Source organism: Streptomyces sp. NPDC048514 (genome assembly GCF_043199955.1).
GTDB lineage: Bacteria > Actinomycetota > Actinomycetes > Streptomycetales > Streptomycetaceae > Streptomyces.
In genome coordinates this window covers 568,185-681,534 of record NZ_JBICWT010000001.1, presented here as the reverse complement: position 1 = coordinate 681,534, position 113,350 = coordinate 568,185, and the positions used below count along the sequence as shown (strand labels likewise).

Genomic DNA, 113,350 nt, shown 5'->3' with positions numbered 1-113,350 from the left:
CGGCCTCGGGGCCGCGGTGTACGGAGCCTCGGAGGGGCTGCGGACCGTTCTGGTGGAGCGGTCGGCGACCGGCGGGCAGGCCGGGCAGAGTTCACGGATCGAGAACTACCTCGGCTTCCCCGACGGTGTCTCGGGCGCCCAGCTCACCGACCGGGCACGGCGGCAGGCCGCCAGGTTCGGCGCCGAGATCCTCACCGCGCGCCACGTCACGGGCCTGGAGGCCAACGGCGCCGCCCGCGTCGTACGGTTCGCGGACGGCTCGGCCATCGCCGCGCACAGCGTGATCCTCGCGACCGGTGTGCAGTACCGGCAGCTGGACGCCGACGGCTGCACCGACCTCACCGGCTGCGGGGTGTTCTACGGTTCGGCGCTGACGGAGGCGAGCGCCTGCCAGGATCAGGACATCTACATCGTCGGCGGCGCCAACTCGGCCGGCCAGGCGGCGATGTACCTGGCGCGCGGCGCGAAGTCGGTGACGCTGCTGGTGCGCGGCCCGGACCTGTCGGCCTCCATGTCCTACTACCTGATCCAGCAGATCAACGACGCGCCGAACATCTCGGTGCGCCCCCACACGGTCGTCGACGCGGCCCACGGCTCCGACCACCTGGAACAGCTGACGCTCCGGCACACGGTGTCCGGGGAGAGCGAACAGGTCGACGCCCAGTGGCTGTTCGTGTTCATCGGCGCCGCTCCGCTCACCGACTGGCTGGGCGACACGGTGCTGCGCGACGGGCGCGGGTTCATCCTGGCCGGACCCGACCTGACCGCCGACGGGCGGCCACCGGCCGGCTGGGAGCTGGACCGGCCGCCGTACCACCTGGAGACCAGCGTTCCCGGGGTGTTCGTGGCGGGCGACGCGCGTGCCGAGTCCGCCAAGCGCGTGGCGTCCGCCGTAGGAGAGGGAGCCATGGCCGTGATGCTCGTCCACCGGTATCTGGAGCAGTCATGAGCGGGCGGCTCATGCCGTGCAGCCCGCGGGAGGTCAGCTCGCTGTTCCTCTTCGAGAAGCTCGGCCCCGAGCAGTTGGGGCGGCTGTGCAGCGAGGGCAGGGTGGAGCTGTTCCAGCCCGGTCCGGTGTACACCGAGGGGGACCCCGCCACCTGCTTCTTCGTGATGATCGAGGGCACGGTCGTCCTCTCCCGCCGGGTCGGCGGTGACGACGTGGAGGTCACCCGGACCTCGCAGCGCGGCGTGTACGCGGGCTCGATGCAGGCGTATCTGGGCGACCGGGTGCGGCAGACCTACACCAACTCGATGCGGGTCACCGAGCCGACGCGCTTCTTCGTGCTCCCCGCCGACGTCTTCGCGGGCGTCATGCGCGAGTGGTTCCCGATGGCCGTGCACCTGCTGGAGGGCCTGTTCTTCGGATCGAAGAGCACGCAGGCCGCGGTGGGGCAGCGGGAGAGGCTGCTGGCCCTCGGCTCGCTGTCGGCCGGCCTCACCCACGAACTGAACAACCCGGCGGCAGCGGCGGTCCGGGCCACCGCCACCCTGCGCGAGCGGATCGCGAAGATGCGGCGCAAGCTCCGCGTGATCGCCGAAGGGCCGTTCTCCCGCGAGGCGCTGGCCGGCCTGATCGAGATCCAGGAGCGCACGGCCGAGCGGGTCGCCAAGGCTCCCGCGCTCAGCCCGCTGGAGGCGTCCGACCGGGAGGACCTGCTCACCGACTGGCTGGAGGAGCACGGCATCGACCAGGCCTGGCAGGTGTCCCCCACCTTCGTGCAGGCCGGACTCGACGTCGACTGGCTGGAGCAGGTCGCCGCCGCCGTGGACGAGGAGATCCTGCCCAACGCGATCGGCTGGCTCAACTACACGGTCGAGACCGAGCTGTTGATGAACGAGATCGACGACTCCACCACCCGCATCTCGCATCTCGTCGACGCGGCCAAACAGTACTCGCAGCTGGACCGGGCGCCGTACCGGGAGGCGGACGTGCACGAACTCCTCGACAGCACCCTGCTGATGCTGTCCGGCAAGCGGGGGCCCGGCATCAGGCTCGTCAAGGAGTACGACCGCACGATCCCGCGGGTGCCCGCCTATCCGGCGGAGCTGAACCAGGTGTGGACCAACCTGATCGACAACGCGGTGTCCGCCATCAACAGCGCGGGAGGCCAGGGCACCCTGACCGTGCGCACCGCGCTCGACCACGAGCGGGTGCTGGTGGAGTTCCGGGACACCGGCCCGGGTGTCCCGCCGGAGATCAGGAGCCGGATCTTCGACCCGTTCTTCACCACCAAGCCGGTGGGCGAGGGCACCGGTCTCGGCCTCGACATCTCCTGGCGCATCGTCGTCAACAAACACCACGGCACTCTGCGGGTCGAGTCGGTGCCCGGCGACACCCGCTTCCAGGTGCTGCTCCCCCTGACCGCCGACACACCGGCGGAGGAAGCGGAGGAATCCGTATGAGCACCGTCGACGGAATCGACCCGAACGTCCCGCCGAGCGGCACCGGCTGTGTGGAGTGCGAGGAGGCGGGCGGCTGGTGGTTCCATCTGCGCCGCTGCGCGCAGTGCGGGCACATCGGCTGTTGCGACGACTCCCCGGCCAAGCACGCCACCGCCCACTACCGGGCGACCGGACATCCGGTCATCCGGAGCTTCGAGCCGGGCGAGGCCTGGTTCTGGAACTACGCCACCGACGAGTTGGCCGACTCCGGTCCCGGCCTCGCCCCGCCGGACTCCCATCCGGCGGAGCAGCCGACACCGGGACCGGCGGGCCGGGTACCGGCGAACTGGGCGCAGACGCTGCGCTGAGCGCGGAGACCGGGCGACGGGCAGCGGGCGACGGGCAGCGGGCAGCGGGCAGCGGGCGACGACACCGGATCCCGGACAGCGGTCACCGGCTACCGGGCCCCGGCGACCCGGGTACGCCGTCGGCGTACCGCTGGTCAAGGTCCGTTGTCGGCGGCGCGTGCCAGGATGGGGGCGTGTCGCAGAACGCCTTCACCACACCGCCGCTGATCGGCCGGGACGAGGAGCTGTCCCGGCTGACGGGTCTGCTGGAGCGTGCCCGCGGCGGGGAGCCGCGGGCGGCGCTGATCGCCGGGGACGCGGGTGTCGGCAAGACACGGCTGCTGGACGAGGTCGTGGGGCGCGCGGCGCGGGCGGGGGCGACCGTGGTCGTCGGGCACTGTGTGGACCTGGGCGATGTGGGGCTGCCGTATCTGCCGTTCACCGAGATCCTCGGCGCACTCGCCGGCGAGGAGCGCTTCGGGGCGGTGCTGGGCACGCATCCCGCGGTGGACCGGCTGCTCGGCGCGGGGACGGACACGGCACGGGACCCCGACGGGCGGCTCCGGCTCTTCGAGGACCTCGCCGGGCTGCTGACCGACCTGGCCGCCGTGGCACCGCTCGTGCTCGTGCTGGAGGACCTGCACTGGGCCGACCAGTCCTCCCGGGACCTGCTGCGCTTCCTGCTCAGCCGGGGCGTCCTGCACCGGCCGGGCGGCGGAGCCCCGGACCGGCGGATCGCGCTCCTCGCCTCCTATCGCGCCGACGATCTGCACCGGCGCCATCCGCTGCGCCCGCTCCTCGCCGAACTGGTCCGGCTGCCCTCGGTGGAGCGCCTGGAACTGCGGCCGCTGCCCGATCCCGAGGTCGCGCGCCTGGTGCGGGCCCTCGGGGCGCGGGCGCTGCCCGAGTCGGTCGTGCACGGCATCGTGGCCCGCGCGGAGGGCAACGCGTTCTACGCGGAGGAGCTGCTCGCGGCGGCCGGCGCGGACGCCGGCGGGGTGCCCAGCGGACTCGCCGACCTGCTGCTCATCCGGGTCGAGCAGGTGTCGGAGACGGCCCAGCAGGTGCTGCGGACGGCCGCCGTCGCCGGACGCCGGGTGGAGCACGACCTGCTGTGCGAGGCGGCCGGGCTGCCCGAGGACGAACTGGAGCGGTCGCTGCGGGAGGCCGTCGAACGGCAGTTGCTCGTCTCCGGGGCCGGCGGCACCTACGCCTTCCGGCACGCGCTCCTGCGCGAGGCGGTCTACGCCGATCTGTTGCCCGGTGAGCGGTCCCGGCTGCACGGCACGTACGCCAGGCTGCTCACCGCCCGGGGCCGGGCCCCCGAGACCGCCGCCGAGCGCGCGCACCACCACCGCGAGAGCCACGACCTGCCCGAGTCGTTCGCCGCCTGTCTGGAGGCCGCCGACCACGCCCGGCGACTGGGTGCCCCGGCCGAGGAACTGCGGCACCTGGAGACCGCGCTGGACCTGTGGCCGTCGGTGCAGGCGGCCGGCCCGGCCGCCGCGGGGGGCGGCGGCCCGGACCGGGTGACCCTGATCCTGCGTGCCTCGGCGGCCGCCGCGCACGCCGGGGAGTTGCATCGCGCGGTCTCCCTGACCCGGATGGCACTCGCGGGCCTCGACCAGGACACCGACTCCGAGCTGGCCGCCCGGGTCCGCTACACGCTCGCCGGGAACCTGCTGATCGTGGACAGCCTCACGGCGGCGTACCGCTACAGCAGCGAGGCACTGGCGATGATCCCCGCCGAACCGCCGTCGCGTACGTGGGTGTGGGCGGCGGCCACGCATGTCGCGACGGCCCGTCAGGTCGGTGACCTGGAAGCCGCGTCGCGCACGGCCGAAGCGGCCCTGCGGGCGGCCGAGGAACTGGACATGCCCGCCGCCCAGGCCGATCTGCTGATCTCGCTCACCAACATCGAGGACGGCGGGCGCAGCACCCGGGAGGGCCGGGAGCGGCTGCGCCGGGCCGGGGAACTGGCCCGGCTGGCGGGGAACGGGCCCGTGGAGATGCGGGCACTGTTCAATCTGGCCGTCGGCGCCGTCGAGGCCGGCGACCTGGAGGAGTGCCCGGCCCTGCTGACCGACGCGCTCGGCCGGGCGCGCCGGGCCGGCCTGCTCTCCTCCGCGTATCCCCTGGAGATGCGCTATCTGCAACTGCTGGTGATGTACACGCTGGGCCGCTGGGACGAGTGCGCGCGCGGCGCGGCGGAGGCGGCGGCCGCGCTGCCGGCCGCGAGCGGCGGTTTCGCGACGAGCCCCGCCCTGTACGTGGCGCTGGCCCGCGGCGACGAGGGCGCCGAGGCACGGGCCCGCGCGCTGCTGACGGGCCCCTTCGACTGGATGGCCACGCTCGTCGCCGGGGTGGTCCTCACGGACGCCGCCGCGCGGCGGGGCGACCCGGAGGAGGCCGTCGAGCGGATGCGGGCGGCGCTCGCCGCGCTGGGGGCCGGCACGACCCGCCGGCCGGAGGTCGCGGTCCGGCTCGCCGCGCTGTGCCTGGGCGCCTGCGCCGACCGGGCCGCTGAGACGGGCCGCGGCGGCGGACCCGGCGGTCCTGACCCGGCCCGCTGGACGGAGACGGCGCGGGAGCTGGTGGAGCTGGCGCGCGACACGGCCGGACGGGACGGCGAGGGCCGGGCTCAGGGACCCGAGGGTCGGGCCTGGCTGGCCCGCGCGGAGGCGGAGTGGGCGACGGTCGTCTCCGGGCCGGACCCGGCGGCGTGGGAGAAGGCGGTCGACGCGTTCGGTTACGGCGACGTGTACGAGCAGGCGCGCTGCCGGCTGCGGTACGCGCGGGCGCTGCTGGCCGTGGGGTGCCGGGCGCAGGCGGACGAGCAGGCGCTGCTGGCCCGCGAGACGGCGGCCGGGCTGGGCGCGGTGCCGCTGCTGGAGCGGATCGACGCGCTGACCGGGCGCGAGCGTCCGGCGACCGCCGCGGCCGCGGACCGGGTGACGCCGCTGACCGCACGCGAGCGGGACGTGCTGCGGCTCCTCGCGCTGGGGCACAGCAACCGGAAGATCGGCGAGGACCTGTTCATCACCGGCAAGACGGCCAGCGTGCACGTGTCCAACATCCTCGCGAAGCTGGGCGCCGCGAGCCGTACGGAGGCGGTGGCGATCGCCTACCGCCGGGGTCTGCTGGCGCCGGAGCCGACCGGCTCGGGGTGACGCGGCCGGCGCGGCTTCAGCGGGTGCAGTCGAGGCTGCCCACGTCGACCGTGCCGGCCAGGGCCCGCATGCCCTTGTCCCCGGGGTGCAGATGGTCTCCGCGGTCGAAGAGCGGCGACATCCGCTCGTGGTCGTGGGGGTCGCGCAGCGTGTGGTCGAAGTCGGTGACGCCGTCGAAGTCCCCGCTGCCGCGCAGGAACCGGTTGACCTCCCGGCGTACGGCTTCGGCGGCGGGGTCCCATTCGTACCAGCCCTTGAAGGGGGCGACGGTGCCGACGACCAGGCACTTGCCGGCCGCGTGGGTGCGCCGCGCGATGTCCTGGTAGCCGGCGATCAGGTCGGCCGCCGTGACGCCGGTGTGCGCCTTGATGTCGTTCACGCCCTCGAAGAGGAGCACGGTGCGCACTCCGGGCTGACCGAGGACGTCCCGGTCCAGCCGGTGCAGGGCGCTCTGCCCGTCGCCGTCCGTGAGGAGCATGTTGCCCGAGATGCCCTCGTTGACCACGCCCTTGACCGGTGTGCCGGCGGTGCGGAGGCGCCGGGCGAGGTAGTCGGTCCAGCGGCGGTTCAGGTCGGTGCCGGACTGCCAGCCGTCGGTGATGGAGTCGCCGAGCGCCGCCACGGCGCCCGTGTCCCGGCGGGCCGGTCGCACGGCGACGGCGTCCAGGTACCACCAGGAGCCGGTGGTCCGCGTCCAGTCGGCGCCGCTCTCCCCGGCCGTGTGCTCGCCCCTGCCGATGTACGAGGTCTGCATGGCCGTCCGGTGGCCGGATGCCGGGCCGGCCGCGTCGGGGGTGCGCAGGCTGACGACGAGGTCGCTCCCGGCGGGCAGCCGGCCCGGCACCGGGTCGCTCCAGGTGACGGAACCCGCCGGAACGCTGACCGTGCGTGCCCCGCGGAAGGTCAGCCGCCGGTTGCTGCCGGGCCGCAGCGCCGCGCCGCGGTCCCGCAGGCCGGCGTAGACACCGGTCAGGGTGAGCGGCCGGTCGCCGAAGGCGTTGGTGAAGCGGAGCCGCACCCCGCTCCCGCCCACGCTGGTGCGGACGATGAGCCGGTAGCCCCGGCCGGGGGTGCCGTCGCTCATCCGGTCGGCGCCGGCCGCCCAGGTCAGGACGTCGGCCGTCCGGGCGGCCGGTCCGGTCGGGGTGCCGGCCGCGTGGGCGGGGCCGATCGGCCAGCAGACGGCCGTCAGCAGCGCTGCGGCGACGCGGCGACCGCGTCCGAACGGGCCGCTCACCGGGCGAGGTCCCGGATCGTGACGGACCCGCCGGTCCGCGTGCGGACCGTGCGGGACCTGTCTGCGTGTCCCACGGAGGCCATGCTCCCGCCGATGCCGCGGGTCCGCACCTCGTCCGGGCCCGGTCGTGCGGATGCCCCGCGCGAGGCGGGGCATCCGGTGGTGCCGGGGTGTGCCGGTGTCCGTCAGTGACGGGCGCGCGGCGTGTTGGCGGCGGTGACGTTGACCGCCGACCACGCCTTGTCGACCGTCTTGTACTCGGTGCTGTTCGCGCCGTACAGGTCCTTGGCCGCCTTCAGGGTCGCGGTGCGCGCCTGGTGGAAGTCGGTCGTGGAGACCATGTAGCGGGTGAGCGCACGGTAGAAGATGGCGGTGGCCTTGGTCCGGCCGATGCCCTTCACCGCGATGTTGTGGTAGGTCGGCGAGTTGTAGCTGACGCCGCCGATCTTCTTCTTGCCGCTGCCCTCGGCGAGGAGGTAGTAGGCGTGCGAGGAGACCCCGGATCCGGCGTGCACCTCGGTGAAGTACACCTCCGGCGACCAGTAGTCGATGGTGTGCTCGAGCTTGTCCAGCGACGGGTGGTCCAGGCGGCGCAGGAACTTCTGCGCGAGGCCCAGCTTCTCACCGACGAGGTAGTCCGCGGGGTCCTTCGCGTTCTTGGCGTAGAACTCGACGTTCGAGCCGAGGATGTCCGCGAGCGACTCGTTCAGCGAGCCGGGCTCGCCGTACTGGTTGCCCTGGGAGTCGACGATGGTCGGCTGCAGGTTCGCGGTCGCCTCCACCACGCCGTGGGTCAGCTCGTGACCGGTGACGTCGAGGACCACGAGCGGCTTCTTGAACATCTGGCCGTCGCCGTCGCCGTACAGCATGCAGTTGCAGGTCGGGTCCCAGAAGGCGTTGGCGACCTTCTTGCCCCAGTGCACCATCGCCTGCGCAGGCTTGCTGTTGCCCGCGATGCCCTTGCGCTTGAACGTGTTCTTGTAGAAGTCCAGCGTCTTGGTGATGCCGTACTGGGCGTCGGCGGCGGCGCTGACCCGGCTGGTGGTCTTGCCGTTGCCCCAGACGTCGGACGTGTTGGTGAACTTCGTACCGGCGCTGAACTTCTCCGTGTACGAGCCCTTGGCGTCCCGCGTCTCGGTGCCGTACCGGCTCGGGTCCTTGAGCTGGTAGTGGCCACGAGAGGTCTGGGTGGTGGTGAGGCCGACGTTGCCCACGAAGAGGGTCTTGCCGGTGCCCTTCGCGGACGCGGGGTAGTGCGCGGCGCCCGAGAGGCCCGAGCCGAGCAGTCCGGCGGCCGGGGCGGAGGAACCGATGCCGGTCGACGGGTCGATGGTCTCGCCGCGCTCGCGCAGGGTGTCGAGCAGCTTGGGCGACAGGAACTCGTCGCTGTCCGGGGTGTTGCTGCGCACCTTGCCGGTGACGGCGTCGACCACGACGGTGTGCGAGCCGGCCCGGCCGCGCACGGTCACCTGGTAGGCGAGGGCGGAGGCACCGCCGCGCGCGTCGACGACCAGCTGGGGGGCGCTCGCGTCGCCCTTGGCGACCTGGGCGGCCTTGGCGGCGGCCTGACGCGCGCTCAGCGCGGCGTGCGAGGTGGCCGGCGCGACGGCGTGGTCGGCCGCGCGGGTCACACCCGTGTAGGCGAGCTTGTGGTCGAGGTGGACGACGAGGTCGCCGCCGAGCACGGGGAGGCCGCCGTGCGTCCGGACGAAGCGGACGTGCCGGGCGCCTTCGGGGTCGATCAGGACGTCCTGGGGCTGCAGTTCGTCGCCCTTGGCGACGCCGGTCGCCGAGGCGTGCGCGAAGGCCGCGGTGCGCGCCGCCTCCACCACCGCCGTGGCGTTCGTGACGGCGGACGCGGCGGACCGCTCCGCACCCGTCGTGGAGGGACCCGCGAAGGCCGTGCCGGCCAGGCCCGTGGCAGCCGTCGTCACCGCGACGGCGACCGCCACGGAGCGTATGTGCGGTCTACGCAATCTGATCAGGGTTCCTTCGTTCGAAGGCAGCAGGGATCCCCAACCGCCTTGCTACGCAGCGCAGTTCAGCGCCACAGGGGCGGGTAGGGCCCCCGGGGTTCACCCTTACGGATCAGTCATGTCCGCGTAAAGATGGAATGATCCATTTCGCGAACTTCTATGGCAATCCTTTACGAATGGGCGCCACAGGGTGATCGCGAGTCGACCCACTGTGTGTCGGCTGTGGAGACGACGTCCTCGTCCCCTAGGTTCCAAGGCCGGAATGTGACCGCTGTCGCATCAGGACAGTACGGATGGGAGAGGGTGCCGGATGGTATCAGCCATGGTGGGCCGGACCGCGGTACTGGGAGCGGTCGCGCTGTCGCTCCTCACGGTCCCGGCGCGAGCCGCCGACGGGGGCCCGGACACCCGCGTGGCGCCGGCGCTCGCGGCCCCCGACACCGCGGGCGTGGCCACGGTGCTGCGCACGGCCGTGGACCGGGGGGCGCCGGGCGCGCTGGCCCGGATCGACAACCACGGCAGGACGTATCCGCTCACGCACGGCGTCGCCGACCGGGCCGGCCGGCGGCCCATCGCGACGGACGACCGGTTCCGCATCGGCAGTGTCACCAAGACCTTCTCGGCCGTCATCCTGCTGCAGCTCGCCGACGAGGGCCGGCTCTCGCTAGACGCTCCGGTCAACCGTTACCTGCCGGGGCTGCTGCCCGACGACCGGATCACGGTCCGCCATGTGCTGGGCCACCGCAGCGGTCTGTACGACTACACCGAGGACATGTTCGCCCACAGTGTCCCCGGCTTCGAGGCGGTGCGGGAGAAGGTCTTCACCTACCGGCAGCTGATCGCGCTCTCCTTGCGGAAGCCCCGCACCAACGCACCGGGCGCCGCCTACTCCTACTCCAACACCAACTTCGTCGTCGCCGGCCTGCTCATCGAGAAGCTCACGGGACAGCCCGTGCGCACCGCCTACGAGAACCGCATCTTCAAGCCACTCGACCTGCGCGACACGTTCTACGTCCACCCGGAGACGGCGATCCCGGGCCGGTACGCCCGCGGCTACCTCACTCCGGACACGGCGGGCGCCGAACTGGTCGACGCCACCGCCCAGACGGTCTCCTGGGCGCAGAGCGCGGGGGCCATCATCTCCAGCGCCAAGGACCTGAACACCTTCTACTCCGCGCTGCTCCGCGGGAAGCTGCTGTCCGCTGCGCGGCTCGCCGACATGGAGCGCTTCCAGCGGGTCGGCGACACGACCGCCTACGGACTCGGCCTGCGCCGCCGCGACCTGTCCTGCGGGATCTCGGTGTACGGCCACACCGGCGCGGTGCAGGGCTACTACACCTACGCCTTCGCGACGAAGGACGGCGGGCGCGCGCTCACCGCCGTGGTCAACACCTCCAACAACGGCAAGGTGCTCGACACGTTGGCGGGCGCCCTGGAGCCGGCCTTCTGCGGAAAGGCCGCCAAGGCGCCGCTCGACGGGGACCGCCCCGCACAGTGATCTTGGCGGAACGGCATCGTCCGGGACACCATGCCCGCATGAAGGGTGATCTGTTTTCCAGTCAGCATGTGGTGCAGCCGGCCGTGGAGCCGGGAATGTCCATCGAGAACGCCAAGTGCGTCAAATACGCGGTGAACGGCGAGATGTACGCCCGCCAGGGCGCGATGATCGCCTACCGCGGCGGCCTGAAGTTCGAGCGCAAGGGGCAGGGCGTCGGCGGCATGCTCAAGCGCGCCGTCACCGGTGAGGGGCTGCCTCTCATGACGGTGAGCGGGCAGGGCGAGGCCTGGTTCGCGCACGAGGCACAGAACTGTTTCATCGTCGAGGTCGAGCACGGTGACCAGTTCACCGTCAACGGCCGCAACGTGCTGTGTTTCGACGCCTCGCTGTCCTACGAGATCAAGACGGTGAAGGGCTCGGGCATCGCCGGTGGCGGCCTGTTCAACAGCGTCTTCAGCGGGCAGGGCCGGCTCGGTCTGGTCTGCGAGGGCAATCCGCTGGTGATCCCGGTCTCGGCGCAGTTCCCGGTGTACGTCGACACGGACGCGGTGGTCGGCTGGACCGCACATCTGCAGACCTCGCTGCACCGCTCGCAGTCCATCGGCTCGATGCTGCGCGGCGGTTCCGGTGAGGCCGTGCAGCTGATGCTCCAGGGCGAGGGCCATGTCGTGGTGCGGCCGAGCGAGCTGACACCGCAGAAGGCGCAGCAGCACTGAACCTTCACATGTGATCCCGTCCGCGCGGGCAACCCGCCCCGCCGGACCGGCGTCTTGATCGGCAACAGACCGAAGCCCCGGCCCTGAGGGCCGGGGCACATTTCCGAGACGCTATACACGGTATGTATACACTCCGTGTATAGAAGGGTACGCATGTACGGCAAGGCTTTCGCCCCTGAGTACCAGGGCTCCCTGACCACCCTGTCCGTGAACTCCTCACTGGTGGACGTGCTGGCCGAGGGCACCGAGCGGTTGCGTGAGGCCGAGCGGGCCGGACGGTCCGCCGAGGCTGCGCGCTGCGGGCTCGCCGTGGCCGAGGCCCAACGGCGGCTCGGCCGGATACGGGAAGCGGACCTGTCCTGGAAGGCGAGTTACCGCGCCGCCCGCACCGCCGGGGACACGGCCGCCATGGCCTGGGCCCTGTGGAGCGGCGGCACCCTGGCCCGGCAGCGCGGGGCGTTCCCCCTGGCCTGGCGGCTGCTGAAGCTCGCGGCCGAGCTGGGTGAACTGGGCGGGGACGTCGTGGTCCGCGGGTACTCGCTGGCCGGACTCGCGGAGACCGGCCGTATCCAGGGCGACTACGAGGCGGTCGGCCGGCTGCACGAGCAGTTGCTGGCCGAGGCCCGCAAGCGAGGAGAGGCCCGGCATACCGTGTGGGCCCTGGAAGGCATCGCGCAGATGCACCGCAACACCGGTGACTACGACCGGGCCTACGCCCTGTTCGAGGAGGCCGCGCAGATAGCGGGGCAGGCCGACGACCGGCGGGGACACGCGTGGGCGCTGCGCGGACTCGCCGACGTCCTCTCGGTGCGCGACGGTGACACCGGGCGGGCGCTGGAGCTGCTCTCCGAGGCGGAGGCCGGCTGCCGTGCCATGAACCTCTCCAGCGCGCTCGCCTACAACCACAAGATGCGCGGCAACGTCCTCTACCGGGCCGGGCGTCACGCCGAGGCCAGAGCCCTGTACGAGCTGGCGCTCGAGGAGTTCCGCGCGATGAGCGAGCCGCGAGGCGAGGCGCTGGCCCGGCTGGGTCTGGCCAAGTCGCTGGCCCACCTCGGCCGGGACCGTGCCGAGACGGCGGCGGAACTCGCCGAGCTGGCGGAGACGCTGGACCGCAGCGGCCTGAAGCACGCCCGGGAGATGGTGACCCGGGCCCAGATCGAGTTCGGCGCCGGCCCGGAGGCCGCACGGGAGGCGGGGGCCGTGGGGACGCGGGACACACGGATCGCGCGACACACGGAGACCGCCGGAGACGTGCACACGGGCCGGGACACGGAGGCCTCGCGACACCCGGAGGCCGGGCCGGACGTGCAGACCCCGCGGCACCCCGGGACCGGCCGGGACACGGAGGCCTCGCGGCACCCGGAGGCCGGGCGGGACGTGCAGACCCCGCGGCACCCCGGGACCGGCCGGGACACGGAGGCCTCGCGACACCCGGAGGCCGGGCGGGACGTGCAGGTCGTGCGGCATGCCGGGGGCGTACGGTGAGCGCGCTGCACACGGTGGTCCGGGCGCCGCTGAGCCCCGCCGAGAACCTCGCCCGCTGCCGGGAGCTGGTGCGGCCGGCGCTGACGGAGGCGGTCGGCCGGACGCACCCCTGGGTCGCCGAGATGGCCGGGTACTCCTTCGGCTGGTGCGAGGTCGGCGGGGCACCCGCCACGGCCCCGGGCGGCAAGGGTGTACGGCAGGCGCTGGCGGTGCTCGGCGCCGAGGCGGCCGGCGCGGACGCGACGGCCGGCATCCCGGCCGCGGTAGCGGTCGAACTGGTGCACGCCTTCTCGCTGCTGCACGACGACATCATGGACGGCGACGCCACCCGGCGGCAGCGCCCCGCCGTGTGGAAGGCGTACGGCACCGGCCCCGCCGTGCTCGCCGGTGACGCCCTGTTCGCGCTGGCGGTGGACAGCCTCGCGACCGCGCCGCGGGGGCCCGGCGCGGTACGGCTGCTCTCGGCCGCGCTCGCCGATCTGGTCCGCGGCCAGGCCGACGACCTGCTGTTCGCCGCCCGGCCGTGCACCGGGCCCGAGCGGGTGTCGCCGCGGGAGTACCGGCGGATGGCGGAGGGCAAGACCGGCGCACTGCTGGGCTGCGCAGCCGCGCTGGGTGCGGCGCTCGGTGGTGCGTCCGAAGCCACCGTCACCGCGCTAGACCGGGCGGGGCGCCGTCTCGGCGTGGCCTTCCAGCTCGTCGACGACGTGCTGGGAATGTGGGGCGACCCCGCCGTCACCGGCAAGCCCGTGGGCGGTGATCTCCGGGAGGGCAAGAAGACGTTCCCGGTGCTGGCCGCCCTCGACTCCCCGGCCCCGGCGGCCCGACGGCTCCACGCCCTGCTCGGCTCCCCGGGCCGGGCCACCGAAACCGCCGCCCCCCACTCGCCCGCACGGACCACGGAGTCGACCGTTTTCGGGTCGCCGGGGTGGGCCGCCGAAGTGGCCGCGCTGGTCGACGAGGCGGGTGGCCGTGCGGCGGCGGTAGGCGAGGCGCGGGCCCAGACGGCTGCCGCACGGGCGCTGCTCGCGGACGTCCCCCTGGCCGGCCGGGCCGGCGAGGAGCTGCACCTGCTCCTGGACCACCTGATGCACCGCGTGCTGTAGCCGTGCCCGCAGCCGTACTGCGATACGGCGTTGACCTCTGCCGTCCCAGCAGGTCAAGGTGCGTGGAGCGCGGTTCCCACCCCGCGCCGGAAGGGTGACGCACCTTGATCGGCATCTCGGACATCGAAGCCACCGCCCGGCTGATCGCCGGACACGTCGTACGGACACCGACCGTGCCGAGCCCCGGCCTGACCGCGCTGCTCGGCGCCCCCGTCACCGCCAAGCTCGAACTGCTCCAGCGCACCGGCTCGTTCAAGGCCCGCGGGGCCACGGCCAAGCTGCTGTCGCTGAGCGAGGAGGAGCGGGCGGCGGGTGTGGTCGCGGTCAGCGGCGGCAACCACGGCATCGCCCTCGCGGTGATGGCGACCGCCCTGGACGTGAAGGCGACCGTGGTCATGCCGCGGACCGCGCCCGCCCGTTCCATCGAGATCGCGGCGGAGGCGGGCGCCTCGGTGCGGCTGACCGACGGCATGGACAGCGCGTTCGCACTCGTCACGCGGCTGCGCGACGAGGGACTGACCCTGGTCCACCCCTTCGACGACCCGGTCGTGATCGCCGGGCAGGGCACGGTCGGGCTGGAACTGGCCGAGGACGCCGGTGAGCTGACGGACGTCGTCGTCAGCATCGGTGGCGGTGGGCTGATCGCCGGGGTCGCGGCGGCCCTGCGTGCCCGGCGTCCGGGGGTGCGGGTGTGGGGTGTGGAGACCGAGGGCGCCGAGTCCATGTCCGCTGCGCTGGCGGCGGGCGGTCCGGTACCGGTGCCGCTGTCGTCACTGGTCACCACGCTCAGCCCGCCCGCGGTGACCCGGCTGACGTACGACCATGTGTCCGCCCTCGTCGAGGAGGTCCTGGTGGTGACGGACCGGGACGCCGTGCGGGGCTGCCTGGAACTCGCCGACCACGCCAAGGTGTGGGCGGAGCCGGCCGCGGGCTGCCTGCTGCCCGCGGCCCGGCAGGTGATAGCGCGCGTCGGTGAAGGCGCCCGCATCGGGCTCGTGGTGTGCGGGGGCAACACGGCACCCGGCGAGCTCATCCGCTGGGCCGACGGTTTCTCGCTGCTCTGACCCGGCGGCACCAGCCCTTGTTTACCCTCGGTTACCCACAGGTCGAAGAGCCGCTGGGGGCGGCCATCCCAAACCCGGAGCACGAAGTGGACGATTGAATGGAAGGCGGAACCGGGACCTGGGTCGCGGATCCTTTGAACACATCCCCGCGCGCCCCGCGTACCTCTGGGAAACACCGACCGGGGGTTGCAGCGAGGTATGACGATGGGCATGGCGCACGTCTCCGCACACGCGTTGGTCGCCGGGCGGTACCGGCTCCTTGAGGTATTCAGCCGTGAGACGAACCGCCTGTGGTGGTACGCCGAGGACGTGCCGGTGGCGCGGCCCCGGCTGGTGGCGCAGTCGGCCCTTCCGGAGCCCTCCGCCGACGGCACCGACACCGCGAGCCGGATCACCGCGCGGATCGTCCGGACGTCCGAGAGCATGCGGCTGCTGTGCCCCGGACGGGTCGCCGCGGTCGTCGACGCCGTGGTGGAGGGCGGCGACCTGTGGACGGTCACCGAGTGGATCGACGGCTCGTGCCTGAGCGAACTCCTCGATCGTGAGGGCTCGTTCGACGCGGCCCGGGCCGCGCGGATCGGCCTGGACGTGCTCGAGGTGCTCGAGGCCGCGCACGACGAGGGCATCACCCATGGCGAACTGAGCCCCGCCCAGCTCTTCGTGCGGGAGGACGGCCCCGTCGTCGTCACCGGATTCGGGCTCGCCGGGTCGACCCGCGTCCCGCGGCTCACGGCGCCGTCGTACGCCTCGCCGGAGCAGGCCCGCGACGAGCACATCGGCCCGGGCACCGATCTGTGGGCACTGGGCGCACTGCTCTACACGATGGTCGAGGGCCGCCCGCCGTTCCGCGATCGCGGCCGGCCGGACGCCACCCTCAGGGCCGTGGACCGGCTGCCGCTGCGCACCCCGCTGCGGGCGGGCCCGCTGACCCGGATCGTGCTGGGGCTGCTGCGCAAGGACTCCGGCGAGCGGCTGACCCGGCCGGTGGCCCGCGAGGCACTGACCCGGGCGCTGGCCGAGGACTCCGACGCGGCCCGGGAGCCCGCCCCCGTCGTCCGGGGGCGCGGCGCGTACCGCGGCGTCCGGTTCCCCGCGCCCGGGCGGGGGCGGCGATCCCTGGTCGCGGGGACCTTGCTGGCCGCGGTCACCGTCACGGCCGCGGTCCTCGCCGCGACCCGCCAGCCGCCGGGCACGGACACGGCCGGCGCGCCGCCGGGCGTCACCGCCCCGGCCACCGGCACCGCCGGCACGGACACCGCGGGCCCGGCCCGCACCGCCTCCCCCACCCCGACCGCCTCGCCCTCGTCCTCGTCCTCGCCCTCGTCCGCCCCCACCCCCGCCCTGCCGGCCGGCTACCGGCGGCTGACGGCCCCGGAGGGCTTCTCGGTGGCGCTCCCCGCCGGCTGGAAGCGGCTGACCACCTCCCGCACGACCGGCCCGGCCTACCGCGTCACCTTCGGCACGAGCGGCGCCTCCCCCACCCTCGCCGTCACCTACAGCGAGCGCGTCGGCCAGGACCCGGTCGCCGTCTGGCGGGACGAGGTAGAGCCCGAGCTGCGCAAGCTGCCCGGCTACCGGCGCATCGGCGAGATCCGGGCCACCACCTACCAGGGCCACCGGGCCGCCGACCTCGAATGGCTGTCGGGGGCCGGGGACGCAAAGGTGCGCACCCTCGGGCGCGGATTCCTGCTGGGCGGCGGGCGCGGGTTCTCCCTGCGCTTCACCACCCCGGCCGCGGCCTGGAACTCCGCGGCCAACCGGCTGGCGCTGAAGACGTTCCTGCAGACCTTCCGGGAGCCGAAGCGATGAGCCTCGGACGGGGCCGTTTCCCTGCGGCCGACCCGGGGACTCGCTTCTTATGGTGCAAATCGGATACACGATGATGACCGAACAGGCCGGGCCCCGGGACCTGGTGGACCACGTGGTGCAGGCCGAGGAGGCCGGCTTCGACTTCTCGGTGATCTCGGACCACTACTTTCCGTGGCTGCGCGCCCAGGGGCACGCCCCGTACGCGTGGAGCGTGCTGGGCGCCGCCGCCCAGGCCACCTCGCGGATTCCGCTGATGACCTATGTGACGTGCCCGCTCCTGCGCTATCACCCGGCGGTGGTGGCGCAGAAGGCGGCCACCATGCAGCTGCTGTCGGAAGGCCGGTTCCGGCTCGGCCTCGGAGCCGGCGAGAGCCTGAACGAGCACGTCGTGGGCGGCGGCTGGCCGCCCGTGGACGTACGGCACGAGATGCTCGAAGAGGCGGTGCAGATCATCCGCGGGCTGTTCGAGGGCGGCCACGTCACCCACCACGGCCAGCACTACGACGTGGAGTCGGCGCGCCTGTGGGACCTGCCGGACGAGGCCCCGCCGATCGGCATCGCCGTCTCGGGCGAGCAGTCCTGCAAGCTCGCCGGTCATCTCGCCGACCTCGTCGTCGCCACCGAGCCCAAGGCGGGCCTGCTCGAGGCCTTCGACCGCCACGGCGGCACGGGTAAGCCGCGGGTCGGCCAGCTGCCGGTGTGCTACGACCCCGACCGGGACACCGCGATCAAGCGCGCCCACTCCCAGTTCCGCTGGTTCGGGCTCGGCTGGAAGGTGAACGCCGAACTGCCGCACCCGGACTCCTTCGAGGCCGCGACGCAGTTCGTGACCGAGGACGACGTCGCCGCCTCCATCCCCTGCGGGGACGATCCGGACGCCTTCGTGGAGGCGGTGCGGCCCTATGCCGAGGCCGGGTTCGGGGAGGTCGCGCTCGTGCAGATCGGCGGCGAGACACAGCCGGAGTACCTGGACTGGTCGGCGAAGACCCTGCTGCCCGCGCTGCGGGAGGCGTTCGGCTGACGGCCCCTCCCCTCCCGGGGGACCGCCCTCCGGACCCCGCGAGACGTGTCGTCCGGACCTCGGGAGACGCGCCGTCCGGACCTCGGGAGACGCGCCGTCCGGACCCCGCGAGACGTGCCGTCCGGACCTCGGGAGACGCACCGTCCGGGCCACGGTGGCGGCAGGGGCGCCGGAGCGTGCCTGCCGCCGCGTCGCGGGGAGCCCACGCGAATCATTCGCTCGGATGAGCATTGCGGGCAGGACGGGGGTACTAGAGGGCTCTACGCCGACTGCTCCCGGAGGCCCTCGCGTGAACTCGTTCGTGCACAAGACGCTGGTGGTAGAGCTTCGCGCGGGAAGCACCGAACGGTGTCCCGTGCTCGCCCATCTCAGCTACGACGCCGCGGACCCGTTCGCCGTCACCGCCGTCTTCGGCCACGACGGCCATGTGCTGGCCCGCTGGCGGCTGGACCGGCAGATGCTCTCCGACGGCCTGACCAGGCCGGTCGGCGTCGGCGACGTCCGGGTGCGGCCGACCGGCACCGGGATGCTGCACGAACTGCGCCTGGAGTTCTTCGGCGAGCACCGGTCCGACGGCAGCCGGCATCACGCGGTGGTGTTCGCCTGGGCGCCCGCGGTCGCGGCGTTCCTCCGGGACACCTATCAGGTCATCGCACCGGGACGGGAGAGCGTCCCGGTCGACGAGTTCCTCGCGGAAATCCTCTCCGGCGCTGAGTAGCCGTACTCATGCAAGCCCGCCCGGCCCGGCGCCACGATGAGGCTCCCACGACGCCCCGAGGCAAGGAGCCCCGCCGTGACCGCAGTGCACTCCGCCCCGCATGCCGCGACTCGCCGCGTGCCGCCCGCCGTGTTCGCCGGGGTCGTCGCCCTCGGACTCACGCTGTCCGCCTGGGGCGCCCGGGACCGCACGACCTGGTTCCTGGAGACGTGCTGGGTGCTGGCGGGCCTGCCCCTGGTGGTGCTGCTGTGGCGGCGCTTCCCGCTGACGGGCCTGCTGTGCGGGCTGCTGGCCGTGCACGCGCTGGTCCTGGCGGTGGGCGGCCACTACACCTACGCGCAGGTCCCGGCGGGCGACTGGGTGCGGGACGCCTTCGGCCTCGACCGCAATCCCTACGACCGCTTCGGGCACCTCGTGCAGGGCTTCGTGCCGGCCGTCCTGGTCCGCGAACTGCTCAGCCGTACCTCGCCGTTGCGCGGCAGCCGCTGGCTGGCGCCGCTCACCGTCTGCGCCTGTCTGGCCTTCAGCGCCTGCTTCGAGCTGCTGGAGTGGCTGGCGGCCGAGATCGGCGGGCACGGCGCGGACGCGTTCCTCGCCACTCAGGGCGATGTGTGGGACACCCAGTGGGACATGTTCTGCGCCCTGATCGGGGCCGTACTCTCCGTGCTGCTGCTCGGCCGGGTCCACGACGGCAGCTACGGGCGCTGGAGGGCAACACCCCGGCCCGTGACGGCCGGTGACGTCATCCGGCCGAGTCGTCCGACCGGGCCGAGTGCCTGCGGCGGGCCCACAGGGGCAGGCCGTACCAGCAGAAGAGGTACCAGGCGACGACGCCGGCCACCAGGTAGGGCACATAGCCGTCGTGCGTGGCCACCCGGAGGATCAGCAGCAGGGCGGACGTCATCGTGACGAGCAGCAGGACCAGTCCGACGAACGTCAGCCGCGACGCCAGCTTGACCGCCTGCGGCTTGACCCGGCGGCCGGCGACCAGCCGGTGCAGGGACACGGGACCGATCAGGGCGCCGGTGGCGCAGGCGCCGAGGACGACGGTCACGATGTAGATGACCTGGTCGACGGTGGCGAGCTGGGCGTACTTGGGCTGGAAGACCACCGTCAGCAGGAAGCCGAACAGGATCTGCACGCCCGTCTGGGCGACGCGGACCTCCTGGATGAGTTCACCCCACATCCGGTCGGCCCGCTCATCCTCGGTCTCGTTGCGCCCTCTGTACCGGCCTTCCTCCGTCATGCGGTTGCGTGTAACCGTCACGTCGTCCGTTCAAACGGCGCGCGTCCGTGCGGCGCCTACCAGCGGTGCTCGACGTGGGCCTTGATCCGGCGGTCGTACAGTTCCCGGATCGCGGCGGAGGTCTCCGCCGGCAGCGGGGGCAGCTTGCCCGCGGCCGCGTTCGCGCGTGCCTGCCGCGTGTTGCGTGCGCCGGGGATCACCGTGGTCACCCCGTCCTGCTCGATGATCCAGCGCAGCGCCAGCTGGGCCGCTGTGCAGTCGTCGGGAGCGAGTGCGGCGAACTCGGCGGCCGCCTCGACACCGGTCTCGTAGTCGACGCCGGAGAAGGTCTCGCCCTGGTCGAAGGCCTCACCGTGCCGGTTGAAGGTCCGGTGGTCGTCCGCCGCGAACACCGTGTCCCGGTCGTATTTCCCGGACAGCAGGCCGGAGGCGAGCGGCACCCGCGCGATGATGCCGACTCCGGCCTCGCGGGCGGCGGGCAGCACCTCGCGCAGGGGCTTCATCCGGAACGGGTTGAGGATGATCTGGACGCTCGCCACGTTCGGCCGGGCGATCGCGGTCAGCGCCTGCGCACAGGTCTCCACGCTCACCCCGTACGCCGCGACGCGCTCCTCCTCCACGAGGGTGTCCAGGGCGTCGAACACCTCGTCCGAGGAGTACACGGGGGTGGGCGGGCAGTGCAGCTGCACGAGGTCGACGCGGTCGACGCCGAGGTTGCGGCGCGAGCGGTCGTTCCAGGCGCGGAAGTTGTCCAGGACGTAGTTCTCCGGGAGCTGCTCGACCCGGCGGCCCATCTTGGTGGCCACCAGCACATGCAGGTCGGGCCGGCCGCGCAGGAGCGCGGCGATGGTCTCCTCGCTGCGCCCGTCGCCGTACACGTCGGCGGTGTCGAAGAAGGTGACACCCGATTCGGCGGCCGCCTCCAGGACGGAGAGGGCCTCCTTGTCGTCGACCTCGCCCCAGTCGGCGCCCAGCTGCCAGGTGCCGAGGCCGACCACCGACGCCCACTGGCCCGATCTGCCCATCACGCGTTCGTCCATGGCGGTCAGTGTGTCATTCGGCGCGCGTTCCGCGGAGCGGACCGCTCCGGTGCGCGACCGATGCTTTTCCACCCCCCCCTGGAGCGGTTCCTTATGGGCACCTACGGCTGCGGGTGCGGCCTGGCCCGTGTGGAGGTGGTCCAAGGGCTGGGCGTGCACGGAGGACGCGGCCTGGAGCGATCCGGAGGTGCTGCCGGCCGCCGTGCCCGGCTCGTTCGAGGCGGGCGTGTGGGAGGAGGCCGTGGCGACCCTGAACCGGCTGGACCCGCACCGGGTGTCCACGAACGGCTTCCTCGACCGCCTCCCGAGCGGGCCGGACCCGGCCACCGGCGGGTGACTCAGCCGACGGGCGTCAACTGCGCCTGCACGAGGGGCCCGTAGCGGTCGGCGATGACGTCGATGTCCGTCTCCCGCAGGTGCGGGCCACGCGCGATGCCGTACATGACGCCGAGACCGACGAGGGCGGCGACGGCGAGTTCGGCGCGCAGTCCCGCGTCGGGGCCGGTCAGCCGGTCGGCGAGCCGTTCGGTCACCTGGGCGCGGAAGTTGGCGCGCAGGATGTCGCCGTGGTCGCCGTGCAGCGGCGCGAAGGCGATGCGCAGCAGCGGATCGGCGCCCTGCCCGCGCTGGCTGGACAGGACGTAGCGGACCATGTGCCGGCCGAGTGCGGCCGGCGGGGCGTCCAGCAGGGCGTCCGCGTCCGTGTCGAAGGACATCACACGGGCGAACAGGGCGTCCTTGCTGCCGAAGTACTTGAGGACCAACGGCGGGCTGACGCCGGCCCGTTCGGCGACCGCCTTGAGGGTGATGTCGGCGTGTGCGTGCCGGGCCAGGAGGTGGCGGGCCGCCTTGAGGATGACGGCCTTGGTGGCCTCGGCGTCACGGCGTGCGGGGGCGTGCGCCGCGGAGACGGGCGGCGTGGGGGTGGGCGGCGGAGAGGCGAGGGGCGCGGGGGTGGCCGCTCCGGACGCCGGCGGCGCGGGGGTGGCCGCTCCGGACGCCGGCGGCGCGGGGGTGGCCGCGGATCGAGGGGTGCGGGGTGCGGTGCTCACGTTGCTCAGGCCCCCTCCATGGCCTCGTCGCGGGCGCCCCGGCCGGCGCCCCGGGCGCGCCGGGTGCCGCCGGAGGGGGCGTCGCCGGGGATGGACAGCGCCGCCGCACAGGCCGCGAGCGCGACGGCCCCCGCCATCGCGAAGGCGAGCAGATAACCGTGCAGGGTGGGTATGGGAACCCCGGCCACGGGGCTGCTGTGGTGGACCAGGACGACGGCCACGGCAGCGCTGGAGACGGCCTGGCCGATGGTGCGCATGAGGACGTTGACGCCGTTGGCGGAGGCGGTCTGCCCGGCCGGGACGGCGCGCAGGATCAGCGTCGGCAGCGCCGAGTAGGCGAGGGTGGTGCCGGTGGCGACGACGGTGGCGCCCAGGATGATCATCCACAGGTCGCGGCTGTCGGCGATGCGCAGGGCGTAGCCGCAGGCGATGACGGCGGCGCCGACGGCGAGGGTGATCCGCGGCCCGCGGGCGGCGGAGATACGGGCCGACAGCGGGGAGAACAGCAGCATGGTGACGCCGCCGGGCAGCAGGCACATTCCGGTGGCGACGATGGACAGGCCGAGTCCGTAGCCGGTGGCCTCGGGGGCCTGCACCAGCTGGGCGGTGACCAGGGTGTTGGCGTAGAAGGCGAACCCGGTGAGCAGGGCGGCCACGTGGGACAGCCCGACCCGCGGCCGGGTGACCAGGCGCAGGTCGACGAGCGGCCGTTCGACGCGCAGCTGCTGCCACCACCACAGGGCGAGGACCACCGCGGCCGCGGCGAACAGCCCGAGGACCCGCCCGCTGCCCCAGCCCCAGGTACCGCCCTGGGAGACGCCCAGCAGCAGGCAGACGAGTCCGGCGGCCAGGCCCAGCGCGCCGAGGACGTCGAAGCGGCCGGGCTCCCGCACCGGGGACTCCTTGACGGCCCACCAGGTGGCCGTCACACCGAGCGCGCCCAGGGCACCGGTCAGCCAGAACATGGTGTGCCAGTCGGCGTACTGCACGACCAGTGCGGCGAGGGGCAGGCCGAGGGCGGCCCCGATGCCGACGGTGGAACTCATCAGCGCCACGGCCGATCCCCGGCGTTCCGGGGGGAGTTCGTCGCGCAGGATGCTGATGGACAGCGGGACGACGGAGGCGGCGGCGCCCTGCAGCGCACGGGCGGCGATGAGCACGCGGATGTCGGAGGACAGGGCGCACATCACCGACCCGAGGGTCATGAGGGCGAGCGACGCCGTGAGGACCCGGCGTTTGCCGTACATGTCGCCGGCCCGGCCGAGCACGGGGGTGAGGACGGCGCCGGAGAGCAGGGTCGCGGTGACCATCCACGAGACGGTTGCGGCGGAGGCGCCGGTGAGCCGGGGCAGGTCCGGCAGGAGCGGGACGACCACGGTCTGCATGACCGCCATGAGGATGCCGCCCGACGCCAGCACCGGGATGGTGAGCCGGTCCCGCAGCGGAGGCGTGGGGGCCGGGGTGCCGGGCGGCCGGGGTATCGGGCTTGCGGGGTCCATCGGCGCTCCTGCGGACGGCGCGGCTGCGAGGTGAATAGGAATTCACCCTATCGGGTGAATGGTCATTCACCAACGCGTCCGCATCCGGCGCCCGGCCGCGCCGGGTCGGGCGAGCAGGTCAGTCCCGGCGGGCGGCCGACCGGGCGTGCAGGGCCCGGGCCGCCCGCGGCCCGAGCCAGCGCTTGAGCCTGCGCAGCACCTCCAGCTGCCCGGCCGCCTTGTCGAGGCCGTAGTACAGCTGCGGCGGGACGTACGGCAGCAGCGGCGAGTGGCGCTGGCCGAGCAGCGCGAACATCCGGTGCGGGGGGAGGTGGATGTAGCGGGGCAGGTTCTCGTACCACCGGGCGCTGTAGCGGGCGGCGCTCTGCACGGACAGCAGCTCGGCCTGGCGCCGGCGCTGGTAGGCGGCGAGGGCGTCGGCCGTGCCGCCGGGGTGCTCGCGCAGGGTGCCGGCGAGGCACATGGCGTCCTCCAGGGCGAGGGTGGTGCCGGCGCCGATGGAGTAGTGGGTGGTGTGGGCCGCGTCGCCGAGCAGGACCAGGTTGCCGTGGTGCCAGGCGCGGTTGGTGAGAGTGCGGAAGTTCAGCCAGCCGGCCGCGCCGCGGGCGATGAGGGGGTGGCCGTCGAGGATGCCGGCGAAGAGCTTCTCCAGCAGGGCGAGCCCCTCGCCCTCGTCCGCCCGGTCCAGCCCGAGGCCGGTGAAGGTCTCCGGGGAGCACTCGACGACGCACGTGCTGTGTCCGTCGCCGTACCCGTAGCCGTAGGCCCAGATCCAGCCGTGCCCGGTCTCGGTGAAGGCGAAGGTGAAGGCGTCGAAGACCTTGGTCGTGCCGAGCCAGACGTAGCGGTTGCGGCCGGTGGTGATCCGGGTGCCGAACCGCTCGTCGTACCGGCCGCGCAGGGTGCTGTGCACGCCGTCGGCCGCGACGACGAGGTCCGCGCCGGCCGGCGGTTCGGTGATCTCGCTCTCGTACTCCAGGCGGACGCCGAGATCGCCGGCGCGGTCGGCGAGCAGGCCGAGCAGCCGGTGGCGTCCGATACCGAAGCCCTCGTCACTGTGCCGGCGGGTCGCCAGGTCGCCGACGTGCGCGACACCCTCGCTCCAGCACACCGAGTGCTCCTCGATCGCCCGGGCCGACTCGGGGTCGTGCTGCTGGAGCCTGTCGAGGAGGCCGCGCCAGTACGTCACGCCCCAGCCGTAGGTCGATCCCCGCGGGTTGCGTTCGTGGACGGTGATGTCGTGGGAGGGGTCCTGCCGCTTCAGCAGGATGGCGAGATACAGGCCCGCGGGCCCTCCACCGACACAGACGACCTTCACCGCACACGCCCCTACAGTCACCCGAAGTGATCGTTCGACCTCGCAGGGTAGCAGGGTGCGGGACCGCCCGATCGCGCCAGTTTGCCGTGGTGAGCCGCGCCACTCGGACGGGTGGGTCAGGAGAAAGATCACCGGAAACGGGGGCGGTACGGCAAGGAATTGCCCCTTCCGGGTCGGACCGGCCCGACGCCGCAACAAGATCATCTTGATTCAACACTGTATGACATGTGGTTAATTGTCCGGATCACGGCCAACCGGTTCGAAGGAATTTCCCGCGTTCCCGGACCCCCGGATAGGCATGCGTCGTCACCACCGGAACACCCTCCAGGAGGACCCGCATGCCCGACATCACCCGGCGCCGCGCACTCACCGCGGCGGCCGCGCTCGCCGCGACGGCCTCGGCCGCCGCCGTCGCCGCCCCGCACGCCCTGGCCGCCGCCGGCACCTCGGCCGGCGGCACCTCGGCCGCCGGCCACGACCACACGGCGATGCCGGAGACCTTCGACTTCGACGAGGTCTACAAGGGCCGTCGAATACAGGGCCGCCCGTCGGCCGGAGGCGGTCACCACCACGAACACGGCGGCGGATACGCGGTGTTCGTGGACGGGGTGCAGCTGCACGTGATGCAGAACGCCGACGGCAGCTGGATCAGCGTCGTCAGCCACTACGACCCGGTGCCCACCCCGCGCGCCGCCGCCCGCGCCGCGGTGAACGAGCTGCAGGGCGCGCCGCTGCTGCCGTTCCCCGCCAACTGACCGCCCCCGCAAGGACTACGGAGCACCGCGCACCATGACCGTTCGCAAGAACCAGGCCGCCCTGACCACCGGCGAGAAGAAGAAGTTCACGGACGCCGTGATCGAGCTGAAGCGCAGCGGACGCTACGACGAATTCGTCCGCACGCACAACGAGTTCATCATGGCGGACACCGACAACGGTGAGCGGACCGGGCACCGCTCACCGTCCTTCTTGCCCTGGCACCGCAGATTCCTGCTCGACTTCGAGGAGGCGCTGCAGTCGGTGGACTCCTCGGTTGCCCTGCCGTACTGGGACTGGAGCACCGACCGCACGGTCCGCGCCTCGCTGTGGGGGCCGGACTTCCTGGGCGGCACCGGGCGCAGTTCGGACGGCCGGGTGATGGACGGCCCGTTCGCCGCGTCCACCGGGAACTGGCCGATCAACGTGCGGGTGGACGGCCGTACGTTCCTGCGCCGCTCGCTCGGTACGGGCGTGCGTGAGCTGCCGACGCGGGCGGAGGTGGAGTCGGTGCTGTCGATGGCCACGTACGACATGGCGCCGTACAACAGCGCCTCGGACGGCTTCCGCAACCACCTGGAGGGCTGGCGCGGGGTCAATCTGCACAACCGGGTCCACGTGTGGGTCGGCGGGCAGATGGGCACGGGCGTCTCTCCCAACGACCCGGTGTTCTGGCTGCACCACGCCTACGTCGACAAGCTGTGGGCCGAGTGGCAGCGCCGGCACCCGGGCGCCGGGTACGTGCCCACGGGCGGCACCCCGGACGTCGTCGACCTGAACGACACGATGAAGCCGTGGAACGACGTGCGTCCGGCGCAGATGCTGGACCACACGAAGCACTACACGTTCGACGTCTGATCAGGCCTCGGCGGTACGGCACTCCGGGTGGCCCCAGCCCTGCGCGTTCTTGGCGATGGACTCGCCGGCCGCGTAGGAGCGGCCGCACGGGCAGCGGCCGGGGAACTTGGCCTTGAGGGTGCGCGAGGACGCCCCGCCGCCGGTGCGGCGGGGCGCCTTCTTGCGCGGTGCCCCGGACGCCTTGGGGGTGTCGGGCGACGGCGGCGGCTCGGCGGATCCGAGGGCGCTGCCGGCCGCCTCCTGGACGGTGGCCGCCTGGCTGGCGGCACGGTCGGCGAAGTCGTTCAGCGGGTCGCCGTCGACCTGGTGGGCCGGTACGTAGCGGAACTCGACGGAACGGCCGTCGAGGAGTCCGTCGATGCGGACCACCAGGTCCTGATTGGCGACCGGCTTACCGGCGGCCGTCTTCCAGCCGTTGCGCTTCCAGCCGGGCAGCCAGGTGGTGACGGCCTTCATGGCGTACTGGGAGTCCATCCGGATCTCCAGCGGCACGTCGGGCTCGACGGCCGCCAGCAGCCGCTCCAGGGCGGTCAGTTCGGCGACGTTGTTGGTGGCCCGGCCGAGCGGGCCCGACTCCCAGCGGCCCGGGGTCCGCTCGTCGCCCTCGCAGACCACCCATGCCCATCCGGCCGGTCCGGGGTTACCCTTCGAAGCCCCGTCGCACGCGGCCACCACACGTTCACGCATACGCTCGATCATGCCATGACCGCGCCCGGCGGCGGTCCGGGCCCGGTCAGACGTCCCTGACCTGGGGCATCTCCCCCTCGGTCGCCGTGATGTCGATCACCGAGAAGTTCGCGCCCTGCGGGTCGCTGAGTGCCGCGAACCGGCCGAAGGGGCTGCTCATCGGACCGAAGCGGAGGATGCCGCCGAGCTTGACGGCCCGGGCGACGGCCTCGTCGCAGTCGTCCACCGTGAAGTAGACGTTGACGTAGGAGGGCACCTCGGGCGGGAAGTCCTCCGTCATCCGCATCCGGCCGAGGACCGTGTCCTCGCCGATGTCGAACATGCGGAAGTCCACGGCGTGGTCCTCGATCTCCTTCATCCGGTAGGGGAAGACGGCGGAGAGGAAGGCGTCGGTCTGCTCGGGCTCGCGGGTGAAGACCTCCGCCCAGCAGTAGGCCCCCGGCGTCGCCGTCGCCTCGAAGCCCTCGTGGGTGCCGGCCTGCCACACCCCGAAGACCGCTCCGCTGGGCTCACGGGCCAGGCACATGGTGCCGAAGTCTCCGACCTGCATCGGCTCCATCAGCACCTCGCCGCCGTTCTCCCGGATCCGCGCCGCGGCGGCGGCCGCGTCCGGCGAGGCGAGGTACAGGCACCACTGCGACTGCCCCTCCTGGCCGGGCATCGGCGGCACGACGGCGGCCACCGCCTTGCCGTCCACGTAGGCCTGCGTGTAGTTGCCGTACTCCGACGAGGAGTCGCCGAAGGTCCAGCCGAGGACGTCGCCGTAGAAGCGCTTCGCTCCCTCGACGTCGCTGAACATCGCATCGGCCCAACAGGGCGTTCCTTCGGGTTGCACAGCCATGGTCCGGGCCCTCTCGATCAGCTGGTCTGTCCCGGTACATCACGCTAGCCACCCAGCGGTGGGCCCGCGCGCCGAAGCGGTCCGGAGCCAAACCCGGGGCCGGCCAGGGCACGGGGGCGAGCGACCGGCGCGCGATCACCCCAAACGCCACAGAACGCTCTCGACTGCATGTTTACACCACTTGGTGATCAGAACCGCCCCTTTCACGCGGTACCCACACATCACGCCTCCTGTTTGGCTGGTGCGCGCACCGCACCACCGACCGATCCGCACCGCCCCTGTCCGCTTCTTCGCAGGAGGGAACGTGTCCACTCCGGACATCGCCACCGGCCCCGCAGTCGACGAACCCGACCCCGTGCATCCGGCCGACGGGCAGCTCACCAGCCTGAGCACCCGGGCGGCCCGCCAGCTCACCACCACCACCAAGTCCGAACCCCAGATGCAGGCCATCACCTCGCGATGGCTGCTGAAAACACTGCCGTGGGTCGGCGTCAAGGGCGGCGCCTACCGCGTCAACCGCCGCCTCCAGCTGCGCACCGGCCGCGGGCGGGTGCACTTCGAGCAGAACGGCGCCGACGACATCCGGGTCATCCCCGAGACGCTGACCGAGCTGCCGATCCTGCGCGGCTATCCCGACACCGACGTGCTGCGGGAGATCGCGAGCCGTTTCCGGCCCCGGGAGGTGAGCGCCGGCCAGGTGCTGTTCGAGGCGGGCCAGCCGGTCACCGAGGCCTATCTCGTCGTCCACGGCCGGTTCACCCGCTACACCGCGGGCAAGTACGGCGAGGAGGAGATCATCGGCGTCGTCACCGACGGCGACCAGATGGGGGACGAGGCGGTCGGCCAGTCCGATCCGCTCTGGCTGACCTCGGTACGGGCCGAGACCGCCGGTGTGGTGCTGGCGCTGCCCTGGACCGCGGTGCAGGAGATCACCGGGCGGGCGCCGTCCCTCACCACCCACCTCGAGGCCTACGTCGAGCGGCACCGCAGGCCGATGAACCGCAAGGGCGAGGCGGAGGTCCCCGTCCAGGCCGGCCATGTGGGCGAACCGGAGCTGCAGGGCGGGTTCGTCGACTACGACCTCTCCCCGCGCGAGTACGAACTGTCCCTGACCCAGACCGTGCTGCGGGTGCACACCAGGATCGCCGACCTCTACAACGACCCGATGGACCAGACCGCCCAGCAACTCCGGCTCACCGTGGAGGAGGTCCGCGAGCGCCAGGAGTGGGAGCTGGTCAACAACCGCGAGTTCGGGCTGCTGCACAACGTCGACCACGGCCAGCGGATCAGTTCCTTCACGGGACCGCCGACCCCGGACGACATGGACGAGCTGCTGGCGATGCGGCGCAAGACCAAGGTGTTCCTCGCCCATCCGAAGGCGATCTCGGCCTTCTTCCGGCAGTGCAACAAGCGGGGCCTGGTACCGGGCACCGCGAGTGTCGACGGACACGAGGTGCCCGCCTGGCGGGGGGTGCCGATCCTCCCGTGCGGCAAGATCCCGATCACCGGCCACCACACCAGCAGCATCATCGCGCTGCGCACCGGTGAGGCCGACCAGGGCGTCGTCGGCCTCTACCAGACGGGCATCCCGGAGGAGTACCAGCCGGGCCTGAACGTCCGCTTCATGGGCATCGACGGCGCCGCGATCGTCAACTACCTCGTCACGGCCTACTACTCACTGGCCATCCTCGTCCCCGACGCGGCGGGGATCCTCGAGGACGTCCAGGTCGGCCGGACGGCCGAGTGACGGCCCGGAGCACGACATGAGCGCATCGAACACTTCCTACACACTGCCCGGACCGCCGGACATCGCCCGCAGCCTGCGCCGGGAGCGGCGCACCGGGGTGATCCCCGGCCTGCACCACCAGCCGGCCGCTCCCGCCGATCCCGGGAAGGCGGCCGAGATCGACCGCCGGCTGGAGACCTGGGCCCGCGGCCTCGACCTGTTCCCGCAGGCCTGGACGGGCGACTTCTCCGGTTTCCAGTTCGGCCGGGCCGTCGTGCTGCAGCATCCCGGCGCCCTCGACCTGGAAAGGCTGACGGTCGCCGGCCAGCTGCTGCTCGCCGAGAACGTCGTCGACTCCTGCTACTGCGAGGAGGACGAGGGCCGGGGCGGAGCGCGCCGCGGCCTCGGCGGCCGGCTGATCATGGCCCAGTCGGCGATCGACCCGTACCACGGCATCCCGGAGCTGGAGGAGGAGTGGCGTGCCGGCATGCGGGCCGACGGTCCGTTGCGCTCGTACCACTTCGCCCTCGCCGACTACGCCGGCTTCGCCACCCCCAGCCAGACCGACCGGTTCGTGCACGACATCGCCCGGCTCCACCTGGGCTACCTGGCGGAGGCCGCCTGGGCCGAGACCCGGTACGTGCCGCGGGTCTGGGAGTACCTGGTGATGCGGCAGTTCAACAACTTCCGCCCCTGTCTGTCGATCGTCGACGCCGTGGACGGCTACGAACTGCCCGAGCCGGTCTACGCCCGTCCCGAGATCCAGCGGATCACCGCCCTGGCCTGCAACGCGACCACCATCGTCAACGACCTCTACTCCTTCACCAAGGAGCTGGCGAGCGACCCGGACCACCTGAACCTGCCACAGGTCGTCGCCGCCGCCGAACGGTGCGGGCTGAAGGCCGCCTATCTGAAGTCCGTCGAGATCCACAACCGGATCATGGAGGCCTTCGAGGAGCAGTCGGCCCTGCTGTCCGCCACCTCGCCGCTCGTCGAGCGCTATGCCCCGGGCATAGCGCTCGTCGAGCGCTATGCCCGGGGGCTCGCCGCCTGGGTGTCCGGCAACCACGAGTGGCACGCCACCAACACCCACCGCTACCACCTGCCCGACTACTGGTGAGAAGCCGAGTGTCAGTGAAACGCCGTCAGCACCACGAGGAGCCACCTTTGACCAGCGCCCCCGTCGCCCCGTCCTTGACCGCGTCGGTACCGGCCCAGTCGACGTACCAGAGCCGCATCGCGGACTACTGGAACGCCGAGGAGAACCCGGTCAACCTCGAACTCGGAAAGATCGACGACCTGTACCACCACCACTACGGCATCGGCGCGGCGGACGTGTCGGTGCTCGACGAGCCCGACCCCCGAGTGCGCCGGGAGCGGATCACCACCGAACTGCACCGGCTGGAGCACGCCCAGGCCGAACTGCTCGCCGCCCGGCTCGGCCCGCTCTCCCCCGACGACCGCGTCTTCGACGCCGGCTGCGGCCGCGGCGGCGGCAGCGTCGTGGCGCACCTTCACTACGGCTGCCACGCCGACGGCGTCACCCTCTCCGCGAAGCAGGCCGAGTTCGCCAACGGGCAGGCCCGCAGCCGGGGCATCGACGACAAGGTGCGCTACCACCACCGCAACATGCTCGGCACCGGGTTCACCACGGGCGCGTACGCGGCGTCGTGGAACAACGAGTCCACCATGTACGTCGAACTGGACCTGCTGTTCGCCGAGCACGCCCGGCTGCTGCGTCGCGGCGGGCGGTACGTGGTGATCACCGGCTGCTACAACGACACCTACGGGCAGGCCTCCCGCGAGGTGTCGCTGATCAACGCCCACTACATCTGCGACATCCATCCGCGCTCGGAGTACTTCCGGGCGATGGCCCGCAACCGGCTGGTCCCGGTGCACGTCGAGGATCTGACGCAGTCCACCATCCCGTACTGGGAGCTGCGCAAGGAGGCGGACCACCTGGTCACGGGTATCGAGGACACCTTCCTGTCCGCATACCGCAACGGCAGCTTCCAGTACCTGCTGATCGTGGCCGACCGGGTCTGAACGAGGCGAAACCGCCTCGACAATCGGGCGTCGAGGGGCTGGGATGGGCGGCGATGAGTGACATCGACAGCCGAGGTCCGCGGAAGATGCACGCGGACGAACCCGACCTCGACGCCGCACTGGTCCGCCGCCTGGTCGCCCGCCGCTTCCCGCGGTGGGCCGGCCTGCCGGTACGGCGCCTCGCGTCCTCCGGAACCGAGAACGCCATGTTCCGTCTGGGCACCGACCTCGTGGTCCGGCTCCCCCGGCGCGCCGCCGCCGTCCCGGACGTACGGCGCGAGCAGCGGTGGCTGTCCCGGCTCGGGCCGCTGCTGCCGGTGGCGGTGCCCGAGCCGCTGGGGGTGGGCGAACCGGACGAGGGCTTTCCGTGGCCCTGGTCCGTCTACCGCTGGCTGGACGGCCGCAATCCGGTGGCGGGGGCCGTCGAGGACCCTCGGTCGCTCGCCGGGGAGCTGGGGGCCTTCGTGCGCGCGTTGCGCCGGATCCCGCCGCGGGACGGGCCGGCCGGCTACCGGGGCGGCCCGCTGCGGGACCGCGGCGAACCCACCCGCGCGGCCGTCGCCGAGCTGGGCGCGCGGGTCGACACGGAGGCGGTCACCGCCCTGTGGCGCGAGGCGCTGCGCGCCCCGGAGCACACGGGAGAGCCGGTGTGGGCCCACGGGGACCTGACCCCCGGGAACGTGCTGGTCCACGGCGGCCGGCTGAGTGCCGTGATCGACTTCGGAACCGCCGGGGTCGGTGATCCCGCCGTCGACCTCGTCGTGGCCTGGAACCTGCTGCCGTCGAGCGCCCGGGACGTCTTCCGCGAGGCCGTCGGCGCCGACGACGCGGAGTGGGCGCGGGGGCGGGGCTGGGCCCTGTCGATCGCGCTGGTCGCCCTCCCGTACTACTGGGACACCAACCCGGCGCTGGCGGACAACTCCCGGCACGTGATCGCCGAGATCCTCGCCGAGGCGCGCTGACGCCCGCGCCGCCCGAGTCACCCGCCCGCGTACGCCTTCTCCAGCGTGGCGATGTCGAGCTTGCCCATGCCCATCATGGCGCTCATGGCGCGGCCGGCCTTCTCCGGGTCGGGGTCGGCGGCCATGGTGGCCATGCAGTCGGGCACGACCTGCCAGGAGACGCCGTACCTGTCCTTGAGCCAGCCGCAGGGGCCGGGCTCGCCGCCGTCCTCGGTGAGCCTCGTCCAGTAGTGGTCGATCTCGTCCTGGTTCCGGCAGGTGATCTGGAAGGAGATCGCCTCGTTGAACCTGAACTGCGGACCACCGTTGAGCGCGACGAACCGGTGGCCGTTGGCCGTGAACTCGACGGTCAGGACGCCGCCGGCGGGACCGGGGGCGCCCTCCGGGTAGTGGGCGACCCTGTCGAGGCCGGAGTTCTTGAAGATCGACACGTAGTACCGCGCGGCCTCCTCGGCCTGGCCGTCGAACCAGAGACATGTGGTGAATCCGTCGGTGGTCATGAGCACCTCCGTGCATGCGATGCGGTCATCTGTATCGACCGGTGCACCGCGCCGAACTCATCGGCCGGGGCGGTGAATAATCCGGAGGGGTGAGCCGGGGGCCCGCATAGCATCCAGATCATGACCATTAGGCCCGACGAGAGCGTCCAGCCCTTCTCCCTGTCCGTCCCTCAGAGCGACCTCGACGACCTGCACGACCGCCTCGACCGCACCCGGTGGCCCGCCGAACTGCCCGGCGCGGGCTGGGAGTACGGGGTCCCGGCCGGCTACCTGCGCGAGCTGGTCCGGTACTGGCGGCACACCTACGACTGGCGCGCCGCCGAGGCGGAGCTGAACCGGTGGCCACAGTTCACCACCGTCATCGACGGGGCCAGCGTCCACTTCGCCCATGTGCGCTCGGCGGAGCCGGACGCCACCCCGCTGGTGCTGACCCACGGCTGGCCGGGCTCGATCGTGGAGTTCCTGGACGTGGTCGGCCCGCTCACCGACCCGGTGGCGCACGGCGGGGACGCGGCGGACGCCTTCCACGTCGTCGTGCCGAGCATCCCGGGCTTCGGGCTGTCCGGGCCCACCGGCGAGGCGGGCTGGGAGGCCGGCCGGGTCGCCGACGCCTGGGCGGAGCTGATGCGGCGGCTCGGCTACGAGCGGTTCGGGGTGCAGGGCGGCGACTGGGGCGCGGCCATCTCGCGGGAGCTGGGCCGCGCCCACCCGGACCGGGTGATCGGTGTCCACCTCAACCTGCTGCCCGGCGCCCAGGCGACCGGCGAGCCGACCGAGGAGGAACTGGCCGGGCTCGCCCCCGGGGAGCGGGAGCGCACGCTGCGGTCCTGGCGCGGCTGGGCGGACTGGTCGCGCGAGGGCACCGGGTACGCGGTGCTGCAGTCCACCCGGCCGCACACCCTCGCCTACGCCCTGACGGACTCCCCCGTCGGTCAGCTCGCCTGGATCGTGGAGAAGTTCCGGGAGTGGACGGATTCGCGGGAGCTTCCGGAGGAGGCGGTCGACCGGGACCGGCTGCTGACCAACGTGATGCTGTACTGGCTGACCGGCACGGCCGGTTCCTCCGGCCGTATCTACTATGAGCGGGCGCACGCCACCGGCCGGGCGGCCCGTCCGGCCGAACCGTCGGCGGCGCCGACCGCGCTCGCCCTGTTCCCGGCCGAACCGCAGGTCGCGCTTCGGCACAAGGCCGAGCGGACCGAGAATCTCGTGCGCTGGACGGAGTTCGACCGGGGCGGGCACTTCGCGGCCATGGAGGAACCGGATCTGCTGATCGGTGACGTCCGGGCGTTCTTCCGGCAGCTCCGGGAGAAGTGACCGGGCGGCCGGGCCGGCTGGCCGGCCGGTCAGCAGGGCAGGCGACCGGCCGGTCAGCAGGGCAGGCGACCAGGTCAGGCGGCCAGGCAGAGACCGTCGTAGGGGCGGCTCGGGACCGTGGACGGCCGCTGGTGCCGCGTCGTGCGGGCGGCCAGCTCGCCGTGCGCCAGCGACAGCAGGTCGCCGAGCCCCAGGCCGAGCGCCTGGGCGGCGGCCGCGAGGACTTCCGAGGAGGCCTCCTTGCGGCCGCGCTCGATCTCGGACAGATAGGGCAGCGAGATCCGGGCCGCGTCGGCCACGTCCTTGATCGTGCGCTGCTGTGCCCGGCGCTCGCGGCGCAGCACCTCGCCGACCAGATCCCGCCACAGAGGTTCCTTGCGCTCGGCCGGGCCGTCCGGGCGGTGGGGCGCCGGCCGCAGGGGGATCACTCGGGCTTCTGTGCTCACCTGTTCGCTCACCCCCGTCAGCCTAGGAGGCGCCCGGCGTGGGGCAAGGGCCGGGCGTTGCGCCGTGAGGGAACACGGCGCGACGCCGCGCGGAGCGCCCCGGCGCCGCGTCACCGGGGGTGGCGGTTTCGTGTCGATACGGAAAGAGAAATGCATGCGGCGCGTCACCGGGGGTATGCGCCGGGTGAAAGGTTGCGCAGACATGCATGAAGCCCTCGGTCCTGGGTACCCGGCGGGCACGGTCGCCGCCCGGGCGCCGGACACCCCGGCCACCGAGGCCGACGTCGAACCATGACTTTCGTGGGAGAGGTAATGGAAACCGCCGGTATCCGGTCGGAAGCAGAGGTCGCCGTGAGGACCGAGCAGGACGGGATGGGCGAGGAGCTGCTGCCCGGCATCGCGGACCCGGCGTCCGTGGCTCCGCGCGACGCACGTGCGCTGTCCCGGCAGTTCTTCCGCCGGCTCGCCGAGCTGGAAGAGGGCACGCACGCGTACCAGTACGCGCGCAACACCCTCATCGAGATGAACATGTCGCTGGTGCGGTTCGCGGCCGGCCGGTTCCGGGGCCGCGGCGACGACATGGAGGACATCGTCCAGACCGGCATGATCGGCCTGATCAAGGCCATCGATCGGTTCGAGCTGTCGCGCGAGGTCGAGTTCACCTCCTTCGCGCTGCCGTACATCGTCGGCGAGATCAAGCGGTTCTTCCGGGACACCACCTGGGCGGTGCACGTGCCGCGCCGGCTCCAGGAACTGCGGGTGGAACTGGCCAAGGCACGCGAGGAGCTGTCCAGCCGGCTGGACCGTGACCCCACGGTGGCCGAGCTGGCCACGCTCATGAACATCTCCGCGGGCGAGGTGGTCGAGGCCCAGCTGGCGTCCAACGGCTACAACTCGTCCTCCCTGGACGCCGCCCTCACCGGCGACGGCCCCGAGAACGGCGAGGCCGTGCTCGCCGACTTCATCGGTGTGGAGGAGGAGGGGCTGCAGCTCGTCGAGGACTTCCACGCACTCGCCCCCTTGCTGGCGGAGCTGACCGACCGCGACCGGGAGATCATCTACCTGCGGTTCGTCGAGGAGGCCACCCAGGCGGAGATCGGGGAACGGCTCGGCTGCTCCCAGATGCACGTCTCACGGCTGATCAAGCGGATCATCGCGCGGCTTCGCCAGGGCATGCTCGGCGAACTCGGCTGCGCCTGAGAGTTGCTGGCCGGAGGCGGGGGCGGCCGGCGGAGGTGCGGAGGCCGGGCGCCGGGCCGGGAGCGGTGGAGGCGGGGCGCCTGACCGAAAAGACCCGCCCGGCCCGTTCTCCGCGCGCGACTTCGGACTCTCTCCGCATCCCCGGTCGGCCCGCGCGCACGGCCGGGGTCAGCGCTTCAGCTCGAAGCGGGCGCGCACGCGTTTGCCGACGGGCACGCGCTCGACGGCGACCTCGGAGGCCAGGGCGTGCACGATCTCCAGACCGTGCCGTCCCACGCGTTGCGGGTCCTTGGGGTAGCGGCGGGGCAGAGCCGGGCTGCTGTCGTACACGGACACGGTGACGGCGCTGTCCGTGCCCTCCAGTTCCAGGATGTACGGGCCCGTACTGTGCTGGTCCGCGTTGGTCACCAGTTCGCTCACCATCAGCAGCAGCTCACCGTCGGCGCGGCTGTCGGCGGTGGCGCACCACTCGGTCCTGAGTTGCTCGAGGAACTGGGCCGCGAAGGTGCGCGCCTCCGCGATGCATCCGGGTTCTCCGGTGTAGTGCGCGGCGCGCCGCAGGGGCTCCACGGGTACGTCGAAACCAGTCGGTATCACTACCCCGCCCAGGTGTTCGGTCATGCTGTCTCTCTCGGAAAGCCCGGTCCGGCCAGTTGCTGTTGCACCAGTCCTCGTACCCCGAGGCGGGCCCGGCAGTCCACCGGATGTGTTCGCCATGCGCGCACAGTGGCGATTGTCACTCTCGGGGCCCGGGAGGTGGGTGCGCGCGCACGCGTCCGGCGAGCCTGGCGCGTGTGCGCTCACCGGCCGGCGAACCGGGTGTCCTGCGCGTGCCCGCTCACACGGCCGGCGAGCCGGGAGCCGGGGACTGCGGCAGCGTGGCGGTGCCCACCGACCTCCCGCTGGTCCAGGAGGTGACCACGCCGGACGAGGACTGCGGCAGGGAGTTCGCCGTGGACGGCGCCGAGGCGGTGCGCTGCCCGGCCGACGGCGGCCCCGACGACGGCCCCGGCTTCGACTCGGGCGGCTTCGACTCGGGCTTCGACTCGGGTGGCTTCGACTCGGGCTTGAACTCGGGCGGCTTCGACTCGGGTGGCTTCGACTCGGGCTTGGACTCGGGCGGCTTCGACTCGGGTGGCTTCGACTCGGGCTTCGACTCGGGCTTCGACTCCGGGGACTTCGACTCGGGTGAGGTGGACTCCGGGGACTTCGACTCCGGAGACTTCGACCCCGGCGACGTGGACTCGGGGGATTTGGCTCCGGGGGAACTGGACCCGGGCGACTTCGACTCCGACGAGGAGGACGGCGCGGAGGACTCGGGCTGCGACGACGAGGACGAGGACGGACTCGACTTGCCCGGGGTAGGCGCCGGCCGGGTCCAGGGGTGTTCGACCGCCGGCGGCTTCGTGGGCTGGTCCCGGCGGGCGGCGTGGTCGCCGCGGTGCCGGTGGATCCAGTCGTCGTGGTGGGTGTCGTAGAGGACGAAGGCGCTGACCGGTTTCGGCGCGGGCGCCACCACGACCACGTTCGAGGGCCGGTACGACGACCAGCGTTCGCCCGTCACCTTGGGCGCGGTCCGCTGCGCCACCGGCGGGGTCAGCGGGTTGCCGCAGGCACAGCGCACCCGGGGCACGCCTCGGCCGTCGACGAGGACCGCGGTGCCCGCCTGGAGGACGGACTGGTATGTGGTGGCGGCGCCGTCACGGAAGCCGTGGCTGGTGACGCGGGTGTCGACGCGCAGCTGGACCGGGGTGAGCGAGCGCAGGTACGCGGGCACCTGGGACGGCTGGACGCCGGCCACGGAGGCGAAGGAGCGGTTCCTGGCCTGATCGTCCTGCAGATACTTGATCTGCTTCTCCACGTCGCAGGCGGCGACGTGCTGCGTGCCGCTGTACAGGCCGGGCGCCGCGCCGTCCACCGCGCGGACCTCGCCCGCCGCCCCGGTAGCCGGGACGTCGGGGGCGGAGGGCTCAGGCGCCGCGGAACTCTGCCGCGCGGTCGACCCCGTGAACGGGTCCCGTCCCGTGCTGTTGGCGGACTGCAGGAAGACCTCGCCGCCCTTGCCGGAGGAGCCGCCGCCCGGGCGGGTGTAGACCACCGCCAGGACCACGGCCAGGATGACGACGCCGGTGGCGGCGACCACGCGCGGCACGGACCTCCACCACGGTCCGCGCGGCTCCGCGGGCTCCGCCCCACCACCCGGCGGCTGCGAGGGCGGCGGTCCCGAGGGCGGCCGGTTCGAGCCGGACAGCGGTCCCGAGGGAGGGCCCTTGGGAGGGCCGGAGGGAGGGCCGGAGGACGGAGGTTCGACGCTCACGAGGACTTCTTCCCGTCGCGATCGGCGCGATACGCGGCTGCTACGCGTCACATTCCGGTTGGTGCATTCGGGTGCACGTTTATTCCATTGTGTGCCGCGCTCGGGTGTGGCTCGCAAGCCGACGCGGACGGCCCGCCCAGCGGACGGCGCCCCGCGTGGCGCCCGACCCGCCGCGGACGGCCCACCCCGCCGGGCCGCACGCCCCATGGGTGCCTAGCGTGGCAGGGGTGAGCCCTTCCACCCTCTCCGCGCGGCCCGTGGCCCGTCATGGCTGGGCGCAGGCCGTGGCCGCCGTGCTGACCGGACTGGCCGTCATGGTGCTGGTGGCTGCGCTGGGCCTGTGGGCGGCCGGCGCCGCGGGGCTGCCGGACGGCGCGTTCCCGAGGGTGGTGGCGGCGACCCTGGTGACGGCCGTCGGCGGCAGCGTGGAACTCTCCGGCGATGCGGGCGGCCTCGCACGGACCGGGGCCGGGCTGACGGTGATGCCGCTGTCGGTGACACTGGCGGGCGCGCTGGTGATCGGCTCGGGTTTCGTGCGCCCGCTGCGGCACCGTGCGGTCGCCTCGGCCCGGGAACTGGGCGGCTGGGCCGCGCGGCTCGCGGTGCTGTGGCTGCTGGTGCTGGCCGGCCTGGCCCTCGCCGCCCGGCAGACCTTCGCCGTGGACGTGGGCAGCGGCACGCTCAGCGACCTGTCCACGCTGTTCGGCGCGGCGCCCGAAGTCGGATTCACCACGGACGTGCCGCTGACGGTGCTGTTCGGTCTGCTGTGGCTGGCCGGGGTGCTGGTGCTGACGCTGCTGGTGGCGCGCGGGGCTCCGCTGCCGGGGCGGCTGCTGCGCTTCCAGGAGTCCGTGCGCCCGGCGGCGCACGCGATGGCCGTCCTGCTCCTCGCCGCCGTCGCCGCCGGCCTCGTCGTCGCGCTGATCGCGGCCGCCCGCGGACACGCGCCCGCCGCCCTCGCGCTGATCCTGCTCGGGCTTCCCAACGTGGCCTGGCTGAGTCTGACCCTCGGCCTCGGGGCGACCTGGGACGGCCGGGTGGACGGGCCCTTCGGGCTGCCGATGCCGCATGTCCTGGACCTGGTTCTGCGCACCCCGGACGTCTCCGCGCTGAACATGCGCTCGCTCGCCGAGCACGACGGCCGCGTCTGGTGGCTGGTGGCCGTGGACGCGGTCCTGCTGCTCGGCGTCGCCTTCCGGACGGCGGTGCGTTCACCGGCCCGGGTCCGGCCGTGGCGGCACGCCCTGCACCTGGCGGTCGCGCTGGCCCTGACGGTGGCGGCCGTCTGTCCGCTGGGGCGCGTCTCGGCGCACTACGGGCTGTCCCTGCTCGGCATCGGCGATCCGGGCGGCGGGCTGTCCGGGGAGCTGTTCCTGAAGCCCCGGCTGTGGCAGGCGGTAGGGCTGGGCGCGCTGTGGGGGCTGGTCGGCGGCTTCCTGGGGGGCATGCTGGCCCGGCCGGTGCACCGCAGGAGCGCGCCGAAGCTTTCCTGAGGGCCTGTCCGGCGATTCCCGTCTGCCACGCGACTCCGGCAATTCCCGTCTGCCGCGCGACTCCGGCAATTCCCGTCTGCCGCGCGACTCCGGCAATTCCCGTCTGCCAGCGACTCCGGCCCGATTCCCTTCTGCCGCGCGACGCCACGCCGGCTTCAGGGACGGAACACGGGTCCGGCCCAGGGCGGGGGCGCCGGTGGCGTCGCGCGGTCGGGTCCGGGCCGCGCGCCGGCTCCGGCGGGTGCGGGCGTGTCGCTCACGCGCAGGGCGGCGACGAAGTCCAGGCAGGTCTCGTAGCGGGCGTCCGGGCTCTTGGCGAGCGCCTTGCCGAGGACGGGGTCCACGGCGGCCGGCAGTCCGGGCCGGACCCCGCTCGGCGGGGGTGGCTCGTCGTACTGGTGGGCCCACAGCAGTGCCATGTCGTCCTCGCGCTGGAAGGGCGGGCGGCCGGTGAGGATCTCGTAGACCACGCAGGCCAGGCCGTAGACGTCGCAGCGGCCGTCGACCGGGCGGCCGGAGATCTGCTCGGGCGCCACGTAGTCGAGGGTGCCGACGAACTGGCCGACGCTGGTGAAGCCGGTGAGGGAGAGCGATTTCTTGGTCAGTCCGAAGTCGGTGAGGTACACGTGCTCGGGGTGATCCCTGTCGGTGCCCTCGGCGACGAGGATGTTTCCGGGTTTGACGTCCCGGTGGACCAGTCCGTGCGCGTGGGCGGCGTCCAAAGCGGAGGCCACCTGTGCGCAGATCCGTACAGCGTCCTGCAGGGGCAACGGGCCGCGCAGGTCGAGGAGGTGGCGCAGGTCGCTCCCGGAGACGTAGCGCATGGCGATGAAGAGCACGCCGTCCGTCTCACCGGCCTCGAAGACCGGCACGATGTGCGGGTGGTCGATCGCGGCGGCCACCTGGGACTCATGGGTGAAGCGCTTGCGGAAGGTGTCGTTGCGGGCCAGTTCCGGCGCGAGCAGTTTGAGCGCGACCGTACGCTCCAGGCGCAGGTCGCGGGCGCGGTAGACGACGGCCATGCCGCCGCGCCCCAGCTCGCTCTCGACCCGGTAGCCGGCCACCTGGCGGCCGATCAGCTCCGACGGCCGGCCGGAGGAGACGCCGGCCTCGTGCGTCATCGGCGTTCACCCTCGGGCGCCACCAGCCGGGTCGGAGCGCGCCCGGACTCGTCCACCGCGGCGACCGGCCGGTCGGTGGCGTACGTGCCGAGCCGCCGTCCGTCCCCGTACAGCCACCGCTCCTGCCCGGCGTCGTAGATCCACATGGACTCTCCGTCGACCACGATCCCGATCCGCAGTCCCTCGGTGCGGTCGTGGAAGTCCTCGCCGTCGACGCCGCCGGCGGCGAGTTCCTCGACCGCGGACCGGTAGTCGGCCAAAGCCTGTTCGGCGCGGGCCAGCAGCGGCCGGGGGTCGGCGGTGCCCTCGGGGTCCGCGGGCCCGTCGGGGGCCGGCGGGTCCTCGGGTACGGCGAGCAGGAGGCGGCCGTCGACCCAGGCCGCCCAGCCGTTGGCACACAGGACGTGTCCCCAGTCGCCGCGCCGTTCGACGAGCTGGACCGGCAGCAGCGGGTCGAGGGGCACCGTGGGCCTGGCGGGGTCCGGCGCCTCCCAGGCGGGCATGCCGTGCGGCGGGACGACGTGCGTGGGCCGGAATCCGGGACCGGGTGTTCTCGTCATCGGCCGCCTACCTCCGCATCACGGCCGGCTCGTGCCGGCGCAACAGCCGGACGACCGCTGACCCGTAGAGGGCGGACAGCACCAACAGCATGGCCAGGTCGAGCAGCCAGACCCCGGTGGCGTGCCGGAAGAGCGGGTCGGCGGTCAGGGTTCCCGGCACGATCCGGGACAGTCCCACCGTGCCGGCCAGGGCGCCGAGCGCCCATCGGGAGGGCACGAACCAGGACAGCTGCTCGAGGCCGGGTACGCCGGCGAGCGGGAGCAGCGCTCCGCAGAAGACGACCTGGACGATGGCGAGGAGCACCAGCAGCGGCATCGTCACCTCCTCCTTGCGTACCAGCGCGGAGACCAGCAGGCCGAGCATCATCGCCGTGAAGGCCAGCAGGGCGACGATCAGGGTGATCTCGGCGAGCGGCGGCCCGAGGACACCCCGGCCGCCGGGGGCGCCGAGGTCGACGCCGAGCAGGGCCACCAGGGTGAGGACGACGGCCTGGGCGATCGTGATGGTGCCGAGCACCACCACCTTGGACATCAGGTAGGCGGATCTGGGCAGGCCGACCGCGCGTTCGCGCTGGTACACCACCCGTTCCTTGACCAGTTCGCGGACCGCGTTGGCCGCGCCGGTCAGGACGGCGCCGACGCACAGGATGAGCAGCGCGTTCATCGCGGTGTCCCGGGTCAGCGCGCCGCCCGCCAGGGCCCGGGCCATGGCGCCCATCACGAACGGCAGGGCGATCATGATCAGGAGGAAGGTGCGGTCGGCGCTCAGGACGGCCGTGTAGCGGCGGGCCAGCGTGCGCAGCTGGGCGCCCCAGCCGCGCGGACGGGGCGGCGGTGCCGGGGTGAGCCGGGCCGGGCCGGGATGGTGCGGCTGGGTGCTGGCCTCGGCGACGTAGTGCCGGTGGAACGGCGACTCGCGGTACTCCCGGGCCCAGTCCCGCCCGCGGTCGTGGTCGAAGGCCTCGAAGGCCTCCGGCCACTGCTCGCAGCCGAAGAAGGCGAGGGCGTCGCCGGGCGGGCCGTAGTAGGCGACCGTACCCCCGGGAGCCAGCATCAGCAGGCGGTCGCAGACGCCGAGGCTCAGCACACTGTGCGTGACCACGATGACCGTGCGGCCGTCGTCGGCCAGGCCGCGCAGCATGTTCATCACCGACCGGTCCATGCCGGGGTCCAGGCCGGAGGTCGGTTCGTCCAGGAAGAGCAGCGAGGGCTTGGTGAGCAGTTCCAGGGCCACGCTGACCCGTTTGCGCTGCCCCCCGGAGAGGCTGTGCACGGGCTGTCCCGCACGCTGCTCGAGGCCCAGTTCGCGGATCACCTCGTCCGCCCGGGCGCGTCGTTCCGCCTTCGCGGTGTCCTGCGGGAACCGCAGTTCGGCGGCGTAGGTCAGGGCGGCGCGCACGGTGAGCTGTGGGTGCAGGATGTCGTCCTGCGGGACCAGGCCGATGCGCCCGCGCAGTTCGGCGTAGTCGCGGTACAGGTCGCGTCCGTCGTACAGGACCGTGCCGCGGTCGGCGGGGCGCTGTCCGGTGAGCGCGTTCAGGAGTGTGGACTTGCCGGCGCCGCTCGGTCCGACCACCGCCAGCAGGCATCTCTCCCCCACCGGGAAGGACACGTGGTCCAGGAGCACCTTGCGGCCGCGGTCGACGGCGACGGTGAGGTCCTGCACGTCGAGGGAGACCTCGCCGGTGTCGACGTACTCCTGTAGTTCGCCGCCGACCAGGCAGAACGCGGAGTGCCCGATGCCGACGACGTCGCCGGGGCCGAGGGCGGCCAGGGTCGCGGGCCGGCCGTTGAGATAGGTGCCGTTGTGGCTGCCGAGGTCGGCGATCTCGTACCCGCCGTCGGGCCGGGCGCGTATCTCGGCGTGGTGGCGGGAGACGGCCAGGTCGTCCACGACGAGGTCGTTGTCCGCGGCGCGGCCGATGCGGAGGGTGCGCGCGGGCAGCGGGCGGACGCTGGTGGGGCTGCGGAAGGTGCCGGTCCGCTCGGGCATCGAGACGGTGGCGGGACGGTCCGGGGCCAGCCGCGGGGCGCCGGTCAGCACGGCCCGGGGCCCGTCGGTGGGGTTGCCGAAGCGCAGCTCGCTGCCGGGTCTGACCTCCCACTGCTCGACCCTGAGGCCGTCGGCGTAGGTGCCGTTGGTGCTGTGCTGGTCCGCCAGGGTCCAGTGGTCCTCCGGGCAGCGCAGCACGGCGTGGTGCCACGAGACCCGGGCATCGTCGAAGACGATGTCGCTCAACGGGTCGCGTCCGACGTGGTAGTCATGGCCCGGACTCATGATCGTGGAGCCCGTGTCGGTCTCCACGACGAGATCGGGCGCCGTCGGGGCGACCGGCCAGTCCGCCATGATCAGAATTCTACCGATTCGCCCGCATGTGCGCCCACTGTCGCCCGGTGCGCCGGCCGTCGCGCTCGCCGGCCCGCACCGGCCCGCGACGAGCACGGACACGTGTCAGGAGACGGGTACGACGAGGGGCGGGGCGGTGCGCTGCATGCGCAGGGCGTCGATGGACTCGGCGAGCAACTCGTACTCGGTGGTGTCGTCGTGGGCGGCGATCCGCACCAGCCGACCGCCCGCCAGCTCGTCGGCGACCAGTTCCTGCTGGACGTCGTCGGCACACCAGGCACGCAGCAGGGCGGGCACGTCGGCCACCGTGTCGGCCACCGGCACCAGCGCGCCCGCCGGGAAGGGGGCGTCCTCGGGGCTCGGATCGAGCCGTTCGGCGATCCAGGAGGCCCGGTCCCGTAACCACCACAGCGCCAGTGCCAGGGTCGGCGCGCGATAGGTGCCCAGTGGTACGCCGATGCGCCTGCCGTCGCACGTGCCGTACGCCGTGACATGGCACAGGAATTCGTCGTGCACGTCTCACTCCCCCGTCGCCTCGGTGATGGCCGGCCGGGCTTTCGCTCGTGTGCGGCGCCTGTGCGGTGAAGTGCCCCTCGCTCCGAGTATCGCCACTGCCGACACAGAGTCACCACGACTTTCCGGCCACTCTGTTGGCATATTCACCGCCCGTTCTGGCCTGAATACACCGGCCTGTACGGGCCCTTGGAGCATGACGTCGGAGGTAATCGACCGCTCCGCCGCTCCTCCGGCATGGTGGTCCCACCGGAGCGGCGGGAGTCGAATCCGGGCCATGACCAGGAGTTACGACCTCGATGGAGGCTGATTCACCATGTCCGCGAACACGAACCGTTACGAGAACGCCGCCGCCCGTTACTTCGAGGCCTGGAACGCCACCGGGCCGGCGGCCATCGGCAAGGCGGTCGCGGCCGCGTGGACGGCGGACGGCGGCTACACCGACCCGCTCGCCGAGGTCCGTGGGCACGAGGGGATCGCGGCCGTGATCGCGGCGGCCCACGAGCAGTTCCCGGGCTTCGTGTTCCGCCCGCTCGGTGCGGTGGACGGGCACCACGACACCGCGCGCTTCGGCTGGGAACTGGTGCACGAGGCCGACGGCTCGGCGCCGGTGGCCGGGTTCGACGTGGTCACGCTGGACGAGGAGGGCCGCATCCGCCAGGTGCTGGGCTTCCTGGACCGGGTACCGGCGGGCGCCTGACGGCGGCTCCCGCTCCGGAGGCGGCTCCCCCGTCAGGAACCGCCTCCGGTAAGCGCCACGTCTTCAGGAACGACTCCGGACCTCCTCGCGAGCACCCGCCGGCACTCTCAGCCCTTCACGATCGCGTCGATCCGCGCCAGCTCGTCGGCGTCGAAGTCGAGGTTGCGGATGGCGCCGACGCTGTCCTCGACCTGCCGCGGGCTGCTCGCACCGATGAGGGCGGAGGTGACCCGGCCGCCGCGCAGCACCCAGGCCAGAGCCAGCTGGGCCAGGGTCTGGCCGCGGGATCCGGCGATCTCGTCCAGGGCGCGCAGCCGCCCGACCAGGTCCTCGGTGACCGCGTCGGAGTTCAGGAACGGGCTGTCGCTCGCGGCCCGGGAGTCCTCCGGGATGCCGTCCAGGTAGCGGCCGGTGAGCAGGCCCTGCTCCAGCGGGGAGTAGACGATGGAGCCGACCTGGAGTTCGTCGAGGGCGTCGAGCACACCCGCGTCCTCGGGGCGCCGGTCCAGCATCGAGTAGCGCGGCTGGTGGATGAGGAGCGGCGTGCCGAGGCCGGCCAGGATGCGGGCGGCCTCGCGGGTCTGCTCGGCGGAGTAGTTGGAGACGCCGACGTACAGCGCCTTGCCCTGCTGCACCGCCGAGTGCAGCGCGCCCATGGTCTCCTCCAGCGGAGTGTCCGGGTCGGGGCGGTGCGAGTAGAAGATGTCGACGTGATCCAGGCCCAGCCGGCCGAGGCTCTGGTCGAGCGAGGAGAGCAGGTACTTGCGCGAGCCCCATTCGCCGTACGGCCCGGGCCACATCAGGTGGCCCGCCTTGGTGGAGACGACCAGCTCGTCGCGGTACGGCGCGAAGTCGGCCCGCAGGGCGTCGCCGAGCGCGGACTCGGCGGCGCCGGGCGGCGGGCCGTAGTTGTTGGCCAGGTCGAAGTGGGTGATGCCGAGGTCGAAGGCGCGGCGCAGGATGGCGCGCTGGGTGTCGACGGGACGGTCGGGCCCGAAGTTGTGCCACAGGCCGAGGGACAGCGCGGGAAGCTTCAGGCCGCTGCGTCCGGTGCGCCGGTAGGGCATCTCGGCGTAGCGGTCGGGGTGTGCGGTGTACAACGCGACTCCAGAGGGGTTGGCACACGATCTACCGGTTCCACTCTTGCCCCGACGATGTGCAGTGGTCCAACAGGAGAATCAGATGGAATTGTGCGACTAGGCTTCTCAATCATGGAACTGCGCCATCTCCAGCACTTCGTCGCCGTCGCCGAGGACCAGCACTTCACCCGGGCCGCCGAGCGCCTGCTGGTGTCCCAGTCGGGCCTGTCCGCGTCCATCCGGGCGCTGGAGCGGGAGCTGCGGGCACCGCTGTTCGTGCGCACCACCCGCCGGGTGACGCTCACCGAGGCGGGCCGTGCGCTGCTGGTGGAGGCCGAGCGGATCCTGGCCCAGGTGCGCTCGGCGCACGAGGCGGTGGCGGCGGTCCAGGGCGTCCTGCGCGGCACGCTGTCGCTGGGCACCGAGCAGTGCATCGCCGGGGTGCACGTGGCCCGGCTGCTGGCCGCGTTCCGCGGCCGGCACCCGGACGTGGAGATCCGGCTGCGGCAGGCGGGCTCGGGCGCGCTGGCCGACGAGGTGGCGGCCGGGCGCCTCGACCTGGCCTTCGCGTACCGCACCCGGGCGGACACCGACCAGCTGCGCTCGGTCTCGCTGACCGGCGAGCCGATGACCGTGCTGTGCCATCCCGGGCACCGCCTGGCCGCAGCCGCCGCCGTCGTCTCCCCGGACGACCTCACCGGCGAGGTCTTCGTCGACTTCCACCCGGACTGGGGTCCGCGCCGCACCACCGACGCCGCCTTCGCCGCGGCCGGCGTCCGGCGCACGGTCGCGCTGGAGGTCAACGACGTGCACAGCCTGCTGGACCTCGTCGACGAGAACCTCGGGATCGCGGTCGTGCCCCGGCACTTCCGGCACAAGCGGCCCTCGCTGACGGCGCTGCCGCTGAAGGGCACCGGCGAGACGGAGTACGAGACCGTCGCCCTGCTGCCGCCGGAACGGGCCACCAGCCCCGCCGCCCGCGCGCTCGTCACCCTCCTCGAGACAGGGGACCTGGCACCACCCCAGGACGGGCCCCAGGCCACCTGACTCCGGTCGTCCGCCGCCGCAGACTCGTGTCCGTCGGCCACCACGACGGCGATCAGGAGCAGGCACCATGGCGGAACACACACGACGGACCGTGCTGCGCGGCGCGGCCGGACTCGCGGCGGCGGGGACAGCGGCGGGCACCCTGACCGGGGCCGCCGTGTCCCGGGCCGCGGCAGCCCCGGCGACGGCGTCCGCGCCTGCCACGAGGCGTCACTTCCCGTTCCTGGAGGGGGCGTTCGAGCCGGTCACGGAGGAACTGACGGCGTTCGACCTGCCGGTGACCGGCCGCATCCCGCGCGAGCTGAACGGCCGCTTCCTGCGCAACGGCCCGAACGTCCTCGGACTGGAGGATCCCCGGGCCCACCACTGGATGCTCGGCGAGGGCATGGTGCACGGGGTCCGGCTGCGCGACGGCAGGGCCGAGTGGTACCGCAACCGCTGGGTGCGCTCCGCGCAGGTGGCCGGGAAGCTCGGTGAGCCCGGCCCGGTCCCCGTCCCGCCGGACGACTTCGCGTGCAACACCCACGTCATCCCGTACCGGGGCCGGATCCTCGCCCTGCAGGAGAGCGGGCCCCTGCCGTACGAACTCGACGGCGAGCTGGGCACCGTGGGCACCTACGACTTCCGGGGCACCCTGGAGGGCGCGTTCACCGCGCACACCAAGTTCGACGCGTACGCCGGTGAGCTGCACGCCGTCGCGTACTACCCGGCCTGGGACCACGTACGGCACCTGGTCGTGGACCCGGCGGGACGGGTCGCGCGCACCACCCGGATCCCGGTCGCCGACGCGCCGATGATGCACGACTTCGCGCTCACCGAGAGGCATGTCGTCGTCTTCGACGTCCCGGTCACCTTCGACCCCGCGGCCGCCGGACGCGGCGTCCCGGTGCCGTACGTGTGGAATCCCGGCCATCCCATGCGGGTGGGGGTGCTGCCCCGGGCGGGCGGCCCGGTGCGCTGGTTCGGGGTCGCTCCGGTGTTCTACTCGCACACCCTCAACGCCTATGACGAGGGGACGTCCGTGGTCGTCGACCTGACGACCTACCCCGCCCCGTTCGACGTCGCAGGGCCCGGCACGGACGGGCCGCACGCGGTGGGCACGGCGAGGCTAGAGCGCTGGACGATCGACCTGCGCCACGGTCGGGTACGGCAACGGGTCCTGGACGACCGGCCGCAGGAGTTCCCGCGGGTCAACGAGGCCCTGGTGTCCCGCCGGCACCGCTACGGCTACTCGGCCGCGGCCGCCGACATGTCGCTCGCCTACCTCGGGCCCGACGGCAGCCCGCCCGACCGGGCCTTCTCCAACGCCCTGATCAAGCACGACCTGCTGCGTGCCGGTACCCAGGTGCACCGGCTCCCGAAGGGGGCGGCGGCGGGCGAGGCGGTCTTCGTGCCCCGGGATCCCGAGGACGCGAACGCCGCGGAGGACGACGGATTCACGCTCGCGTACGTCCACGACCCCGACCGCGGAGCGGCCGATCTGCTGATCCTCGCGGCGCAGGACTTCACCGGCGAGCCGGTCGCCCGGGTCCACCTGCCGGGGCGAGTGCCGCTGGGCTTCCACGGGAGCTGGATTCCGGACGCGTGACGACGACCGATGCGCGATGGTGGACGCATGCACGCAAAGGACGTCCTCATCGACGGCTACGGCCGTATCCGGGAAGAAGTCCATGCCGCCCTCGACGGCCTCGGACCGGACGGACTGCACCAGCGCCCGGCCCCCGCAGCCAACTCCGTCGCCTGGCTCGTCTGGCACCTCACCCGGGTGCAGGACGACCACATCGCCGACGCCTTCGGCCTCGACCAGGTGTGGCTCACCCAGGACTGGGAGAAGCGCTTCGGCCTGCACCTGCCCCGGCTCGACACCGGGTACGGGCACGGCCCGTCCGAGGTCGCGAAGGTCCGGGTCGCTTCCGCGGACCTGCTGAGCGGGTACTACGACGCCGTGCACGAACAGACGCTGGGCGCCCTGCTCGGGCTCGCGGCCAAGGATCTCGAACGTGTCGTCGACGAGCGCTGGGATCCGCCGGTCACGCTGGGCGTCCGCCTGGTGAGCGTCCTGTCCGACGACCTTCAGCACGTCGGACAGGCCGCCTATGCCAGGGGGCTGGTTCAGAGCGCGGACGCGTAACCCGGCAGGACCACGTCCTCGATGAGGGCCTTGCGCTCGTCGAACGGGAGGAAGGCGCTCTTGAGGGCGTTCACCGTGACGGTGCGCAGGTCCTCGACCGTCCAGCCGGCCTCCTCGACCAGCAGGGACATCTCCCGGGTCATCGTCGTGCCCGACACCAGGCGGTTGTCGGTGTTGAGGGTGACCCGGAAGCCGAGGTCCTTCAGGGCGGTGATCGGGTGCTCGGCTATCGAGGTGGCGCAGCCCGTCTGGAGGTTGGAGGTGGGGCACATCTCCAGGGCGATGCGGCGGTCGCGCACCCAGGAGGCGAGGCGGCCGAGCTTGCCGTCCACGATGTCCTCGGTGATGCGCACACCGTGGCCGATGCGCTGGGCACCGCACACCTGGAGGGCCTGGTGGATGCTGGGCAGGCCGTGGGCCTCGCCGGCGTGGATGGTGAAGGGCACGCTCTCCCGGCGCAGGTGCTCGAAGGCGGCCAGGTGGTCGGCGGGCGGGAAGCCGTCCTCGGCACCGGCGATGTCGAAGCCGACGACGCCGGCGTCGCGGTAGGCGACGGCCAGGGCCGCGGCCTCGCCGACACGGTCGAACATCCGCATGCCGCACAGCAGGGTGCCGACGCGGACCGGGGTGCCCGCGGCCGCCGCCTTGGCCATACCGGCGGCGAGGCCCTCCTGCACGGCCTCCACGACCTCGTTCAGCGTCAGCCCGCCGTTCACGTTCAGCTCGGGGGCGTAGCGCACCTCGGCGTAGACGACGCCGTCGGCGGCGAGGTCGAGGACGTACTCCTCGGCGGTGCGCAGCAGGCCCTCGCGGGTCTGCATGACGGCCAGGGTGTGCTCGAAGGTGGCGATGTAGCGGACCAGGTCGCCGGAGTTGGCCGCCTCGAAGTACCAGGCGGCCAGTTCGCCGGGGTCGGTGGTGGGCAGCTTGTGGCCGACCGCGGCCGCGAGCTCGACGACGGTGGCGGGGCGCAGGCCGCCGTCGAGGTGGTCGTGCAGGACGGCCTTGGGGAGCCGGCGGAGGGTCTCGGTGTCGATGCGGGGCGCGGTCATGGCAGGGGCTTTCCTCGGCAGCTGGTTCACGGGTGGTCAGACGGCGGGCTGGAGCAGGTCCCAGCGGTTGCCGTACAGGTCCTGGAAGACGGCGACGGTGCCGTACGGCTCGTGGCGCGGCTCTTCCAGGAAGGTCACGCCGGCGGCCGTCATGCGGGCGTGGTCGCGGGCGAAGTCGTCGGTGTGCAGGAAGAACCCGACCCGTCCGCCGGTCTGGTCGCCGACGCGGGTCCGCTGGTCCTCGCCCTTGGCACGGGCCAGCAGCAGGCCGGTGGCGGCCCGGTCGCCGCCGGGTTCCACGACGACCCAGCGCGAGCCGTCGGGGCGCGGGGCGTCTTCGGCCAGACGGAATCCGAGGGCCTCGGTGTAGAAGCGGATGGCCTCGTCGTAGTCGTCGACGACGAGGGTGACCAGGGCGAGGCGGCGCATCGGGACCTTCCGGTGGGGGTGGTTAGCGGGTGAGGTTATACGTAAAACTACACCTGCGCCAGTCCTGGTTCTACGCGCGTCGCACCATGGGCGGTACGGGGCTTCCGGCGGGACTCCGCGCCGCGGTGGGCGGACGGCACGGGAGCGCCCGCCGGACGGTCGCAGAGCGCGGGACGACCGGGAGGGGCCCCGGCCTCCGTGGCCGACGCAATCAGCTGATCTGCGTGCCGACAGCCGGGTCACGCTCGTGATCTGGACCGGCCTGCCCCTGTCCCCCGAGGGCCGGACCACGGCCCGGGCCCTGCTGCCCACCGTCCTGAACCAGGTCCGCGCCGGCCTCGCCCTGCCCACCGGCACCGGCTCGGTGTGCCGATCACGAGCGCCGTCGAGGCCGGCCGGGTTCGGGCGTCAGGCCGTGGGGGTGCGCGCCCCGGCGAGCCGTGCCAGTTCCTCGTCGCTGAGCCGGAGCGCACCGGCGGCGACGTTCTCGGCCAGGTGGTCGGGGTTGCCCGTGCCGGGAATGGCGAGGACGTGCGGGCCCTGGTGCAGGGTCCAGGCGATGCGCACCTGCGCGGGGCTCACACCGTGGCTCCGGGCGACGGAGAGCACCGCGTCGTCGTGGGCGGTCGTGGCACCGGCCTCTCCGGCCGCTCCGGCGACGGCGAAGAAGGGGACGAAGGCGATGCCGCGTTCGCCGCAGAGCCGCAGGACCTCGTCGTCGACGGGGTCCGGGCGGTCCACCGCGTACCGGTTCTGCACGCTCACCACCGGCGCGATCTCCAGGGCCTCGTCGAGGTGCCGGGGCTGGACGGCGGAGATCCCGAGGTGGCGGATGAGCCCCGCCTCACGCAATTCGGCCAGCGCGCCGAAGTGTTCGGCTATGGAGTCCTGGTGCGTCCGGCGGAGGTAGACGACGTCGAGACGGTCACGGCCGAGCTGGCGGAGGTTCTCCTCGACGTGCCCGCGCAGCTCGTCGGGCCGGGCGGAGGTGCCCCACTCGCCCTGGTTGTCGCGGTAGGGGCCGACCTTGGTGGCGACGACCAGGTCGTCGGGGTACGGCGACAGCGCGGTGTTGACGAGTTCGTTGGCGGAACGCAGCGACGAGAAGTAGAACGCGGCCGTGTCGATGTGGTTGACACCCAGGTCGACGGCCTTGCGCAGCACGGTGAGTGACGTTTCCCGGTCGCTCGGGGTGCCGAGATGGAAGGCGGCACTGCCGGTCAGCCGCATCGCGCCGAATCCGATGCGATGGACGGGAAGGTCGCCGAGCTTCCAGCTGCCGGAGGAGCCCGCGGTGATCGTTTCTGCAGTCATCGGCGGAGTGTCGCACAGAGGCCCCGGCCGGGCACCGGCGATACGGGGCCGGCGGGCGGCCCGGTATCGCCGGGCAGGCCCGATGGCGAGTCGGAGCCGGCCGGCGGGGAGGGTCCGCCGAGCGGGCCGCCGACGGCCACGGGGTGGACCGCTTGGCGGCGGGTCACTCGGCCCGGGGAGCCGTCTCGCGCCGGCGGCGCTCCAGGTACACCCGTTCGGCCTCGCTGTCGGCCAGCCCGGCGGCGAGACCGTATTCGGTGGCGGCCTCGGCGGTGCGGCCCAGCCGGCGCAGCAGGTCCGCGCGGACGGCGTGCAGCACGTGATAGCGGCGCAGGCCGAGCGTGTCCACCAGGGCGAGGGCGCGGGCCGGCCCCTGGGTCTCAGCCACGGCGACGGCCCGGTTCAGGGCGACGACCGGGGACGGCGCCAGGGCCGTCAGCTGGTCGTACAACTGCAGGATCTGCCGCCAGTCGGTGGCGGCGGCGGTGGGCGCGTCGCTGTGCACCGCGTTGATCGCGGCCTGGATCTGGTACGGGCCCGGCCGGTTGCGCCGCAGGCAGCGGCCGACCAGGCCCTGGCCCTCGGCGATCAGTTCCCGGTCCCAGCGGGTACGGTCCTGTTCGGGCAGCGGGACGAGGAACCCGTCGGCGTCCTGCCGGGCCGGCCGCCGGGACTCGACGAGCAGCATCAGCGCGAGAAGACCGATGGCCTCCGGCTCGTCGGGCATCAGCTCGGCCAGCAGCCGGCCGAGGCGCAGCGCCTCCGCGCACAGGGCGGCATCGCCGGTGTAGCCCTCGTTGAAGATCAGGTACACGACCGCGAGGACCGCGCCCAGCCGGTCGGGCAGGTCGGCGTCGCGGGGCACCCGGTACGGGATGCCCGCGTCACGGATCTTGGCCTTGGCCCGCACCAGCCGCTGCGCGAGGGTGGCTTCGGGGACCAGGAAGGCGCGGGCGATCTGCGCGGTACTCAGACCGCCGAGCAGGCGCAGCGTGAGGGCGACCCGCGCCTGGAGGGCGAGCGCCGGGTGGCAGCAGGTGAAGATCAGCCGGAGCCGGTCGTCGCGCACGGGGCCCTCCTCGGGCGGTGCGCCGGGCGCGTACAGCAGGGCGGCCTCGGCGTGCCGGCTGCGCCGCGAGGACTCGCGGCGCAGCCGGTCGACGGCCCGGTTGCGGGCGGTGGTGATGATCCAGCCGGCCGGGCTCGGCGGCACCCCGGCCTCCGGCCAGGTGCGCACGGCGGTGGCGAAGGCGTCCTGGACCGCTTCCTCGGCGAGATCGATGTCGCCGAGGAAGCGGACGAGGACGGCGACCGCGCGGCCGTACTCGGCGCGGAAGACGGTCTCGATGCCGGGCGGCCCGGCCACGGGTGCCGTTTCGCCGTCGGTGCCGGTCCCCGGTGCCGGACCGCCGTCGGTGCCGGTCCCCGGTGCCGGTCCACCGTCGGTGCCGGTCCCCGGTGCCGGACCGCCGTCGGTGCCGGTCCCCGGTGCCGGACCGCCGTCGATGCCGGTCCCCGGTGCCGGTCCGTCTCGGTGCCGTTCCGTGCTCAGTGCTCGTCCGCGAAGGGGCGTACCTCGATGGGCAGGGTGGTGGCGAGCGCGGCCTTCCGGCCCCATGCCAGGGCCTCGTCCAGGTCGGCGGCCCGGATCAGGCACACTCCGCCCAGGTACTCCTTGCCCTCGGCGTACGGCCCGTCCGTGACGAGGACGTCACCGTCCTGGGGGCGCAGCACGGTGGCCGTCTCCGGGCCGTGCAGGCCGCCCGAGAAGACCCAGGCGCCGGCGGCGCGCAGTTCGTCGTTGAAGGCTTCGACGTTGCGCATGATGCCGGCGAGTTCCTCGGTGGCCGGGGGCCGGCCGTCGGCCGGCTGGACCACGCTGAGCAGGTAGTGCTGCATGACGCCCTCCATGATGTCGTGCCCGTGCCGGGCTGTCCGTCACCTCCTACACGAACGGCCGGGCCCCGGATCGACACCGCGCCCCTGCCGGGGCGGAAAAACTTCGGAAGAATCCCCGCCATGAACGTCAGCGCGCATCCCCTCGTCGTCCGCGCCCGCCGGCTCGCGGCGGAGCTGCTGGTCCCCGAGGCCGAGCGGGTCGACCGGGAGGGGGTGCCCGCGAGCCACATCGCGGCGGTGAGGAGGGCGGGACTGCTCGGGGTGGCCGCGTCGGGCTCGCCGATGTCCGCCGCCGGGCCTACGCCCTCGCCGATCACCCGGCGCCGCTCGATCGGGCCGAGGAGCGGCTGGCCGTGCGTGCGGAGGCCTTCGAGGCGCTGCGCACGGCCACGACGGCCGTGGTGCGGCCGGGGCGGCCGTGCGATGGCCCTGACCAACCGCGCGCAGCGGCTGGCCCGTGAGGCTCTGTTCCTGCTGGTGCGGGGCCAGACGCCCGAGTCGCGCTCGACTCACCTGCGCTCGCTGAGCAGGGATGCGGGGGCTGGCCGTAGCGGGCTCGGGTGAGCGGCCGCCCCGCGCAGCCGGTCGCCGCGCCGGGCACCCGCGGCACCGCGCACGGTTGTCCACGCCGGTGTGGTGCCCCCGGCCTGTGCGGTCCCGGTGTTCAGCTCGCCGCCGCCAGGGCCGGGGTGCGGTCGAGGGCGGCCGAGAACTGGTCGACGACCTGGCCCAGAGCCTCGGCGGTGCCGGGGGCGACGGCCAGCGAGCCGTCCTCCCCGACGGTGATGTCCTTGTCGAGGGTGAACCAGCCCTGGACTATGTGGGCGGCACCCATGGAGTTCAGTACCGGGCGCAGCGCGTAGTCGATGGCGAGGACATGGGCGGTGGAGCCGCCGGTGGCGAGCGGCAGCACGGTCTTGCCGGTCAGCGCGTACTGCGGGAGCAGGTCGAGCAGTGCCTTCAGGACCCCGGAGTACGACGCCTTGTAGACGGGCGTGCCGACGACGACCCCGTCGGCGCGCGCGAACAGTTCGGTGGCCTCGACCACGGCCGGGTGCCGCAGGTCCGCGCCGAGCAGGGCGTCGGCCGGGAGGGTGCGTACGTCGAGCGGGATCACCCGGTGGCCGCGCGCGATCAGGCGCTGGTCGAGGTGGCGCAGCAGGCGGCCGGTGCGCGAGGACGCGGAGGGACTGCCGGAGACGGACAGGACGGTGGCCATGGGTGCCTCGTTTCTGTGGTGCGCCGGGCGCGCGGGGACGGCCCCGGAGCGCTGCGGTCGCATGCGCCCGGTGCCCTGCGACGGCATGCGTCGGCGAGGTCGCCCCGTCGGTCGACGTGGGCAGTCCGGCGAGCGCGTCGTCCGGGCTATGCGGGCGTGTGGAACCGCTGTGCGGAAGGTGTTGCGGAATCGCCCGGTGCGGGTTTTCGGGCAGGCGGATTTCCGTGCGGGAAGGAGCGGGAAACCCAGGCCCGGGGCGGCTCGGACGAACGCGAGGGGCGGCGGATCAGTCCGCGGGGCGACAGGAGGCACTGGAGACGCGCGCGAGGTCGACATGGCGTCGCCGCGTGAGGTCCAGTCGCATCGTCATGCCGATGATCGTGGCAGCAGCCGCTGACGGCCGTCAAGGACAACCCGGCCGGTCTCGTATCGCGGACCGCCGGATCCACGAAGACGCGACGGCGGATCGCCGAACCGTCGTCACCCCGCAGGCACCCGGGGCCTCTTCGGCTACGGACGGCGCTCGCCCGGCCGGCGCCGCGCGGTGCCGTGCGGTGCTGGGGGGGCGAGGCGGTGCGCGGCGACGGTCCGGCCACCGGATGCACCGGATGAACCGCGGCGGCCGGCCGTCGTCGTCAGGCGCCGCCGTCGCCGGCGCGCCGCCGTGTCCGGGCGCGGCCGTGTCCGGGCGCGGCCGAGGTCAGGCGCGGCCGAGGTCAGGCGCGGCCGTCCTCCTCCTGCCCCTCGACCACGACGAGGAAGGCGTCCGCCTTCAGGTCCATCACCACGGTCGCCGGTTCGCCCTCGGCGCGCCGGGCGGCCGCGTACTCCTCCGCCGGCCACGATCCGCGCGGAGACCCTGCGGGAAAGCGCTCCAACACCTTCGCACTCATGACGGCGGCCACCTCCAGCTGCACTGACGAACAGGACGTACAGGTTGTACCGGTGCGGCTGCCCGCGATCGGTCCGGACATGTCACCGCGTCGGCGGAGGTGCATCCGATCCGGAGGCCGGACCGGAAGGGGAGCACAGAAGCAGCCTCGACGTCGAGGACCGAGAGAGCCGAGAGAGCCGAGAAGGCCGGGAGGGCCAGGAGCGATGGACGACGACCGGCGGACGGACGAGCGGCGGTACCTGGTGACCGGCGCCACAGGTTATATCGGCGGCCGTCTCGTCCCCGAGCTGCTGGCCGCCGGGCACCGGGTGCGCTGTCTGGCCCGCTCCCCCGGCAAGCTGCGTGACCAGCCGTGGGCGGGTGACGTGGAGGTCGTACGAGGTGACGTCACCGACGCCGCCTCGGTGGGGGACGCCCTGCGGGACGTGGACGTGGCCTACTACCTGGTCCACGCTCTGGGCACGGGGCCGGACTTCGAGGCGACGGACCGCCGCGCGGCGCAGATCTTCGGCGAGCGGGCGCGGGCCGCCGACGTGCGCCGCATCGTCTATCTGGGCGGTCTCACACCCGGTGGCGTCCCCGAAGAGGAGCTCTCCCCGCATCTGCGGTCCCGGGGGCAGGTCGGCCGCATCCTGCTGGACTCCGGCGTGCCGACCACCGTGCTGCGCGCCGCGGTGATCCTCGGCTCCGGGTCGGCCTCCTTCGAGATGCTCCGCTACCTCACCGAGCGGCTGCCCGTGATGATCACTCCGAGCTGGGTCCGCACTCGTATCCAGCCCATCGCCGTCCGGGACGTACTGCGCCTCCTCGTGGGCAGCGCCGGCATGCCGGCCGAGGTGAACCGCGCGTTCGACATCGGCGGCCCGGACGTCCTGACGTACCGGGAGATGATGATGCGGTACGCGCGCGTGGCCGGTCTGCCGCGCCGGCTCATCCTCTCGGTGCCCGTCCTCACCCCGCGGCTGTCCAGTCTCTGGGTGGGCCTGGTCACTCCCGTCCCGGCCGGCATCGCCCGGCCGCTGACCGAATCGCTGCGCCACGAGGTCGTCTGCCGCGAGCACGACATCGCACGCTATGTGCCCGCGCCGCCGGGGCATCCCCTCGGCTTCGACCAGTCGGTGCGGCTGGCCCTGCGCCGGGTGCGCGAGGCCCGGGTGACCACGCGCTGGTCGTCCGCCGCGGTACCCGGCGCGCCCAGCGATCCGCTGCCGACCGACCCGGACTGGGCGGGCGGCAGTCTCTACACCGACCAGCGCGAGGCCACGGTGGACGCCGAGGTGCACGACCTGTGGCGGGTGATCGAGAGTGTGGGCGGGGAGAACGGCTGGTACTCCTTCCCGCTCGCCTGGAACGTGCGGGGTCTGCTGGACCGGCTGGTCGGCGGGGTGGGCCTGCGCCGGGGACGCCGGGACGCGCATCGGCTGCGCGTCGGTGACTCGGTGGACTTCTGGCGGGTCGAGGAGATCGAGCCGGGACATCTGCTGCGGCTGCGCGCGGAGATGCGGCTGCCGGGCCTCGCCTGGCTGGAGCTGTACGCGGAGCCGGACGGCAAGGGCCGCAGCCGGTACCGCCAGCGGGCTCTGTTCCATCCGCACGGCCTGCTGGGCCACGCCTACTGGTGGAGCATCTCGCCGTTCCACGCCGTCGTGTTCGGCGGCATGGCCCGCAACCTCGCCCGAGCGGCCGCGACACCCCCATGACCGGCTCCACGGCCGGCCCCGCTGCGCATCCGCCCGCTCGGCCGGACCGACACCGCCAGACCTGGTACCGCGGCCCGGCCCACACCGCTCGCACCCCCACCCCGCACCTCTCGAACGGCCCCATCAGGCACCCGCCGGACACCCGTCCGGCGCGGGCCGGGGCAGCGTCCCACTCCGGAGTCACGCCATGCCCACCTCCGTCGTCCTGTTCACCGCCGATCTGCGGGTGCACGACCATCCGCCGTTGCTCGCCGCCCTGGACGGAGGCCGCGAGGTCGTCCCGCTCTTCGTGCGCGACAGCGGCCTCGCCGAACCGTTCGGCACCGCGCCCAACCGGCTCGCCTTCCTCACGGACTGCCTGCGGGACCTGGACGCCTCGCTGCGCAGGCGCGGGGGGCGGCTCGTGCTGCGTTCCGGCGACCCCGTGCGGGAGGTGTGCGCCGTCGCCGCCGAGGCCGATGCCGACGAGGTGCACCTGGCGGCCGATGTGAGCGCGTACGCGCAGCGGCGCGAACGGCGGCTGCGCCGGGCGCTGGAGGCGGAGGGCCGGCGGCTGTTCGTGCACGACACGGTGACGACGGCGGTCGCTCCGGGCGAGGTGACGCCGGCCTCCTCGGACCACTTCGCGGTCTTCACGCCGTACTTCCGTCACTGGGCGAGGCATCCGTTGCGTGATCCACTCGGCGCGCCCCGCGCGGTGCGCGTCCCGGCCGGGATCGGCTCCGAGGAGCTGCCCGCCCGCTCCGCGCTGTCCGGTGTGTCGCCGGCGCTGGCCGACGGCGGCGAGACGGCCGGACGCGAACGGCTCACGGCCTGGCTGCGCTCCGGCATCGCCGCGTACGAGGACCGGCACGACGATCTGGCGGGCGATGCGACCTCCCGCCTGTCGCCGTGGCTGCACTTCGGTGCGCTGTCCCCCGTCGAGCTGGTCCATCGGGCCCGCGAGGCGGGCGGGCCGGGCGCCGACGCCTTCGTACGGCAGCTCGCCTGGCGCGACTTCCACCGCCAGGTGCTGGCGGCCCGGCCCGCGGCGGCCACGGCCGACTACCGTACGAAGCACGACCGCTGGCGGTCCGAGACCACGGCCGCCGCGGACATCGAGGCGTGGCGCGCGGGCCGTACCGGCTACCCGGTCGTCGACGCGGCGCTGCGTCAGCTGCGGCACGAGGGCTGGATGCACAACCGCGGCCGCCTGCTGACGGCGAGTTTCCTCGCCAAGACGCTCTACGTCGACTGGCGGATCGGGGCCCGCCATTTCCTGGAACTGCTGGTGGACGGCGACGTGGCCAACAACCAGATGAACTGGCAGTGGGTGGCGGGGACGGGCACGGACACCCGGCCCCAGCGCGTCCTCAATCCCGTCGCCCAGGCCCGCAGGTACGACCCCGACGGCGCGTACGTGCGGCGGTGGGTGCCGGAGCTGGCGGGGGTGGCGGGCGCCGCGGTGCACGAGCCATGGAAGCTGCGCGCCGAGGCCCGTGCGGCGGCCGGCGGCTACCCGGAGCCGATCGTCGACCTGGCCGAAGGCCTCGCCCGCTTCCGCCGGGCCCGGGGGCGCGAGTGACCGGTGGCGGCCGCACGGGGTCGCGCGGCCGCCGTCAGCCGCCCTGCACCGCCTTGCCGTAACCGGCGGCCAGCACGCCGAGGGCCTCGGCCAGGGAGGTGGGGCGCACCGTACCGGTGAAGGCGCGGCCCGCCCAGCCGGGGCCGCCGAGCATCACCAGTGGATGCGTCCGGGCCCCCTTCAGCCCCCAGCGGATGTCCCCGACCTGCCGGGCCAGAGCCGGGCTCGCCGTGGCGCGGGCCTGCGCCCAGAGCACCACCACGGCGGGGCCCAGCCGCCGTACCGCCGCCACGAGCGCGTCCGCGGGCACTGCGGCGGCGAACATCCGTGCCGGGATGCGCAGTTCGGTCAGTGCCGCGTTGAGGGCCTCCAGCGGGAGGGTGTGCTGTTCGCCGGGTACGCAGGCCAGGAGCACGGGCCCCGGGGCGGGCGGGCCGCCCGCAGTGGCGGCGGGTGGCGTGTGCCGGCGCAGGGCCGTCGAGACGTGCCAGGACAGCAGGTGCTCCACCTCCACGTACCGGTCCCCGGACGAGGCCCACTTGCGCCCGACGGCGTGCAGCGTCGGCACCATCACCTCCTGCCAGGCGGTGACGACGCCGTACTCGGCCAGGGCGGCGGCGAGTTGGTCCTCGACCGCGGGAGCGTCCAGGCGCACCGCGGCGCGGGCGAGGCCCCGGCACTCCGTACGGACGGCCCTGCCGAGCGGCAGCCCACCACCGGCTTGTGAAGGTGGACCGGCGGCCGGGTCAAGCCCGCGTACCGCCGGCTCCGCGAGCGGGCCCATGCCGGGCCGGGCCATGTCCCGGGCACCTTCCGGGGCGGCCTGGGCCGTGTCCCAGCCACCCTCCCGTGCGGCCCGGGCCGCTTCCGCCGGCGGCACGCCTGCCGTGGTCAGCCGGCACATCGTCTCCAGCGCCGCCACGTCCTGCGGCGCCCAGCGCCGGTGGCGTCCGTCGGCGCGGGCGGGGCCGATGCCGTAACGGCGATCCCAGGACCTCAGCGTGGTGGGTGACACGCCGAGTCTCCGGGCCAGGGCGCCGGTGGTCAGGGCCGGTCCCGACGGGCGCTCGCGGGTGGTGGCGGGGACCTGCTGCTCGTTCATGTCTCGACGATACGACGCACGAACGATGCGTGTTGTCCGCGTGGTAGGTGCACTTCGACGATGACCGGACCGTCTCAGGTGAGGAGCCCTGGTCATGGCCACGTACGCGGCGGCCGCAGCCGAAGGTCCGTCCCGGAGCCGGGCGGCGTGGACCGGCGCGCCGGGCCCGGACGCGGAGCGGTTCGGCGACGAGGAGCTGGCCCGGCGCCTGCCGGCGGGCGACGACGCCGTCCTGGCCGCCGTCTACCACCGCTGGTCCGGCCTCGTGTACCTGCTGGCGCGGCGCTCGCTCGATGACGTCGGGGAGGCCGAGGACGTCACCCAGCAGGTGTTCCTCGGTGTCTGGAAGGGACGGCACGGCTACCGGCCGGAACGGGGCCCGCTGGCCGGCTGGATCGTCGGCATCACCCGCCGGAAGATCGTCGACGCGCTGTCCGCCCGCACCCGGCGCCGGGAGCTGGCGACGGCCGCGGGCACGACGCTCGCGCTCGGCGGCGCCTCCGGCGCGGACCCGGAACCGGTGCTCGACCGCCTGCTCGTGCACCGGGCGCTGGCGGAGCTTCCCGACACCCAGCGCAGGGTCCTGTACCTGGCCTTCTACGAGGACCTCACGCAGACCCAGATCGCCGCGCGCACGGGCTGGCCGCTGGGCACGGTGAAGAGCCACACCCGTCGCGGCCTGCATCAACTCCGGCGCAGCCTGCGCCAGCCGGAGCGGTCGCTCGTCCCTGACACGCCCCCTGCATGACAAGCCCGCCGACCTCTACACATAAAGGGTCAATAAGTGCAAAATGGGTAGGCGGTGCTTACCGCACACCGCACCAGAAGCGGTCCGGCCTGCAAGTCAAAGGAGACGAGTCATGGCCAACGTCTCGCACAGGGGTGACATGTCGACCCACCCCGATGTCCCCGAGATGCGGGATCGCTACGCCCGCATGCTCGGTGGTCGTGATGTGGCGCTCGTGGACGGGCCGGTCTTTCTGCTCGGCCTGTACTGCGCCGCATCTCCGTGGATCGTGCACTACACCGCTAGCCAGCCGTCGCTCATGACGCACAACCTCATCATGGGCATAGCGATCGGCCTGCTGGCGCTTGGATTCACCAGAGCCCCCGAGCGGATGTACGGCCTCAGTTGGGCCATGTGCGCCCTCGGCATCTGGCTGATCATCGCTCCGTGGGTCGTGGGCCGCGGCCCGGACGCGGGCGTGATCGTCAACAACATCGTCATCGGCGCGCTGGCGCTCGTCCTCGGACTGGTCTGCGCCGGAACGGCCATGAAGAGCACCCCCAGGCCATAGGGGGTGCACCCCCGGACCTCAAGGAGAAGACCGAGGAAAGGAAGGAAGGAAACCGCGGGAGGCCGGTCCGCCCGGGCGGACCGGCCTCCCCGTGGCCGTTCAGCAGCCCGGCACCAGCCAGGGCTCCTGCGGCAGCGTGCGGCCGGTCTCCAGCAGCGACTTGAGGTTGGACAGCACGGCGGGCCAGCCCGACGCGACGTCGGAGCGCTCGCGCTCGTCGCTCAGGCCCTCGTGCGTCACGGTCAGCCGCACGATGTCCTCGTGGGGCCGGATCTCGAAGGTGACCCGGGAGTGCCGGTCCTCCTGCCCCGCCGGCCCGGGCGCGGCCCAGGTCGTGACCAGTCGGGTCGGCGGCTCGCTCACCACGACACGGCCGGCCACGTCGGCGATGCCGGAGCCGTCGGTACGGACGTGCTCCCAGCGCGAGCCAGGCTGCCAGTCGGAGACGTTGCGGTGACCCCAGTAGGCGGCGGTCAGATCGGCGTCGGTGAGCGCCTCCCAGACCTTCTCGGGCGTGCTGGCGATGTAGATGACGTACACGTAACCCGGCTTGTCGGTCATGGCTTCCTCGGCTTGTCGCTTCACGGCACCGAGCGCACTCAGGCGCGGGCGCTCGAACTTGTCGATCCACCGCTCCTGGATCTCATGGAGCGGCACGGGGTTGAGGTAGTGCAGCTTCTCCCGCCCCCGCCGCACCGTGCTCACCAGGCGGGCGGCCTCCAGGACGGCCAGGTGCTGGGTGACCGACTGGCGCGTCATGGCGATGCGTTCGCACAGTTCGCCCAGCGTCTGGCCGTTGTCCTCGTGGAGCCGGTCGAGCAGGCGCCGGCGCGTGTCGTCGGCCAGCGCCTTGAAGACTCTGTCCGTCTCGGTGTCGTCCGCTGATTGCACACTCAAAGTTATGCAGGCAAATACCTGCATGTCAAAAGACGCCGTGCCACCCGCGCCGCGGGGACGCCTTCGCGCGCCACGAAGTGGCCGCCGCGCGTCCCGGGGAAGCCGCTCAGCACCCGCGCCGGACCGCGGGGCCCCTCGGTCAGCCCACCGGCTGCGCGTCCGGATCCCGGCCCTCCGCGTACTCCTCGCTGATCTCCTTCGGCCCGAACGGCCACACCTTCTCCAGCCGGGCCCAGACCAGGAAGGCCACGCAGCCGAGCGCGAGCCACGCGAGGGACCACTCGACCGGATGACGGCCGGGGGAGTTCCTGTCGGCGTACCCGTAGATCACGCACCAGCCGGCGAAGGCGACCACGCTCGGCAGGGGGTAGAGCCACATCCGGTACGGGCGGGGCAGCGTCGGCCGGCGCCTGCGCAGCACGGTGAGCGCCACGATCTGGGCGAGGGCCTGGACGATGACCATGACCGTGGTGAGCAGCTGGATCAGCGTGGCCAGGTCGGTGTGGCGGCCGATCAGGAAGCCCACGGCGGTGATCACGCCCATCGTCGCCAGGCCCAGCGTCGGGAATCGGTGCCTGGGGTGCAGCTTCTCGTACGGACGGAAGAAGACCCGGTCGCGGGCGGCGTCGTAGGGCACCCGGGAGCCGCCCAGCAGGCCGGCGAAGACCGAGGCGAAGGCGGTGATCAGGATCAGGACGGTCACCGTGTCGGCCGCTCCCCTGCCCCAGGTCTCCTCCAGCACCGCGGAGGCCACCGAGGTGGAGGCGATGTCCTGCGGGTCGGTCATCCGGTGCCAGTCGACGACGCCGAGCGTGCCGATCTGAAGCAGCAGGTAGATCGCCATGATGCCGAGGATCGAGAAGAGGATCGAGCGCGGCAGGGTGCGGCCCGGGTCCTTGATCTCGGCGCCCATGTAGGCGGTGGTGTTGTAGCCGAGGTAGTCGTAGATGCCGATGGTCAGGCCGGCGGCGAAGCCCAGCCAGAAGTGGTCGCTCGTCAGGTCGAACGCGTGCGCCGGATAGGTGAAGGCCAGGTGCGGGCTGAAGTCCGAGGCGGCGGCCACGATCACCAGCAGCACCGAGGCGATCATCACGGTCCACATCACGGCCGTGATCCGTGCGATGTGCTCGATGCCGCGCCACAGCAGGATCACGACCAGGGCGATGACGCCGAGACCGATCAGATCGCCGGACGTCCGGCCCAGGTCCGGGGCGAGGTAGCCCAGGTACTGGACGAAGCCCACCACGCCCGTGGACATGATCAGCGGGATGAACAGCATCGCCGTCCACACGAAGAGGAACGGCGCGAGGCGTCCGGTGCGGTACTGGAAGGCCTGGCGCAGATAGACGTAGCTGCCGCCGGAGCCGGGCATCGAGGCGCCCAGTTCGGCCCAGACCAGACCGTCGCACAGGGCGAGCACCGCGCCCGCCACGAAGCCGATGACCGCCTGCGGGCCGCCGAACGCGGCCACCATCAGCGGGATGGTCACGAAGGGACCGATCCCGCACATCTGGCTCATGTTGATGGCCGTCGCCTGGAACAGGCCGACACGGCGGACGAAGCCACCCTGGGGTGGCGGGCTACCGGACATGGGGGACTCCTGACGCGACGGGCCCTGCGCGGCACCCGGCGGGGCCGACTGGCCGATAAAGTTAAGGAGCCTTACTAGAGGCGTCAAGTACGCGTCAGGAATGCACGAGAATGGTGCGATGCCCGCCGGTGACGTCATGGAGCAGCAGGAACAGCCCTGGAGCCGCCCACGCCTGCGCAGCGCCAACGAGCGGCTGCTGCTGGACCGGCTGCGCGGTCTCGGCGCCGCTTCGCGCGCGCAACTGGCCCGGGAGACCGGCCTGTCGAAACCGACGGTGTCCAGCGCGCTGGCCTCCCTGGAGGCGGCCGGCCTGGTCCACGAGGTCGGCACGCACGCCCCGGAGCGCGGGCGCACCGCCGTGCTGTACGCCCCGGATCCGGCGGCCGGGTACGCCCTCGGCGTCGACATCGGGCGGAGCTGGCTGCGCGTCGCGGTGGTCGACCTGGACGGCACGGTCGTCTCGCGCGCCGACGTACGCAACCGGGCCCGCGCCTCCGCCGCGCTGGCCGACCTGGTCGTGGGCACGGCCCGCGAGGTGATCGCCGATTCGGGCGTGGACCCGGCCGAGGTGGTGCACGGGGTCGTCGGCACGCCGGGCGTGTACGACGAGCGGCGGCGCCGGGTGCGGTACGCGATGCACCTGCCGGGCTGGGGGCGCGCGGGGCTCGTCGACCGGATGCACGAGGAACTGGGCGTGCCGCTGGAGGTGCACAACGACGCCAACCTCGCGGCGCTCGGCGAGTACATGTACGGCGTCGGCGCGGGCAGCCGGCTCTTCGCGTACATCCTCATAGGCACCGGCCTGGGCATGGGGGTCGTCAGCGAGGGACGGCTGTTCACCGGGGCGCACGGACTGGCCGGGGAGATCGGTTTCCTGCCCTGGCCCGGCCGGCGGAAGCCGGAACGGCTGGAGGACGCGGTGTCCGGGGTGGCCGTGGTGGAGGCCGCCCGGCGGTTCGGGATGAGTGGACAGCTGACGGCCAAGGCCGTGTTCGACGCGGCCCGCCGGGGCGATCCGGCCGCCCTGCACGCGGTGGAACTGGAGGGCGAGCGGATCGCGCACACCGTCGCGGCCGCCGCCGCCGTGCTGGACCCGGACCTGGTCGTGCTCGGCGGCGGGCTCGGCCACAGCGTGGACCTGCTGCTGCGCCCGGTCCGGGAGGGGCTGCGCGCCCTCACCCCGCTGCGCCCGCGGATCGCACCGAGCCGACTCGGCGAGGACGCGGTCCTGCTGGGTGCGGTGGCCACGGCCCTGGACACCGCCCGGGAGCTGGTGTTCGAGCGCCGGGCGGCCGGAACCTGACCGGTGCGGCGCCGGTCCCGGCCGTGGTCGTTGACACGGATCCGTGGCGGCCCCTAGCTTGAACCGGATTAGTAAAGTTTCCTAACTTTACGAGGCTGGAGACCCCCGTGTTCCCTCGCCCCGCACACACCCGCCGGTACACCGCCACCGCCCTGGCCCTCGGGCTGCTCGGCACGCTGGTCTCCGGCGCCTGGGCCGGGGACCGGCGGCCGGCCGCGCCGCGCGGGCACGCCGAGGTCACCCGCGTCCCCGGCGCCGCCGGATCGAGCACCCCGCTCGCCGGGTTCGCCGTCCGGTCCACCGCCGAGGTGGACGACTCCCCCGCGGCCGTCTCCTCACCCGGCTACCGGACGACCGGCTGGTACCCGGCCGGCCCGCGTTCGACGGTCCTGGCGGCGCTCCTCGCCGACGGGGTGTACGCCGACCCGTTCCACTCCACGAACCTGCAGAAGGTGCCCCGGGCCGACTTCCAGGTCCCGTGGTGGTACCGCTCGGACTTCACCGTGGAGGACACCGGCCGGCGCACCGCCCTCGACTTCAGCGGCGTGGTCTCGGCGGCCGACGTCTACGTCAACGGCCGTCAGGTGGCACCGGCCTCGGAGGTCACCGGCGCCTACACCCACCACGAACTGGACATCACCCCCCTGGTCCGGTCCGGCGAGAACACGGTCGCGTTCCGCGTCCGGCCCAACGACCCGGACAAGGACCTGACCATGGGCTGGCTCGACTGGCTCCAGCCGCCGCCCGACCGGAACATGGGCATCGTCCGCGACGTCCTGGTCCGCAGGGGCGGCCCGGTCGCGCTGCGGGACGCCCACGTGGTCACCGAACTGGCCGTGCCCTCGCTCGCCACCGCCGACCTGACGGTGAAGGCCCGGGCCCGCAACGACTCCGGCACGGCCGTCACGGCGGAGGTGTCCGGCACCGTCGCCGGGGCCCGCTTCACGCGCACGGTGCCGCTCGCCGCGCACGAGTCGAAGACCGTCACCTTCTCTCCCGCCGACGTGCCCGGACTGCGGCTCGCCGGGCCCAGGGTGTGGTGGCCGGCCGGCATGGGCGACCAGCCGCTGTACGACCTCGACCTCACCGCGACCGTCGCCGGATCCACGTCGGACACCGCGCACGAGAGCTTCGGCATCCGCGAGGTCCAGGCGCCACTGGACTCCGACGGCGCCCGGCGGTACCGGATCAACGGCCGCAAGCTGCTGATCAAGGGGGGCGGCTGGTCCCCGGACGAGTTCCTGCGCTGGGACCGCGCGTACACCGAGGACCGGCTGAAGTACGCCGTCGACCTGGGCCTGAACACCCTGCGCCTGGAGGGTCATCTGGAGCCCGACGAGTTCTTCGACCTGGCCGACCGCTACGGCGTGCTCACCCTGCCGGGCTGGGAGTGCTGCGACAAGTGGGAGGGCGAGGTCAACCCCGACGGGTCCGGGGAGAAGTGGAGCGAGAGCGACCATACGGTCGCGAAGGCGTCCATGGCCGCCGAGGCCGCCCGGCTGCGTGGCCATCCGAGCGTGCTCTCCTTCCTGATCGGCAGCGACGCCGCCCCCGACGCGACCATCGAGAAGGGCTATCTGGACGCCCTCGAGGCGGCCGACTGGCCGGCCCCCGTGGTGCCGGCCGCGTCCGAGAACTCCTCGCCGCGGCTGGGCGCTTCGGGCATGAAGATGACGGGCCCCTACGACTGGGTGCCGCCCGGCTACTGGTACGCCAAACGCGAGGGCGGGGCCACCGGCTTCAACTCCGAGACCAGCGCGGGCCCGAGCATCCCCACGCTCGACACCCTGCGCCGGATGATGACGCCCGCCGAACTCGACACCCTGTGGAAGAACCCGGACACCAGGCAGTACCACCGCTCGCCGTCCACCGTCTTCGGCACGCTCAAGATCTACGACAACGCCCTCACCGGCCGCTACGGCGCACCGGCGAGCCTCACCGACTACGTGCGCAAGGCCCAGCTGGCCCAGTACGAGAACGTGCGCGCCCAGTTCGAGGCGTACGGGCGCAACGCGACGGACGCTGACCGCCCCGCCACCGGGGTGATCCACTGGATGTTCAACAGCGGCTGGACGTCCCTGCACTGGCAGCTGACGGACCGCTACCTCGACCAGAACGGCGCCTACTACGGCGCCAAGAAGGCGAACGAGCCGCTGCACATCCAGTACTCCTACGACGACCGCTCCGTCGTGGTGCTGAACAACCGGACCGCCCCGGCGAAGGGCCTCACCGCCCGGGCCACGCTGTTCGACCCCGACGGTACCGAGCGGTACGACAGGACCGTCACCGGTGTGGCGGTGGGCGGGGACGGGGCCCACGCGGCACCGCTCACCCTGCCGTCCTCGGTGAGCGGGCTGTCGCGGACGTACCTGCTGCGCCTGGTGCTCACGGGCCCGGACGGCAAGGAGGTGAGCCGCAACGTGTACTGGCTCTCCACCCGGCCCGACACCCTCGACTGGAGCGGCACCACCTGGTACTACACACCGACCACCGGCTACGCCGACCTCGGTGGGCTCGCCTCGATGGCACAGGTGCCGACGACGGCGACGGCGTCCACCACGTCGTCCGGCGGCACTTCGACGACGACGGTGACCGTGCGCAACACGGGCAGCGGCACGACGCCGTCGCTGCTGACGGACGTCCACCTGGTCGGCGCGCGGGGCGAGCCGGTGCTGCCGGTGCGCTGGTCGGACAACGCGGTGACGCTGTGGCCGGGCGAGTCGGTGACCTTGACCGCCACCTACCGGACGGCGGACCTGCGCGGCTCGGCACCGGACGTGCGGGTCTCCGGGTGGAACACGCCGCAGCGGACGGTGCCCGCGGCCTGACCCTGACGGTGGCGAGGGCCGCCGGGCGGTCGACGCCGGTGGGCGTAGGGGGCGGTGCCGCTCAGCGGGTGGAAGCCGGGGCGCTCCAGGATCGGGCGGCTCATGGGTGCGCCGTGTGGGTCCGCGGATTCAGCCGAGTTCGAGCGTGGCGACGCCGAACACGCGCTCCTGGGCGTGGGCGCGCACCGGACCGGTGTACATGCGCGCGGTCTCGAAGGAGGGACGGAGTCCGGCCTCCTCTGCGAGCGCGACGCCGGCCGCGTTCGGCTGGGGCACGTCGAGCGCGACCTCCCGGCCGGCGGCATCGGCGGCCAGGGCGTCGAACAGCGCCCGGGCGTCCTCGGCGGTGTCCGCGAAGAGGGGCCCGATGCGCAGGCTGTCGTGGCCGGGGCGGATCACGCCGTAGCCGGCGAGCCGTTCGCCGTCGTGCCGGACGAAGGCGCGGTGGCCGGGGCCGGTGAGCCACTCGGCGAGGAAGCGCGGGCGGTCGGCCGGGCAGCAGGCGCGGTCGTAGGCGGCGATCGCGGCCAGGTCGGCGGGACCTGCGGGCCGCACGCCGCCGGGCGCCTCCCGCTCGGGCGCGATGCCGGTGAACCGGGCGGTGCGGTGGGCGATCTCGAAGCCGGACAGGCGGTAGTTGTCCTGCTGGGCGACGACGCCGTCGAGGCCGACGGTGCGGTCGCCGGCGTGGGCGAGGGCGGTCTTCCAGGTGGTGAGGCCGTGGCCGTGACCGCGCAGGTCGGGGCGGACGAGGTAGCAGCCGAGGAAGGCGTAGTCGGGGCCCTGGTTGACGACGGAGACGGCCGACACCGGTTCCCCGTCGATCCGGCCGAGGAAGAACCCCTCGGGGTCCTGGGCGAAGAACGCGGGCCCGTCGGACAGTCCGGGGTTCCAGCCCTCCGCCGCCGCCCACCCGCTGATCACCGGCCAGTCGGCGAGGGTGGCCTGCGTGACGACGAGGTCCTGGGGGGCCGCAGAGGTCATCGGTGCGCTCCGTGTGCGTCGGGGATCGGTCTGCCGCGCAGCATCCTCGCGGATCGGCGGAGGTCCGCGCCATACGAAGATCAGACTTTGCGCCCCGGGCGGGTACGGCCGTTCATCTGCACCGGGACGCGACCTGGTTGACCGTCTCCTGGACCGAGGGGGCGGACGGCGCGGCGCACACTTCGCCGGGCGGGTCGGCGCCGAGCGGAACCGGTAGCGGGGCGGCGCCGAGCGGAGCCGGTACCGGACCGGCCCCAGCGGGAACGCGGCGAGCGAGGCCGGCCACCCCTCGGAGCCGTGAGCGGGGCGGCGCCGGGCGGAGCCGTGAGCGGCGCGGCGCCGAGGCGACCGAGGCCGCCTGGCGTGAGGGCGGGCGTACCGGACCGGCCCCAGCGGGGGCGCGGGCGAGCGAAGCCGGCCACCCCTCGGAGCCGTGAGCGGCGCGGCGCCGAGACGACCGAGGCCGCCTGGCGTGAGGGCGGGCGTACCGGACCGGCCCCAGCGGGGACGCGGCGAGCGAAGCCGGCCACCCCTCGGAGCCGTGAGCGGCGCGGCGCCGAGTGGAGCCGGTAGCGGGGCGGCGCCCGGGCCCCACCGGGCCGGCGTCCGGTGGGGGCTCGAAGGGGTGCCGGTCAGCGGGTGCGGCCCGGCCCGAAGCGGCGGTACAGAACCGTGCCCGTGAGGAGGAGCGCGGCGCTGCCGGCGACGGCCGGGGCCGTCAGGTCGGTTCCGGTGTGGGCCAGCGAGGCCACCGCGGGCCCGGTGGCGGGGCGGTGCGTGGCCGGGTGGGACCGGACGGGAGCCGGCGGTTTCGGGGCCGGGGTGCGCGGGGTCTGCGGCTGCTCCCCCGGGCCGTTCACCGACCGGTTGCCGTGGGCCGGGTTGCCCAGGCCGACCACGTTGACGCTGTTGCCGCTGATGTTCACCGGCAGGTGGACGGGCAGCTGCACGCCGTTGCCGGAGAGCAGGCCCGGCGAGTCCGCCGCCCCGCCCTCGGCCTTCGCCCCGCCGGACGAGGCCGCCCCGGAGCCCTTGCCGGCGCCGCCGGCCTTCGCGCCGCCCGTGTTCGCGCAGGTGTTGCCCGCGGCCGGGTTGAGCAGCCCCACGACGTTCACGGTGTTGCCGCAGACGTTCACCGGCACGTGCACCGGGAGCTGGATGCCGTTGCCGGAGATCAGCCCGGGCGAGCTTGCCGCGGAACCGTCGGCCGCGGCACCGTCGGCCGCGAAGGCTGCGGACACCGGCAGCGCCACTGCCATCGCGCCGGACGCGGCGGCGACGGCGATCACACCGTTTCGGGTAGCCCGTCTCATAGGTTTCCTGCCTTCCAGACATCGTCACGGGCAACTCGCCCGCACCCTTGGGAAACGCCGCTCGGGCAATCCGAGTTATGGCTTATCGGTCTTTCACCCCATCGAGTGGCAGGCTTATCGAACCTCACGTAAAGCGGCTGAATGTTCACCGAGGGTCACAGGCGGCTCGGGGCCGGACGGCGCCGGGGCTCGCCGGGAGGCGCCCCTTCCGGGGCCCGCTCACATCGCGCCGCACTCGTGAGGAGGCGGGCTTTCCGGGGCCCGCTTATGGTGATCCGAGGGCGCCGTCCCCGGTCCGCGGCGGGCGCCCCGGGAGGCGATCGATGCTGACCATGCTGTCCCCACGGCCCGCCGTGCGGCGCTGCGCGGGGGCCGGAGCCCTCGCCCTGGCGCTGCTCGGCGCCGGGCTGCCCGCGGCCGCGGCCGACCGGGCGCAGCCCGACCTGACGCGCTTCTACCGGCAGAAGGTGGCCTGGGCCGCCTGTGACGGCCCGGACATGCCGAAGGACCTGCAGTGCGGCAAGGTCACCGTGCCGCTCGACTACGCCCGTCCGCGCGCCGGCACCCTGGAACTGGCGCTGGCCCGCTACCGCGCCACGGGCCACTCCCGCGGCTCGGTGCTGCTGAACTTCGGCGGCCCGGGCGGTGCCGGCATCAGCGGACTCGCCGAGCAGGGCAAGCAGTTCATGGACCTGACCAACGGCTACGACGTGGTCACCTTCGATCCGCGCGGGGTCGGCCGGTCCTCCCCCGTCAGCTGCGGTGAGGGCGGTGACGACGCCTCGGCCGTGACGAACGAGAACGCCGACCTGGCTCATCCACAGGCGGTGCTGAAGCAGTTGCGGGTGGCCGCCGACCAGTGCGCCCGGGTCTCCGGCCCGGTGCTGCCCCACATCGGGACCGTGAACGCCTCCCGCGACCTGGACGTCATCCGCCAGGCGCTCGGCGACGAGAAGCTCAACTACCTCGGGTTCTCCTACGGAACGCGGCTCGGGGCGGTGTACGCGGCGCAGTTCCCGGACAAGGTGGGCCGGCTCGCGCTCGACGGGGTGGACACCCTGACCGAGCCGCTGTCCGAGCAGGGCATCGCGGGCGCCGAGGGGCAGCAGACCGCGCTGGACGACTTCCTGGACTGGTGTACGACGGACATCGCGTGCCCGTTCGGCAAGGACCGGCGCGCTGCCGGGGAGCAGGTCGTGCGGGTCGTGCGCTCCCTCGACGAGAACCCGGTGCCGACGGACTTCGGCAGCTCGTTCTCGGGCCAGGACCTGGTGGGCGCCCTCGGGCAGGGCCTGTACAGCCGGGAGCTGTGGCCCTCGCTGGAGCGCGCACTGGCCTCGCTGATCGAGGACGGCGACGCCCGGGGCGTGCTGAACTTCTCCGCCGGTGGCGTCGGCCTGCCGCGTGGGAACCACCACCGGGGCGGCGGGCTCGTGAGCGCCGACGAGGTGCCGGCGGACAACCTGCCGTCCGCGCTGATGGCGATCAACTGCGCGGACGACCCGGACCGGCCGGCCGCGGCCCGGATCACCAGTGACCTGAAGGAGTTGCGGGCCGCGTACGACAAGGCCTCGCCCGTCTTCGGCCGCTATCGGCTCACCCAGCTGCTGATGTGCTACGGCCGTCCGCGGGGCACGGACTTCATCCGGGACCGGGTCAAGGACGTCCCGTCGGCGAAGCTGCTGCTCGTGGGCACCCGCGGCGACCCGGCGACGCCGTACCGGTGGGCCGTGGAGACGGCCGCACGGCTCGGCCCGTCGGCCGTGGTCCTCGACAACAAGGGTGACGGCCACACCGGCTACTCCTCCTCCACGTGCGTGCACCGCAAGGTCGACGACTTCCTGTTGTACGGCTCCCTGCCCGCGAACGGCAGTTCCTGTCCGGCGGACGGGCACGTGGTGGGCGGCAGCACGAGTTCCCCGGGTTGAGCAGGCGGACCCGACGACCGGAGGAGCGAACACCGGAACCAGGACAGGAAAGGACAGGAACGGCGCAAGCGCGTGACAGCCGCGAACGCCACGGCAACCTTCCGCGCGCCCCGGCCGTCACACCGGGCAGGCGCGCTCCGGCCGCCGTGTCCCGTACGTGCCCGCGACAGGGGAGACCACCCATGCGTATCCGCGCCACCATCGCCGTACCGGCCGTCTCGGCCGCCGCCGCGGCCCTGCTGCTGACCGCGCCGCAGAGCCAGGCCGCCACGGGCCCGGCCCGGCCCGCGCGCTGCGCCGAGAAGGCGCTGACCGTCCGGGCGAAGGCCGCGGCGGCCGATCCGACCGTGGTGCGCATGAGCGTCACCAACGCGGGCGGGCGCGCCTGTGTCGTCGACCGGGTGCCCACCGTGACCTTCGGGGACCTGGACGGGGCCGCACTGCCGGTGCCGGAGGGCGGCACCGGCGGCCACCGGCTCTCGGCGGGCGGCACCGCCTACGCCGACGTCCGGACCATCGGCGACCCGGCGGACCCCGAGGCCCGCCGGGTGGGTTCGCTCACCGTGGCCGCGTCGGCGGCGCACTGGGGCCGCTCCTTCACCGCCGCGCGGCTCGGGACCGGCAGGGAGGTGCTGGTGTGGGAGCCGGTGACGACGTGGTGGCAGCCCACGGCGGCGGCCGCCGACCGGGCCATCGGGCTCAGCTGAGGGTCAGCTCGGGCGCGTAGAGGTCCAGCCACCGGGCGAGGTCCAGGGTGCGTTCCAGGCCGCGCCGGGCCACCTGGGTGCTGACCGGTGCGTCCCGTTCGGCGGCCGCCCGGACCCGGTCCCGGTCGACCAGGTCGAAGACGCGGTGGGAGGGCCGGGCGAGCAGGTCCTTGGCCTGGTCCTGCAGGGCGCGGGCGTACCGCGGGTCCTGGGTGGACGGGTAGGGGCTCTTGACCCGCTCGTACACCGAGCGGGGCAGGACGTCCGCGGCCGCCTCCCGCAGCAGGCTCTTCTCCCGGCCGTCGAAGGACTTCAGCGCCCAGGGGGCGTTGTAGACGTACTCGACCAGCCGGTGGTCGCAGAACGGCACGCGCACCTCCAGGCCGACGGCCATGCTCATGCGGTCCTTGCGGTCGAGCAGGGCGCGGACGAACCGGGTCAGGTGCAGGTGGCTGATCTGCCGCATGCGGTACTCGAAGTCGCTCTCGCCGTCCAGCCGGTCGATGCCGCGGACCGCGGTGCGGTAGCCGTCGGCGACGTACCTCTCCAGGTCCAGGGACTTGGTGACGTCGGCGCGCAGGACCTCGGTGTCGTCGCCGAAGTGGCGGCCGAAGCGCACCAGCCAGGGGAAGGTGTCGGCGCGGCGCGCCTCCTCGTCGAAGAACTGCAGGTATCCGCCGAAGACCTCATCGGCGGACTCGCCGGACAGGGCCACCGTGGACTTCGCCCGGATGGCGCGGAAGAGCAGCAGCAGCGAGGCGTCCATGTCGCCGAAACCGGCCGGCAGGTCGCGGGCACGGATCACCTGCTCGCGTACCGCGGGGTCGGCGAGCGCCTGCGCGTCGAGGACGATGTCCTGGTGGTCGGTGTCCGCCAGCCGGGCCACGTCGTGCACGAACGGGGTGTCCGGGGTGCCGCGCAGTTCGTCGGCGACGAAGTTGTCGGTCTGTCCGGCGAAGTCGACGGCGAAGCTGCGCACCTTCTCCCCGTGTTCGCCCAGCTGCCGGGCGGCCAGCGCCGTCATGGCCGAGGAGTCCAGGCCGCCGGAGAGCAGGGTGCAGCGCGGGACGTCGGCGACGAGCTGGCGGCGCACGATGTCGTCGAGGAGCGAGCGCACGGTGGCGATGGTGGTGTCCCGGTCGTCGGTGTGCGCGCGGGTCTCCAGCCGCCAGTAGGCGCGGGTGGCGAGGCCGGAGCGGTCGACGGTGACGACGGTGCCCGGTTCGACCTCCCGCATACCGTCCCAGATCGCGTGTCCGGGCGTCTTGACCATGACGAACAGCTCGCGCAGGCCGTCCAGCGAGACACGGGCGCGGGCCAGCGGGTTGGCGAGGATCGCCTTGGGCTCGGAGCCGAACAGGACGCCGTCGGGGGTCGGGTAGTAGTAGAACGGCTTGATGCCCATGCGGTCGCGGATCATCACCAGCTTGTCGTGGCGGCCGTCCCACACCGCGAACGCGTACATGCCGTTGAGGCGCCGGGCGACCGCGTCACCCCATTCGAGGTAGCCGTGCAGGACGACCTCGGTGTCGGAGTCGGTGGTGAACCGGTGGCCGCGGCCTTCGAGTTCCCGGCGCAGCTCGGTGAAGTTGTACGCCTCCCCGGAGTAGACCAGGGCGACGGCTCCCTCGGGGGTGGTGAGGGACATCGGCTGGCGGCCGCCGGGGAGGTCGATGATGGCGAGCCGGCGGTGTCCGAGGGCGGCGGGGCCCTCGGCCCAGACGCCGCGGTCGTCCGGGCCCCGGCAGGCCATCGTCTCGGTCATCGCATGCAATGTGGTGGCCTCGGTGGTCAGGTCACGGTCGAAGGAGACCCATCCCGTGATGCCGCACATGCGCTACCTCCTGCCTCTGCTCGCCGCGGACCCGTCGCTCACCGGCGCTTTCGGCGCCGGGTGGGCCCGGAGGGCAAACCAGTTGTATCGAGCACCTATATGACGAGCCTCCGTCAGAGCGTGCCTGCGGTCAACGCGGCCGTGACGGGAACGGCAGGTACGCCCCTACGATTTCGGCCGGGTTTTGCTCGCGCGAAACCGCCACGGCCCATGCCGCCTGGCCGGCTCCGACGGGAACCGGCCAGAGGCAAAAACTTCCCCAAAGGCCGGATGCTCACGGATCCCCGGTCACGAACCGGTCCGTGCTCACGGATTGCCGGTCACGAACCTGTCGAGCAGGGCGGTCAGCTCGGCCGGTTTCTCCAGGGGCAGTTCGTGGCCGGCGTCCAGGATGCGCACGACCGCGTCCGGGTAGGCCTTGGCCATCCGCAGCATCTGCCGCACCGGCAGCTGGACGTCGTGGTAGCCGTGCACCATCAGGGTCGGGGTTCGGATCTCACCGGCCCGGTCGAGGACGTCGAAGGCGCGCATGGCGCCGTAGAGCGTCATGACGACCTCGCGCGGGGTGCCGGCGGAGGCGCGGACGTGCGCCCGGATCTCCTCGCGCGGGTATCCGGGCGCGAAGGCCCGCTGGATGTTGGCGGCGACGAACAGTTTGAACGGCACCAGTGTGGAGGCCGCCATCAGCAGGCCCCGGCCCCGGCTGTAGGTCATCCGGCCGATGGAGCCCACCAGCACCATCCGCTCGATTCGGTCGGGGCGGGCGAGGGCGATGGTCTGGGCGATCATCCCGCCCATGGAGTGACCGATCATCGTGCACCGCTCGATCCCGAGGTGGTCGAGCAGGGCCAGGACGTCCTCGGCGAGCGCCGCGATCGTGGGCACCCCGGCACCGGTGCTCTCCCCGTGGCCGCGCAGGTCGAGCCGGACCACCCGGCGGCTGCCGGAGAAGTGCGCAAGCTGGTGGTCCCAGCGGTGCCGGTCGGCGGTCCAGCCGTGCACGAACACCAGGGGCACCGGTGCCGCGTCCCGGGGGCCCTCGTCGTCGTACGTCAGGGCCGCTCCGGCGACTTCGAGCTGCGGCATGGGGCCTCCGGGGGGCGCGGTACGGTCAGGTTACTGACGGGTACGGTATCGGCGGCGCGCCGTCGCGTCACCGGCATCCGCCTGCGGAACCCGCCACACCTACGGGGCGTGTCCCCCGAATGCCGTACACCCGGATCCGCCCTATCGTGCTGTCATGGAGCACGCACTGAGTCCCGCTACCCTCGCCGAACTGCGGCGCCCGCGTCCCTATCCGGCGGTGTCCGTGCTGACCCCGACACACCGCCGCGAACCCGGCAGCGGGCAGGATCCGGTCCGGCTGCGCAACGTACTGGCCGAGGCCCGCAAACGCCTGGAGTCCGATCCCGCCGTCACCCGCGACCGGCGCGCCGACGTCGTGGCGCAACTCGACCGCGCACTCGCGGAGGTGGACCTGGCGCACGCGGAGGACGGGCTGGTCATCTTCGCCGCGCCGGGCGAGCATCAGGTCTGGTCGCTGGGCCGCACGGTCCCGGAACGGGTCGTGCTCTCCGACACCTTCCTCACCCGCAACCTGGTCGCCGCCCAGACCGCCGCACGGCCCTTCTGGGTCCTGTCGGTCTCGGCCGACCGCGTCACCCTGTGGAGCGGCGGTCCCGACCGCGTCGCCGAGGTCCACGCCGGGGGCTTCCCCCTCATCCGCAGCCAGGAGAACTTCGACGCCGAGCGCCAGATGCGGGTCGGTGAGGTGCCGAGCACCTTCAGCGACGAGAGCACACGGCAGTTCCTGCGGGAGGCGTGCTCCGCGATGAACACGGTGCTGCGCGAACAGCCCCGCACGCTGTACATCACCGGTGACCAGGCGGCGCTCTCGCTGCTGGACGAGGTCGGCAGCATCGCCAGGGCCGGTGTGCAGGTGCGCCGGGGCGGGCTCGCGCACGCCGGTCCCGACGCCGTGTGGCAGGCCATGCGGCCGGTCCTGGAGGCGGAGACGGCCAGGGACACCACGTCCGTGGTCCGGGAACTCACCTCCGCGCGCGGCCACCGGACCTTCGCGGCCGGCCTGGACGAGCTGTGGCAGAGCGCCCGCGAGGGCCGGGTCCGGCTGCTCGCCGTGGAGGAGAACTATCGGGTCACCGTCCGCGACCTCGGGGAACATCTGGTGCCGGCCGAACCCGGCGAGCCGGAGTCCCGCGACGACATCGTGGACGAGATCGTCGAGCAGTGCCTGGAGACCGGCGCCGAGGTGCGCTTCGTCCCCGACGGCGCCCTGGGCGACGCGGCCGGGATCGCGGGCGTGCTGCGGTACTGAGCCCCCCGGGCCCTGCCGCCACCACGCCGGAACGGCCCTCTTCCACCGGCGTACGCTACGGCGTGATCGTCGGTGGGAGGGAGCACGCACATGGGTGACCTGCTGGGTGTGGCCGTACTGGGTGCCGGCCACATGGGTGCCGATCACATACGACGCCTCGGTCACGTGGTGAGCGGCGCCAGGGTCGCCGCCGTGGCCGATCCCGACGTCGACCGGGCGAAGGAGGCGGTGGCCGGCCTCTCCGGGGTGAGCGTGCACGCCGATCCGTCGGCCGCGCTCGACGCGCCCGGCGTGCAGGCCGCCCTGATCGCCTCCCCCGGTCCCGCCCACGAGGAGGCGCTGCTCGCCTGCTTCGCCCGCGGGCTGCCGGTGCTGTGCGAGAAGCCGATGGTGCCGGACTCCTCGGGTGCGCTGCGGGTCGTCGAAGCCGAGGCGCGCCTCGGCCGCCGGCTGGCGCAGATCGGCTTCATGCGCCGCTACGACGCCGGGTACCGCCGGCTGAAGGCCCTGCTGGACGGCGGAGGCCTCGGCCGGCCGCTGATGCTGCACTGCACCCACCGCAACGTCTCCTCCCCCGGCCACTTCACCAGCGCCATGCTGATCAACAGCTCCGTCTCCCACGAGATCGACGCGGCCCGCTGGCTGCTCGGGCAGGAGCTGACGGCGGTACGGGTGCTGCGGCCCAGGTCGTCCGCGGGCGCCCCCGAGGGGCTGATCGATCCGCAGTTCGTGCTGTTCGAGACGGAGCGGGGCGCCCTGGTCGACGTCGAGGTCTTCGTCAACTGCGGCTTCGGCTACCAGGTGCGCTGCGAGGCCGTGGGCGAGGCGGGCAGCGCCCGGATCGGCGACGAGCACACCATGGTGGTCACCACCGGGGGCAGGGCCGCGCAGGAGGTGGCGCAGGACTATCTGGTGCGGTTCGCCGACGCCTACGACCGCGAGGTGCAGGCCTGGGTCGACGCCACCCGGCGCGGCCGGGTCACGGGACCGGGCGTCTGGGACGGCTACGCGGTGTCCGTCGTGGCCGAGGCGGGGGTCCGGTCCCTGGAGACGGGCCGCCGGGTCGCCGTCGACCTCGCCCCGCGCCCGGACGCCGGGTAGCGGTGCGGGGCCGGGCGTCCGGCCCTCCCGTCACACCCCGTCGAACAGCGCGCTCAGCCCTCGCTCCACCACCGCCGCCATGTCCTCCTGCCCGGCCGCCACCACCTCGTAGGTGCGCAACAGGAAGCGGCGCAGCGCCGAGGCCTGGAACTGCAGCAGGGCGAGGCCGTAGGGCGAGTGGAACTCCAGCACCGTCCGCGTGCCGCCGGTCGGCCATATCTGCACGTCCCCGTGGCCGGCCGGGGCCCGCAGCCCCTGGTCGAGCAGGGAGCGCGCGAAAGTCCAGGTGACCTCCTCCCCCTCCAGGGCCGCCTCGGCGGGGAAGTCCACGAAGACGGCCAGCGGGTCGTCCGTCGTGTACCGAAGCGTCGCCGACACCGGGATCTCCCGGTCCTCGGCGGTGATGAGCCGGGCAAGGGTGGGCTGTTCGATGAAGACGTCCATGCCTTAATGGAGTCTGTCGAGGCCCTGTGCATGCCGCCAAATCCGGTCAGAAATCGGCGGATACACGCCGTACAGTGCCGGCTTGGAACACCAGTGCGTCGAACACCCGCGTGAGCGGCCGTCCCGAAGCGCCCGAACCGGGGCAAGTCCCGTAGCGTTTCTACGACTTGGGCCCGAAGACGCGTACGTCGTTCGTACCGCCGAATCACGCCGGGAAGACTCTGGCATATGCCGGAAGCACCACCGTATCGTGTGTCGCCGAATCCCTTACGGGGCGTCGCGGGCTGTGCGACAGTCGTAACGGTCCCCCGTCCCCCTGGCCGTACCGTCCCCCATCGGAGTGCGTCATGCCGTCCCCAGTCTCCGCGGACCGCTCAGCCGCCCAGCCGCCCGGAAGCGGCTCGGTCGAGGCGTTGATAACGCAGGCACGGCGGCTCAAGGGGGACGTGGACGCCGTACGGCGGGACACCCGGAGCGCCCGTTCCCAGCCGGAGGACCGCTGGCAGCGCGCGCTGTACGACCTGGCACTGCATCAACTGGACGACCTGGACGCCCACTTGGCGCAGCTCCGCGACGGCCCGGCGCCCACCACGGGGCCCCCCGCCGCCTCGGCAGCGCTGCCGGCGCCCGTCTGCGCCCCGCGCGGATCGCTGCTCGCCCGCGTCGGCAGCGCCGAGTGGAACCTGCTGACGGACGAGGTCACCTGGTCCGCGGAGCTGTACCGGATCCTCGGCCGCGACCCTGCCGATCCCGCCCTCTCCCTGGACGAACTGCCCTCTGTGGTGGTGGAGGAGGACCGGCCGAAACTGACCGCGATGGTGACGGACTGCCTGGTCGACGGCAGGCCGATCGACGGGGAGTTCCGCGTTCTTCGGCCCGATGCCGACGTGCGGACCCTGCACATGATGGGCGAGCCCGTGCTCGGCGCCGACGGCGGCACCGCCTCGATGTGGGCGGTGCTGCGGGACGTCAGCGAACTGCGCCGCACCCAGCGGACGGTCCACGAGACCGGGGACTCGCTGCGGCGCCACCGCCGGCGGGAGCAGACCGAGCACCGGATCGCGGCCGAGCTGCACGAGGCCGTGCTACCGCCGTGGCGGGGCTCCCTGCGGCTCCCGCAACGGCGGCCACCGGCCCTCGACCTCGCCGCCCACCGGCTGCCGGCCTCAGCGAGCACTCTCATCGGCGGCGACTGGTACGACGCGCTGGAGCTGTCCGACGGGCAGACCCTGCTCAGCGTCGGCGACCTCACCGGACAGGGCCTTGCCGTCGCCTCGGGCATGGCGATGCTGCTCGGCGCCGTCCGCGGCATGGCGATGGCCGGTACGCAGCCCGGCCAACTGCTGTCCATGCTCAACCAGTTACTGGACGCCACCGTGCAGCCCGCCCTCGGCAGTGCCGTCTGCTGCCGCTATCGGCCCGAGACCCGCAGTCTGCTCTGGGCGCAGGCCGGACACCCCGCCCCGCTGCTGTACCGCGACGGGACGGGGAGCAGGCTGACCGCGCCGGACGGCGTCCTGCTCGGCGCCACCTCGGGTGCCGCCTACGGGCAGGCCGAGGTGACCCTCGAACCGGGCGATCTCCTGCTGCTGCACACCGACGGACTGGCCTCGGGGCACAGCGGTGCGGCGGCCGTTGACCATCTGCTCGATCTCGCCCCGCGGTTCGGCGCGGCGCTCGGCGCACGGGACTGTGTACGCGTGATCGTCGAGGAGTTCGGAACGGCCGGACGCGAGGACGACGCGTGCGTGCTCGTCGCCAAGGTCACCTCGTGAACTGAGCCGCCTGCCGGTTGTACCGGCGACCAGCGGTGACCACCGGCGCACAGGCTCGTCGTACGCGTGCCTCCTGGTACCTGCGTCTCCTGGTATCCGTGTCCCTTCGGCTCTGTGCGCCGCCGCTACGCCCGTGTGCTGCTGTCGCCCTTACTCCTCGGTTTGGGCAGGGCGAGCCGGATCTCCTCCCGCAGTTCGTGGATCTTCGGATAGCCCGCGTACTCCGCGGTCAGCCGGTACATCTCGCGCAGCCGGTCCCAGGTGCGGCGGGAGGAGTTCGATCCCATCGACATCAGGGCCAGTCGTGCGTACCGGTCGGCCTGTTCGGGGTCGTCGGCGATGAAGCAGGCCGACGCCATGGACAGGTGATCGAAGATCTTCGACCGCTCGCGTCCGTCGATGCGCAGGGCGAGGGCCTTCTCCGCGTAGTACTGCGCGTGCGCGGCCGCGCCCGGGTCGAACTCGGCCAGCGTGCGGTAGGCGAGGGCCTGCATGCCGTACAGGTCCTCGTCCTTGAACGTCTGCATCCAGTCCGGCGTTTCCACGTCCTGCCGTTCGGAGACGAAGAGGTCCTCCGCCCTGCCGAGGGTGCGGCGCATCGCCTGGCCCTTGCCCATCGAGGCCTGTGCCCAGGCCTCGATGGTGTGGAACATCGCCTTCGTACGCGGCTGCAGGCGTTCGCCGGCACCGGACTGGGCGAGCTTCATCAGGTCCAGCGCGTCGTCCGGTCGGCCGAGGTGCACCATCTGCCGGGCCGCCCGGGAGAGCGCCTCGCCGGCCCGGGGCCGGTCACCGCCCTCGCGGGCGGCATGGGCGGCGATGACGAAGTACTTCTGCGCCGTGGGCTCCAGGCCGACGTCGTGCGACATCCAGCCCGCGAGGACGGCGAGGTTGGCGGCGACGCCCCACAGGCGCCGCTGGAGATGGGATGGGTGGTGGTAGGCGAGCATGCCGCCCACCTCGTTCAGCTGGCCGACGACCGCCTTGCGTTGGAGTCCGCCGCCACGGGCGGCGTCCCAGGCGCGGAACACCTCGACCGAGCGCTCCAGTTCCTCGATCTCCTGCGACCCGATGGGGGCGGCCTCGTAGCGGTCGAACCCGGCGGGGTCGGCGTGCAGGGGATCGTCGAGGACGGGGGCGTCGGCCTTGAGGGCCGGATCGGTGTGCAACCAGTCGTACATGGCGCTGCTGAGTGTGGATCCCGCGGCGAGCGCGGCACCCGCGCCCACCAAGCCGCGTCGGTTGAGCATGAGGTCCATTCCCGTGAATTCGGTGAGGACCGCGGCGGTCCGCTCGGGCGCCCACGGCACACCGTCGGGATGTTCCTCGCTCCCGGCGCCCTGCCGTTTCCCCGCACGCCCGTGCCGCACCAGACCTAGGTCCTCGATGGTCACGACACGGCCGAGACGCTCGGTGAACAGAGCCGCCAGCACCCGCGGCACGGGATCGCGCGGGATCTCGCCCGTGTCGATCCACCGCCGCACCCGGGAGGTGTCGGTCGACAGCTGGGGGTGGCCCATGGCCGCCGCCTGCCGGTTGACCAGTCTCGCGAGTTCGCCCTTGGACCAGCCGGCCAGGCCGAACAGGTCCGCAAGGCGGGTGTTGGGTCGTCCGCTCACGTCAAGCCCCCAGGTTCTCGGCTGAGTTGACAGTAGCCCGCCGGAGGTTGCCGGGCGACTATTCGCCATGGTTCGCCAGGGTGCGCCAGATGGTGTGCCACTGGGCATCGGGTGTCAGGTAGGAATGCGCCACCCCGACCCGGTCGCCACCACCCATACGGCGGCACCGACCGGCATATGACGGGCACATTCCCCAGGATGTTCCCGGGTGACCGGGCCGGGCTGCGCGCGAGATGCACAGGCAGGCACTGCAGGCACACGAAGGGATCTGTTTCTCCCATGTACGCAGCATCGTCCTCCGTGTCCGCCCCGCCCCGGCCGCTGCGTTCCCGCCCGGCGGGTGTCGGGCCGTACCTCGACCCGGCGGCGCGGCCCGGCGGCCCCGTGCTGGGCGCGGGCCGGCCCCGGCGGGTGCCGGGCCAGCCCGGCGCCCAACCGCTCAGCGGCAGACTGGACCTGTCCGGTCCCCAGGGTGCGCAGCTGCGCACCGCGATCGCCTCGGTGCACCGGATCTGCCCGGAGTTCGCCCCGGTGCAGGTGCTGCGGCGCAGCGGACGGTCCGTCCTGCTGGTCGGGACGACGGGGCGCAGTACGGCCGTCGCCAAGTGTCTCCTGGACCAATCGCCCGCCTGGGCGGAGCGGACCCGCCATGAAATAGCCGTATACCGCGCGTTCGTCCGGCAGCGGCCACCGGTCCGCGTGCCGAGGCTGATCGCGGCGGACCCGGACAACTGCACCCTGGTCATCGAACGGATGCCGGGCCGGGTGGCAGCGCTGCAACGGCATCCGCTGGAGGCCCCGCCCCGCGCGGACATCCGGGCCGCGCTGGGCGCGATCTGCCGGCTGAACGCCTGGCGCCCACCGGCGGGCGTCTTCGACATGCCGCTGGACTACGCCGCCCGGATCTCCCGGTTCCACGAGCTGGGCCTGCTCACCGACCGGGACCTCGGGGACCTGCAGAAGCTGCTGCACGGCATCGCCCATGAGGTGGGCCGGCACGGCATGCTCCAGTTCTGCCACGGCGACGCTCTGCTCTCGAACATCCTGATCTCACCGGCCGGTCCAGTGCTGGTGGACTGGGAGCACGCGGGCTGGTACCTGCCGGGGTACGACCTGGCGACGCTGTGGCTGGTCCTCGGGGACGCGCCGATGGCCCGGCGGCAGATCAGCCAGATCGCCCAGACGGCGGGCCCGGCCGCCCGGGACGCCTTCCTGGTGAACCTGATGCTCCTGCTCACCCGGGAGATCCGGACGTACGAGACGGCCCTCCAGCGTTCGATGCACGACACGGCCCCGGCGGCACCGGGTACGGCCCACCCGGGTGCTGCGCCGTCCGGCGAGGAACAGCGGCTGCTGCTCAGGCGGTTGCACGACGACTGCCAGATGGCCCGCAAGGCCGTCCGCGCGGCGGTCGGCACTCGCTGACGGGGACGACGGCTCCGCGGTGCGCCCAGAGCGGCGGCGCACCGCGGGACCTTCGTATCCGGGCCCACCACGGGCCCCCTTCTCCGCGCGTGCGGCGGACCTTCACGTCCGGGCCCACCGAGGGACTTCGTCTCTCCTCCCGCTACGGACCTTCGTCTCCGCGCACGCCGCGCGACTTCTTCCCTGTGCGCACCGCAGACCTTTGTGTCTCCGCACGCGACGGGGCGTGCGTCGTGCCCACTGGTGTACGCCTGTGACGCTTCGCAGGCCCGCGCACCGCCGCGGCGAAACTCGCCGAAACCCTTCGTGACGTGGGAAGTCGCCTGCCAGAAGGCATCATTGACGGATCGTCGGCAAGCCGGTACCACTGTCCCAGCTCGGCGCCGCACGCCCCGCCAAGCCCGCCCGTCACAGGAGGCCGCATTGCGAGGTTCCGCCACCGACCCCACGCCCACACCCGGACACAGACATCTGAGGCTGGCCGCCGGCCCGCTCGCCTCCGCGGCCCTGCTGCTGCCGCTCCTCGGCGCGGCCCCCGCCCACAGCTCCGCCGACTCCTCCACCACCCGGCTGCAGCACGCGTTCGCCACCGCCGCGGCGGAACACCATGTGCCGCAGAGCGTCCTGCTGGCCGTCTCGTACCTGCAGTCCCGCTGGGACGGACACGGCGGCGCGCCCAGCGTGACCGGCGGATACGGCCCGATGCACCTCACCGACGCCCGGACCGCGATCGCCGACACGGAGCACTTCGCCGAGGGTACGGAGGACGCCCGCGGTGACGCCGCCCGTGCCGCCCTCCACCCGGACGCCGCGGAGCCGGCCGGGGCGGCGGTCCCGGCGCGCCTGCGGACGCTGCCGAAGGCGGCGGAACTGACCGGCATCCCGGCCGGGGAACTGCGTACCGACCCGGCGGCGAACGTGGCCGGCGGGGCCGCCCTGCTCGCCGCCGCGCAGAAGGAGCTGGGCGAACCGCCGAGCGCCGACCCGGCCGAGTGGTACGGAGCGGTGGCCCGCTTCTCCGGCGCCGAGGACACCGCGACCGCGGCGGCCTACGCCGACGACGTGTACGACGTCCTGCGCACGGGCGAGGAACGCACCACCGACGACGGCCAGCTGGTCGTCCTGGCCGCCCAGCCGAAGCTGACCGCCGACAGGGCCCAGCTGGAGCGGGCCGGTCTGCGCACCCGCCCCGCCGACGACACCGAGTGCCCCAAGTCGGTGTCCTGCGAGTCGGTCCCGGCGCCGTACGCGCAGTTCGGGGACGACGACTACGGCAACCACGACCTCGGCGACCGCCCGGCGTCACAACGCATCAAGTACATCGTCGTCCACGACACGGAGGGCACCTGGGACGGGGTGCTCAATCTGGTCCAGGACCCGACCTACGTGTCCTGGAACTACACCATCCGCTCCACCGACGGTCTGATCGCCCAGCACGTCAAGGCCAAGGACGTGGCCTGGCACGCCGGCAACTGGGACGTCAACGCCCGGTCCGTCGGCATCGAGCACGAGGGCTTCCTCGCCAGCCCGGACGCCTGGTACACGGAGGCGATGTACCGGTCCTCGGCGCGGCTGGTGAAGTACCTGGCCAGGAAGTACGACATCCCGCTGGACCGGCAGCACGTCCTGGGCCACGACAACGTTCCCGGGCCCACCACGTCCACCATTCCGGGGATGCACACGGACCCCGGCCCCTACTGGGACTGGCGGCACTACTTCAGGCTGCTGGGCCACCCCTTCGAGCCGGCGGGCGGCAGGAAGGCCGCCCTGGTGACCATCCTGCCGGACTACGCCGCGAACCGGCCCGTCTACACCGGCTGCACCACCTCCGGCGAGCCCTGTGCGGCGCACGGCTCGAGCGAGGTGCGGCTGTACTCGGACCACGACGTGTCCGCGCCGCTCATCAGGGACATCGGGCTGAAGACGAACCCGACGGAGGGCGTGAACGACCTGTCGTCGCGGGTGTCCACCGGCCAGCAGTACGCGGTCGCCGACCGCTGGGGCGACTGGACGGCCATCTGGTACCTGGGGCAGAAGGCCTGGTTCCCGAACCCGCGCAAGGCGGCGACGGCGGTCCCCGCGAAGGGGCTCCTGGTGACCCCGCGGGACGGCCTGGCGAGCATCCCGGTCTACGGCCGCGCCTACCCTGAGAAGGAGGCCTACCCGGCGGGGGTCCCCGCCCAGTCGGTGGTGCCGCTGCCGTACACGATCCCGGCCGGGCAGCGGTACGTGGCCGGCGACGAGATGGCGGGCGAGTACTACTACGCGGTCACCTTCACCACCGACTCGCACCGGGTCGTGGTGGGCAAGGACCTGTACTACGAGATCCAGTACGGCCACCGGGTCGGGTTCGTCCGCGCCGCGGACGTGCAGCTCGAGGGCTCGGCCCGCTAGCGGCGTCCGGTGCCTCAGCCCTGCTGGAAAAGCTCCGCCGGGAGCGGCTTCAGCAGGGCGTACAGGTCATCGGTGATGGGCCGGTCCCAGGCGGCGATGGTCACGAGGACGCCGTCGCTGCGGTCGAACTGCACGCAGGAGATCCGGCTCTCGGACAGCTTCAGGCGCCGCACGATCAGAAGGTTGTCGCCCTGGAGGACGGGTGTGTCCTCGGTCTCGACGACGGTGATCTCCTCGTCGTTCTCCAGGGCCAGCAGCAGTTGGCCCACCTCGAAGGGGATCTCGCCCTCGGCGACGTCGCGGGCCGGGGAGCCCTCGGGCAGATTGCCGATGATCATCGCGGGACCGCGGCCGCCGAAGAGGTCGTAGCGCAGGAAGACACCCTGGCAGGTGCCGTCGGGGGCGGGCAGCAGGCCCGCGCCGAGGTTGCCCGGCCAGTCGCCCGGGTCCATGGCCAGCACGTCGAATTCGGGTCCGGCAGGAGTGGCGCTGCGGCGGCGGAGGAACGACATGCGGCCATGGTACGTGCCCGGGCGGCGGTGGGTGGCCTGTGGGCGCCCGGTGGCACGGTGCCGGGCCGGTGTACGGCTGACCAGCTCAACGGGCAGCTGCCCAGGAGGGCCGACGGGTCCGCGCCGGCCGGGCGGGCGACCGTGTGACCGGCGGGCGGCGGAGCCTCACCGGTGATCCACCGTTCCAGTGCCGTGAACGCCGAGCGGTGGCAGGGCACCATCGGGCGGAGCCGGCCGGGGAAGGCGTCCACCAGGGAGTCGGTGTGCGTGCCGTCCTCGATGCGGTAGTAGCGCAGCAGCCGGCCGCGCCCGGCGGCGCGCACCATGCGCGCGTAGACGTCGGAGTCCTCACTGATCGGCAACAGCACGTCGAGCGTGCCCTGGAGGGTGATCAGGGGTTTGCCGATGCGGCCGGTGAGGGCGATGCGGCCGACGGCGTGATGGACGGCGCCGGGACGGGACGCGTAGTCGTAGTCGGCGTCGCAGGCCGGGGTGCCGGAGGCGCAGAACGGGGTGCCGGCCTCGGTGGCACCGTCGTAGCCGGGGTCGAGTTCCTCGCGGTAGATGCGCTGGGTGAGATCCCAGTAGACCTGGTGGTGGTACGGCCACAGGAACTCGGACCCGGCCGGGAACCCCGCCCGGTGCAGGGCCGCCCGGGCCTCGGCGGCCGCGGATCCGCCGGCGGCGTAGTCGGGGTAGTGACGCAGGGCCGCCGGCAGGGAGGTGAGCGGGTTGGGTCCGGCCGCACGCCAGAGGGTGCCTTCCCAGTCGACTCCGCCGTCGTACAGCTCGGGACGGTTCTCCAGTTGCCAGCGCACCAGGTAGCCGCCGTTGGACAGGCCGGTGGCGATCGTGCGGGCCGGGGGCCGGTGGTAGCGCTGTGCGACGACGGTGCGGGCGGCGCGGGTGAGCTGCGTGAGGCGGGTGTTCCATTCGGCGACGGCGTCGCCGGGCCGGCGGCCGTCGCGGTGGAAGGCCGTGCCGGTGTTGCCCTTGTCGGTGGCGGCGTAGGCGTAGCCGCGGGCGAGCACCCAGTCGGCTATGGCCCGGTCGTTGGCGTACTGCTCACGGTTGCCGGGCGTGCCGGCGACGACCAGGCCGCCGTTCCAGTGGTCGGGCAGGCGGATGACGAACTGGGAGTCGTGGTTCCAGCCGTGATCGGTGTTGGTGGTGGAGGTGTCGGGGAAGTAGCCGTCGATCTGGATGCCGGGCACGCCGCGTGGCGTGGGCAGGTTCACGGGGGTGAGGCCCGCGTAGTCGGCCGGGTCGGTGTGTCCGGAGGCCACGGTGCCGTCGGTGGTCAGCTCGTCCAGGCAGTCGGCCTGCTCTCGGGCTGCGCCCGGCACGTGCAGCCGGGCGCGGCCGGCGCAGTGGCCGGCCGTCACGGTCGTCGCGGTGGGCTCGGCCGTGGCCGGGGTGACCAGCAGGGAGCAGGCCGCGGCGAGTGACAGTGCGCTGATCGTGACACGCCGTGGCGGCCGGCCGGGCGGTGAGGTGCGATGGGGGTGCATGCGGTTCCTCCAGCGGGTTGGGGATGCGCTGGAGGCTAGGGCGCAGTGGTGCTGTCGGACATATGCGGAGCCGCCATGGTGGCGGCCCGGGCAGCGGTGCCGGCCACCATGGCGAGGGGTGCGTCCTGCTGATCTCCGGTCAGGGGCAGCTGCCGTCGGCCAGGGTGTAGTAACCGGTGGGCGACTCCTTCAGGGTGTGGGTGACGAATGTGTTGTACAGCCCCATGTTCTGGTGGGAGCCGTTCGCGTAGGTGTAGCCGCCGGTGGTGGTGGCCCGGCCCGCCTGCACCTGCGCGTAGTTGCTCGCCGTCCAGCAGGCGGGGGTGCCCGGGTCCCCCGGGTCCGGGTCTCCTGGGTCGGAGCCGCCCGGGTCGGAGGTGTCCAGACCGAAGAAGCGGGCGATCCAGCGGCTGGAGCAGATGGAGTCCAGGAAGTAGGGGGCGCCGGTGCCGCCGCACTGCTCGGTGCCGGTGCCCGGGTCGACCGGGGTGCCGTGGCCGATGCCGGGAACGCGGTCGACCTCCACGGCGACCGTGCCGTCGGCGGCCAGGTACTGGTCCTGACGGGTGGCGTCCGGCCCGATGGCCGTCGTGCGCGTGGGGGTCTGGGACAGGCCGTGCAGTGCCGTCCACTGGTCGCGCAGTTCGGTGGCGTTGCGCGGTGCGACGGTGGTGTCCTGGTCGCCGTACCAGATGGCGGTGCGCGGCCACGGGCCCGGGTACGAGGGGCGGGCGTCGCGCACCCGCCCGGCCCACGCGGCCGGGCTGAGGTCGACGCCCGGGTTCATGCAGAGGTAGGGGCTGTTGTCCTTGGTGCAGTCGTAGGGCAGGCCGGCGACGACCGCGCCGGCGGAGAAGACGTCGGGGTAGGCCGCGAGCATGACCGAGGTCATGGCGCCGCCCGCGGACAGGCCGGTGACGTAGACCCGCTGCGGGTCGGCGCCGTAGGCGGTGACGGCGTGGCTCACCATCTGCCGGATCGAGAGGGCTTCGCCCTGGTCGCGCCGGTTGTCGCCGGTCTGGAACCAGTTGAAGCACCGGCTCGGGTTGTTGGCGGTGGTGGTCTCCGCCAGCACGAGCAGGAACCCGTCGGCCTCGGCCAGTTGCGGCAGGCCGGAGTTGTCGGCGTAGACCTGGGCGTTCTGGGTGCACCCGTGCAGGGCCACGACCACCGGCGGATGTGCCGGCAGGGAGGCCGGCCGGTACACGTACATGGTGAGGGCGCCCGGGTCCGTCCCGAACCCGCTCACCCGGGTGAGCGTGACGGAGGCCCGGGCGGTGGGCAGGGGGCCGGCGAGCGCGGTGCCGACGACGACGGCGACGACGGCCAGGAGGCGGGACAGCGGTCGGGACCGGAGACGGGCCCGCAGCCGGGCGGGCGGTACCTTCCTGAACAGATGCGGCGACATGGCGGCTCCTTCGGTGGGCACAGGTGTCCCGGCCGCTCCCGCGCGTGGGGCGGCGCGTGGAGCGCCGGGTGTGGCGGAACCGTAGGTGCGGGTGGGTCCGGGCACCATGGCGCCGCGCACCACAGCCGTCGGGGCGCCGGTCGCCCGCGGACGGATTGCTGGGCGCTGTGGCGTCTGCTATGCCGAGCCGGCCGGTGTCGGGGCGGTTTCACTCCTGCGGCGGTCCCGGCGGCACCACCGCGACCGGGCTCTCCGCGTGCAGCAGCACGGCCTGGGTGACCGAGCCCATCATGCGGGCCGGGGCGAGCAGCCGCCTGCGGTGCCGTCCGACGACGACCAGCTCGGCGTCCCTGGAGGCGGCGACGAGGTGGCCGGCGGCGTCGCCGGGCAGCGCCTCGGCGTCGGCGCGCACCCCGGGGTGCCGCTCGCGGTGCGGGGCGAGGAACCCGTCGGTCAGGAGGCGGGTCTCGTGCTCGATGTCGTCGCGGGCGACCGGGGGCGGCGGCGGCTGGCCGGGTGCGGACCACGTCTGCAGCGGCCATGGGTAGGCGGCGACCACCTGTACGCGGGCGTCGCGCAGGGCGGCCTCGGTGAACGCGAAGTCGAGGACGGCCTCGTCCGGGCTGTCGACGTGCAGGCCGACGACGATCCGGGGCCCCGGCCCGGCCGGGCCGCCCCCGTACTCCCCGGCTGCCCGCACGGCGCCGGCGGCGCCCCCGTCACGTCCGGGCGGGGGTACGACGACCACCGGGCACTCGGCGTCCCGCGCGGCGGCCAGGCCGTTGGAGCCGAGCAGCAGGCTGGCGAAGCCACCGCGGCCGCGGGAGCCGAGCACCAGCATGCGTGCCTCCAGGCCCAGTTCGGGCAGGACGGCGCCGGGCACACCCTCGACGGCGACCAGCTCCACGGCCGGCTCTCCGGTCCGGCCCGCGAGCCTGGTGCGCACCTCGTCCAGGACCGGGTCGCCCTCCGTGCCGGGCGGCCCGGCGACCAGGACGTCGGCCTGACCCCAGGCGGCGTACTGCCGGACGTGCACGACCCGCAGCGGCGCCGCGTGCCGGCGGGCCGTGGCCAGGGCCCACTCCAGGGCCCGCAGGCTGTGCTCGGAACCGTCGACCGCGGCGATGACCGGCGCAGCGCTCATCCTTCCTCACCTCCGGAACGTGAACTTCCCCTTGCTGGGGCCAGCCTCGCGCAGGCTGGGCCCCGGCAGGGCGCTGCCGGTCGCGTGTCCGGAAATCCGGTCGGAACACCCCCGGGCCCGGTCCTCGGTGACCACGAGGGGCCGGAGGCACCGGGCCGGGGCGGCCCGGGCCGGCACGGGCGAGGTCAGGCCGGGTCGGATCAGGCCGGGCGAGGTCAGGTCAGGTCAGGTCAGGTCAGGTCAGGTCAGGTCAGGTCAGGTCGAACTCGCCTTCGCGTGCCCCGGAGACGAAAGCGCCCCATTCGGCGGGGGTGAAGATCAGGGAAGGACTCTCCGGCCGGCCGCTGTTGCGCATCGCGATGAAGCCCTCGACGAAGGCGATCTGGACATCGCCCATACCTCGGCTGCTGGACTGCCAGTCGGCCCTGCTGAGGTCCAGCTCCGGCTTGTCCCAGCCCGTGAACGGCTGCTGCTGGATGGTGCTCTCGGCCACGTCCGTGCTCCTCCCGGTTCGTCGTCCGCGGGCCAGCCTAGCGACCGGTCACGGGTGCGGACAGGCCACGTGAGAAGGACCTTCGGGACTCTCGCCCGGCTCCCGGCGTGAACCGTTCAGGAATCCGGGGGTTCGGAGCCCACGAGCCACATGGAGAAGAACTGCGAGCCGCCGCCGTAGGCGTGGCCGAGCACCCTGCGGGCGCCGTCCACCTGGTGCTCTCCCGCCTGTCCGCGCACCTGCAGGGCCGCCTCGGCGAAGCGGATCATGCCGGAGGCGCCGATGGGGTTGGTGGACAGCACACCGCCCGACATGTTGACGGGCAGGTCCCCGTCGAGTTCGGTGACGCCGGACTCGGTGAGTTTCCAGCCCTCACCTTCCTCGGCGAAGCCCAGGTTCTCCAGCCACATGGGCTCGTACCACGAGAACGGCACGTACATCTCGACGGCGTCGATGTCCCGGCGCGGGTCGGCGATGCCGGCCTGCCGGTAGACGTCGGCGGCACAGTCCTTGCCCGCCTGCGGGGAGACGAAGTCCTTGCCCGCGAAGAGGGTGGGTTCGCTGCGCATGGCGCCCCCGAGCAGCCAGGCGGGCGGGCGGGGCGCGCGGGCGGCTCCGGCGCGGTCGGTGAGGACCATGGCGCAGGCGCCGTCGGAGGACGGGCAGGTCTCGGAGTAGCGGATGGGGTCCCACAGCATGGGTGAGGCCTGGACCTTCTCCAGGGTGATGTCGTGCTCGTGCAGGTGGGCGTAGGGGTTCTTCAGGGCGTTGCGCCGGTCCTTGTAGGCGACGAGGGAGCCGACGGTGTCGGGGGCGCCGCTGCGCCGCATGTACGCGCGCACGTGCGGGGCGAAGAAGCCGCCCGCCCCGGCGAGCAGGGGCTGCTGGAAGGGGATGGGCAGGGACAGCCCCCACATGGCGTTGGACTCGGACTGTTTTTCGAAGGCGAGGGTGAGGACCGTGCCGTGGACGCGGGCGGCTATCAGGTTCGCCGCGACGAGTGCGGTGGAGCCGCCGACGGAGCCTGCGGTGTGCACCCGGAGCATGGGCTTGCCGACCGCGCCGAGGGCGTCGGCGAGGTACAGCTCGGGCATCATCACGCCCTCGAAGAAGTCGGGCGCCTTGCCGATGACGACGGCGTCGATGTCGGCCCACGTCGACCCGGCGTCCGCCAGGGCCCGTTGCGCGGCCTCGCGGACGAGGCCCGCGATCGACACGTCCCGGCGGGCGGCCACGTGCTTGGTCTGGCCGATCCCGGTGACGGCCACGGGTTCCTTGCTCATCGTGGATCCCCTTCGAGTACGGCGACCAGGTTCTGCTGCAGGCAGGGTCCCGAGGTGGCGTGGGCGAGGGCGCGGTCGGACTCGCCGCGGTGGATGCGGGCGGCGGCCTCGCCGATGCGGATGAGTCCCGCGGCCATGAGCGGGTTGGCCGCGAGGGCGCCCCCCGAGGGGTTGACGCGGACGTCGTCGCCGAGCCGGAGCGCCTTGCGCAGCACGATCTCCTGGGCGCTGAACGGCGCATGCAGTTCGGCGGTGTCGACGGGCCGTTCGAACGCGCCGGCCCGCTCCGCGGCCAGCCGGGCGGAGGGCGAGTCGGTGAGGTCGCGCACGCCGAGGCCGTGCGCCTCGATACGGTGGTCGACGCCCCGGATCCAGGCGGGCCGCGGGCACAGTTCCCGGGCCCGCTCCCCCGCCGCCAGGACGACGGCGGCGGCGCCGTCGCCGATGGGCGGGCAGTCGCCGGTGCGCAGCGGGCGTACGAGGTAGTCGCCCTGCGGTACCTCGCCGCTGAGCTGGGCGTGCGGGTTGGCACCGGCGTCGGCGCGGCTGCGCGCGCCGACGGCGGCGAGTGCGGGTTCGTCGGTGTGGCCGGCGTCGATGAGGGCCTGTGCCTGGAGGGCGGCGAGGGCCACGGCGTCGGGCCACAGCGGGGCCACGTAGTACGGGTCGAGCTGGCGGGTCAGCACGTCCCGGACGGAGCCGGGTGAGCACTTGCCGTAGGAGTACACGAGCGCGGTGTCGGCGTCACCGGTCAGGAGCTTGGTCCAGGCCTCGTACAGGGCCCAGGCGCCGTCCATCTCCACGTGCGACTCGGAGATCGGCGGCCAGGCGCCGACGCCGTCGAGGGCGAGGGTGAAGGAGAAGGCACGGCCGGCGAGGTAGTCGCTGGATCCGGAGCAGGTGAAGCCGATGTCGGCGGTCCTGAGTCCGGTCCGGGCGAGTACCTCGTGGAGGACCGGCATGAGCATCTCGACCTCGGAGGACTCCTCGGTGGAGCGCCGGTGGTCGGTCTGGGCGAAGGCGACGACGGCGATGTCCCGGGCGGCGGGGGCTTCTTCGCTGGTCACAACAGCTCCTTGTACGTCTCGTAGTCCGCGTCGGGTTCGCCGGCCGGCCGGTAGTGGTCGGGGTGGCGGGCGCCCTGCGTCCACACCGGTTCCACCCGCAGGCCCATCCGGACCTGGTCGTAGGGAATGCCGCCGATCCGGGCGTGCAGGGCGAGGTCGGCGCCGTCGAGGGCGATGTGCGCGTAGACGTACGGCACCTCGATGTCGAGGTTCTTCGCTTTGATGTTGACGATGCAGTAGGTGGTGACCGTGCCCCGGGGGCCCACTTCGACCTGTTCGTATGTGGCGAGGCCACATGTGGGGCAGGCGCCCCTCGGTGGGACGTACACCTTGCGGCAGGAGGGGCAGCGTTCGCCGACGGTGCGCCGTTCGGTGAGGGCCTCGATGTAGGCGGACTGGGCACGACCGGGCGAGTAGGTGTAGTCGAGGCGGGCGGGGGCGACGATCCCGGTGAGCGGATCCGCGAACCGGCCGGTGTGGCCGCCGGGCCGGACGGGTTCGCCGGGGTACGGCTCGAAGCAGGCGATGTCGGTGATGGCACCGGTGCGGTCCTCGGCCCAGCGGATCCGCACCCGCATCCCGGTGCGCACGGCGTCGGGGCCGGGGGCGTCGAGGGCGTGCAGCAGGGCGGTGTCGGCGCCGTCGAGGCGGACCAGGACCCAGGCGAAGGGGGTGGCCAGGGGCTGGCCGCGGCGGGGTTCGTGGTTCCAGGCCCAGGTGGTGACCGTGCCCGTGGGGGCGACCTCGGCCAGGTCGTGGATCTCGTCGGCGGTGACGGGGTCGTACTCGACGGGCGGGACGAGTGTGCGGCCGTCGGTGGTCTTCACGCCGAGGACGACGCGTTCGCGCAGCCCGGTGAGGAAGGCGCTCTGGACGGGGCCGAGGGAGCGGGTGAAGGGGAACTCGACGACGAGTGGCGCTTTGAGGACTTCGGGCATGGGAGGGCTCCTCGGGTCAGGCGCGCTTGTAGAGGGGGGGCCGCTTCTCCGCGAAGGCGCGGGCGCCCTCCTTGGCATCGGCCGTGTCGAAGACGGGCCATCCGGTGGCCAGTTCGGCGGCGAGTCCGGCGGTCTCGGTCAGTTCGGCGGTCTCGTACACGGACGCCTTGACGGCCTCGACGGCGAGCGGGCCGCAGGCGTTGATCCGCTCGGCGATCTCCAGGGCCCCGGCCAGCGCGGTGCCGTCGGGCACGACATGGCCGACGAGTCCGATGTCCGCGGCCTCCCGGGCACTGTACGGCCGGCCGGTCAGCAGCATCTCCAGGGCGTGCGTGCGCGGGATCTGGCGCTGCAGCCGGACGGTGGAGCCGCCGATCGGGAACAGTCCGCGCCTGACCTCGAACAGGCCGAAGGTGGCGGACTCGCCGGCGACCCGGATGTCGGTGCCCTGGAGGATCTCGGTGCCGCCGGCGACGCAGTACCCCTCGACGGCGGCGATCACCGGTTTGCGCGGGCGGTGGTGGCGCAGCATCGCCTTCCAGTGCAGGTCGGGGTCGGCCTCGAGCCGGTCGCGGTGGTGCTCGCCCTGCATGCCCTGCCCGGCCAGTGCCTTGAGGTCCATTCCGGCGCAGAAGGTGCCGCCCGCCCCGGTGAGCACGATCGAGCGGATGTCGTTGTCCTCGTCGGCCTCGATCCAGCCGTCGTACAGGCCGACGAGCATGGACAGCGAGAGCGCGTTCTTGGCGTCGGGCCTGTCGAGCGTGAGCACCAGTGTGGCGCCCTCGCGGTGCACGGTGAGGTGTTCCGTCCCACCCATGGCCATCTCCCCTCGGTCAGAACGAGAACAGGTTGCAGGAGGAGAGGGGGCACTTCAAGGGTTTTCTGACAGACAGTCAGATTTGTTGGTGCGGGCCCTTCACAGTTGCGTCCCCCTTTGCTCTGATGACCGGCGAACCGACGTTGCGCCTTTCTTCGTCCGGTCCGCCGGAGTCAGGAGGAGCGGTGGAGTACAACCTCGCCGATCTGTTCGAGTCGATCGTCGACGTGGTCCCGGACCGCGAGGCGCTCGTGTACCTCGACCACCCCGGTACCGGCGCGGAGCGCCGGCTGACGTACGCCGAGCTGGACGCGGCCGCCAACCGCATCGCCCACCACCTGGCCGACAGCGGCGTACGCCCCGGGGAACACCTCGGCCTTCATCTGTACAACGGGGTCGAGTACCTGCAGACGGTCTTGGGCTGCCTGAAGGCGCGGGTCGTCCCGGTCAATGTGAACTACCGCTACGTGGAAGAGGAGTTGGTGTACCTCTACCGGGACGCCGACCTGGTGGCGCTGGTCTTCGACGCGGAGTTCGAGGGCCGGGTGGCGGCGGCGCTGCCGCGCACCCCGGGGCTTCGGCGGCTGCTGCGGGTGGGCGCGGGGCCGGCCGGGGTGGAGGGGGCGGTGCCAGGGGTACCGGGGGCGGTGCCGTTCGCCGCGGCGGAGGCCTCCGGGTCACCCGAGCGGGGTTTTCCGGCTCGGTCGGGGGACGACCTGTTCATCATCTACACCGGCGGGACGACGGGCCTGCCCAAGGGCGTGATGTGGCGTCAGGAGGACCTGTTCTTCGCGGGGCTGGGGGGCGGTGCGCCGACCGGGGAGCCGGTGCGGGCGCCGCAGGAGCTGGCCGAGCGGGTGGCCGCCGGCGGCTCCGGCATCACCTTCTTCCCCACCCCGCCGCTGATGCACGGCACCTCGACACTCACCGCGTTCATCGGTTTCAACTTCGGCCAGCGTGTCGTCCTGCACCGCAAGTTCGTGCCCGAGGAGGTGCTGCGGACCGTCGAACGGGAGAGGGTCACCAGCATGTCCCTGGTCGGTGACGCGATGCTCCGGCCACTGATCGACGCGCTGAACGGGCCGATGAAGGGCGCGGACTGCTCGGCCCTGTTCAGCGTCTCCTCCTCGGGCGCGATCATGTCGGAGACGGTGCGCGCACAGTTCCGCGAGCTGGTACCGAACGCGGTGCTGCTGAACAACTTCGGCTCCTCCGAGTCCGGGTTCAACGGGACGGCGACGGACGACTCCGGGCCCGGGCGGGGCTTCCGCATCCGGGTCAACTCCCGTACGCGGGTGGTGGATCCGGTGACGCACGAGCCGGTCGCCGTCGGCGAGGTCGGCCGGGTCGCCCAGTGCGGTCATGTGCCGCTCGGCTACCACAACGACCGGCGCAAGACGGCCGAGACGTTCTTCGAGAAGGACGGGCGGCGCTGGGTGCTGCTGGGAGACATGGCGACGGTCGGTGAGGACGGTGTCGTCACGGTCCTCGGCCGCGGCTCGCAGTGCATCAACACCGGTGGCGAGAAGGTCTATCCGGAGGAGGTCGAGCAGGCCCTCAAGGCGCATCCGGACGTGTACGACGCCCTGGTCGCGGGCGTTCCGGACGCCACGTGGGGCAGCCATGTGGCGGCCGTGGTGCAACTGCGCGAGGGAGCGCCGCACCCTTCCCTCACCGACATCCAGAGCCACTGCCGTACCCGGCTCGCCGGTTACAAGATCCCCCGCCAGCTGGTGATCACGGACACCGTCCAGCGCTCGCCGAGCGGCAAGGCCGACTACCGGTGGGCCCGGGAGGTGGCGGCGGCCGCGGACCACCGGTAGGGCGGGGTTCCGCAGGTCACGGCGACGGGGCCCCGGACCGTGACCTCTCGCCCGTCCCGGCCGGGACGGACCAGCACGACGGGCGTCGCGTCCGCCGGGCCCCGGACGCGACGGGCCAGGGTGATGCCGTTCGCCTCCACGGTGTGCGGGGCTGCGGTGTCCCTGCCGCACGCCGGTCGGGCGGTCCGCTGCCGGGCGGCCGGATCCGCCTACGGCTGAACGGGGTCCGCGGGCTTGTCGAGGAACGCGAGCGTACGGCCGAGGAACCACTGCGGGTCGTCCAGCCACGGGTAGTGTCCGGCGCCGGGCTGGACGGCGAACTCGGCGCCGGGGAAGACCTGCGCGGCGCGGCGGGCGAGGTCGGGCCGTGGGCCGCCGTCGACTTCGCCCGCGTGCACGAGGACGGGGGCGCTCAGGGTGGCGAGGGCGGCGCGGGTCGCGTCCGGGGTGAAGGCGCCGTCGGCGAAGTACCGCGCGCCCGCCTCGTCGTTGGTCTGCGCCACCTCGGCCTCTGCGTGCGCTCGGGCGGTGTCGTCCCAGCGGCCGTGGAAGAAGGGCAGGAACGCGTCGTCGAAGCCGCCGTCCCCCGCGAGCCAGGCCCGGAAGGCGGGGAACGCGCCGGCGAACCACGGTTCGTCCTGGCGCAGCGCCGCCGCCGCCAAGCGGTCCTGCGGGGTCGTCCGCAGGCCCAGGGCCGACGGGTTGGGGGTGACGAGCACCAGCCGCCGTGTCCGCCGGGGGTAGCGGGCCGCGTAGAGCATCGCCAGGGCGGCGCCGGCCGAGTGGGCGAGCAGATCCATCCGCCGGAGCCCCAGGTGGGCGCGCCACGCTTCCACGTCCTCGACCATCCGGTCGCAGCGGTAGGTCGCCGCGTCCGCCGGCGTCGCGGAGTCACCGGTGCCCCGCAGATCGAGCAGGGCGAGTCGGCGGTGCGCGGTCAGCCCGCCGAGGTCCCCGAGATAGGCGGAGGCACGCATCGGGCCACCGGGCAGGACGGCCAGCGTCTCGCCCTCGCCCCGCAGGTGGTAGGCGAGCCGGGTGCCGTCGGCGGCGGTGAAGGTCGGCATACAGGTGATCATGGCCGCAGGCCCGGCCGGTGTGCAACGGTTCTCCGGCCACGGGCGCGGCCGTCCCGCTCCCGCGGCCGCTCTCCGGCGCAGCTCGCGCGGAAAATCGCGGCGACGCTCTTGCCTGCGGGCCTGTGGCCTGAATTACTGGCCCGAACAGATCGACCGAATGATCGGTCGTCCGGAATGTGCGGTCGTACGAGGGAGACGTCTCCATGACGGATGCGAGGGAGCTGCTCGATGCGGGCGAACGGCTCGGGCCGGAGGAGCTGCGTACGCTCCAGCTGGAGCGGCTGCGCGCCTCGCTGCGGCACGCCTACGACCGGGTGCCCTTCTACCGTGAGTCGTTCGACAAGGCCGGCGTCCGCCCCGAGGACTGCCGTTCGCTCGCGGATCTGGCTCGTTTCCCGTTCACGACCAAGGCCGATCTGCGGGAGAACTATCCGTACGGCATGTTCGCCGTGCCCCGGGAGCGGATCCGCAGGTTGCACGCCTCCAGCGGCACCACGGGACGCCCCACCCTGGTCGGCTACACGGACAATGATCTGTCCATGTGGGCCGACATGATGGCGCGGTCGATCCGTGCGGCGGGCGGACGCCCCGGGGACATCGTGCATGTGGCCTACGGCTATGGGCTGTTCACCGGAGGCCTGGGTGCGCACTATGGTGCCGAGCGCCTGGGCTGTACGGTCGTCCCCGTCTCCGGTGGCATGACGGCACGGCAGGTTCAGCTGATCCTGGATCTCGAACCGGCCGTGATCATGGTGACGCCCTCGTACATGCTCACGCTGCTGGACGAGTTCGAACGGCAGGGCGTGGACCCGCGCGGCACCTCGCTGCGGGTGGGTGTCTTCGGTGCGGAGCCCTGGACCGAGCAGATGCGCGGTGAGATCGAGGAGCGGTTCGCGATCGACGCCGTCGACATCTACGGCCTGTCCGAGGTGGTCGGTCCGGGCGTGGCCCAGGAGTGCGTGGAGACCAAGGACGGTCTGACCGTGTGGGAGGACCACTTCTATCCGGAGGTGGTCGATCCGATCACGGGCGAGGTGCTGCCGGAGGGCGAGCGGGGTGAGCTGGTGTTCACCTCGCTGACCAAGGAGGCCATGCCGATCGTCCGGTACCGGACCCGGGACCTGACCCGCCTGCTGCCCGGCACGGCCCGGGTGTTCCGGCGGATGGAGAAGGTCACCGGCCGCAGCGACGATCTGGTGATCCTGCGCGGGGTCAACCTGTTTCCCACCCAGATCGAGGAGATCGTGCTGCGCACACCCGGTGTGGCACCGCACTTCCAGCTGCGCCTGACCCGTCAGGGCCGCCTGGACGCGCTGACCGTCCGGGCCGAGGCGCGCCCGGGTGCGACACCCGAGGTGCGGGCGGAGGCGGCCCGGTCCATCGTGGCGGCCGTGAAGAGCGGCATCGGCGTGTCCGTCGACGTGGAGATCGTGGAGCCCGAGTCGCTGGAGCGGTCGGTGGGCAAGATTCGCAGAATCGTGGACCTGCGCCCGCGGTAGCCCCCCGGGCCCCGAGAGGGACACCCGCCGACCGGCTGTGGGGACAAGGCTTCGGGTCAGTCCGGCCGGCCGCCGAAGCGGTCCCGCAGCTCGCGCTTGAGGATCTTGCCGCTGGCGTTGCGCGGCAGCCGGTCCACGAACAGCACCCGCTTGGGGGCCTTGAACGCGGTGAGCTTCTCCTTCACGTGGGCGATCAGCTGATCCTCCGTCACCTCTCCGCGCGGCACGACGAATGCCGTGACCACCTCGATCCACCGCTCGTCGGGCAGACCCACGACGGCGGCCTCGGCCACGGCCTCGTGCGTGTACAGGGCGTCCTCGACCTGGCGGGAGGCGATCAGCACGCCGCCGGAGTTGATGACGTCCTTCACCCGGTCGACGACGGTGAGGTAGCCCTCGGCGTCGCGCACCGCGAGGTCGCCCGAGTGGAACCAGCCGTCCCGGAACGCCTCCGCGGTCTCCTCGGGCCGGTCCCAGTAGCCCTCGCACAACTGCGGTGAGCGGTAGACGATTTCACCCGGTGTGCCGTCGGGGACGTCGTCACCCTTGTCGTCCACGACCCGGGCGTCCACGAACAGCACGGTACGGCCGCAGGAGTCCAGCCGGCCCTCGTGTTCGTCGGGGCCGAGCACCGTGGCCAGCGGGCCGATCTCGCTCTGGCCGAAGCAGTTGTAGAAGGCGAGGCCGGGCAGGCGTGCGCGCAGCCGCTCCAGGACGGGCACCGGCATGACGGACGCGCCGTAGTACGCCTTGCGCAGACCGCTCAGGTCGCGGGTGGCGAAGTCGGGCCGGTTCGCCAGGCCGATCCACACCGTCGGCGGCGCGAACAGGCTGTCCACCCGGCCGGCTTCGACGAGGTCGAAGAGCCGGTCCCCGTCCGGTGCGTCCAGGACGACGTTGGTCGCGCCGACCGCGAGGTAGGGCAGCAGGAACACGTGCATCTGCGCGGAGTGGTACAGCGGCAGCGCGTGCGCCGGCCGGTCGCCGGCGCTCAGGTCGAGCGCGGTGATGGCGCTCAAGTACTCGTGCACCAGTGCCCGGTGGGTCATCATCGCGCCCTTGGGCAGGGCGGTCGTGCCGGAGGTGTACAGCAGTTGCACCAGGTCCTCGGTGCGCGGTTCGGGCCCGTCGAAGAACGGCGCGTCGGGCAGCCGGGCGAGGAGTGAGTCCTCCGAGTTCCGCAGCGGCAGTACGCGTACGCCGTGCGGGAGCCGGTCGGCGAGGTCCGGGTCCGCGAGCACCAGCTTGCTGCCCGACTGACCGACGAGGTAGGCCAGATCGTCGCCCGTGAGGTTCTGGTTGACCGGTACGTGGACCAGGCCCGCGCGGGCGCAGGCGAGGAACCCGATCAGGTAGGCGTCGGAGTTGTGACCGTAGGCGGCGACCCGGTCGCCGGCTGCGAGGCCCTCCCCGAGCAGCACCGCGGCCGCCCGCGAGACGGCGTCGTCGAGTTCCTCGTACGTCCATCCGCGCTCGCCGTACTCCACAGCGACGCGGGCCGGTGTGCGCCGGGCACTGCGCCGCAGGACCCCGTCGACGGTGCTGCCGTGTGCCTGCTTCATGACAGCCGATCCTGGGGCCCGGCGGACGTGCCGGTCAAGCGTCCGGGAGGGCTGTCACACCTGCCGGGTGCGCCCCTCCCAGAAGGGCTCGCGCAGCCGCCTCTTGTAGAGCTTGCCGTTGGGGTCCCGGGGCATCTCGGTGATGAAGTCGATGCTCCTGGGCCGTTTGTAGCCGGCGAGCCGCTCGGCGCAGTGGCCGAGGAGGGCGGCGGCGAGGGCGGGGCCCGGCTCGTGGCCGGGGGCCGGTTCGACGACGGCCCTGACCTCCTCGCCCCAGTCGTCGTGCGGGATGCCGAAGGCGGCGGCGTCGGCGACGGCCGGGTGGGACAGGAGCACGGACTCGATCTCCGCGGGGTAGATGTTGACCCCACCGGAGATGATCATGTCGATCTTGCGGTCGCGGAGGAAGAGGTAGCCGTCCTCGTCGAGGTGACCGAGGTCGCCGACGGTGAAGAAGTCGCCGATACGGTTCCTGCGGGTCTTGTCCTCGTCCTTGTGGTAGGCGAAGCCCCCGGTGCTCATCTTCATGTAGACCGTGCCGAGCCGGCCGGGCGGCAGCCGCTCGCCGTCGTCGTCGAAGACCGCGAGTTCGCTGATGGGCCAGGCCTTGCCGACGGTGCCGGGCTTCTTCAGCCAGTCCTCGGCGGTGGCGAAGGCTCCGCCGCCCTCGCTGGCCGCGTAGTACTCCTCCACGCAGTGCCCCCACCAGTCGATCATGGCGCGTTTCACATGGTCCGGGCAGGGGGCCGCGCCGTGGATGGCGTGCCGCATGGACGAGACGTCGTAGCGCGCCTTCACCTCGTCCGGGAGGGCCAGCAGGCGGTGGAACTGGGTGGGGACCATATGGGTGTGCGTGCAGTGGTGGCCGTCGATGAGCCGGAGCATGTCCTCGGGTGTCCACTTGTCCATCAGCACCAGTTTGTGGCCGATGTGCAGGGAGGCACCGGCGAACTGGAGCACGGCCGTGTGGTAGAGCGGCGAGCAGACCAGGTGGACGCCGTCGCCGAACGGCCTGATGCCGAAGATGCCGAGGAAGCCGCCGAGGTAGGCCTCTTCGGGGGCCCTGCCCGGCAGCGGGCGGCGGATGCCGCGCGGGCGTCCGGTCGTACCGGAGGTGTAGTTCATGACCCAGCCGAGTTCGCGGCCTGCGGGCGCGGACCCGGACTGTCCGTCCAGGAGGCGGGCGTAGGGCCGGAATCCGTCGACCGGGCCGACCGCGTAGCGCTGGGTGGCCGGGAGGCCGGCCTCGTCGGCCGCGGCGCGTGCGGCGGCGGCGTACCGCTCGTGCGCGATGAGCACCTTGGCGCCGGAGTCGGCGACGATCCAGGCGATCTCCGGGCCGACGAGGTGGTGGTTGACCGGGACCAGGTAGAGGCCCGCCTGACTGGCGGCCAGGTAGGCGGTGAGGAACTCGACGCCGTTGGGGAGGACGACGGCGAAGGCGTCGCCGCGCTCCAGCCCGGCCGCGCGCAGCCCGTGTACGAGCCGGTTGGCGGCGGAGTGCAGGCGCCCGGCGGTCCATTCCTCCCCGTCGGGGGCGATCAGGACGGTGCGGTGGGGGTCCTGGGCGGCCTGTGCCCAGAAACCGGCGGGGGGTGTGCTCACGACTGGCCGCTCCTTCCGGCGATGCGGTTGATGCGGTCCACGGCTTCCTCGAAGCCGCGGGTGAGGTCGTCGAAGACGGCCTGGACGCTGCGTTCGCCGGTCATCCGGCCGACGATCTGGCCGACGGGGGTGCCGAGCAGGGGTTCGACCTCGTACTTCTGGATGCGGGAGACCGCGTCGGCGACCAGCAGGCCCTGGAGCGGCATGGGCAGGGTGCCGGGTCCCGCCGGATCGTCCCAGGCGTCGGTCCACTCGGTCCGGAGCTGGCGTGCGGGCTTGCCGGTCAGGGCGCGGGAGCGGACCGTGTCGCCGGAGCCCGCGGCGAGCAGCTTGCGGGTGAGGGCCGGCGAGTGCAGATCGGCTTCTGTGGTGGTCAGCCATATGGATCCCAGCCACACACCTTGGGCGCCGAGGGCGAGGGCGGCCGCCACCTGCCGGCCGCTGCCGATCCCGCCCGCGGCGAGGACGGGCAGCGGGTCGAGGGCCTCCACGACCTCGGGGGTGAGCACCATGGAGGCGATCTCGCCGGTGTGGCCGCCGGCCTCGTAGCCCTGGGCCACCACGATGTCGAGGCCCGCCTCCTGGTGCTTGCGGGCGTGCCGGGCGCTGCCCGCGAGAGCGGCCACCAGCACGCCCCGGTCGTGGGCGCGGGCGACGACGTCGGCGGGCGGGGAGCCCAGGGCGTTGGCGAGCAGCCGGATCGGGTAGTCGAAGGCGACGTCGAGCTGGGTGCGGGCGACCTGCTCCAGCCAGCCGGTGATGCGCCATCCGGACGCCTCGCCCTCGGCCAGCTCCGGTACGCCGAACTTGTCCAGGGTGTCCCGGACGAACCGCCGGTGTTCCGCGGGGATCATCGCCTCGACGTCCGCCTCGGTCGGGGTCCCGTTCCCCGGGGCCCCGGCCTTCTTCGCCGGCATGACCACGTCCAGGCCGTAGGGGCGGCCCCCGGCGTGCGCGTCAAGCCAGTCGAGGTCGCGTTCGAGGTCGGCGGGGACGGTGTAGCGGACCGCGCCGAGCACGCCGAAGCCGCCGGCCCGGCTGATGGCCGCGGCCACGGCGGGGAACGGGGTGAAGCCGAAGACGGCGTGCTCGACTCCCAGGCGCTTGCTCAGCTCCGTCTGCATGGGCGCAGGATGCCGCAGTCACCCGAACGACGGAAGTCCTTTTCTGATAGGCCGTCAGATTTCGTCGAACGTCACGTGCCCCGTTGACACACCCTCCGCCTGACAGGAAAGTTTCGCCGTGCAGGGCAAGCCCCGGAAGTTACTTTCAGACGGGAGACCGCGCGATGGCCGACGGACTGGCAGGCGGAGGGGCGAGCGGGCCGACGCGGCGCCGGCTCGTGGCGGGTTCGCTGGCGTCGGGGGGCGCCCTGGCCCTCGCCGCACTGCCCGCGGGGCCCGCCGCCGCACTGCCCGCGGGCCCGGTCGGCGCACCGCCGACGGGCCCGGGCGCCGCACCGCCCGCGGGCCCGGCGCGTGCGAGGGCCGGATCGGGGCGGCCCACCCTGCGCCACGGCACGCCGGAGCGCGCCGGGCTGCTGGCGGCCCATCTGCGGCAACTCGTCACGGACGCCGAGGCGTTCCTCGCCCCGTCGCCGAGGCGCCCCTGGTACGCAGGCGCCGTCCTGCTCGCCGGGCGCGGCGGCACCGTGGCCCTGCACGAGCCGATCGGGCTGGCCGTGCGCTACTCCGCGTACGACGAGGTGACCGACACGGGCGTGGAGTTCCCGCCCGACCGTCGGGTCCCGATGACCCGGGACACCGTCTTCGACCTCGCCTCCGTCTCCAAACTGTTCACCTCGCTCCTCGCCGTGCAGCAGATGGAGCGGGGCACCCTGGAACTGGAGGGGAAGGTCGCCGCCTACCTCCCGGAGTTCGGCGCCGCCGGCAAGCAGGACGTCACGATCCGTCAACTCCTCACCCACACCTCGGGGTTCCGTGCCTGGATCCCGCTGTACGACGCACCCACGCGCGAGGCGAAGCTGCAGCTCGTCTTCGGTGAGGCGCCGCTCACCCCGCCCGGCACCGCCTACCTCTATTCGGACCTGAACCTGATCTCCCTGCAGCTGGTGCTGGAGCGGATCACGGGCCGCCCCCTCGACGTCCTCCTCCACGACGAGATCACCGGCCCGCTGGACCTCGGCCGCACCCGCTACAACCCGCCCGCCTCCTGGAAGCCGCGGATCGCGGCCACCGAGGACGCGCGCCGGCCGTGGTCCGGGCTCGACCGCGGGCTGGTGTGGGGCGAGGTGCACGACGAGAACGCTTTCAGCCTCGGCGGTGTGGCCGGGCACGCGGGGGTGTTCTCCTGCGCGTGGGACCTGGCGGTGCTGGGCCGCACACTGCTCAACGGCGGCTCCTACGGCCGGACCCGCATCCTGCGGCCGGAGTCGGTGGAGACGCTGTTCACCGACTTCAACACCGCCTTCCCGGGCGACGAGCACGGCCTGGGCTTCGAGCTCTACCAGCACTGGTACATGGGGGCGCTGGCCACCCCGCGGACGGCCGGCCACACGGGCTTCACCGGCACCTCGCTGGTGCTCGATCCCACGACCGACTCCTTCCTGGTCGTCCTCGGCAACTCCGTGCATCCGGTGCGCACCTGGCGCTCCGGTTCCGCACCGCGGGTCGCCGCCGGGAACAACCTGGCCCGCGCGGTACCGGTGCGTCCGGCACGGGGACGTACGGCCTGGTTCTCGGGCATGGTGAGCGCCACCGACGCGACGCTGGCCCTGCCCGCGCTGGACGTCTCCGCCGGCCGGGCCCGCCTGCGGTGCGAGCTGTGGTGGGACACCGAGCCCCGCAGCGACGTACTGGTCCTGGAGTCCAGCACGGACGGGGGCACCACCTGGCGCCCGGTGCCCTTCACCACCTCCCGGCACGGCGAGGGCACCCGGGACCACCCGTCGGGCACCGTCACGGGCTGGTCGGGCCGCGTCTGGCACCGGGTGACCGCGCCGCTGCCGGCCGACGGCAGGCCGGCCCTGCGCTGGCGGTACACCACCGACGGGCTGTACACCGGCCGGGGCGTCTACGTCGACGCCCTGCGCGTCGAGGCGGGCGGCCGTGTGCTGTTCGACGGGGCGCGCCCGGCGGACAGGGCGCGCATCGCGGCGGCGGGCTGGCGGGCCTCGGCCGACTGAGGAGACCCTGAGGAGACCCCGGCCGAGGAGACCGGGGCGGTGGTCAGTCCCGCTCCAGCACCGCCATCGCCGCGTTGTGGCCCGGCACCCCGCTCACCCCTCCCCCGCGTACCGCGCCCGCGCCGCACAGCAGGACGTTGGGGTGCCGGGTCTCCACGCCCCAGCGGCCCGTGTCCGGCCCGGCGTACGGCCACGACAAGGCCCGGTGGAAGATGTTGCCGCCGGGCAGCCGCAGGTCCCGTTCGAGGTCGAGCGGGGTCTTCGCCTCGATGCACGGGCGGCCGTCGGCGTCGGTGGCCAGGCAGTCGGCGAGCGGTTCGGCGAGGTGGGCGTCCAGCTGGGCGAGGGTGGACTTCAGCAGCTCCTCGCGCACGGCGTCGTTGTCCCGGTCGAAGAGCCGGGCCGGGGTGTGCAGACCGAAGAGGGTGAGCGTCTGGTAGCCGCGCTCGGCGAGTTCGGGGCCGAGGATGGTCGGGTCCGTCAGGGAGTGGCAGTAGATCTCCGACGGCGGTGCGGCGGGGAGTTCGCCGGCTGCGGCCTGGGCGTGGGCGGTGGCCAGCTGGCGGTAGCCCTCGGCGATGTGGAAGGTGCCGGCGAAGGCCTCCCGCGGGTCGGCGTCCGGGTCGCGGAGCCTCGGGAGCCGGGTGAGCAGCATGTTGACCTTGAGCTGGGCGCCCTCGGCGGCCTCGGGCGCGGTATCCCCGGTGAGGGCGGCCAGCTCGCGCGGGGAGGCGTTGACCAGGACGTGCCGGGCGACGGCCGTGCCCTCGCCGTCGGCAGTGCGGTAGGCGACCTCGGCGGTGCGGCCGTCGGTGTCGATGCGGACCGCTTCATGGCCGGTGGCGATGACCGCGCCCGCCGAGCGCGCCGCCGCCGCCAGCGCGTCGGTGAGGGCGCCCATACCGCCGACGGGCACGTCCCAGGCACCGGATCCGCCGCCGATGACGTGGTACAGGAAGCAGCGGTTCTGGGCCAGCTCGGGGTCGTGGGCGTCGGCGAAGGTGCCGATCAGGGCGTCGGTGAGGACGACGCCCCGCACCAGGTCGTCGCTGAACCGCTCCTCGACGGCGACCCCGATCGGCTCCTCGAACAGCGCCCGCCAGGCCGTCTCGTCGTCGATGCGGTGGCGCAGTTCGCCGCGGGTCGGCAGGGGTTCGGTGAGCGTCGGGAAGACGCGCTCGGCGACCCGGCCGGTCATGCCGTAGAAACGCCGCCAGGCCTCGTACTCGCCGTCGCCGCCGGTCAGCCGGGCGAACGCCGCGCGGGTCCGCTCCTCGCCACCGCCGACGAGAAGTCCGGTCGGCCGCCCCTCCCGCTCCGCGGGGGTGTACGAGGAGACGGTGCGGCCGCGCACGCGGAAGTCCAGCCCGAGGTCGCTCACGATCTTCCGCGGGAGCAGGCTGACGAGGTAGGAGTAGCGCGACAGCCGGGCGTCGACGCCGGCGAACGGCCGGGTGGAGACGGCGGCGCCGCCCGTGTGGTCCAGCCGTTCCAGCACCAGCACGGAACGGCCGGACCGGGCCAGGTAGGCGGCGGCGACCAGACCGTTGTGGCCGCCCCCCACGATGACGGCGTCGTACGCGCGGGTTACCTCGTCGACAGACATGGTTCTTCGTAACACGCCCGGATCCGCCGAGACCAGAGGCAGATCCGGGCGGAGATCGACTCGGCGGGCGTCGGCTCGGGCGGAGACCGGCGCGGGGGGCGCCGGCCGGGCAGGGAACGGCGGGGCCAGGATCAGCGCGGCGGGTGCCGGCCGGGCAGGGAACGGCGTGGGTGGGGCTCGGCACAGGCGGAGGTCGTACACGGCGGGACACCGGCGGACGGCTTCGGCCGAGCGTAGTCAGCCCGGGGGCGTCATCGGACCACTCGGGCTCAGCCCGCGGACCGGTCGTGGTCGTCCGTGGTGCCCCGGCCGTCCGGGGCGGTGGCCTGGCGTCCGGTCCCGTGCGGCGCGGGGCGCGCCTCCGGTCCGAGCCTCGCCATGGCGCGCAGGATGTGCTGGGGCGGGAGCTGCCAGCGCACGCGCGCGGGGACGCGACGCAGCAGGGCACCCGTGGCCCGCAGTCTGCGGGTGACGACGGCGGGCGGCGGGGCGGGTCTGCCGTACAACCGGTGTGCGTACGGCGGCAGGGCCGCGTACGCCAGGTGCGCCACGTGCCGCCACAGCACCTCGCGGGCCGGCACGAGCAGGGGGTGGACCGGCGGCCGGAGCAGGAAGTCGTCCACCTCGTGCGCCTCGGGTCCCGCGGCCAGTTCGGGCCGGACCCGCTCGAAGTACCCGGCGAGTTCCGCCCGGTCGCCCGGCACCGTCCCGGGATCGAGGCCGACCAGCCGGGCACTGACCCGGTGTTCGGCGATGTACCGGTCGGCCTGGGCGTCACCGAGCGGGAAGCCGGAGCGGCGCAGCACCTGCAGATAGGAGTCGATCTCCGCGCAGTGCACCCACAGCAGCAGCTCCGGCTCGCCCACGCCGTACCGCTCGCCGGTGTCCGGGTCGGTCGCCGTCAGCATGCTGTGGATCTTGCGTACGCGGGCGCCGGCACGTTCGGCGGCCTCGGTCGTGCCGTACGTCGTCGTGCCGACGAAGTTCGCGGTGCGCATCAGCCGGCCCCAGGCGTCACGGCGGAAGTCGGAGTTCTGCATGACGCCGCGGACCGCACGCGGGTGCAGGGCCTGGAGGTAGAGCGCGCGGACTCCGGCGACCCACATCATGGGGTCGCCGTGCATCTGCCAGGTCACGGAGTTCGGCGTGAACAGCCCGGGATCGCCCATGCCCGAAGGCTAGCGCCGTACCCTCGGCATCCCCAGACCGATCCACGAGATGATCTCTCGCTGGATCTCGTTGTTGCCGCCGCCGAAGGTGAAGATGACCGCCGAGCGATAGCCGCGCTCCAGTTCGCCGTGCAGCACCGCGCCCGCGGAACCCTCCTTGAGGGGGCCGGCCGCGGCGGCGATCTCCATGAGCCAGGCGTAGGCGTCCCGGCGGGCCTCGGAGCCGTAGACCTTGACGGCGGAGGCGTCCTGCGGGGTGAGCGTGCCGTCCTGGACGGCCGAGACCATCTGCCAGTTGAGGAGCTTCATCGCCTCGAGCCGGGTGTGGGTGCGGGCCAGCAGCCGGCGCACCCAGGGCAGGTCGGCCACCCGGCGGCCGTCGGCGAGCTTGGTCTCCCGCGTCCAGCGCTGTACGTCGTGCAGGGCGCGGACGGCCATGGTGCCGTGCGCGGCGAGGGTGACCCGCTCGTGGTTGAGCTGATTGGTGATCAGCCGCCAGCCCTGGTTCTCCTCACCGACACGGCGGGAGACGGGGACGCGGATGTTCTCGTAGTAGCTCGCGGTGGTGTCGTGCGAGGCGAGGGTGTTGATGACCGTGCAGGAGTAGCCGGGTTCGGAGGTCGGCACCAGCAGCATGGTGATGCCCTTGTGCGGTGGCGCCTCGGGGTCCGTGCGCACGGCCAGCCACACCCAGTCCGCGGTGTCGCCGTTGGTGGTCCAGATCTTCTGCCCGTCGACGACGTACTCGTCGCCGTCGCGTACGGCCCGGGTCCGGAGGGCGGCCAGGTCGGTGCCGGCACCGGGCTCGCTGTAACCGATCGCGAAGTCGATCTCACCGGAGAGGATGCGCGGCAGGAAGTACGCCTTCTGCTCGGGCGTACCGAACCGCATCAGCGTCGGACCGACCGTGTTCAGGGCCATCAGGGGCAGCGGTACGCCGGCCTGCGCCGCCTCGTCGAAGAAGATGAACTGTTCCATCGCCGTCATGCCACGCCCGCCGTACTCCTCGGGCCAGCCGACGCCGAGCCAGCCGTCCGCGCCCAGTCTGCGGATGGTGTCGCGGTAGAACCGCTTGCGGGCCGCCGGGTCGGCGTACCGGGCGTAGGCGTTGTCCGGCACCAGCCGGGCGAAGTAGGCGCGCAGGTCCGCGCGCAGCCGCAACTGCTCGGGCGTGTGATCGAGGTGCACGGCGCCTCCAGGGTCCCGAAGGGCGGTCCTGACGGCGCACACCGTAGAACGTGTTTCAGAAATTGGGAATGGCGTGTCTCCGGCGAATCGGGGCGCCGGGAGAACGCGAGGGGTTTCGCGCCTACGGTCGGCGGAGGCTCTCCAGGAAGCGCGAGCACGCCTCGGCGCAGGCCCGGCACGTCCCCGCCGCCGGCTCGGCGCCGGGGCAGGCGTCGAAGGCGTGGGCGCACTCGAGGCAGACCGAGCGGCACCATTCGAGCCTGACCCGGATGCCGTCCTCGTCCTGCTGGTTCTCCTCGCACAGCACCCGGCAGGTGGAGTCGCACACCTCGGCGCACATGATGCCCAGCCGGCGCACGCGCTCCTGGCGCTCGGTGCCGTCCGGGTCGACGAGGCTCGCTCGGACCGCGCAGACCCGGGCGCACTCCGTGCACGCCTGGGCACAGGTGAAGCGGTCCTCGAGGAACCGGTAGAGCTGCTGCGGTGAAGTCGACGGTGTCACGCCGTCCGGGTAGCCGGGGCGGAAGGCCGCAAACACCACCGCGGACGGGAATGGCGGCGGGAGGCGCCGACGAGGGTGGACGGGAGCACACCCGCCCGCACGGCGGGGCGCTCGCCAGCCCGTCTGCGATTACGGCTACGACTGCGGCTGCCGCTGCCGCTGCCGCTGCGGCTGCGGCTGCCTGATGGCCGTCGGTCGACGTCCGGCCACCCATAGTGTCCGGTTCACCCACCTATGGGACGGGTAGACCTGTTCTATGACTACCGCATCGACGCAGCTGGCCGCAGCGAGCGGCCTGATGAGCCTTGTGTTGTTCGTCGTGGCCATGGCCGTCCTCGCGCTGCTCGCCGGCGGCTTCTGGATGAACTCCCGCAACAAGTACCGCGAGTCCGCCCGCCCACGGCCCGATGAGCAGCCACACCTGCCACCGGAGGGGGCCGTGCACGAGATCCGGGAGAACCGGGAATCCGCGGAGGTTCCGCGGACCCCCGAGGGCGGTCGCCCGCTCACCCCGTACGAGCTGAGCAACATGGACTCCAGGCCGAGCGAGTCCGGGGACCGTCCGCGCTGGAGCCGCGGCTCCAGCGGCTCGTTCGGCGGCGGCGGACTCGGCGCCCACTGAGTTCCCGCCGCTCCCGCCCCTCCGCCGCTCCTGTCCCCGCTCTCCCGTCCCGCCTGTCCCCGCCCTCCCGTCGCGCCTCTCCCGCTCGCTGTGTCACCGGCCCGCGCGGGACCGCCGGGTGCGCCCCTGGGAATCGTTCCGGACGGCGTCCAGGCGGCCGACGTGGGCCACGTTCTGCCTGTCCTCCACCTCCTGGCTCGGTTCGGCGGCGAACCAGGCGTCGAGGATCTCCTTGAGCACCGGTTCCGAGGTCAGCCGCAGGCTGAGCGCGAGCACGTTGGCGTCGTTCCAGCGGCGGGCGCCGTCCGCCGTGGCGGCGTCCGTGCACAGAGCGGCGCGTACGCCGGACACCTTGTTCGCCGCGATGGACGCGCCGGTACCGGTCCAGCAGCACACCACCGCCTGCTCGGCGAGGCCCTCGGCGACGTCCCGGGCGGCCGCCTCGGAGCACGCCGCCCACTGTGCGTCGGCTCCGGGCCGCAGCGCGCCGTGCGCGCGGACCTCGTGGCCGCGCTTCCTCAGCTCGGCCACGAGGAGGCGGGCGGCGGGCTCGTCCATGTCGGAGGAGACGGAGATACGCATATCCGGAGGGTAGTGCCCGGCGCACGGTGGCAGACGCGGAACACGACGGCCCGGCCGGCACCGCGGGCGTCCGTCGCGGGGGGCGTTCGACCCTGCGTGATGTGTGGGGCCTGCGTGATGTGTGGGGCCGCGTGGGGGTCCGCGTTCCGAAGCCGGTGCTGGGTGACGCACGTCTGCCGGTGGGCCGGTTCAGGCGACGGGGCGAGTCGGCGCCCTGGGGCCGGTTCAGGCGATGCGGCGGCTCGCGCCCGGGAGGCCGGTTCAGGCGGTGCGGCGGCTCGCGCCCGGGGAGCCGGTTCAGGCGGTGCGGCGGCTCGCGCCCGGGGCGCCGGTTCAGGCGGTGCGGTGGCTCAGGGCCCGGTGGACGTGTTCGAGGGCGTCGAGCAGCACCGAGCGGTGGTACCAGCTGAGCCATGCCGAGGTGTCGGCGGCCAGTTCACCGAGGGCTTCGGCCTGGGCGGCGGTCGGCCGGTGGCCTGCGTCGGGCCACAGCAGGGTGGTCACGCCGGTGCAGGAGCCGGCCGAGTTCAGCACGGGGATGCTCTGCAAGGCGCGCGTGCCGGTGGTCACCAGGGTACGTCGGCACTCGTCGGAGAGCACCACCTCGGTGGCCACGTCCGGCACGCTCAGCCGTCGTGCCCGCGATCGGGCCACCGCGTCGGCCGTGCCTTCGTCCCGGCCGCGCACGAGGTGGTCTAGGAACGTCTCGGCGCAGCCGTGGTGCGTCTCCAGCGTCAGCGCGTTGACGGCGGGATCGACGAACCGCACGTACCCGGCCGGCGCCCGCCCCACGGCCAGCGCCTCGCGCAGCACGGCGTCGACCATCTGCCGGCGACAGCGTGGGTCCCGGCCACCCCTACCCAGGTGCCGCAGCCGGGGCACCGGCAGACAGCGGCGGCCGGGGAACCACGTCTCGCCGTCCGGGGGCCGGGCCACCACGACGGCCGAGACGAGCACGCGCAACGGCACGTTGAACCGCTGCGAGGCCTCACGCAGCACCCGGAAGGCGCTGCCCGAGTCCGGCAGGCCGTAGCGGACCATCAGCGTTCCCTGCGCCATCCCGATCACCGGCGCGGTGCGCATCCGGGCACGAAGGGCGCGGACCTCCTTGTGGAGATCCTCGTACGACGGCCGCAGCGGATCGGCCATCTGCGACCGCCAGGCCGGCAGCTCCGCCACCCGCGTCGCGCTGCCGGCCAGCTCCCGCACCGCCTCGTCGAGGGTGGCGTAGAGCCGGACCCCGTCCAGGCGGGCGAGGTGGACCGCCTCCCGCAACCCGGGCCTGGCCCGCACGATGATCAGGTCCGGACGCCCGGCCCGCGCCCGGGCCGTCTCGCTGAGCGTGCGCAGCACGGCTGCGCCGCCCAGCTGTACGTGGGCCAGGTCGAGGACGGGTCGCAGTCCGGCGCGGTCGGCCTGTTGCAGGTGCCCGTGCAGCTCGGTGGACCACGCCTCGACGCCGTGTGCGGCGAGGCTGCCGGACATGCGCAGGAGGAGGGCGCCCTCGGCGG

Annotated in this window: 95 protein-coding genes and 4 pseudogenes (2 of these 99 only partly in view); 45 read left to right on the top strand and 54 right to left on the bottom strand. The window is 73.1% G+C overall.

Annotated elements, in window-relative coordinates:
- From ACGFT2_RS02945 to ACGFT2_RS02930, 4 genes are all read left to right on the top strand, one after another.
- Positions 1-949, top strand: partial view of an FAD-dependent oxidoreductase gene (locus ACGFT2_RS02945; protein ID WP_393272828.1) — the 3' portion only. The gene continues 728 nt to the left of window position 1, outside the view; only the last 949 of its 1,677 coding nucleotides appear in the window; its start codon lies off the left edge, out of view; the stop codon is at positions 947-949.
- Complete coding sequence (locus ACGFT2_RS02940) at positions 946-2,406, top strand: ATP-binding protein (protein ID WP_393272826.1); 1,461 nt, start codon at positions 946-948, stop codon at positions 2,404-2,406. The genes ACGFT2_RS02945 and ACGFT2_RS02940 overlap by 4 nt, the downstream gene beginning before the upstream one ends.
- A complete protein-coding gene (locus ACGFT2_RS02935; protein ID WP_393272825.1) occupies positions 2,403-2,753 on the top strand; it encodes a UBP-type zinc finger domain-containing protein in 351 nt (116 codons plus the stop codon). Before ACGFT2_RS02940 ends, ACGFT2_RS02935 begins: the two co-directional genes overlap by 4 nt.
- 173 nt (positions 2,754-2,926) lie before the next feature.
- Entirely contained in the window at positions 2,927-5,902 is a 2,976-nt protein-coding gene (locus tag ACGFT2_RS02930; protein WP_393272823.1) for an AAA family ATPase, read from the top strand.
- A 16-nt stretch (positions 5,903-5,918) separates the two neighbouring features.
- Here ACGFT2_RS02930 and ACGFT2_RS02925 read toward each other — a convergent pair whose 3' ends face one another.
- Together ACGFT2_RS02925 and ACGFT2_RS02920 are read right to left on the bottom strand one after the other, a co-directional pair.
- Positions 5,919-7,139, bottom strand: a complete 1,221-nt coding sequence (locus tag ACGFT2_RS02925; RefSeq protein WP_393272821.1) for an SGNH/GDSL hydrolase family protein — start codon at positions 7,137-7,139, stop codon at positions 5,919-5,921.
- Positions 7,140-7,324: 185 nt separating this feature from the next.
- A complete protein-coding gene (locus tag ACGFT2_RS02920) occupies positions 7,325-9,091 on the bottom strand; it encodes a M4 family metallopeptidase (RefSeq protein WP_393272819.1) in 1,767 nt (588 codons plus the stop codon).
- A gap of 334 nt (positions 9,092-9,425) precedes the next feature.
- Between ACGFT2_RS02920 and ACGFT2_RS02915 the strand changes: the two genes are divergently transcribed.
- The 9 genes and pseudogenes from ACGFT2_RS02915 to ACGFT2_RS02875 all read left to right on the top strand — a co-directional run.
- Complete coding sequence (locus ACGFT2_RS02915; RefSeq protein WP_393272817.1) at positions 9,426-10,613, top strand: serine hydrolase domain-containing protein; 1,188 nt, start codon at positions 9,426-9,428, stop codon at positions 10,611-10,613.
- Positions 10,614-10,651: 38 nt separating this feature from the next.
- Positions 10,652-11,329 carry an AIM24 family protein gene (locus ACGFT2_RS02910; protein ID WP_393272815.1) on the top strand — a complete coding sequence of 226 codons (678 nt, stop codon included), beginning with the start codon at positions 10,652-10,654 and terminating at the stop codon, positions 11,327-11,329.
- A gap of 153 nt (positions 11,330-11,482) precedes the next feature.
- Positions 11,483-12,520: pseudogene (locus tag ACGFT2_RS02905) on the top strand (tetratricopeptide repeat protein); the annotation flags it as partial.
- A 293-nt stretch (positions 12,521-12,813) separates the two neighbouring features.
- Entirely contained in the window at positions 12,814-13,923 is a 1,110-nt protein-coding gene (locus ACGFT2_RS02900; protein ID WP_393272813.1) for a polyprenyl synthetase family protein, read from the top strand.
- A 104-nt stretch (positions 13,924-14,027) separates the two neighbouring features.
- The gene (locus tag ACGFT2_RS02895; RefSeq protein ID WP_393272811.1) at positions 14,028-14,987 is read left to right on the top strand and encodes a threonine/serine dehydratase; all 960 of its coding nucleotides are present in this window, start codon (positions 14,028-14,030) and stop codon (positions 14,985-14,987) included.
- Between the two features lie 198 nt (positions 14,988-15,185).
- A complete protein-coding gene (locus tag ACGFT2_RS02890) occupies positions 15,186-16,796 on the top strand; it encodes a serine/threonine protein kinase (protein ID WP_393272809.1) in 1,611 nt (536 codons plus the stop codon).
- A gap of 49 nt (positions 16,797-16,845) precedes the next feature.
- Positions 16,846-17,817 carry an LLM class F420-dependent oxidoreductase gene (locus ACGFT2_RS02885; protein WP_393272807.1) on the top strand — a complete coding sequence of 324 codons (972 nt, stop codon included), beginning with the start codon at positions 16,846-16,848 and terminating at the stop codon, positions 17,815-17,817.
- Between the two features lie 289 nt (positions 17,818-18,106).
- Complete coding sequence (locus ACGFT2_RS02880) at positions 18,107-18,535, top strand: SsgA family sporulation/cell division regulator (RefSeq protein WP_393272805.1); 429 nt, start codon at positions 18,107-18,109, stop codon at positions 18,533-18,535.
- A 36-nt stretch (positions 18,536-18,571) separates the two neighbouring features.
- Positions 18,572-19,232 (top strand): annotated as a pseudogene (locus ACGFT2_RS02875) (DUF2238 domain-containing protein); the annotation flags it as partial.
- Positions 19,233-19,277: 45 nt separating this feature from the next.
- Here the strand turns inward: ACGFT2_RS02875 and ACGFT2_RS02870 are convergent.
- Complete coding sequence (locus ACGFT2_RS02870) at positions 19,278-19,781, bottom strand: DUF6328 family protein (protein ID WP_393272803.1); 504 nt, start codon at positions 19,779-19,781, stop codon at positions 19,278-19,280.
- 56 nt (positions 19,782-19,837) lie between these two features.
- A complete protein-coding gene (locus ACGFT2_RS02865; RefSeq protein WP_393272801.1) occupies positions 19,838-20,821 on the bottom strand; it encodes an aldo/keto reductase in 984 nt (327 codons plus the stop codon).
- Between the two features lie 127 nt (positions 20,822-20,948).
- On the opposite strand from ACGFT2_RS02865, the gene ACGFT2_RS02860 reads away from it, so the two are divergent.
- Entirely contained in the window at positions 20,949-21,158 is a 210-nt protein-coding gene (locus tag ACGFT2_RS02860; RefSeq protein ID WP_393272799.1) for a cholesterol oxidase substrate-binding domain-containing protein, read from the top strand.
- A gap of 1 nt (position 21,159) precedes the next feature.
- Here the strand turns inward: ACGFT2_RS02860 and ACGFT2_RS02855 are convergent, their stop codons facing one another.
- The 3 genes from ACGFT2_RS02855 to ACGFT2_RS02845 all read right to left on the bottom strand — a co-directional run bounded on the left by ACGFT2_RS02855 (position 21,160) and on the right by ACGFT2_RS02845 (position 24,690).
- Complete coding sequence (locus ACGFT2_RS02855) at positions 21,160-21,873, bottom strand: TetR family transcriptional regulator (RefSeq protein ID WP_393272797.1); 714 nt, start codon at positions 21,871-21,873, stop codon at positions 21,160-21,162.
- Positions 21,874-21,878: 5 nt separating this feature from the next.
- Positions 21,879-23,372 carry an MFS transporter gene (locus ACGFT2_RS02850; RefSeq protein ID WP_393272795.1) on the bottom strand — a complete coding sequence of 498 codons (1,494 nt, stop codon included), beginning with the start codon at positions 23,370-23,372 and terminating at the stop codon, positions 21,879-21,881.
- Positions 23,373-23,490: 118 nt separating this feature from the next.
- Positions 23,491-24,690, bottom strand: a complete 1,200-nt coding sequence (locus ACGFT2_RS02845; protein WP_393272919.1) for an FAD-dependent monooxygenase — start codon at positions 24,688-24,690, stop codon at positions 23,491-23,493.
- 338 nt (positions 24,691-25,028) lie between these two features.
- On the opposite strand from ACGFT2_RS02845, the gene ACGFT2_RS02840 reads away from it, so the two are divergent.
- The gene (locus ACGFT2_RS02840; protein ID WP_393272793.1) at positions 25,029-25,445 is read left to right on the top strand and encodes a tyrosinase cofactor; all 417 of its coding nucleotides are present in this window, start codon (positions 25,029-25,031) and stop codon (positions 25,443-25,445) included.
- Positions 25,446-25,479: 34 nt separating this feature from the next.
- The gene (locus tag ACGFT2_RS02835) at positions 25,480-26,301 is read left to right on the top strand and encodes a tyrosinase family protein (RefSeq protein ID WP_393272791.1); all 822 of its coding nucleotides are present in this window, start codon (positions 25,480-25,482) and stop codon (positions 26,299-26,301) included.
- On the opposite strand, the gene ACGFT2_RS02830 is transcribed toward ACGFT2_RS02835, so the two are convergent.
- Positions 26,302-27,000, bottom strand: coding sequence for a ribonuclease H (locus tag ACGFT2_RS02830; RefSeq protein WP_393272789.1), 699 nt, complete (start codon positions 26,998-27,000; stop codon positions 26,302-26,304).
- A gap of 34 nt (positions 27,001-27,034) precedes the next feature.
- Positions 27,035-27,829 (bottom strand): VOC family protein, encoded by a 795-nt coding sequence (locus tag ACGFT2_RS02825; RefSeq protein ID WP_393272787.1) that lies wholly within the window; start codon positions 27,827-27,829, stop codon positions 27,035-27,037.
- Positions 27,830-28,133: 304 nt separating this feature from the next.
- On the opposite strand from ACGFT2_RS02825, the gene ACGFT2_RS02820 reads away from it, so the two are divergent.
- The 4 genes and pseudogenes from ACGFT2_RS02820 (at position 28,134) to ACGFT2_RS02805 (ending at position 32,563) form a co-directional block, all read left to right on the top strand.
- Positions 28,134-29,576, top strand: a complete 1,443-nt coding sequence (locus ACGFT2_RS02820) for a family 2B encapsulin nanocompartment shell protein (RefSeq protein WP_393272785.1) — start codon at positions 28,134-28,136, stop codon at positions 29,574-29,576.
- A 7-nt stretch (positions 29,577-29,583) separates the two neighbouring features.
- Positions 29,584-30,675, top strand: a pseudogene (locus tag ACGFT2_RS02815) (family 2 encapsulin nanocompartment cargo protein terpene cyclase); the annotation flags it as partial.
- Between the two features lie 47 nt (positions 30,676-30,722).
- Entirely contained in the window at positions 30,723-31,601 is an 879-nt protein-coding gene (locus ACGFT2_RS02810; protein WP_393272783.1) for a geranyl diphosphate 2-C-methyltransferase, read from the top strand.
- Positions 31,602-31,654: 53 nt separating this feature from the next.
- Positions 31,655-32,563 carry an aminoglycoside phosphotransferase family protein gene (locus ACGFT2_RS02805; RefSeq protein ID WP_393272781.1) on the top strand — a complete coding sequence of 303 codons (909 nt, stop codon included), beginning with the start codon at positions 31,655-31,657 and terminating at the stop codon, positions 32,561-32,563.
- A gap of 17 nt (positions 32,564-32,580) precedes the next feature.
- Here ACGFT2_RS02805 and ACGFT2_RS02800 read toward each other — a convergent pair whose 3' ends face one another.
- Entirely contained in the window at positions 32,581-33,063 is a 483-nt protein-coding gene (locus ACGFT2_RS02800) for a VOC family protein (RefSeq protein WP_393272780.1), read from the bottom strand.
- A 120-nt stretch (positions 33,064-33,183) separates the two neighbouring features.
- On the opposite strand from ACGFT2_RS02800, the gene ACGFT2_RS02795 reads away from it, so the two are divergent.
- Positions 33,184-34,380 carry an epoxide hydrolase family protein gene (locus ACGFT2_RS02795; protein WP_393272778.1) on the top strand — a complete coding sequence of 399 codons (1,197 nt, stop codon included), beginning with the start codon at positions 33,184-33,186 and terminating at the stop codon, positions 34,378-34,380.
- 74 nt (positions 34,381-34,454) lie between these two features.
- Here the strand turns inward: ACGFT2_RS02795 and ACGFT2_RS02790 are convergent, their stop codons facing one another.
- Positions 34,455-34,838 carry a helix-turn-helix domain-containing protein gene (locus ACGFT2_RS02790; protein ID WP_393272776.1) on the bottom strand — a complete coding sequence of 128 codons (384 nt, stop codon included), beginning with the start codon at positions 34,836-34,838 and terminating at the stop codon, positions 34,455-34,457.
- 300 nt (positions 34,839-35,138) lie between these two features.
- Here ACGFT2_RS02790 and ACGFT2_RS02785 point away from each other — a divergent pair, with 300 nt between their 5' ends.
- On the top strand, positions 35,139-36,026 hold the full coding sequence (locus ACGFT2_RS02785; RefSeq protein ID WP_393272774.1) for an RNA polymerase sigma factor SigF: 888 nt from the start codon (positions 35,139-35,141) through the stop codon (positions 36,024-36,026).
- Between the two features lie 168 nt (positions 36,027-36,194).
- Here ACGFT2_RS02785 and ACGFT2_RS02780 read toward each other — a convergent pair whose 3' ends face one another.
- A complete protein-coding gene (locus ACGFT2_RS02780; protein ID WP_393272772.1) occupies positions 36,195-36,647 on the bottom strand; it encodes an ATP-binding protein in 453 nt (150 codons plus the stop codon).
- Between the two features lie 217 nt (positions 36,648-36,864).
- A complete protein-coding gene (locus ACGFT2_RS02775) occupies positions 36,865-38,178 on the bottom strand; it encodes a DUF6777 domain-containing protein (RefSeq protein WP_393272770.1) in 1,314 nt (437 codons plus the stop codon).
- A gap of 392 nt (positions 38,179-38,570) precedes the next feature.
- Here ACGFT2_RS02775 and ACGFT2_RS02770 point away from each other — a divergent pair, with 392 nt between their 5' ends.
- Complete coding sequence (locus tag ACGFT2_RS02770) at positions 38,571-39,836, top strand: streptophobe family protein (RefSeq protein ID WP_393272768.1); 1,266 nt, start codon at positions 38,571-38,573, stop codon at positions 39,834-39,836.
- A 155-nt stretch (positions 39,837-39,991) separates the two neighbouring features.
- Here the strand turns inward: ACGFT2_RS02770 and ACGFT2_RS02765 are convergent, their stop codons facing one another.
- The 4 genes from ACGFT2_RS02765 to ACGFT2_RS02750 form a co-directional block, all read right to left on the bottom strand.
- Positions 39,992-40,957, bottom strand: a complete 966-nt coding sequence (locus ACGFT2_RS02765) for a serine/threonine-protein kinase (protein WP_393272767.1) — start codon at positions 40,955-40,957, stop codon at positions 39,992-39,994.
- Entirely contained in the window at positions 40,954-41,517 is a 564-nt protein-coding gene (locus tag ACGFT2_RS02760) for a hypothetical protein (protein ID WP_393272765.1), read from the bottom strand. The genes ACGFT2_RS02765 and ACGFT2_RS02760 overlap by 4 nt, the downstream gene beginning before the upstream one ends.
- A gap of 7 nt (positions 41,518-41,524) precedes the next feature.
- On the bottom strand, positions 41,525-43,864 hold the full coding sequence (locus ACGFT2_RS02755; protein WP_393272763.1) for an FHA domain-containing protein: 2,340 nt from the start codon (positions 43,862-43,864) through the stop codon (positions 41,525-41,527).
- 105 nt (positions 43,865-43,969) lie between these two features.
- Entirely contained in the window at positions 43,970-44,380 is a 411-nt protein-coding gene (locus ACGFT2_RS02750) for a hypothetical protein (protein WP_393272761.1), read from the bottom strand.
- A gap of 313 nt (positions 44,381-44,693) precedes the next feature.
- On the opposite strand from ACGFT2_RS02750, the gene ACGFT2_RS02745 reads away from it, so the two are divergent.
- The gene (locus ACGFT2_RS02745) at positions 44,694-45,077 is read left to right on the top strand and encodes a nuclear transport factor 2 family protein (protein WP_393272759.1); all 384 of its coding nucleotides are present in this window, start codon (positions 44,694-44,696) and stop codon (positions 45,075-45,077) included.
- 107 nt (positions 45,078-45,184) lie between these two features.
- Here ACGFT2_RS02745 and mgrA read toward each other — a convergent pair whose 3' ends face one another.
- Positions 45,185-46,177, bottom strand: coding sequence for an L-glyceraldehyde 3-phosphate reductase (mgrA, locus tag ACGFT2_RS02740; RefSeq protein ID WP_393272758.1), 993 nt, complete (start codon positions 46,175-46,177; stop codon positions 45,185-45,187).
- A 111-nt stretch (positions 46,178-46,288) separates the two neighbouring features.
- Here mgrA and ACGFT2_RS02735 point away from each other — a divergent pair, with 111 nt between their 5' ends.
- The 3 genes from ACGFT2_RS02735 to ACGFT2_RS02725 all read left to right on the top strand — a co-directional run bounded on the left by ACGFT2_RS02735 (position 46,289) and on the right by ACGFT2_RS02725 (position 49,334).
- Positions 46,289-47,203, top strand: a complete 915-nt coding sequence (locus ACGFT2_RS02735; protein ID WP_393272756.1) for a LysR family transcriptional regulator — start codon at positions 46,289-46,291, stop codon at positions 47,201-47,203.
- A gap of 67 nt (positions 47,204-47,270) precedes the next feature.
- Positions 47,271-48,791, top strand: a complete 1,521-nt coding sequence (locus tag ACGFT2_RS02730; RefSeq protein ID WP_393272754.1) for a carotenoid oxygenase family protein — start codon at positions 47,271-47,273, stop codon at positions 48,789-48,791.
- Between the two features lie 27 nt (positions 48,792-48,818).
- Complete coding sequence (locus ACGFT2_RS02725; protein ID WP_393272753.1) at positions 48,819-49,334, top strand: DUF664 domain-containing protein; 516 nt, start codon at positions 48,819-48,821, stop codon at positions 49,332-49,334.
- Here ACGFT2_RS02725 and ACGFT2_RS02720 read toward each other — a convergent pair.
- From ACGFT2_RS02720 to ACGFT2_RS02700, 5 genes are all read right to left on the bottom strand, one after another.
- Positions 49,316-50,386, bottom strand: coding sequence for an adenosine deaminase (locus ACGFT2_RS02720; RefSeq protein WP_393272751.1), 1,071 nt, complete (start codon positions 50,384-50,386; stop codon positions 49,316-49,318). The two genes, ACGFT2_RS02725 and ACGFT2_RS02720, sit on opposite strands and share 19 nt — an antisense overlap.
- A gap of 36 nt (positions 50,387-50,422) precedes the next feature.
- Complete coding sequence (locus tag ACGFT2_RS02715) at positions 50,423-50,815, bottom strand: VOC family protein (protein ID WP_393272749.1); 393 nt, start codon at positions 50,813-50,815, stop codon at positions 50,423-50,425.
- Positions 50,816-51,223: 408 nt separating this feature from the next.
- Positions 51,224-52,129 carry an aldo/keto reductase gene (locus tag ACGFT2_RS02710; RefSeq protein WP_393272747.1) on the bottom strand — a complete coding sequence of 302 codons (906 nt, stop codon included), beginning with the start codon at positions 52,127-52,129 and terminating at the stop codon, positions 51,224-51,226.
- A gap of 163 nt (positions 52,130-52,292) precedes the next feature.
- The gene (locus ACGFT2_RS02705; RefSeq protein ID WP_393272745.1) at positions 52,293-53,495 is read right to left on the bottom strand and encodes an RNA polymerase sigma factor; all 1,203 of its coding nucleotides are present in this window, start codon (positions 53,493-53,495) and stop codon (positions 52,293-52,295) included.
- A 182-nt stretch (positions 53,496-53,677) separates the two neighbouring features.
- Entirely contained in the window at positions 53,678-54,028 is a 351-nt protein-coding gene (locus tag ACGFT2_RS02700; RefSeq protein ID WP_393272743.1) for a YciI family protein, read from the bottom strand.
- 120 nt (positions 54,029-54,148) lie between these two features.
- Here ACGFT2_RS02700 and ACGFT2_RS02695 point away from each other — a divergent pair, with 120 nt between their 5' ends.
- Positions 54,149-54,592 carry a hypothetical protein gene (locus tag ACGFT2_RS02695; protein ID WP_393272741.1) on the top strand — a complete coding sequence of 148 codons (444 nt, stop codon included), beginning with the start codon at positions 54,149-54,151 and terminating at the stop codon, positions 54,590-54,592.
- Between the two features lie 100 nt (positions 54,593-54,692).
- Here the strand turns inward: ACGFT2_RS02695 and ssuE are convergent, their stop codons facing one another.
- The 3 genes from ssuE to ACGFT2_RS02680 form a co-directional block, all read right to left on the bottom strand.
- The gene (gene ssuE / locus ACGFT2_RS02690; protein WP_393272739.1) at positions 54,693-55,247 is read right to left on the bottom strand and encodes an NADPH-dependent FMN reductase; all 555 of its coding nucleotides are present in this window, start codon (positions 55,245-55,247) and stop codon (positions 54,693-54,695) included.
- A gap of 286 nt (positions 55,248-55,533) precedes the next feature.
- Entirely contained in the window at positions 55,534-55,611 is a 78-nt protein-coding gene (locus ACGFT2_RS02685) for a putative leader peptide (protein ID WP_393272917.1), read from the bottom strand.
- Positions 55,612-55,963: 352 nt separating this feature from the next.
- Positions 55,964-56,140, bottom strand: coding sequence for a hypothetical protein (locus ACGFT2_RS02680; RefSeq protein ID WP_356939851.1), 177 nt, complete (start codon positions 56,138-56,140; stop codon positions 55,964-55,966).
- Positions 56,141-56,345: 205 nt separating this feature from the next.
- Between ACGFT2_RS02680 and ACGFT2_RS02675 the strand changes: the two genes are divergently transcribed.
- Positions 56,346-57,842 carry an SDR family oxidoreductase gene (locus tag ACGFT2_RS02675; protein WP_393272737.1) on the top strand — a complete coding sequence of 499 codons (1,497 nt, stop codon included), beginning with the start codon at positions 56,346-56,348 and terminating at the stop codon, positions 57,840-57,842.
- 187 nt (positions 57,843-58,029) lie between these two features.
- Positions 58,030-59,406 (top strand): cryptochrome/photolyase family protein, encoded by a 1,377-nt coding sequence (locus tag ACGFT2_RS02670; protein ID WP_393272735.1) that lies wholly within the window; start codon positions 58,030-58,032, stop codon positions 59,404-59,406.
- A 34-nt stretch (positions 59,407-59,440) separates the two neighbouring features.
- Here ACGFT2_RS02670 and ACGFT2_RS02665 read toward each other — a convergent pair whose 3' ends face one another.
- Positions 59,441-60,508 carry a MerR family transcriptional regulator gene (locus ACGFT2_RS02665; protein WP_393272733.1) on the bottom strand — a complete coding sequence of 356 codons (1,068 nt, stop codon included), beginning with the start codon at positions 60,506-60,508 and terminating at the stop codon, positions 59,441-59,443.
- 94 nt (positions 60,509-60,602) lie between these two features.
- Between ACGFT2_RS02665 and ACGFT2_RS02660 the strand changes: the two genes are divergently transcribed.
- Positions 60,603-61,256, top strand: coding sequence for a sigma-70 family RNA polymerase sigma factor (locus ACGFT2_RS02660; protein ID WP_393272731.1), 654 nt, complete (start codon positions 60,603-60,605; stop codon positions 61,254-61,256).
- 112 nt (positions 61,257-61,368) lie between these two features.
- A complete protein-coding gene (locus ACGFT2_RS02655) occupies positions 61,369-61,806 on the top strand; it encodes an SPW repeat protein (protein WP_393272730.1) in 438 nt (145 codons plus the stop codon).
- A gap of 99 nt (positions 61,807-61,905) precedes the next feature.
- On the opposite strand, the gene ACGFT2_RS02650 is transcribed toward ACGFT2_RS02655, so the two are convergent.
- Both ACGFT2_RS02650 and ACGFT2_RS02645 read right to left on the bottom strand, forming a co-directional pair.
- On the bottom strand, positions 61,906-62,697 hold the full coding sequence (locus ACGFT2_RS02650) for an ArsR/SmtB family transcription factor (protein ID WP_393272728.1): 792 nt from the start codon (positions 62,695-62,697) through the stop codon (positions 61,906-61,908).
- Positions 62,698-62,842: 145 nt separating this feature from the next.
- The gene (locus tag ACGFT2_RS02645; protein ID WP_393272726.1) at positions 62,843-64,294 is read right to left on the bottom strand and encodes an APC family permease; all 1,452 of its coding nucleotides are present in this window, start codon (positions 64,292-64,294) and stop codon (positions 62,843-62,845) included.
- Between the two features lie 118 nt (positions 64,295-64,412).
- Here ACGFT2_RS02645 and ACGFT2_RS02640 point away from each other — a divergent pair, with 118 nt between their 5' ends.
- Together ACGFT2_RS02640 and ACGFT2_RS02635 are read left to right on the top strand one after the other, a co-directional pair.
- On the top strand, positions 64,413-65,597 hold the full coding sequence (locus tag ACGFT2_RS02640) for an ROK family transcriptional regulator (protein ID WP_393272724.1): 1,185 nt from the start codon (positions 64,413-64,415) through the stop codon (positions 65,595-65,597).
- Between the two features lie 107 nt (positions 65,598-65,704).
- Positions 65,705-68,425 carry a sugar-binding domain-containing protein gene (locus tag ACGFT2_RS02635; RefSeq protein WP_393272723.1) on the top strand — a complete coding sequence of 907 codons (2,721 nt, stop codon included), beginning with the start codon at positions 65,705-65,707 and terminating at the stop codon, positions 68,423-68,425.
- A 129-nt stretch (positions 68,426-68,554) separates the two neighbouring features.
- On the opposite strand, the gene ACGFT2_RS02630 is transcribed toward ACGFT2_RS02635, so the two are convergent.
- Entirely contained in the window at positions 68,555-69,409 is an 855-nt protein-coding gene (locus ACGFT2_RS02630) for a GNAT family N-acetyltransferase (RefSeq protein WP_393272721.1), read from the bottom strand.
- A gap of 632 nt (positions 69,410-70,041) precedes the next feature.
- A complete protein-coding gene (locus tag ACGFT2_RS02625; RefSeq protein ID WP_393272720.1) occupies positions 70,042-70,698 on the bottom strand; it encodes a chaplin family protein in 657 nt (218 codons plus the stop codon).
- A gap of 347 nt (positions 70,699-71,045) precedes the next feature.
- Between ACGFT2_RS02625 and ACGFT2_RS02620 the strand changes: the two genes are divergently transcribed.
- The gene (locus ACGFT2_RS02620) at positions 71,046-72,650 is read left to right on the top strand and encodes an alpha/beta hydrolase (protein ID WP_393272719.1); all 1,605 of its coding nucleotides are present in this window, start codon (positions 71,046-71,048) and stop codon (positions 72,648-72,650) included.
- A 182-nt stretch (positions 72,651-72,832) separates the two neighbouring features.
- A complete protein-coding gene (locus ACGFT2_RS02615) occupies positions 72,833-73,357 on the top strand; it encodes a DUF4232 domain-containing protein (RefSeq protein ID WP_393272717.1) in 525 nt (174 codons plus the stop codon).
- Here ACGFT2_RS02615 and asnB read toward each other — a convergent pair.
- Together asnB and ACGFT2_RS02605 are read right to left on the bottom strand one after the other, a co-directional pair.
- Positions 73,350-75,191: an asparagine synthase (glutamine-hydrolyzing) gene (gene asnB / locus ACGFT2_RS02610; RefSeq protein ID WP_393272716.1), complete on the bottom strand. Its 1,842-nt coding sequence runs from the start codon at positions 75,189-75,191 to the stop codon at positions 73,350-73,352. The genes ACGFT2_RS02615 and asnB overlap by 8 nt on opposite strands.
- Positions 75,192-75,497: 306 nt before the next feature.
- Complete coding sequence (locus ACGFT2_RS02605) at positions 75,498-76,277, bottom strand: alpha/beta fold hydrolase (RefSeq protein WP_393272715.1); 780 nt, start codon at positions 76,275-76,277, stop codon at positions 75,498-75,500.
- A 154-nt stretch (positions 76,278-76,431) separates the two neighbouring features.
- Here ACGFT2_RS02605 and ACGFT2_RS02600 point away from each other — a divergent pair, with 154 nt between their 5' ends.
- Together ACGFT2_RS02600 and ACGFT2_RS02595 are read left to right on the top strand one after the other, a co-directional pair.
- The gene (locus tag ACGFT2_RS02600; protein ID WP_393272714.1) at positions 76,432-77,526 is read left to right on the top strand and encodes a chemotaxis protein; all 1,095 of its coding nucleotides are present in this window, start codon (positions 76,432-76,434) and stop codon (positions 77,524-77,526) included.
- Between the two features lie 90 nt (positions 77,527-77,616).
- Complete coding sequence (locus tag ACGFT2_RS02595) at positions 77,617-78,627, top strand: Gfo/Idh/MocA family protein (protein WP_393272712.1); 1,011 nt, start codon at positions 77,617-77,619, stop codon at positions 78,625-78,627.
- A 30-nt stretch (positions 78,628-78,657) separates the two neighbouring features.
- Here ACGFT2_RS02595 and ACGFT2_RS02590 read toward each other — a convergent pair whose 3' ends face one another.
- Positions 78,658-79,071, bottom strand: a complete 414-nt coding sequence (locus tag ACGFT2_RS02590; RefSeq protein ID WP_393272710.1) for an SsgA family sporulation/cell division regulator — start codon at positions 79,069-79,071, stop codon at positions 78,658-78,660.
- A 347-nt stretch (positions 79,072-79,418) separates the two neighbouring features.
- Here ACGFT2_RS02590 and ACGFT2_RS02585 point away from each other — a divergent pair, with 347 nt between their 5' ends.
- Positions 79,419-80,846 (top strand): PP2C family protein-serine/threonine phosphatase, encoded by a 1,428-nt coding sequence (locus tag ACGFT2_RS02585; protein ID WP_393272708.1) that lies wholly within the window; start codon positions 79,419-79,421, stop codon positions 80,844-80,846.
- A gap of 125 nt (positions 80,847-80,971) precedes the next feature.
- Here the strand turns inward: ACGFT2_RS02585 and ACGFT2_RS02580 are convergent, their stop codons facing one another.
- The gene (locus ACGFT2_RS02580) at positions 80,972-82,465 is read right to left on the bottom strand and encodes a hypothetical protein (protein ID WP_393272706.1); all 1,494 of its coding nucleotides are present in this window, start codon (positions 82,463-82,465) and stop codon (positions 80,972-80,974) included.
- A gap of 279 nt (positions 82,466-82,744) precedes the next feature.
- On the opposite strand from ACGFT2_RS02580, the gene ACGFT2_RS02575 reads away from it, so the two are divergent.
- The gene (locus ACGFT2_RS02575; protein ID WP_393272704.1) at positions 82,745-83,890 is read left to right on the top strand and encodes an aminoglycoside phosphotransferase family protein; all 1,146 of its coding nucleotides are present in this window, start codon (positions 82,745-82,747) and stop codon (positions 83,888-83,890) included.
- Positions 83,891-84,313: 423 nt separating this feature from the next.
- Positions 84,314-86,284, top strand: coding sequence for an N-acetylmuramoyl-L-alanine amidase (locus ACGFT2_RS02570; protein ID WP_393272702.1), 1,971 nt, complete (start codon positions 84,314-84,316; stop codon positions 86,282-86,284).
- 14 nt (positions 86,285-86,298) lie between these two features.
- On the opposite strand, the gene ACGFT2_RS02565 is transcribed toward ACGFT2_RS02570, so the two are convergent.
- The 9 genes and pseudogenes from ACGFT2_RS02565 to ACGFT2_RS02525 form a co-directional block, all read right to left on the bottom strand.
- On the bottom strand, positions 86,299-86,796 hold the full coding sequence (locus ACGFT2_RS02565) for a hypothetical protein (protein ID WP_393272700.1): 498 nt from the start codon (positions 86,794-86,796) through the stop codon (positions 86,299-86,301).
- An 86-nt stretch (positions 86,797-86,882) separates the two neighbouring features.
- Positions 86,883-88,307, bottom strand: a pseudogene (locus ACGFT2_RS02560) (3-hydroxybutyrate oligomer hydrolase family protein); the annotation flags it as partial.
- Positions 88,308-88,446: 139 nt separating this feature from the next.
- The gene (locus tag ACGFT2_RS02555) at positions 88,447-89,715 is read right to left on the bottom strand and encodes an alpha/beta hydrolase family esterase (protein ID WP_393272698.1); all 1,269 of its coding nucleotides are present in this window, start codon (positions 89,713-89,715) and stop codon (positions 88,447-88,449) included.
- A gap of 208 nt (positions 89,716-89,923) precedes the next feature.
- Entirely contained in the window at positions 89,924-90,859 is a 936-nt protein-coding gene (locus ACGFT2_RS02550) for a universal stress protein (RefSeq protein WP_393272697.1), read from the bottom strand.
- 250 nt (positions 90,860-91,109) lie between these two features.
- A complete protein-coding gene (locus ACGFT2_RS02545; protein ID WP_393272695.1) occupies positions 91,110-91,352 on the bottom strand; it encodes a DUF397 domain-containing protein in 243 nt (80 codons plus the stop codon).
- A 116-nt stretch (positions 91,353-91,468) separates the two neighbouring features.
- The gene (locus tag ACGFT2_RS02540; protein WP_393272694.1) at positions 91,469-92,635 is read right to left on the bottom strand and encodes a thiolase domain-containing protein; all 1,167 of its coding nucleotides are present in this window, start codon (positions 92,633-92,635) and stop codon (positions 91,469-91,471) included.
- Positions 92,632-93,702 carry a thiolase domain-containing protein gene (locus ACGFT2_RS02535; protein WP_393272692.1) on the bottom strand — a complete coding sequence of 357 codons (1,071 nt, stop codon included), beginning with the start codon at positions 93,700-93,702 and terminating at the stop codon, positions 92,632-92,634. Before ACGFT2_RS02535 ends, ACGFT2_RS02540 begins: the two co-directional genes overlap by 4 nt.
- Positions 93,699-94,640 carry a Zn-ribbon domain-containing OB-fold protein gene (locus ACGFT2_RS02530; protein WP_393272691.1) on the bottom strand — a complete coding sequence of 314 codons (942 nt, stop codon included), beginning with the start codon at positions 94,638-94,640 and terminating at the stop codon, positions 93,699-93,701. The genes ACGFT2_RS02535 and ACGFT2_RS02530 overlap by 4 nt, the downstream gene beginning before the upstream one ends.
- Before the next feature lie 16 nt (positions 94,641-94,656).
- On the bottom strand, positions 94,657-95,457 hold the full coding sequence (locus tag ACGFT2_RS02525) for a crotonase/enoyl-CoA hydratase family protein (protein WP_393272689.1): 801 nt from the start codon (positions 95,455-95,457) through the stop codon (positions 94,657-94,659).
- 185 nt (positions 95,458-95,642) lie between these two features.
- Between ACGFT2_RS02525 and ACGFT2_RS02520 the strand changes: the two genes are divergently transcribed.
- Positions 95,643-97,280, top strand: a complete 1,638-nt coding sequence (locus tag ACGFT2_RS02520) for an acyl-CoA synthetase (protein ID WP_393272687.1) — start codon at positions 95,643-95,645, stop codon at positions 97,278-97,280.
- A gap of 209 nt (positions 97,281-97,489) precedes the next feature.
- Here the strand turns inward: ACGFT2_RS02520 and ACGFT2_RS02515 are convergent, their stop codons facing one another.
- Positions 97,490-98,347 (bottom strand): alpha/beta fold hydrolase, encoded by an 858-nt coding sequence (locus ACGFT2_RS02515; RefSeq protein ID WP_393272686.1) that lies wholly within the window; start codon positions 98,345-98,347, stop codon positions 97,490-97,492.
- 215 nt (positions 98,348-98,562) lie between these two features.
- Here ACGFT2_RS02515 and paaK point away from each other — a divergent pair, with 215 nt between their 5' ends.
- The gene (paaK, locus tag ACGFT2_RS02510) at positions 98,563-99,858 is read left to right on the top strand and encodes a phenylacetate--CoA ligase PaaK (protein ID WP_393272685.1); all 1,296 of its coding nucleotides are present in this window, start codon (positions 98,563-98,565) and stop codon (positions 99,856-99,858) included.
- Between the two features lie 56 nt (positions 99,859-99,914).
- Here the strand turns inward: paaK and ACGFT2_RS02505 are convergent, their stop codons facing one another.
- From ACGFT2_RS02505 to ACGFT2_RS02495, 3 genes are read right to left on the bottom strand one after another with little or no spacing between them, the layout of a single operon-like run.
- Positions 99,915-101,420, bottom strand: coding sequence for an acyl-CoA synthetase (locus ACGFT2_RS02505; protein WP_393272683.1), 1,506 nt, complete (start codon positions 101,418-101,420; stop codon positions 99,915-99,917).
- Between the two features lie 54 nt (positions 101,421-101,474).
- Positions 101,475-103,025 (bottom strand): acyl-CoA synthetase, encoded by a 1,551-nt coding sequence (locus ACGFT2_RS02500; protein ID WP_393272682.1) that lies wholly within the window; start codon positions 103,023-103,025, stop codon positions 101,475-101,477.
- Positions 103,022-104,149 (bottom strand): NAD(P)H-dependent flavin oxidoreductase, encoded by a 1,128-nt coding sequence (locus tag ACGFT2_RS02495; protein WP_393272681.1) that lies wholly within the window; start codon positions 104,147-104,149, stop codon positions 103,022-103,024. Before ACGFT2_RS02495 ends, ACGFT2_RS02500 begins: the two co-directional genes overlap by 4 nt.
- A 164-nt stretch (positions 104,150-104,313) precedes the next feature.
- Here ACGFT2_RS02495 and ACGFT2_RS02490 point away from each other — a divergent pair, with 164 nt between their 5' ends.
- Complete coding sequence (locus tag ACGFT2_RS02490) at positions 104,314-106,170, top strand: serine hydrolase (protein ID WP_393272679.1); 1,857 nt, start codon at positions 104,314-104,316, stop codon at positions 106,168-106,170.
- Between the two features lie 43 nt (positions 106,171-106,213).
- Here ACGFT2_RS02490 and ACGFT2_RS02485 read toward each other — a convergent pair whose 3' ends face one another.
- The 4 genes from ACGFT2_RS02485 to ACGFT2_RS02470 all read right to left on the bottom strand — a co-directional run bounded on the left by ACGFT2_RS02485 (position 106,214) and on the right by ACGFT2_RS02470 (position 110,635).
- Positions 106,214-107,776 carry a phytoene desaturase family protein gene (locus ACGFT2_RS02485; RefSeq protein WP_393272677.1) on the bottom strand — a complete coding sequence of 521 codons (1,563 nt, stop codon included), beginning with the start codon at positions 107,774-107,776 and terminating at the stop codon, positions 106,214-106,216.
- A gap of 269 nt (positions 107,777-108,045) precedes the next feature.
- Complete coding sequence (locus ACGFT2_RS02480) at positions 108,046-108,945, bottom strand: oxygenase MpaB family protein (RefSeq protein WP_393272675.1); 900 nt, start codon at positions 108,943-108,945, stop codon at positions 108,046-108,048.
- A 9-nt stretch (positions 108,946-108,954) separates the two neighbouring features.
- Positions 108,955-110,133, bottom strand: a complete 1,179-nt coding sequence (locus ACGFT2_RS02475) for an acyl-CoA dehydrogenase family protein (RefSeq protein ID WP_393272673.1) — start codon at positions 110,131-110,133, stop codon at positions 108,955-108,957.
- Positions 110,134-110,254: 121 nt separating this feature from the next.
- Positions 110,255-110,635: a ferredoxin gene (locus tag ACGFT2_RS02470; protein WP_393272671.1), complete on the bottom strand. Its 381-nt coding sequence runs from the start codon at positions 110,633-110,635 to the stop codon at positions 110,255-110,257.
- 256 nt (positions 110,636-110,891) lie between these two features.
- Here ACGFT2_RS02470 and ACGFT2_RS02465 point away from each other — a divergent pair, with 256 nt between their 5' ends.
- Positions 110,892-111,257 (top strand): DUF6479 family protein, encoded by a 366-nt coding sequence (locus ACGFT2_RS02465; RefSeq protein ID WP_393272669.1) that lies wholly within the window; start codon positions 110,892-110,894, stop codon positions 111,255-111,257.
- Between the two features lie 93 nt (positions 111,258-111,350).
- On the opposite strand, the gene ACGFT2_RS02460 is transcribed toward ACGFT2_RS02465, so the two are convergent.
- Together ACGFT2_RS02460 and ACGFT2_RS02455 are read right to left on the bottom strand one after the other, a co-directional pair.
- Positions 111,351-111,839, bottom strand: a complete 489-nt coding sequence (locus tag ACGFT2_RS02460) for an RpiB/LacA/LacB family sugar-phosphate isomerase (protein ID WP_393272667.1) — start codon at positions 111,837-111,839, stop codon at positions 111,351-111,353.
- Positions 111,840-112,172: 333 nt separating this feature from the next.
- On the bottom strand, positions 112,173-113,350 hold the 3' portion of the coding sequence (locus ACGFT2_RS02455) for an ANTAR domain-containing protein (protein ID WP_393272665.1). Its footprint extends 73 nt past the window's final position; 1,178 of the gene's 1,251 nt are visible here — the last part of the coding sequence; its start codon lies beyond the right edge, outside the window — the gene reads right to left on this strand; the stop codon is at positions 112,173-112,175.

Coding starts and splice junctions, on each gene's coding strand:
- ACGFT2_RS02935 (WP_393272825.1), top strand. CDS start 2,403: ATGAGCACCGTCGACGGAATCGACCCGAACGTCCCGCCGAGCGGCACC.
- ACGFT2_RS02505 (WP_393272683.1), bottom strand. CDS start 101,420: ATGAAGCAGGCACACGGCAGCACCGTCGACGGGGTCCTGCGGCGCAGT.
- ACGFT2_RS02830 (WP_393272789.1), bottom strand. CDS start 27,000: ATGATCGAGCGTATGCGTGAACGTGTGGTGGCCGCGTGCGACGGGGCT.
- ACGFT2_RS02575 (WP_393272704.1), top strand. CDS start 82,745: ATGTACGCAGCATCGTCCTCCGTGTCCGCCCCGCCCCGGCCGCTGCGT.
- ACGFT2_RS02720 (WP_393272751.1), bottom strand. CDS start 50,386: ATGACCGCGCCCCGCATCGACACCGAGACCCTCCGCCGGCTCCCCAAG.
- ACGFT2_RS02675 (WP_393272737.1), top strand. CDS start 56,346: ATGGACGACGACCGGCGGACGGACGAGCGGCGGTACCTGGTGACCGGC.
- ACGFT2_RS02765 (WP_393272767.1), bottom strand. CDS start 40,957: ATGACGCACGAGGCCGGCGTCTCCTCCGGCCGGCCGTCGGAGCTGATC.
- ACGFT2_RS02825 (WP_393272787.1), bottom strand. CDS start 27,829: ATGGCTGTGCAACCCGAAGGAACGCCCTGTTGGGCCGATGCGATGTTC.
- ACGFT2_RS02490 (WP_393272679.1), top strand. CDS start 104,314: ATGGCCGACGGACTGGCAGGCGGAGGGGCGAGCGGGCCGACGCGGCGC.
- ACGFT2_RS02485 (WP_393272677.1), bottom strand. CDS start 107,776: ATGTCTGTCGACGAGGTAACCCGCGCGTACGACGCCGTCATCGTGGGG.
- ACGFT2_RS02465 (WP_393272669.1), top strand. CDS start 110,892: ATGACTACCGCATCGACGCAGCTGGCCGCAGCGAGCGGCCTGATGAGC.
- paaK (WP_393272685.1), top strand. CDS start 98,563: ATGACGGATGCGAGGGAGCTGCTCGATGCGGGCGAACGGCTCGGGCCG.
- ACGFT2_RS02940 (WP_393272826.1), top strand. CDS start 946: ATGAGCGGGCGGCTCATGCCGTGCAGCCCGCGGGAGGTCAGCTCGCTG.
- ACGFT2_RS02795 (WP_393272778.1), top strand. CDS start 33,184: ATGACCATTAGGCCCGACGAGAGCGTCCAGCCCTTCTCCCTGTCCGTC.
- ACGFT2_RS02760 (WP_393272765.1), bottom strand. CDS start 41,517: ATGACGAGAACACCCGGTCCCGGATTCCGGCCCACGCACGTCGTCCCG.
- ACGFT2_RS02595 (WP_393272712.1), top strand. CDS start 77,617: ATGGGTGACCTGCTGGGTGTGGCCGTACTGGGTGCCGGCCACATGGGT.
- ACGFT2_RS02805 (WP_393272781.1), top strand. CDS start 31,655: ATGAGTGACATCGACAGCCGAGGTCCGCGGAAGATGCACGCGGACGAA.
- ACGFT2_RS02620 (WP_393272719.1), top strand. CDS start 71,046: ATGCTGACCATGCTGTCCCCACGGCCCGCCGTGCGGCGCTGCGCGGGG.
- ACGFT2_RS02660 (WP_393272731.1), top strand. CDS start 60,603: ATGGCCACGTACGCGGCGGCCGCAGCCGAAGGTCCGTCCCGGAGCCGG.
- ACGFT2_RS02700 (WP_393272743.1), bottom strand. CDS start 54,028: ATGCAGCACTACCTGCTCAGCGTGGTCCAGCCGGCCGACGGCCGGCCC.
- ACGFT2_RS02780 (WP_393272772.1), bottom strand. CDS start 36,647: ATGACCGAACACCTGGGCGGGGTAGTGATACCGACTGGTTTCGACGTA.
- ACGFT2_RS02850 (WP_393272795.1), bottom strand. CDS start 23,372: ATGGACCCCGCAAGCCCGATACCCCGGCCGCCCGGCACCCCGGCCCCC.
- ACGFT2_RS02525 (WP_393272689.1), bottom strand. CDS start 95,457: ATGGGTGGGACGGAACACCTCACCGTGCACCGCGAGGGCGCCACACTG.
- ACGFT2_RS02865 (WP_393272801.1), bottom strand. CDS start 20,821: ATGGACGAACGCGTGATGGGCAGATCGGGCCAGTGGGCGTCGGTGGTC.
- ACGFT2_RS02910 (WP_393272815.1), top strand. CDS start 10,652: ATGAAGGGTGATCTGTTTTCCAGTCAGCATGTGGTGCAGCCGGCCGTG.
- ACGFT2_RS02645 (WP_393272726.1), bottom strand. CDS start 64,294: ATGTCCGGTAGCCCGCCACCCCAGGGTGGCTTCGTCCGCCGTGTCGGC.
- ssuE (WP_393272739.1), bottom strand. CDS start 55,247: ATGGCCACCGTCCTGTCCGTCTCCGGCAGTCCCTCCGCGTCCTCGCGC.
- ACGFT2_RS02915 (WP_393272817.1), top strand. CDS start 9,426: ATGGTATCAGCCATGGTGGGCCGGACCGCGGTACTGGGAGCGGTCGCG.
- ACGFT2_RS02630 (WP_393272721.1), bottom strand. CDS start 69,409: ATGACCTCTGCGGCCCCCCAGGACCTCGTCGTCACGCAGGCCACCCTC.
- ACGFT2_RS02670 (WP_393272735.1), top strand. CDS start 58,030: ATGCCCACCTCCGTCGTCCTGTTCACCGCCGATCTGCGGGTGCACGAC.
- ACGFT2_RS02460 (WP_393272667.1), bottom strand. CDS start 111,839: ATGCGTATCTCCGTCTCCTCCGACATGGACGAGCCCGCCGCCCGCCTC.
- ACGFT2_RS02685 (WP_393272917.1), bottom strand. CDS start 55,611: ATGCGACTGGACCTCACGCGGCGACGCCATGTCGACCTCGCGCGCGTC.
- ACGFT2_RS02540 (WP_393272694.1), bottom strand. CDS start 92,635: ATGAGCAAGGAACCCGTGGCCGTCACCGGGATCGGCCAGACCAAGCAC.
- ACGFT2_RS02585 (WP_393272708.1), top strand. CDS start 79,419: ATGCCGTCCCCAGTCTCCGCGGACCGCTCAGCCGCCCAGCCGCCCGGA.
- ACGFT2_RS02840 (WP_393272793.1), top strand. CDS start 25,029: ATGCCCGACATCACCCGGCGCCGCGCACTCACCGCGGCGGCCGCGCTC.
- ACGFT2_RS02755 (WP_393272763.1), bottom strand. CDS start 43,864: ATGGCGGACTGGCCGGTCGCCCCGACGGCGCCCGATCTCGTCGTGGAG.
- ACGFT2_RS02655 (WP_393272730.1), top strand. CDS start 61,369: ATGGCCAACGTCTCGCACAGGGGTGACATGTCGACCCACCCCGATGTC.
- ACGFT2_RS02710 (WP_393272747.1), bottom strand. CDS start 52,129: ATGACTGCAGAAACGATCACCGCGGGCTCCTCCGGCAGCTGGAAGCTC.
- ACGFT2_RS02530 (WP_393272691.1), bottom strand. CDS start 94,640: ATGCCCGAAGTCCTCAAAGCGCCACTCGTCGTCGAGTTCCCCTTCACC.
- ACGFT2_RS02715 (WP_393272749.1), bottom strand. CDS start 50,815: ATGCGCCGCCTCGCCCTGGTCACCCTCGTCGTCGACGACTACGACGAG.
- ACGFT2_RS02495 (WP_393272681.1), bottom strand. CDS start 104,149: ATGCAGACGGAGCTGAGCAAGCGCCTGGGAGTCGAGCACGCCGTCTTC.
- ACGFT2_RS02885 (WP_393272807.1), top strand. CDS start 16,846: ATGGTGCAAATCGGATACACGATGATGACCGAACAGGCCGGGCCCCGG.
- ACGFT2_RS02590 (WP_393272710.1), bottom strand. CDS start 79,071: ATGGACGTCTTCATCGAACAGCCCACCCTTGCCCGGCTCATCACCGCC.
- ACGFT2_RS02555 (WP_393272698.1), bottom strand. CDS start 89,715: ATGTCGCCGCATCTGTTCAGGAAGGTACCGCCCGCCCGGCTGCGGGCC.
- ACGFT2_RS02725 (WP_393272753.1), top strand. CDS start 48,819: ATGCACGCAAAGGACGTCCTCATCGACGGCTACGGCCGTATCCGGGAA.
- ACGFT2_RS02800 (WP_393272780.1), bottom strand. CDS start 33,063: ATGACCACCGACGGATTCACCACATGTCTCTGGTTCGACGGCCAGGCC.
- ACGFT2_RS02870 (WP_393272803.1), bottom strand. CDS start 19,781: ATGACGGAGGAAGGCCGGTACAGAGGGCGCAACGAGACCGAGGATGAG.
- ACGFT2_RS02640 (WP_393272724.1), top strand. CDS start 64,413: ATGCCCGCCGGTGACGTCATGGAGCAGCAGGAACAGCCCTGGAGCCGC.
- ACGFT2_RS02550 (WP_393272697.1), bottom strand. CDS start 90,859: ATGAGCGCTGCGCCGGTCATCGCCGCGGTCGACGGTTCCGAGCACAGC.
- ACGFT2_RS02665 (WP_393272733.1), bottom strand. CDS start 60,508: ATGAACGAGCAGCAGGTCCCCGCCACCACCCGCGAGCGCCCGTCGGGA.
- ACGFT2_RS02480 (WP_393272675.1), bottom strand. CDS start 108,945: ATGGGCGATCCCGGGCTGTTCACGCCGAACTCCGTGACCTGGCAGATG.
- ACGFT2_RS02785 (WP_393272774.1), top strand. CDS start 35,139: ATGGAAACCGCCGGTATCCGGTCGGAAGCAGAGGTCGCCGTGAGGACC.
- ACGFT2_RS02745 (WP_393272759.1), top strand. CDS start 44,694: ATGTCCGCGAACACGAACCGTTACGAGAACGCCGCCGCCCGTTACTTC.
- ACGFT2_RS02735 (WP_393272756.1), top strand. CDS start 46,289: ATGGAACTGCGCCATCTCCAGCACTTCGTCGCCGTCGCCGAGGACCAG.
- ACGFT2_RS02890 (WP_393272809.1), top strand. CDS start 15,186: ATGACGATGGGCATGGCGCACGTCTCCGCACACGCGTTGGTCGCCGGG.
- ACGFT2_RS02615 (WP_393272717.1), top strand. CDS start 72,833: ATGCGTATCCGCGCCACCATCGCCGTACCGGCCGTCTCGGCCGCCGCC.
- ACGFT2_RS02680 (WP_356939851.1), bottom strand. CDS start 56,140: ATGAGTGCGAAGGTGTTGGAGCGCTTTCCCGCAGGGTCTCCGCGCGGA.
- ACGFT2_RS02730 (WP_393272754.1), top strand. CDS start 47,271: ATGGCGGAACACACACGACGGACCGTGCTGCGCGGCGCGGCCGGACTC.
- ACGFT2_RS02600 (WP_393272714.1), top strand. CDS start 76,432: ATGGAGCACGCACTGAGTCCCGCTACCCTCGCCGAACTGCGGCGCCCG.
- ACGFT2_RS02515 (WP_393272686.1), bottom strand. CDS start 98,347: ATGCCGACCTTCACCGCCGCCGACGGCACCCGGCTCGCCTACCACCTG.
- ACGFT2_RS02835 (WP_393272791.1), top strand. CDS start 25,480: ATGACCGTTCGCAAGAACCAGGCCGCCCTGACCACCGGCGAGAAGAAG.
- asnB (WP_393272716.1), bottom strand. CDS start 75,191: ATGTGCGGCATCACGGGATGGGTCTCCTTCGACCGTGACCTGACCACC.
- ACGFT2_RS02605 (WP_393272715.1), bottom strand. CDS start 76,277: ATGCCGCAGCTCGAAGTCGCCGGAGCGGCCCTGACGTACGACGACGAG.
- ACGFT2_RS02565 (WP_393272700.1), bottom strand. CDS start 86,796: ATGTCGTTCCTCCGCCGCCGCAGCGCCACTCCTGCCGGACCCGAATTC.
- ACGFT2_RS02695 (WP_393272741.1), top strand. CDS start 54,149: ATGAACGTCAGCGCGCATCCCCTCGTCGTCCGCGCCCGCCGGCTCGCG.